This is a genomic window from Streptomyces sp. NBC_01190 (assembly GCF_045039895.1).
GTDB lineage: Bacteria > Actinomycetota > Actinomycetes > Streptomycetales > Streptomycetaceae > Actinacidiphila.
The window spans coordinates 692501-806837 of record NZ_CP108580.1 but is presented as its reverse complement, the minus strand read 5'-3'; the positions used below and the strand labels follow the sequence as shown (position 1 = coordinate 806837).

Here is a 114337-nt window from a genome sequence, read left to right as displayed (position 1 = left end):
GTCGTCCGGCCGTTGACCTACGACGACGCCCGGGCCCGGATCGAGGCGAGCGAGCTGATGGTCTTCATCGGCGAGTCCTTCGTGGTCACCGTCCGGCACGGCAGCTCCCGGATCCCCGCGCAGGTGCGCGGCCGGCTGGAGCACGACCCCAAGGTGCTGGGGCGCGGCCCCGTCGCGGTGCTATACGCGTTGCTGGACGCGGTGGTGGACGCGTATCTGGACATCGCCTCCGAGCTCCAGGTCGATCTGGAGGAGCTGGAGGAGAAGGTCTTCGCCCCGACGGGCGGCGCCGAGACGGGCGTGGCCGGCGTCATCTACTCCTTCAAGCGCCAGGTGCTGGAGTTCCGGCGGGCGACCGGGCCGCTGAGCGAGCCCCTGGCCCGGCTGGTGGCCGGCACGGTGCCCTATCTCAGCCACGAGACCAAGCCGTTCTTCCGGGTCGTCGCCGACCACCTGGCCCGGGCCAACGAGGCGGGGGACGGCCTGGACCGGCTGCTCTCCGACATCCTCGCCGCCCACCTCACCCAGGTCGGCGTCCGGCAGAACGACGACATGCGGAAGATCTCGGCATGGGCCGCCATGGCCGCGGTGCCGACGCTGATCGCCGGCATCTACGGAATGAACTTCGTGCACATGCCCGAGCTGCGCCAGATCTGGGGCTACCCGGCGGTGCTCGCCCTGATGGTGACGGCCGTGACCTATCTCTACTTCCTCTTCAAGCGGCGCGGCTGGCTCTGAGGCGCGGCCTCGCACGCCGCGGGGGCCCGGACCCGGTCCCGCCGCGTGCGGGGCACGCGGCGGGGGCGCCGGTCAGCCGCAGGGCAGCGTGCCCGGGATGTAGGTCACCTGATGGCTGATGTCCCCGTCGAAGCGGAACGTGTTCGGCGCGGTGCCCTGGCAGGTGTAGCGGACGATGCCGAAGCCGTACGCGACCGCAAAGAACTGTGTTCTCTGATGCGCCAGTGGCGTGCGGAGGCTCACGGTGTGGTGCGCGGGGTGGTGTGCGGCTCACCCCGGGTGGTGGCGCCGCCGCGGCGCCCGGCCGGGCGGCTGGGAGGGCTCGGGGCGGTGCTTGGCCGGCGGCAGATCGCGGACCACCGGGCGTTCGGTGGTCAGCGACAGCGCTTCCTCGTAGTGCAGGACCTCCAGCGGTTCGCCCTCGGCCAGGGTGTACGTGGCGGCGGTGCGGGTGACCTCGACCCGCAGCCGCCGGCCGCGGAAGATCAGCCGGAACGCGATCCGGCTGAGCGCGTCCGGCAGCCGCGGCGCGAAACGGATCGAGTCCCGGTCGAAGAGCCGCATCCCGCCGAGACCGGCCACCAGCGCCGTCCAGGTGCCGGCCAGCGCGGCGATGTGCAGCCCGTCGCGCGAGTTGTTCTCCAGGTCCTCCAGATCCATCAGCGCCGACTCGCCCAGGTAGTCGTGCGCGAGCTGGAGATGGCCGACCTCCGCGGCGATCACCGACTGGCAGTACGCGGACAGCGAGGAGTCCCGTACGGTGAGCGGCTCGTAGTAGGCGAAGTTGCGGGCCTTCTCCTCCATCGTGAAGGCGTCGCCGCGCAGATACATCGCCAGCACCAGATCCGCCTGCTTCACCACCTGCTTGCGGTACAGGTCGAAGTAGGGGAAGTGCAGCAGCAGCGGGTAGTGGTCGGCGTCCATGCCGTCGAAGTCCCACGTCTGGTGCCGGGTGAAGCCCGCCGACTGCTCGTGCACCCCCAGCTCCTTGTTGAACGGCACGGTCATCGCCGCCGCCGCGTCCCGCCAGGCCGCCGTCTCCTCGGCGGTCACCCCGAGCGTGGCCGCGTGCCGCGGATGGCGCTCCGCGGCGTCGGCCGCGGCCACCAGATTCCCCTGCGCCATCAGATTGGTGTACGTGTTGTCGTCGGCGATCGCGCTGTACTCGTCGGGTCCGGTCACCCCGTCGATGTGGAAGGCCCCGGCGTGGTCGTGATGGCCGAGCGAACGCCACAACCGGGCGGTCTCCACCAGGATCTCCAGACCGATGTCCCGCTCGAAGGCGTCGTCCCCGGTCGCGGCCACATAGCGGACCACCGCGTCGGCGATGTCGGCGTTGACGTGGAAGGCCGCGGTGCCGGCCGGCCAGTAGCTCGACGCCTCGTCGCCGTTGATGGTCCGCCAGGGGAAGGCGGCGCCGGCCAGGCCCAGTTGACGGGCCCGTTCCTGCGCGACCGGCAGCGTGTTGTACCGCCAGCGCAGCACCTCGGAGGCGGCCCGCGGCGAGGTGAAGGTCAGCACCGGCAGCACGAACGTCTCGGCGTCCCAGAAGGTGTGGCCGTCGTAGCCGGAACCGGTCAGCCCCTTGGCGGGAAGGGCCCGCTCCTCGGCCCGGGCGCCGGTCTGGAGGATGTGGAAGAGGCCGAACCTGACCGCCTGCTGGATCTCGGTGTCACCGTCCACCTCGACGTCCGCGGCCTCCCAGAAGTCGTCCAGGTAGGCCCGCTGCTGGTCGAGCAGCCCCTGCCAGCCGGTGTCGAGCGCCCCGACCAGCGCCGCGTCCGCCTGGTCGCGCAGCGCGGGCAGCGACCGGGTCGCCGACCAGCCGTACGCGACGAACTTCTCCAGCCGCAGCCGCTGCCCCGGGTCGAGCACCGTGGTGACGGTCAGCCGGCTCACGTCGTCGCCCGACTCCGAGGAGATCTTCGTCGTCCCCTGGGGACCGTCCACCAGATGGTCGGCGGCGGTCGCCACCCGGAGCTGGCTGCGGACGGTGGAATGGACCAGCCGCAGCCGGGTGCCGACCGCTGAGTTCTCCTCCGAGCGCAGCGGCGACTCCAGCGCGGCGGCCACCCGGGGGTCGCCGGCCACCGGTGGCAGCTCCTCGTTGGCGATCAGCTCCGACTGGAGCACCAGCCGCACCTGCTCGTCCACCGGCTCCACCTCGTAGGAGACGGCCGCCACCGCGCGCTGCTGGAAGGAGACCAGCCGGGTGGAGCGGACCCGGATCGCCCGGCCGGCCGGCGACACCCACTCGCAGACCCGGACCAGCACCCCGGCCCGCAGGTCGAGCACCCGCTCATGGGAGCGGATCGTGCCGTACCGCAGATCGAAGGGCTCGTCGTCGACCAGCAGCCGGATCAGCTTGCCGTTGGTGACGTTGATGACCGTCTGGCCCGACTCCGGATAGCCGTAGCCCGCCTCGCCGTACGGCAGCGGGTGCAGCTCGTGCAGACCGTTGAGATAGGTGCCGGGCAGCCCGTTGGGCTCGCCCTCGTCCAGATTGCCGCGCCAGCCGATGTGTCCGTTGGAAAGGGCGAACACCGACTCGCTCTGCGGCAGCACGTCGAGGTTCAGCTCGCGCTCGCGCAGCGACCACGGTGAGACGTCGTACGCGGGGTGACTGATCACGCCCTCCTCCCGAGGAGCTCCGCCAGATCAGTTACCACGGTGTCGGCGCCGTGCTTGCGGAGTTCCTCCGCCTGGCCCACCCGGTCCACTCCGACGACGTAACCGAACCGGCCCTCCCGGCCGGCGTCCATGCCGACCAGGGCGTCCTCGAAGACCGCCGCGTGGTCGGCCCCGACACCCAACTGCCGGGCCGCCTCGAGGAAGGTGTCCGGCTTGGGCTTGCCCCGCAGCCCCAGCTCCTTGGCGGTGAGTCCGTCCACCCGGACGTCCATCAGGTGCTCGATACCGGCGGCGACCAGCACGTCCCGGCAGTTGGCGCTCGACGACACCACGGCGGTGCGCAGCCCGGCCGCCCGTACCGCCTCCACGTACCGCACCGAGCCCGGGTAGGGCTTGACGCCCTCGTCGCGGATCTTCCGCACCACCAGGTCGTTCTTCCGGTTGCCGAGGCCGTGCACGGTCTCCCGCTCCGGCGGGTCGTCCTCATCGCCCTCGGGCAGTTCGATGTCGCGCGAGGCCAGGAAGGTCCGCACCCCGTCGGCCCGCGGCCGGCCGTCGACATAGGCGTCGTAGTCGCTCTTGGCGTCGAACGGCCGGAACTCCTGGGAATCGGCCGCGGCCCGGCGGCGCAGAAACTCGTCGAACATCTCCTTCCAGGCCGCGGCGTGGATCAGCGCGGTGGGCGTGAGCACACCGTCGAGGTCGAAAAGGCAGACGCGCACATGCTCGGGCAGGCCGATCTCCGTCATGTGGCTGCTTGTGCCCCTGACGGGGGGTCCGCATGCGGACCCGGGGCGAAGACCGCCCGACTCGCCGAATCGTCACTTCACGGCCACCGCGCGGTCCCCGCGCCGCATCGGGTCACGCCCCCAGCCGGTTGATCTCCGGGCTGTGCAGGATGTGCGGCCCGCCGCCGTCGAGCCTGACCACGGCCAGCATCGCCCGGCCCAGCGACTCGGTGGTGGTGACATGGCCCGCCGCCACCCGGCGCAGCACCGGGTAGAGCCAGCCGGTCAGCGAGTACAGCACCCGGTACCAGCGGGTGCGGGACGTCTCACCGTGCACCGGCTGGATCCAGCCGGGCCGGAACATGTACGCGCGCATGTCCATGGAGAGCAGCGCGTTCTCGGTCCTGCCCTTGATCCTGGCCCACGCCGACCGGCCGCGCTCACTGCTGTCGGTGCCCTCGCCGGAGACGTAGGTGAAGGTCAGTTCGGGGTTGCCGGCCGTGACGGCGCGGGCCGCGGCGAGCGCGTACTCGTACGTCACCCGTTCGTACTCGGCCTCGCCGCGGCCCGCCGACGACACCCCGAGGCAGTAGAAGCAGGCGTCGGCGCCCGCCAGTTCACCGGCGACCGCGGAGAAGTCGGTGAAATCCTGGTGCGCGACCTCACGAAGCCGCTGGTCGGAACGTTTCAGCGGCTTTCTGACCACCGCGACCACCTCGGTCACGGCCGGGTCGTCCAGGCACGCCCGCAGCACCCCCTGGCCCACCATGCCCGACGCACCGAAGACGATCACCTTCACCGCGGCCTCCCCGTTTGCTGGCTGTTCTTGCTGTTTCGGCTGTACCGGCTGTTTCGGCTGCTCGGGCTGTTCTGACCGTTCTGACTGTTCCCGGCTGTTCCCGGCGCCGCCGCCCCGCCCCGCGGGAGCGGGGTCACCGGGACAGTCTGCCCCAGCCGGGCAAACGTCGTGATCTTGCGCCGACCGGTTGACTCGCCGACACCGGCCCGCGCCCAGGGTGCGCCCATTCGGTCCTGGATGCCCGCCGGGTATCACAGGCGCGCGATCAGGTCTTGGACGCGGGCCCCCGGGCGGCCCCAGAGTGGGAAACGGCCGACCCGATGGGCGGCCGATCACCCCGAACGACTGGAAAGGCCCCGACATGCGTGTCTTCCTCACCGGCGGCTCCGGCTACCTCGGCCGCTCCGTCCTGGCAGCCCTGGCCCGGCACGGCATCGAGGCCGCCGCGCTGGCCCGCAGCGACGCGTCCGCCGCCGTGGTCACAAGCCTCGGCGCGACCGCCGTGCGCGGCGAGCTGACCGATGTCGACGTGCTGCGCCGGGCCGCGGCGGAGGCCGACGGAGCCATCCACCTCGGCGCGGGCACCGGCCCGGACGCCCCGCGGCACATCCTCGACGCCGCCCGCGCGATGCAGGAGGGGCTGGGTGACCGCGGCACCTATGTGCACACCGGCGGCGTGTGGGTGTACGGCGACACCGACGGGGTGGCGGACGAGGAGGCGCCGCAGCGCCCGCCGCGGGTCGCCGCCTGGCTCCAGGGCAACGAACGAACCGTGCTCGCGGCCGCCGACCGGGGCGGGCGCCCGGTGCTGGTCATGCCGGGCGTGGTCTACGGCCACGGCGCCGGGCTGCCCACCGGCTTCTTCACCGAGCCCGGCCGATCCACCGGGGCCGTCCCGGTCATCGGCGACGGCGCCAACCACTGGTCGGTGGTGCACGTGGACGACATCGCCGAGCTCTATGTGCTGGCACTCGGCGCCGCGCCCGGCTCGCGGTACGCGGGCGTCGCCGAGAACCTTCGGCTGGCCGACATCGTCCAGGCGCTCTCGGTGGCGGCCGGTCACCCCGGCAGCATCGAACAGCTCACCGTCGACCAGGCGGTCGAGCGGATGGGCCCGGTCGCCGAGGCCTTCGCCCTCGACCAGCGGTTCACCAGCGCCCGCGCCCGCCGTGAGCTCGGCTGGGCCCCCGCCCACCTCGACGCGCTCACCGAACTGGCCGAGGAGCCGGCCACCTGACGGACGGCGCGGCGCGGCGCGGCACCTATCGTCCGGGCCGGTCCGGCCCCGGCCCCGGCCCGCCGCCGAAGTGCGCGGCGGCCAGTTCGGCGAACTCCGAGGTCAGCGGCGCCCGGTGGGCCTCGTCCCAGGCCAGGCACACCTGATTCGGCGCGATGTCCTCGATCGGGACATGGCACACATCGGACCGTGTGTAGTAGGCGGCGGCCGAGAGCGGCAGCACGATCACGCCGTGCAGCGCCGCCACGTACTCCAGCTTCTCCTCGACCGTACGGAGCGGTGGTTCCGGCCCCGACGCCGAGACCGTCCCCGCGCCGGTCCCGGAGCCGCGGCGGTGCGGGAGGTCGCGCCACTCGGGCACCGCGTCCGGGTCCTGGAGGAGCACGTCGTCGGCCAGGTCGGCGATGCCGAGCGCGGTCTTGCCGGCCAGCCGGTGGCCCCGGGGCAGGACCGCCACCCGCGGCTCGGTGAAGAGCGGCAGCAGCCTGAGCCCCCGGCGGTCGACCGGCAGCCGTACGAGGCTGACGTCGGCCCGGCCGTCCAGCACCACCACCGCCTGGTCGTGCCAGCCCGTCCGCAGCACCCGCACCTCAAGGCCCGGGTGCCGGGCCAGCAACGCCTTGACCGGACCGGTGACGGTGATACCGGGCATGAACGCCACGGTGAAGCCGGCGGCGCCGTCCGCCGCCCGCCGCACCCGGCGGCGCAGCGCCTCGGCCTCGGCCAGCAGCCCCGGCGCGTCCCTGAGCAACTGCTCGCCGGCCGCGGTGAGCGTGGTGGCCCGGCGGTCGCGGTCGAAGAGCCGCGCCCGCAGTTCGTCCTCCAGCGCCCGGACCTGCCGGGACAGCACCGGCTGGGCGATGTGCAGCCGGGCCGCGGCCCGGCCGAAGTGCAACTCCTCGGCGACCGCGACGAAATAGCGCAGCTTTCTCAGGTCCACGTCCACGCCTGTCCTCCCGTCCGTCCGCCGCCCGGCCCGCCCCTTGTCGTGCGGCTTGTCGTGCGGCCGCGTCAACCGGCGGACGAGAGTCCGGGTCCGGCGCCGCAGGGTCCATTGTCCCGGTCGCCCGGGCCTTAAGCTCTGCGCATGACCTTGGAGTGGGAGCAAGTCGTGGTGGACGCCGAGGACCCGACGGCGCTCGGCCGCTGGTGGGCGGACGCGCTCGGCTGGGTGGTGGTCAATGACGCACCCGACGAGTATGAGATCAGGCCCGCGCCCGACCGCCTCCCCGGCCTGGTGTTCGTCGAGGTCCACGACCCCCGGACGGTGAAGAACCGGCTGCACTTCGACTTCCGCCCCGACGACCGTGACGCCGAGGTGGACCGCTTCCTCGCCCTCGGCGCCCGCCGCACCGACATCGGTCAGGGCGACGAGCACTCCTGGGTGGTCCTCGTCGATCCGGAGGGCAACGAGTTCTGCGTCCTCGGCCCGCGCCCGAGCTGAGGCCGCGGCCCCCACGGCCCGCCCGACCGGCTCCTCAGCCGCTGCCGGTCACCGCCGGTCCCGGCCGGTCACCGCCGGTCGTCGGCCGGCCGCCGGCCGGTGGCGCTAGTCCCTGCGGTCCTCGACGCCGAAACCCAGCGCCTGGACCACGGTCTGGATGTTCGGGTAATGCTCGTCGGCGGGGAGCGCCGCGACGAGGTCCACCAGCCGGTCCGGGGCGTTGTGCCGGTGCAGGGCGCTCAGCAGGGCCGACCGCTTCGCCGGGAAGACGCTGCGGTCCACATGCCGGGCCAGCTCGCTGCGGATCGCCACGTCCCGGGGCGTCATCCCGGAGGGAGCCGGGGCGCCCGGGGACACCGAACCGCCGAACTCGGCTTCCGGCTGGTCCTCGCCGGACGGCTGCGGCTCGTACACCTCCTCGACCCCCACCGCGCGGTTCGCCTTGAGCTCACCCTGCATCTCCCTCTTGAGCTCGTCGTCCCGCACGGAGCCGGTCTTGTTCTGTCCCTGGTCCATCATGGGCGGAAGCCTCCCTTGTCGTCCGTTCACAGACGCTACCCGCGCCTTTTGTGACAAAACGGGCCAAGGGGAGCAAAGTCTGATCCGTCGGACGGCCCGCCGGCCCCGCGACAGGTGACCGGCCCCGGCCGAATGGGACGCCGGGAGCCGGGCAGCCGCACCTTATGACGTCCATGCGGAGCGAAGAGGAAACGAGGTTCGAGGGGCCAGGCGTGCTCGACCCCGATCGGCTACGGCGGCTGCCGGGGGTCTCCCGGGTGCGCGAGGAGCGTCCCGAGGATCTGGACGCCGTCTACTACGACACGGCCGACCTGCGGCTGCTCGCCCACGGCATCACGCTGCGGCGGCGGCGCGGCGGCGCGGACGAGGGCTGGCACGTGAAGCTGCCCCGGGAGAGCCCGCCGGACGACGGGGCGAGCGGCGGCGACGGCGTCCGGGAGGACCCGCGCGAGGTGCACGCCCCGCTGCGGGCGGGAAAGGCCGGCGCCGTACCCGGTGAGCTGAACCGCTATCTGAAGGCGTACTCACGCGGTGGCGGCTTGATCCCGGTGGCGCATCTGCGGACGCACCGCCGCCGCCTGCTGCTGCTCGACGAGCAGGACCACCGCCTCGTCGAACTGGCGGAGGACCGGGTGGCCGCCCAGGTGCTCGGCGCCGAACGGCTGAGCCCCGGCGGACCGGGCCGTGCCGCGGGCCGCGCGGGCGGCGCCAAGCGCGGCGGCGGCGCCGGGACCAAGCCGGCCGGCCGCGGGAAGCCGGCCGCCGCCCCGCCGCCGGCGGATGGCAACAGCACCGAGATCACCCAGTGGTCGGAGATCCGGGTCGAGCGGGATCAGGGCGACCGGGTGCTGCTGGCGGCGACCGCCCGGCAGCTCGAAGCCGACGGCTGGCACGCCGCGCCCGACGCCCACCAGCTCGACCACGCGCTCGCCGGCCGCTCGATGCCGAGGGCCGGCGCCACCGGCCCGGACCGCCGCCCGGCACCCGGCTCGGCGGGCGAGGCGGTACTGAACCGCTTCGCCGAACAGCTCGGCCTGCTGCTCACCTACGACGCGGCGGCGCGGGCCGACCAACCCGACGCGGTGCACGAGATGCGGTCCACCAGTCGGCGGCTGCGCAGCCTGTTGCGCGGCAGCAAGCGGGTCCTGGACCGCGAGCGCACCGACACGGTGGCCGGTGAACTGCGCTGGCTGACCGGGGCGCTCGGCGGCTCCCGCGACTCCGAGGTGCTCGCCGCCCGGCTGCGCAAACAGGCGCGTGACCTCGGCGGCCCCGAGGGCAAGGAGCTGGCCCGCCGGATCGCGGCCCAGGAGGAGGAGCGCCATCGGACAGCGCACCGCGCCACACTGAAGGCGCTCGACTCGCCGCGCTACCACCGGCTGCTCGACTCCCTGGAGCGGCTCCGGGCCACCCCGCCGCTGCTTCCCGGCCGGGCCGACCAGCCCGCCGCCAAGCACCTGCGGAAGGTCGCGGCGCGCGACCAGCGCCGACTGGCGGCCCGGATGGCCGCCGCCGAACAGGCCGGCTGCCATCCGCACGGCCAGGACCGGGACCGGGCGCTGCACGAGGCGCGCAAGGCGGCCCGCCGGGCCCGGCACACCGCGGAGACCGCGCTGCCGTACGGCGGGAAGAAAGCCGCCCGCCTCCGTAAGCGCACCAAGGCCGTACAGCAGGTGCTCGGCGACCATCAGGACGCGGTGATGGCCCGCGCGGCCCTCCCGGAGCTGGCCGCCGCGGCGCGCGCCGTCGGTGACGACACCTATGGCTACGGCCGTCTCCACGGCCGCCAGGACGAACTGGCACGCGAGGCCCGCCACCGGCTGCCCGCGGTCTGGGAGAAGGTCGCCGACCCCGGTCTGGTCCGTTTCTGAGGTCCCGCGGTCCCGTGACCCACAGATCCCCCAGCCGGACCCCCGGTGCCGGCGGCCCACCGGCTCCACCCGGACGCCGCGGCCACCGCGCGCTCGGCGTGCCGCCACCCTGACGGCGGCACGCCGAGCGCGCCGCCCGGCCGGTGGGGCCGGTCGGGCCCCGTCCGCCGTACGGTCGAAGACGGAGGGTCCGATCCCGTTCTCAGGGCAGGTGTTTTCCTATGACCACATACATCGTCACCGTACCCGGCACCTTCCTCGACGCCCCGCCCGAGGGAACCCAGGAAGCGCTGGTCCGGGCGCTCCGTCCGATCAACCCGCACACCGACTCGGGGGAGGAAGAGGACCTGGACATCCTCACCGTCTACAGCGGCACCCCCGCGTTCAGCCTGCGGATGGAGGTCGAGGCCGACACCAAGACGGTGGCCTCCGACGCGGCCCGTGATCTCGCCGCCTCGGCGCTGCTCACCGCCGGGGTCCCGCCGGAGTCGACCTCGCTCGGGGAACCGGTGATCACCGGCATCGAGGTGGAGTGAACGATGAGGCGCCGGCCGCCCGAAAGGGGCGGCCGGCGCCTCGTCAGAGCACCCGGGCCGATACCGGCCGAACCGCTAGCTGTGGTTCCAGGTGACGCTGAAGGCGTTGCCGCCGGAGAGTGCGGAGGTGGTCGCCTTGGTGGTGCTGCCCGAGACCATGTTGATCCGGTCCGGGTTGTAGTTGCCGATCGGCTGGCCGTTGGCGCTGGCGTTGCTGAACGACGCCGTGCTGAAGTGCGCCAGCGGCAGCACCCCGCTGGAGCTGGAGGGGGCCTCGGCGATGATCTCGGCGGAGGCGTTGGACAGACCGCTCTGCTTCTTGGTGGTGGTCTTGGTCCAGCCCTTGGTGGTGTCCGAGAGGGTGAGCGTGTAGGTGGTGCCGCTCACGCTGACGGTCGACGTGAAGTGGTCGCCCGGGCTGACCGCGTTGCTGTAGTTCACCGGGTAGGCCGGGTACATCTCGTACCAGGAGTAGTACTGCGCGCGGCCGCCCGAGCAGTCGGCCTCGCTGCCCGTCTGCTCCACGGAGTTGCTGCCGTCGCCGTCGAGACCGATCCAGAAGGAGGAGTACGCGGTCCCGCTGCCGCAGGTCACCGACGGCTGCACCCAGCTCGCCGAGACGCTGCTGAAGGTGGAGCCGGTGGCGGCGTAGCCGGACCAGTTGCCGCTGGTGCTCTGGGCGATGCGTCCGTCCGGGCTGATGATCCGGTGGCTGCTCAGCGGGGTGAGGCGGAACGGGTGGCCGGTCGTGGCGGCCGCGCCGGGCGCGGTCGCGAGGGCGGACAGGACTGCTGCGGCCACAGCGGAAACGGCGGTGAGGCGAGTGGTTGCCGACATGCTGCTCCTTCTCCCGGTACACGCGGGACAGACGTAACTGACGCACAGTCGTGGGGTTTTCGTGACGCCAGTGCTTGTCAGTGTGCAGACAATGACCAGAGAGTGGCACAGGGCCGCGTCAACGATCGGCAAAGGTCGTGCCAAGTGCCGTGGAACGGGGGGTGACTTGCCCGCTCCGGCGAGCAATGCCGGATTTGACGGCCGATCAGGAATCGCGTATCTGGAGGGCCGCGCGCAGCGAGGGGAGCGCCGTGGCGAGGTCCGCCGACCACGGTGCCATCGGCGGCAACCCGGCACTCGCCCAGCCGTCGTGCCCCAGCACGCTGTAGGCGGGGCGCCGGGCCGGTCGGGGGAAGCGGTCCGAGGTGGTCGGGCGGATCCGCTCCGGGTCGAGACCGGACAGCTCGAACACCGCCCGGGCCAGCCCGAACCAGGTCACCTGCCCGCTCGCCGTGCCGTGGTAGGTCCCGGCGGGGGCCCGGCCGGCCAGCGCCGCCTCGCCGAGGGCGGCCAGCCGCACCGCCAGCGAACGGCTCCAGGTGGGCTGCCCCAGCTGGTCGTCCACCACGTCCAAGGTGTCCCGCCGGGCCGCCAGTTCCAGCATGGTGGCGACGAAGTTGCGGCCGTGCTCGCCGTAGAGCCACGCGGTCCGCACCACGAAGCCCCGCTCGGGCAGGAGTTGGCGAACCGCCAGCTCGCCGGCGAGTTTGCCGCGGCCGTAGGCGCCGAGCGGCCCGGTGGGGAAGTCCTCGCGGTACGGGCGGTCCGCGTCGCCGGCGAAGACGTAGTCGGTGGAGATCTGGAGCAGCGCCGCGCCGTGCCGGGCGCACGCCCTGGCCACCTGGTGTACGCCCTCGCCGTTGATCCGGGTGGCCGCCGCCTCGTCCCGCTCGGCGCCGTCGACGTCGGTCCAGGCCGCCGCGTTGACCACGATGTCGTGGCCGGCCACCGCGGCGTCCACCGCGGCGGCGTCGGTGATGTCGAGTTCCTCGCGGGTCAGACCCGTGACCGAGATCCCGGGTGCGGCGCCCAGTACCGCCACCAGGTCCCGGCCGAGCATGCCGGCCGCCCCGGTGATCAGCCAGCGGCTCATTCCGGCAGCCCCGCCTTCGCCACCAGCGGCTCCCACCAGGCCCGGTTGTCCCGGTACCAGGCCACCGTGTCGGCCAGCCCCTCCTCGAAACCGGTCAGCGGCTCGTAGCCCAGCTCGGACCGGATCTTGTCGATGCCCAGCGAATAGCGCAGATCGTGGCCCTTGCGGTCGGCCACATAGGTGACCCGGTCCCAGCCGGCGCCGCAGGCCCGCAGCAGCTTCTCGGTCAGTTCGCGGTTGGTGATCTCGGTTCCGCCGCCGATGTGGTAGACCTCGCCGGACCGGCCCTGCCGCAGCACCAGGTCGATCCCCCGGCAGTGGTCCGAGACGTGCAGCCAGTCCCGGACGTTGCGGCCGTCCCCGTAGAGCGGCACCGTGCCGCCGTCCAGCAGCCGGGTGATGAACAGCGGGATCATCTTCTCCGGGAAGTGGTAGCGCCCGTAGTTGTTGGAGCAGCGGGTCACCGTGACGTCCATGCCGTGGGTGCGGTGGTAGGCGAGCACCATCAGATCCGAGGACGCCTTCGAGGCGGAGTAGGGCGAGTTGGGCGACAGCGGCGACCGCTCGGTCCAGGTGCCCTCGGCGATCGAGCCGTAGACCTCGTCGGTCGACACATGGGCGAACCGCCCCACCCGGTGGCGCAGTGCCGCGTCCAGCAGCACCTGGGTGCCGAGCACATTGGTCGTCACGAAGGGCGAGGCGTCCACGATGGAGCGGTCCACGTGCGACTCGGCGGCGAAGTGCACCACCGCGTCCTGACCGGCCATCACCGCGTCCACCACCTCGCGGTCGCGGATGTCGCCGCAGACGAAGGAATAGTCGGCGTGCCCGGCCACATCGGCGAGGTTCGCCTCGTTGCCCGAGTACGACAGGTTGTCGAGCACGGTGACCCGGGCGCCCGGCCCCGAGGGCAACTCGCCGCGGAGTGCCGCCCGAACGAACTGTGATCCGATGAAGCCGGCGCCGCCGGTGACGAGAATGCGCATGGGACCGTCATGCTAGGTCACGCCGGCGGCGCGGTCGGTGCCCTTTCCCGGAAATACGGGGAACTTCGTGGACTTCCAAGGAAGTTCGCGGTCCAACGGTGGGAAACGGACCCGATGGCTATCATCACCGGCATGCGTGGGATTGTGCTCGCGGGCGGCACCGGGTCTCGACTGTGGCCGATCACCAAGGCCGTGTCGAAGCAACTGATGCCGGTCTTCGACAAACCAATGATCTATTACCCGCTGACGACCCTGGTCATGGCGGGCGTCAAGGACATCCTGATCATCACCACCCCCGAGGACCGGCCGCAGTTCGAGCGGCTGCTCGGCGACGGCTCCCAGTGGGGGCTCGACTTCACGTTCGCGGCCCAGGAGCGGCCGGCCGGCATCGCCGAGGCGTTCCTCATCGGCGAGCGCTTCATCGGCGGGGAGCCGGTGGCACTGATCCTCGGCGACAACATCTTCCACGGCGCCGGCCTCAGCCGCCAACTGCGCGGCTACCGCGAGCCGGACGGCGGGGTGGTCTTCGCGCACGCGGTCGCCAACCCCGCCGACTACGGCGTGGTGGAGTTCGACACCGAGGGCAGGGTGCTCTCCATCGAGGAGAAGCCCGCCCGCCCCAGGTCCCGTTACGCCGTACCGGGGCTGTACTTCTACGACAGCGACGTGGTCGCGGTGGCCAGGAAGCTGACCCCGAGCGCCCGCGGCGAACTGGAGATATCCCACGTCAACCAGGAGTACCTGGAACGCGGCCGGCTCACCGTGTCCGTACTGGACCGCGGCACCGTCTGGCTGGACACCGGGACCTTCCAGTCCCTGGTGCAGGCGTCGGAGTACGTCCGGGTGGTCGAGGAGCGGCAGGGCTTCAAGATCGGCTGTGTCGAGGAGGCCGCCTGGCTGGCCGGACTCATCGACGACAGCCGGCTGCTGGCACTCGCCGAGCCGCTGCGCAAGAGCGGCTACGGCGAGTACCTGATGGAGATCCTGGCGCAGCGCGGTGACGACACCGGCTTCAATCACCGGACCGGGCAGTGGAGTCCGGCCTGAGCGCGTCACCATAGGCGAGAGCGTCGGCATAGGACGGCAGCAGCCCGCGCGCCCGGGCCTCGGCGAGGGTGGGGGCCGCCGCGTCCTTCGCCGACAGCAGCGGCTCGATCCCGGCCGGCCACTCGATGCCCAGCGCCGGGTCCAGCGGATGCACCCCGTGCTCCCGGGCCGGCGCGTACCCCTCGGAGCACAGGTAGACCACCACCGCCTGCTCGGTCAGTGCCATGAAGGCGTGCCCGAGCCCCTCGGACAGGAACACCGACGCGTGGTCGCGGTCGTCGAGCCGGACCGCCTCCCAGGTGCCGAAGGCCGGCGAGCCGACCCGCAGGTCGACCGTGACGTCGAGCACCGCGCCGCTCACACATTTGACGTACTTGGCCTGGCCCGGCGGTATGTCGGCGAAGTGGACGCCGCGCAGCGATCCCCGTACGGATACCGAGTAGTTGGCCTGGGCCAGCCGCAGCCGCCGGCCGGTCGCGGCGACGAAGTCCGGCTCCCGGAACCACTCGTGGAAGCCGCCCCTGGGGTCGGCGAAAACCTTCGGTTCGTGCACCCAGGCCCCGGGGATGCCGAGCTGCCTCATACGCTGTCCTGTTCCTCGATTGACCCTGAACGTCCCTGACCGTCCCCTGGACGGGCCGCTGCCGACCTGACGCCGCCCCGCCGCTGATCCCGCCGCCGACCCCGCTGGACCGGCCGCCGACCCCGCTGGACCGGCTGCCATTGTGGACCCCGTGTGCGGGACGGAGCGGCGGCTTCCGCCAGTCGGCCCCGCGGGTGCCGGTCAGCGCCTATGCTCGCCCTGCACAGGTCCTTCACACAGGGGCCGTCCGGGGAAGGGCTCTTGGGGAAGGGCCCGCAGGGGGAAGGTCGGGCCATGACGGTCAGGACACAGCCCACCGCGCAGGTCGACGAGACCGCGCAGGTCGGGGAGAACACCACCATCTGGGAGTTGGCGCAGATCCGGGAGAAGGCCGTGCTCGGCGCCGGCTGCGTGATCGGCCGCGGCGCGTACGTCGGGCCGGGCGTACGGATCGGTGCCAACGTCAAGCTGCAGAACTACGCACTGGTCTACGAGCCGGCCGAGCTGGCCGACGGGGTGTTCGTCGGGCCGGCCGCGGTGCTCACCAACGACTACTTCCCGCGCTCGGTCGACCCGGCCGGCAAGCTCAAGCGCGGCGGCGACTGGGAGCCGGTCGCGGTGACGGTCGCCGAGGGGGCGTCGCTGGGCGCCCGCTCGGTGTGCGTGGCGCCGGTCGCGGTGGGCCGCTGGGCGCTGGTCGCGGCGGGCGCGGTCGTCACCCGGGACGTACCGGACTTCGCGCTGGTCGCCGGGGTGCCGGCCCGGCGGATCGGCTGGGTCGGCCGGGCCGGGGAACGGCTCGCGGAGCGGGACGGCGAGCCGGGTGTGTGGGAGTGCCCGCGGACGGGCGCGCTGCACGACGAGCGGGACGGCGTGCTCACCGAGCGGCGCTGACGGCGCCGACCCGCCGGACCGGAACGTCGGATGAGCCGGCGCCGGACCGGAACGGCGGATGAACGCGGCAGGGCGGGATGTGCCGGGTTTCCGCAAAACGTCAATCAGCGGATATCCATCGGCATATCGTGTTCCACGGTGCGAACCGGTGCGACCACGAGAGCCGACGGTGGCCGTCCGGTGGGGGGTTGGACGATCGGTGACGGCGAAAACGCCGGTGTTCCCGAAGCGGTGCGGGGCCGCGGCGGGACCGATCGACGCAGGGACCAGGGGGGCTGGTGTGCCGGACCGCAGCGAGCCCGGCGGGTGTGCCGTACACCGCCGGGCCGGTGTCCCGTGCCGGGCACACGTGCCGCTTCTCCGGTGTACGCACGCGAGTTGAGTACGCCCGCGGGCATTGGCGTGCCCATGATCATTGTGAGGGGACGATGACCACCACACGTTTGCTGGCCCTGAGCGGCGAGGATCCACCGCTGCACGCGCTCGCCGAGAGGCTGCTCGGGCTCGCGGAGGCGGGGCTGCCCGCGATGTACCTGCCGGACCGGGACACCTTCGTGTTCACCCGCGCCGCCAGGCCCGCGCCGGGCGGCGGCTGGGCGCTGGAGAGCCGCGGTGACAGCACCCGCTACGCGGCCATCACCGTGCTCGGCGCCCGCCTGCTGCCCGAGGACCGGCAGCGCGCGGTGCTCGGCGGCCACACCGCCGAGGAGTTCACCGGGCTGCTCGTCCAGAAGCTGCCGGAGGTGACCAACCTCGGCGACGCGGCGCTGATCGCCTGGGCCGCCGCCGAGACCGGCCACCCCAAGCTCGCCGACGCCCTCGACCGGGTGGCCGCGCTCGACGCCGACGGCGGCCCCCGGTACACCGTCGAGGCGGCCTGGGTGCTCTCCGCCCTGGCCGCGGCCCGCGACACCGTCGACGTCGAGCAGCGGCTCACCGCCGCCCGGGACCGCCTGCTGCGCTCCCGGGTCGGGGACGGCCCGCTCTTCCCGCACGCCACCGCACCCGGGCTGGTGCCCTGGTACCGCGCCCATGTGAGCTGCTTCGCCGACCAGACCTACCCGCTCCAGGCGCTGGCCCGCACCCACGCCGCCGGCGGCGACCCGGTCGCGCTCGCCGCGGCCGACGCCTGCGCCGCGCGCATCTGCGAGCTCCAGGGCGAGGCGGGCCAGTGGTGGTGGCACTACGACGCCAGGAACGGCCGGGTCATCGAGGGCTACCCCGTCTACAGCGTGCACCAGCACGCGATGGCGCCCACCGCGCTCTTCGACCTCGCCGACGCCGGCGGCACCGACTTCCGGGCGGCGATCCGGCTGGGGCTGAGCTGGATGGCCGGCCCGGCCGAACTCGCCGCCGGGGCCGGACCCGGCGCCGAACCCGAGCCGGTCATCCAGGACCGGCTCGGCGTCACCTGGCGCAAGGTCCACCGCGGCGACCCCAAGAAGGCGGTCCGCGCGGCCCGCGGCCTCACCACCCGCGCCGCCCCCGCGCTGCGGCTCGCCCCGATCGACCGTATCTACCGGCCCACCACGATCGACCGCGAGTGCCGGCCCTACGAGTTCGGCTGGCTGCTGCACGCGTGGCTCGCCGCGGACCGCGCCGCGCCGGGGCCGGACCATCCGCGGGCCCCGCACGATCCGCACGCCCACGACCTGCACGCCCCGCACGACCCGACGGAGGGCCAGGGATGAGCCGCCGGCTCCTCTTCGGTGTCGAGATCGACGCGCTGACCATGGACCAGACCGTCAGCCGCTGCCTGGAAGCGGTCGCCGCCCACCGTCCGTTGGAGGTCGGCGTGGTCAACGCGGCCAAGCTGGTCAACATGCGGCGCGACCCCCGGCTCGCCGAAGCCGTCGCCGGCTGCGACCTCGTGGTGGCCGACGGCCAGGCCGTGGTCTGGGCCGCCCGGGTGCTGCGCCGGCCGCTGCCCGAACGGGTGGCCGGCATCGACCTGTTCATGCGGCTGCTCGCCGCGGCCGAGCCGCTCGGCATCCCGGTCTACTTCCTCGGTGCCAAGGAGGAGGTGCTGGCCCGGATGATCGACGAGGTCCGGACCCGCTTTCCCGCGCTGCGGATCGCCGGCCACCGCAACGGCTACTTCGCGGACGCCGAGCAGGAGGCCATCGCCGACGCCATCCAGGACAGCGGCGCCCACCTGCTCTTCCTGGGCATGACCTCGCCCAAGAAGGAGATCTTCACCGCCGCGTACGGCAAGCGCACCGGCGTCCACGTCGTGCACGGCGTCGGCGGCTCCTTCGACATCCTCGCCGGGGTCACCAAGCGGGCACCCCGGGCCTGGCAGGCGCTCGGCCTCGAATGGCTCTACCGCCTGCTCCAGGAACCGCGCCGCCTCGCCCGGCGCTACCTCACCACCAACGCGGCCTTCCTGCTGATGACGGCCCGAGAGCTCGTCCGCCGCACACCCGCGACCGGTTCCGCGAAGAGGAGTCTTTGATGCGCGTCGTCGTCGTAGGACAGGGATACGTAGGGCTGCCGCTGGCGATCCGCGCCGCCGAGGTCGGCCATGAGGTGATCGGGTACGACGTCGACGCCGCCCGGGTCAAGAGCCTGACCGCCGGGGTGTCCTTCGTGGAGGACGTCTCCGCCGAGCGGATCGTCGCCGCCACCGACCGCGGCGCCTACCGGGCCAGCGACTCGGCGCGGGACTGCGGCGGCTTCGACATCGCCGTGGTGACCGTGCCGACCCCGCTCACCGACGGCCTGCCCGACCTGCGGTACATCGAGGAGTCCGCCCGCACCCTGGCCCGCTACCTGCGGCCGGGTGCCACCGTGATTCTGGAGTCGACCACCTACCCCGGCACCACCCAGGAGCTGTTCGCCCCGCTGCTCGAGGACGGCTCAGGACTCACCGCCGGCGCCGACTTCCACCTCGGCTACAGCCCCGAGCGCATCGACCCGGGCAACCCGGTATGGGGTTTCAAGGAGACCCCGAAGGTCGTCTCCGGCGTCAACGCGGCCTCGCTGAAGGCCGTCCAGTCCTTCTACGACGGTCTGGTCGACACCACGGTGCCGGTCGGCTCGCCGAAGGAGGCCGAACTCGCCAAGCTGCTGGAGAACACCTTCCGGCACGTCAACATCGCGCTGGTCAACGAGATCGCGATGTTCGCCCGGCACCTCGACATCGATGTGTGGCAGGCCATCGACGCGGCCGCCAGCAAGCCGTTCGGCTTCATGAAGTTCACCCCGGGACCGGGCGTCGGCGGCCACTGCCTGCCGATCGACCCCTCCTACCTGTCCTGGCGGGTCCAGCGCGAACTCGGCCAGAGCTTCCGCTTCGTGGAGCTCGCCAACGACATCAACGGCCACATGCCCGACTACGTCACCCGCCGGATCATGGACGCCTTCAACAAGCGGCGCCGCTCTGTCAACGGCTCCCGGGTGCTGCTGCTCGGTCTCGCCTACAAGAAGAACACCGGCGACGCCCGCGAGTCGCCCTCCCTGCGGATCTCCCAGCTCCTGCTGGACATGGGCGCCAAGGTGCGGGCCGCCGACCCGCACGTGGTGGAGACCGCGGCCGTCGACCCCCGGCTGGTCCGGGTCGAGCTGACCCGCAAGGAACTGGCCGCCGCCGACGTGGTCGTGCTGCTCACCGACCACGACGCCTTCGACTACGACCTGGTGACGCAGCACGCCTCGCACGTCCTCGACTGCCGCCGCCGGCTGTCCGGACCCACGGTCGAGGTGCTCTGAACCGATGAGCGCCGCCAACACCCCCGACGCCGGCCGACCGGCGGGACCCGACCACGCCCACCGTGCCGAACCGCCAGAGAAACGTGCCAACTCCGTGATGAAGATCGTCTGCGTCGCCGGCGCCCGCCCCAACTACATGAAGATCAAACCGGTGATGGACGCCCTGGAGCGCCGCGGCGCCGAAGTGGTCCTGGTGCACACCGGACAGCACTACGACGACGCCATGAACGACGTCTTCTTCCGCGACCTCGGCATCCGGCCACCCGACCGCTTCCTCGGCGTCGGCTCCGGCAGCCACGCCGAGCAGACCGGTCGGGTGATGACCGCCTTCGAGCCGCTGCTCGCCGAGGTCGCCCCGGACATCGTGGTCGTCGTCGGGGACATCAACTCCACCCTGGCCTGCGCGCTTGTCACCGCCAAGGCGGGACCGCTGCTCGCCCATGTCGAGGCGGGCCTGCGCAGCCGCGACTGGGGCATGCCGGAGGAGGTCAACCGGGTCGTCACCGACCGGGTCAGCGACTATCTGCTGGCCCCCTCGCCCGACGCCGCCGACAATCTGCGCGCCGAGGGCTATCGCGACGACCAGATCCATGTGGTCGGCAACGTCATGATCGACACCCTGCTCGCCAACCTGGAACGGGCCCGCCGCTCCGACGTGCTCGACCGCTACGGGCTCACTCCCAAGGAGTACGGCCTGGTCACCCTGCACCGGCCGGCCAACGTCGACGACCCCGGGGTGCTCGCCGGCCTGCTCAAGGCGCTCGGCGAAATCGCCGCCGACTGCCCGCTGTTGCTCCCGGTCCACCCGAGAGCGGCCGGCCGGCTCGCCGAACTCGGCGTACCCGGCGGCGTCCGGCTGGTGCCGCCGGCCGGCTATCTCGACTTCATCGCGCTCCAGGACGGCGCCCGGGTGGTGCTGACCGACTCCGGGGGAGTGCAGGAGGAGACCACCGCGCTCGGCGTGCCCTGTGTGACGCTGCGGGACAACACCGAACGCCCCGTCACCGTCGAGCAGGGCACCAATGTGCTGGCCGGCCGGGACCCCGACCGGATCGTCGCCACCACCGCCCGGGTGCTGGCCGACCCGCCGGCGCCGCGCCGTCCCGAACTGTGGGACGGCAGAGCGAGCGTGCGCATAGCGGACGTGTTGCTGGAAGGAGGCACCGCAGCGACCAGGATCCGGCCCACCGATATGCTCACGACCAAGGACCACGGGGTCGCGAGGGGGAAGACGAACCATGGATCTCGCTGAGATCTGCCGTGTCATGGGCAGACGCTGGTACGTGCTGGTGCCCGGTCTGCTGCTCACCGCGGTCCTGGTGGCCGGGGTCTACACGGCGGTGCCCGTCACGTACCAGTCGCAGAGCACCGTGATGCTCCTCAACTCGGAACTGGCCACCAGGGACTTCGACGGCAACCCGTTCCTGAGCACGCAGACCTCGCTCACCGGCATGGCCGACAGCCTGGCCCGCAACCTCAACTCGGACACCTCGGTGTCGGATCTGCGGAAGCAGGGCGCGACCGGCACCCCGGCGGCGAAGATCGCGGACAACGCGCTCGGCCCGCTGATGTGGCTGACCGCCACCGGCACCGACCCGGCCGCCGTGCTCAGGACGGACCGGGTGCTGACGCAGTACGCGGCGAAGCGGCTCCAGGTGCTCCAGGACCAACAGGCCGTCAAACCGGCGGCGATGATCCGGATGACCACGATCGTCCCGCCGCAGATCCCCATCGCCCAGACCAAGACCCGTACCGAATACCTGGCGATGGGCGCCCTGCTCGGCCTGGTGGTCAGCCTCGTCGCGACCTTCTACGTGGAGGCCCGTTTCCGGGGCGCGGGCACCGGCGGCCGCCGCCGGGCCGGCGCTCGGGGCTCGGCGCCTGAACCCCCGTCGGCCGCCGCCGGATCGGGGGGCGCACCCGGCGAACCGGCCGAGTCCGCCGAGCGGGCCGCACGCCCGGCTCCCCGCTGGTCGGCCGCCACCGGGACGCCGGACAGCGACGCCGCCGAGCCGGCCGACCCGGCGGAGCCGGCGGACGACCTGGCCGAGGAGTCACCGACTCCCCGCTACGTGTGACCCACCGTTCCCCGAGCCGCCCGGCAAGGAGTCGGCCCATGAAAAGGGCGCAGCCATCGGAGAGCGCGGCGGACCGGTACACCGCCGCGCCCCTCGTACCCCCACCCCTGACCCGCACCGGCCCCAGCATCCGCCGGACCCCCTCGTGGGCGATCACCGACCGGGAGGCGCCCCTCCCGTTCGCCGTACCGCTGCCGCCGGAAGCGCCGCGCACTTTGCCGCCGGCGCCCGAACAACCCCCGCCGGGCGAGGCGTCGTTGGGCAACCGGGTCCGCTCGGCCGCCCGGTGGAGCCTGATCAACACCGTCGCCATCCGGCTCGGCAACTTCGCCACCGGTGTGGTGCTGGCCCGCTTCGCCCTCGGCCCCGCGGCCTGGGGAGTGTACGGCATCGCCCAGACGGTGCTGCTGGTGCTGCTGTCCGCCAATGAACTCGGGGTCGGCCTGGCGATCGTCCGCTGGCAGGAGGACCCGCGCCGGTTCGCGCCGACGGTGCTCACCCTCAGCACCGTTTCCAGCGGTCTGCTCTACGCCGTGCTCTTCGCCGTCGCACCGGCCGTCGCCCGCGGACTCGGCTCGCCGGACGCGGCGGGCGTGCTGCGGGTGATGTGTCTGTGCGTCCTCCTCGACGGGCTGGCCCAAGTGCCCGGCGGGTTCCTCACCCGCAACTTCCAGCAGGTCAGGCGACTGGCCATCGACGCCGTCAACTTCGTGCTCAGCACCGGGGTGACGCTGCTGCTCGCCTTCGCGGGCATGGGCGCGATGAGCTTCGCCTGGGGCGCGGTCGTCGGCAACGCGGCCGCCCTCATCGGCTGCTGCCTGGCCGCCCCCGGCACCCTGAAGTTCGGCTGGAACGCCGAACAGGCCCGGGCGCTGCTCAGGTTCGGCCTGCCGCTGGCGGGGGCCAGCCTGCTCGCACTCGCCGTGGTCAACGTCGACACGCTGGTGGTCGGCTCCACCCTCGGCAAGGTCGAACTCGGCTTCTACGTACTGGCGTTCAACGTCTCCGGCTGGCCGGTCCGGATCATCTCCGAGGCCGCCCGCCGGGTGTCCTTCGCCGGCTTCTCCCGGCTCGCCGACGCCCCCGTCGCCCTCGCCCGGGGGTTCAGCCGGGGCCTGGGCATCCTCATCACCGGGACCGTCCCGCTCTGCGTCCTGCTCGCCGTGCTGGCCGCACCCGTCATCGACCTCATCTACGGCGACGAGTGGCACCCCGCCGCCAAGGCGCTGCCCTGGCTGATGGTCCTCGGCCTGGTGCGGATCGGCTGCGAACTCGCCTACGACTGCCTGGTGGCGATCGGGCGGCGCCGGCTGCTCCTCATCGTCCAGGGCCTGTGGCTCGTCGCCCTCATCCCCGTCCTGCTCGTCGCCGCCAACCGGCACGGCATCGTCGGTGTCGCCCAGGGCCATGTCCTGGTGGCCGCCGGGGTCGTTGTCCCGGTGTTCCTGTTCGCGCTGCGGCGCGGCGGCATCGGACTGCGCTGGATCGCCCGGGCCTGCCTCTGGCCCGCCGTCGGCGGTGTCGCGATGACCGCGGTGACCGTCGGCCTGCGCCGCCTGCTCGGCGACGGCCTGCCCGCGCTGCTGGCCATCGGCGTGATCGCGATGGCCGGCTACGCGGTGTGCGTCCTGCCGAGCCGGGCCTTTCTCCGCGGCGTCATCGCCGCCCCCAACGACACGAGGTAATCCATGTCCGGTAGAGCCGGAAACCCGCGCAAGAAGAGCCGGCTGATCGTGCTGGCCGCCGTGGCGGCCGTGTTGGCCGTCGTCGTCTCCATCGCCCTGGCCAGCCGCTCCGGGGAGACCCGGACCACCGGCTCCGACTGCCCGGTGCAGGCGCTGAGATGCTCGCCGGGTCAGTTCGACCCGGCGGACTCCCGGTCACCGTCGCCGTCGGCAAGCCGTCGCGCCACGGGGCCCACCGTCGACGCCGGCGGTGACGCGAAGGCGCCGGGTATCGACCGGCCCACCCCCACGCCCAGCCGGACGCGGCACACCACCTCGCCGCCGCGCACCGGCGCCCCCCGGCCCGGCGGACCCTGCGCCGCGCCGGCCGCCTGCGGATTCCCCGACGCGAGCGTCACCGGTCCCCGGCTGGCGTTAAGCGCCCACAAGACCGGCGACATGACGATCAGATCCGACAACCAGGTGATCCGCGGCTGGGACCTGACCGGCTCGCTCGACATCTACGCCAACAACGTGACGGTCATCGACAGCCGGATCGCCTCCACCAACTGGTGGGGCGTCAACCTCCGCCCCGGCTTCCACGGGCTGCGCGTGCTGCACAACGAGATCATCGGTGTGCCCGGCAAGGGGCAGGACAACGGCGGCGAGGACTACGCCGTCTCCAACATGGGCGGCAGCTCCATCGAGGTCGGCTGGAACGACGTCTCGGCCTTCGGCAACGCGCTGTCCATGGGCCAGGGCACGATCCACGACAACTACGTGCACGACTTCGTCCCGTTCATCAACCAGGGCGGTGAATACCAGCACACCGACGCCGTGATCAGTGACGGTGGCGGCACCGGCGAACTGATCATCCGCCACAATACCCTGCTCAACGCCACCCCCATCGACAAGGGCGCCTCCGCCAGCGTCGGCCTCTACGCGGACACCGCCCCGGTCACCCACACCACCGTCGACGGCAACTGGCTGGCCGGCGGAGCCTACGCGCTGTACGGGGGCGGCGACGGCGCCAACCACATCCAGGTCACCGACAACGTCTTCTCCACCCAGTACCACCCCAAGTGCGGTGCCTACGGCCCCATCGCCGCCTGGAACGCGGCCGGTGAGGGCAATGTGTGGAGCGGCAACCGGATGTCCGACGGCACCCCGGTCCTTCCCGAACCCGCGGCCTGACCGGCCGCGGAGCGAGGACGTCATGCGAACTGCGGCACGTGCTCCCTGGGAGCTGCTCAAACGGATCTTCGGCTGGCTGGTGCTCTTCGAAGCGCGGAACAAGGTGCTGCTCGCCCCGTCCGCGGTCCGGCTGCGCCGCACCGAGAACGCTGAGGTCAAGCGGTTGGCGGCCGGGGCGCGGCAGCCGCCAGAGGCGCTGGTGGCCACCGTGATCGCCACCCACCGGCGGCCCGAGGCGCTGCTGCGGGCGGTCGGCGCCGCGCTCGCGCAGAGTGTCTCCGACCATGTCGTCATGGTGGTGGACGACGGCGCCGGGCTGCCCGAACTCCCCGCGGACCCACGGCTGTTCGCCGTCTCGCTGGCCCGGAACACCGGCGTCGCGGGCGTCGTCCGCAACGTCGGCATCCGGCTCACCAGCTCGCGCTATGTCGCCTTCCTCGACGACGACAATCTGTGGGAGCCCGACCACCTGGCACAGGCACTCGCCGTCCTGGAGGCCCCGGGCGCCCCCGACGGCGTCTACACCGCGCTGCGCCGGCTGCGGCCCGACGGCACCCAGATGGACATCCTGTCGGTGCCCTTCGACCGCCGCAGGGCCGCTCACGAGTCCTTCCTCGACACCAACGCCTTCGTCGCGCGCCGCAACCGGGCGCTGCACTTCAGCCGGCTGCGGCGTACGCCCGACGTGCTGCCGCGGGAGGACTGGGAGCTCATCAGGCGCTACGCCCGGAGCCATCGGATACGGCATCTGCCGAGCCCCACGGTCCGCTATCTGGTGAACCAGGACAGCTTCTACACCGCCTGGGACGGCTGATCGGGCCGGGCCCCGGATTACACGGTCTGCCCGGAAAATCACCCCTGCGCACCCTAAGGTGGTGCGGGGGGCCGGGCAGAGCGGGCCCACAGGGCGAGGGGGCTCGCGGTGCTGAACAATCTGGTCAACCGGCATGACGCCGATCGGCTGCTGCGCAAGGTGCGGCGGCTCGAACTCAACCCGGTGGTCGCCAAGTTGCGGGTGCGCGGTGGCGCCCGGGTGGTCGAGCACTGGACCGAGGTCGAGCCGTCGATGACCGAGTGGTGGGCCGTGCCCGCCGTGGTCAAGCGGTGGAATCTGCTGATGACCGGTGACGCGGACACCTCCTTCCCGGCCCACGTGGCGAGCAAGCACTTCGCGCCCCGGGACGACCTGCACGGGCTGTCGCTGGGCTGCGGCACCGGCGGCAATGAGCTGATCTGGGCCAGGACCGGGGCCTTCGCGCTGCTCGAAGGCGTCGATGTGGCCGCGGCCCGGATCGAGTTCGCCACCAAGACCGCGGCCGAGCAGGGACTCGCCGACGTCCTGCGGTTCCGGGTCGCCGATGTCGAGCGGATGACCGCCGACGGTGAGCGCTTCGACGTCCTGCTCGGGCTCCAGTCGCTGCACCACTTCGACCAGCTCGCCCTGACGCTGCCGCGGCTGGCCGAACTCCTCAGGCCCGACGGCGTGTTCGTGATCGACGAGTTCGTCGGCCCGACCCGCTTCCAGTGGACCGACCGCCAGTTGGCGGCGGCCAACGAGCTGCTCGCCCACCTACCGGAGGAGCGGCGCCGATTGGCCGATGGGCGGATCAAGCGCCGGGTGGTGCGGCCGAGCCGGATGGCCATGGTGCTCGACGACCCGTCAGAAGCCGTCGACGCCGCCGCGCTGCTCCCCGCGGTGCGCCGCACCTTCGACGTGGTGGAGGAGCGCCCCTACGGCGGCACGGTGCTGCACATCGCCCTCTCGGGCATCGCGCACAACTTCCTGGGCCAGGACGCCGAGACCCTGGCGCTGCTCGACCGCGCTTTCGCCGCCGAGGACGAGGCGCTGCCCGAGGTGGGCCACGACTTCGTCGCGATGGTCTGCCGGCCCAAGAACGCCGGCTGAACCCGGTCCTGCCAGCCGTCAGGCGGTCGCCGAGCGCGGCGCGGCCGGGGCCGGACCCGGCCGCTCGCGCAGCTTCGCCGGACTGAGCAGCGCGCCGACCGCGGCCCGGCTCGGCGCCTTGCCGATCAGCGCCCGCGACGACTCCCGCAGCAGCACCGCCGCCCAGAACGCGACGGCCGGCAGCCGGCCGTGGCGGCGGCGGTGCAGCCGCACCCGGTTGAGCACCAGCAGCGTCCACAGGAACGACGAGACCTTGGAGTCGCCGCCGAGGTGCACCGCGGCAGCGGCCGGCTCCAGCCGGGTGGCGAAACCGCGGTCGCCGGCCCGCAGGCAGTACTCGGTCTCCTCCGAGTACAGGAAGTAGAACTCGTCCCACGGCCCGCAGGCGTCGAGCAGCTCGCCGGAGAGCATCATCAGCGCGCCCGCCGCCCAGTCCGCCCTGGTCCTGCCGGTGTAGGCGGCCGGATCGGTGACGAGCTCGCCCAGCGCCGGGAAGCGCCCCGCCCGCCGGTTGCCGATCATCGCCTCGCCGAACGCCCTGGCCACGGTCGGCGCCCGGCGCAGCGAGTGGACCACGGTGGCGCCGTCCTCCTCGTAGAGCAGCGGGACGCTGATGCCGACCCGGTCGCCGCCGGGCAGCGGCGTGCCCAGCGCCGCCAGCAGGGTTTGGGCGCAGCCCCGCCGCATCCGGACGTCCGGGTTGCTGATCAGCGCCGCCCGGACGCCGGTCTCCCAGCCGGCGGTGGCGTCGAGCGCGGCGTTGATGCCGGCCGCGTAGCCGGCGTTGCGGCCGGTCTGCACCACGGTGGCGTCCGGCGCCAGGGCGCGGAGCACCGCGACCGTGTCGTCCGCCGAGTCGTTGTCGGCGACCACCAGCCGCCAGTCCACCCCGTCCATGCCCGCCGGCAGCGAGGCGAGGAACTCCGGGAGCACGGCGGCGCTGTTCCAGGTGACGACGAGGACGGCGACCGGACCGGTGGCCGAGGTCTTGACGGGCATCAGGACTCCACGAGTTCGGGTCGCGCCGCGCGGGCGGCGGGTACGGCGGGCCGGTCGGCCTCGGTGGCGGTGGCCGGGCCGCCCGCGATGTCGCGCCTGAGGAAGCCGAGGTAGCTGCCGCCGGCGCCGAGGACCAGGAAGAACATCCCCGCGTACATCGGGAAGCTGAGCGCGTCGAAGGTCGCGCTGATCACCAGGGCCACCACCGACGAGGCGAAGAACGCCTGGCCCAGTTCCCGGTCGGACTCGGTACGGGCCAGCCGCCGTATCGAGCCGCCCTGGTGGATGCCGGTGGCGAAGAGCACCAGCAGCGCCAGCACACCGAGCAGGCCCATCTCGGCCGCCGTCAGCATGTACTGGTTGTCGGTGAAGAAGTAGAGGTCGGGGGTGAACGTCCCGAACCCCCGGCCGAACAGCGGCCGTTCCCGCAGATACGGGAAGATCGCCGAGTACTTGACGGTGCGGGCCTGGGTACTGCTGTCGGAGTTCGACAGGAAGGTCGAGAAGAGCGCGGTGATCGTCCCGATCAAGCCGGGCACCAGCACCTTGAAGACCCCGACGGAGGCCACCAGCAAGCCGATGGCGGTCCAGCGCCGCGCCGGCTTCCAGCGCGGCACCATCACCGCGACGACGAGCGCGGCCCCGATGATCGAGGTGCGCGACACGGTCAGCGGCAGCGCGCCGCCCATGATGGCGACCGGCCCCCAGCGCCGCAGCCAGGACGCGTTCCTCCGCACCGGGTCGAACGCCTGCTGGATGGCGAACGGCAGCAGGATGGCGAGCATCCCGCCGAACTCCAGCGGATGCGCCGTGGTCGAGCGCGGCCGGGTGAAGGAGCCCCTGGCCATCGCGGAGATCTGCGCGACACTGGCGTGCAGCCCCGGGACGCTGATCGAGTCGGCGATGTTGGTCCTGGCGAAGAAGTCGTAGTAACCGATGGCCGCGACCACCGTGCCCATCACCACCACCCGGCGCATCAGCGTGTCCAGCCGGTCGCGGTCGGGGATGCCCGACGAGGCGAGGACCACCAGCGCCACCCACACCAGCAGCCCGATCAGGCCCCGGTCGGCGCCGAGCACCTCCTCGTGCGAGCTGCTGCGGGTCGCGTCGGCCACGTAGGCCAGCAGGACGGCGGCGGAGAGCAGGCTCATCGCCAGCCGCGGCACCCGGGTGCCCGGCGCCGGCATCATCCGCCCGGTGAGCCAGGACGCCACGTACCAGAAGAGGCCGAGCAGCGCGAAGACGTTGGCCGGGGTGCCGACCCCGCCGAGCGCGGGCAGCGTGAGGTTGGAGGGGATGAAGAAGGCCAGCAGCAGATAGCCGGTGAGGATGGTGGTGGCGTCGAGCGGGCGGCGCAACAGGCCGCGCTGCCGGGTCCACCGCACGGCCGGCAGTACCCGGGACGGCGGGAGCGGTCCGCGGTGCCGGCGGTGCCGGCTCAGCGACCAGCTCTCCGCCGCGAAGCTGAGCAGGAACCCCGACATGGTGCCCGCGATGACCACCGAAGCCACGTACTGATAGCGGCTCTTGAGCTGGGAGACCGGCGTCTGCGGCAGCACGATCGGGGCGGCGGTGACGTAGTACTGGGGCGAGACCCGCGCGGCGGACTGGAGCGCCCGGAGCTGCTCACCGGCGAAGGCGGTCAGCGTCTCGGTCTCCTTGAGCACCTTGTCGCGTCCCTTGCCGCTGACCTGGAGGGTCAGCAGCGGCCCCGACGCGTTCGCCGCGAAGCCCACGGTGTACGGGTCGGTCACCTCGCGGTTGCCCAAGTCGCGGGCGGAGTCAGCCGATTGGAGTGTCTTGATCAGCACGTCGGCGGTGCCCACCAGCGTACCGCCGGCATTGGAGATCGGATTGCCGAAGGTGGGCGCGAGCTTGGCGACCGCGGAGGAGTCCAGCAGCGAGATGGAACTCTGCGACGCGTACACCACCGGCACCGAGGTGTAGAGATACCCGCCGGCGAGCAGCGACAGCAGGGTCAGCGGCCCCATCAGATACCAGCGGCGGCGCAGCACGCCGAGCAGTTCGCCGAGACTCACAGACCCTCCCCGTCACCGGTCACACGGCAAACCGGCACCACCCGGGGCGAGATACCCGATCCGGTGGCAGCCCGGTCGCCGCCCTGACAGTATCGGAGCCGACGGGAGGAGCCCCGATGTCCCCTGGCGAGGTCGTTCTCGCACTGCTGCGTCGCTGGTACGTGCTGCTGATCGCGGCGCTGCTGACCGTGCTCGCCGCGCACCAGGTGCTGCGGCCGCAAGCGAGCTGGGCCAGTTCGTCGGTGATCGTGCTCAAACCGCCGGTGACCGGCAACCAGCCCAACCAGCTCGCCAACCTGCAACCGCCGCTGGCCGCCGTGTCGTACGCGATCATCCAGCAGCTCGACTCGCCGGCCGGGAAGAGCGAGTTGCGGGCGGCGGGCGTGCTGGGCACGTACTCGCTGGTCCCGCGCAACAGCGGCACCAGCGTCACCCCGCAGTATCTGATCCCGTCGCTCCAGATCCAGGCGGTCCGGCCGGCCGCCGCGCTCGCCGACACCGACGTCTACCTGATCATCTCGGTCTACCGCCGCCATCTGGACACCCTCCAGGGCGCCCAGCACATCCCGGCGGACTCGCGGATGAGCGTGGACCTGCTGGTGCCGCCGAACTCGGTCCTGCAGACCGGCACCAAGAGCCGGGCGCTGGCCGGGGTGGGGCTGACCGGTCTGTTCTGCGGGGTGCTGCTGGCGCTGTGGACCGACCGCCGGCTGCGTCCCGACCGGCCGGGCGACCGGCCAGGTGACCAGCCGGCCGATCAGCCGGTCGACCGGCCCCAGTTGGGGCCCGCCCACACCGCGCCCGCCGTCAACTGAGCCCTGTCGGCGGCCCGTTGCCGTCTGTGCCGAAGCCCGCCCACGGGTCGGCGTCAAAACCCGCATCACAGGCCCCGGCGCTTCCACGACTGCCACCACAGCCACTCCCGGCCGCGCTCGGCGACCGCCGACAGCACCAGCGGCTGGAGGTAGGGCATGGCGCCCGCCCCGATCCGCCGCCGCAGCCGTAGCGCCCGGTATTCCGGCAGCGCCTCGAAGCCCGGCAGACAGTCCCTGGCGAACTCCACCAGCTCCTCGACCGGCACCACATCGGTGCGGCCCCGGTCGTAGGCGCGGTAGGCCCGGCGCAGCGCGAAGCGGGCCAGCCGGGTGTGCACGGTCAGCGCCAGCTTCTCGGCCTGCGGCAGCCGTTCCGCGCACTTGACGAGCACCGACTCGAAGGCGATACGCCGCTGCCGCAGATCGTCGAGCTGGCCGCCGAAGTCGGTGGTGGACATGTTGCCGCCGTGCACGCGGTAGTACGCCTGATCGGCGCCGCGGACGTAGCCGACGTCGGCGTGGGCCGCCAGCCGCATCCACATCTCGATGTCACCGGCGTGCGGCAGTTCGGGATCGTAGCCGCCCACCTGGCGCTGGAGGCTGGTGCGGACCACCACCTCCGGCGAGGTGATGCAGCCGGTGCCCTCGCCGAACCGCCGCTCCAGCCACCACGGTCCGGGGTAGACGACCTGGCCGGTGCTCCGGGTGCGGGCCTTCGGCAGCGGGCCGCCGTGCTGGAAGCGCAGCGGCCTGCCGTAGGCGAAACCCGCCTCCGGATGGGCGTCGAGCAGGGCCGCGGCCCGCACCAGCGCCCCCGGCACGAGCCGGTCGTCGGCGGAGAGCAGCGCCACGTAGTCACCGTCGGCCCACTCCAGCAGGCCCTCGTTGTACGTGGCGATGTGCCCCTTGTTCTTCTCGTGGACCCGCACCTCGATCCTCGGATCGCCGGCCGCGAGGTTCCGCGCGACCTGCGCCGAGTCGTCGGGTGACGCGTCGTCGATGATCAGCACCCGGACGTCCAGGCCCTCCTGCTCCGCCAGGACACTGCTGACGCAGTCGGCCAGGAAATGGCCGTACTTGTAGCAGGGGATCACCACGCTCACACTGCTCATCGACGTGAGCCCAACCTTCCGTTCCCGCACATGGTCGAAGTGGTTCGTCGCTCCCCTGGATCACCGGTCCGGCGGACCGGTGATCCAGGGGGGGTCGCTATCGGGTCCCCGGCGGGGTCACTGGGTTTCCGATGTGGTGCCGTCCAGACCCTGCGGCGGCAGGGCGGTGCTGAAGATCGGCCCCACCCAGTAGTTCGCCGACCCGTAGCTGCCGTTCGGGAAGGCCGGATCCGCGCCGTAGTGGTAGAGGCCGTTGGGGGCCGACACGGTGTCGGCCGTCGCGGTCAGCGGATAGGACTGATGCGCTCCGGCGAAGTACCCGCCGTCGACCGCGTAGTTGCCGGCCGGCGCGTGATAGGAGACCACATAGCTGGTGCCCGCGGTGATCGGTACCGGCGCGGCGAAGTGCATCACCTGCCAGCCGGTCGCGGTCTCGCTGGAGAAGGCGCCGGTCGCCAGTTGCGTACCGTCCGAGGACCACAGACTGCCGGTGTGGGTACCGGTGTTGCCCGCGCCCTTGTAGAAGGTGACGCCGGTGACGTAGCCGCTGATCGCCGACGTGAAACGGGTGCCCAGCTCCAGCGAGTTGGGGTCGCCGGTCATGTCGGTGGTGGCCGGCACCGCCGTGGTCGGCCACAGCCCGCACGGGCAGGTGACCGCGGGCGGGGTCGGACTGGTGGTGAAGGACCAGGTGGTGGGATCGGCCATGTGGTTGCCCCACAGGTCGTCGACCTGGACCGAGACCGTGTAGGTGGTGTTGAGCGCCAGCTGGGTGGACGGCGTGAAGGTCACGGAGTTCGCCGAGGCGAGCGTCTTGGCCCCCGGCACGTTGTCGCCGTCGGGGTCCTTCACCGTCATCACCAGGGTGTCGGCGTCGACCGGCTCGCTGAAGGTGGCGGTCACCGGGGCGGTGATCGGCACATTGACCGCGCCGGACGTCGGCGACTTGGCGGTCACCACCGGTGGCACCGTACTGGCGGTGGCGGTGTCGAGCACCGCGTCCACCCAGTAGTTGCTGCCGCCGGCCGCCTGATCGGGGAAGCCGCCGGACGAGCCGTAGTGGTAGAGGCCGTTGCCGCCGTCGGTGCCGGACTGCAGGGCGGTCAGCGGGGACAGCCCCGCGGACTTGCCGTTGAAGTAGCCGCCGTCGTAGGAGTATCCGCCGTTCGGGGCGAAGTACGAGACGATGTACGTGGTGTTGGACTTGACCGGCACCGGGGTGGCGAAGTTGAGCTGCTGCCAGCCGGACGCCGTCTCGTTGGTGAAGGTGCCGGTGGCCAGCCGCTGACCGGACGCGGTCCACAGGCTGCCGGTGTGCGTCCCGGTGTTGTACGGGGACTTGTAGAACCGGACGGCGGTGACGGAACCGGGGCCGCTGGTGCGGATCTTCACCCCGAGCTCCACCGAACCGCCGTCGCCGCTGTTGACGACGGACGGCACCGCGGTGGCCGGCCACACCGTGCAGGGGCACTGCTGCGGGCCGACGGTCAGCGGCACGGTGCTGGTCGGGCCGGTGTTGACGCTGTCGTCCACCGCGCGGACCTTGATCTGCGGGGTGCCGGTCTGGGTGGGCGTCCAGGAGTAGCTCCAGGACGTGGTGCCATTGGCCGCGTTCCAGGTGGCGCCGCCGTCGGTGGAGACCTCGACGCGGGCCACCACACCGCCGACGTCACTGGCGGTACCGGTCACCGCGACCGGCCGCAGCGCCGGGACGGTGGTGGCGAGGGCCGGACTGGTCACGGTGACCGCGGGGCCGGTGTGGTCGGCGGACGCGGTGGCCGCGACCAGCCCGCTCTGCAGGGTCTTGGGCTGGAGGCCCATGTCCGCGAAGAGGTTGACGGTGGCCTGCTGCATCCGCTTGTCGGCGGTGATCACCTGGTCGTCCGGGTCACCGGCCGGCACATTGGACAGGCCCCACGACCACTGCACGGTGCCGGCCCCGAACACCAGCGCGCCCGAGGTCTGGTCGCGGAACTCGACCAGATTGTGGGTCGCGGTGCCGTTGCCGTACACATTGCCGTAGTCCTGCCGGAGCTTGCCGTCGGCGATGTCCACCGTGGTGGAGGAGAGATCGATCTGACCGGCCGGCCGGGTGGCGTTGTTGAGATCGCTGTCCCACTCGTAGCCGAGGGTGCCGACCGGGAAGGTGGCGGTCTGGGTGGGCGTCAGGCCGGCCACGGTGGTGTTGCGCCACAGCCGCATCTTGGCGTAGGCGCCCGGCACGGTGATCGCGTCGCTGCGGTAGCCGTTGACGGTGAAGAGCGAGCCGGTGAGGATGTTCTGCGGCTGGAACGGCTCACCCTTGGCCGAGCTGCCGGGGTCGAGGAAGGCGCCGGTCCAGACGTTCGGATTGGGGTCGGGGATGCCGTCCGGGACCGCGAACTCCAGCTTGGTCTCCTTGTAGCAGACCAGCGTGCGGTTGGCGGTGGACGTCCCGTCGGCACTGGGCGCCAGCCGGGTCTTCCAGGACACCTCGTTGCCGCTGAAGTACGTCTGCGCGACACCGGCGTGCCGGGCGGCCAGCGCGTTGCTGAACTGGTCCTGGGTCCAGTACTCGTCGTGCCCCGACGACATGAACATCTTGTGGTTCAGCAGCAGCGAACCGTTGGTGGACATGTCGACGCCGGAGATGTAGCTGACGTCGTAGCCGTTCTCCTCCAGCCAGTAGAGCATCTCGAACTCGGAGCCGTAGATGCCGTTGTCACCGCCGATGTCCAGCGGGCGGTTGTAACTGACCTGGTAGGCGCGGCCGTCCGGGGCCGGCCCGTTGCCGTCGTAGAGGTTGCGTCCGCCCCACTTGTTGTACGCCTGCCAGGTCTCGTCGTCGGTCTGCACGACGATGTCCGAGTGGCTGGCGTCGTTGCGCACCACGAACGGGTACGGCATCACACCGTTGCCGTCGGTCTGGTCGAAGTTGGCGAGGTAGATGCCCGAGACGGCGTCGCTCGGCACCGTCCAGGAGGCGGTCACCGGCCAGTTGCCGCAGTCCTGGAGGCCGGTGCCGTCGGTGACGCAGTTGAGCGGCTTGCCGTCGGGCACGTCGTCCACCACGGTGGTGTCGATCGGGCTGCCCGGGGTGCCGTTCTTGGTGAAGTTGGCCGGATAGGTCGCCGCCGCCTGGGTGGACGTCGACATCTCGCGGGCGCCGTCGCCGCCGTAGTAGCCGAGCCGGTAGACCTCGACGTGGTACGGGGTCGGCGACTGCACCTTGAACTGCACGGTGTCGCCGGCCTGGACGCTCACCTTGGTGGTGAAGCCCTGGACGTTGCCGTAGGCGCTGGGCGCGTACCAGTCCTCCATCGGCGTGCCCGTTTTGGAGTTCTCACAGGTGATCGGGTTCGATCCGGTCCCGCAGGGATCGGAGGCCGACGCGCCGGAGCTCACGACCAGCGGCAGCGCTGCCGCGACCACCGCCGCGACCAGGGCGCTGAGAAGGCCCCGGATGAGTCTGCTCTTTCTGTACATCTGTACCTCTGTGCGTTTCAGGTGCGGGGCCCGCTCGGAAAGGCGGGAGGGGCGAAGCGGTGTCTGAGCACCCCGGGGGCCGCGGCGGACCGCCGCGGCCGGGGCGTCAGCGCAGAGCGGCGGCGAGCGTGTCCACGACTCGCTGCTGCTGATCGGCGGTGATCTGCGGATAGAGCGGCAGCGAGAGAATCCGGTCCGCTGCCTCCTCGGCGTGCGGGAAGTCCCCCCGGCGGTGACCGAGGTGGGCGAACGCGGGGGTCAGGTGGACCGGCGCGGGGTAGTGCACACCCGCGCCGATGCCCTCGGCGTTGAGCTTGCCCACCACGTCGTCGCGGTCGGCGCCGACGACCCGCAGCACATACAGGTGCCACACATGCTCGTTGCCGGCCACGGTGACCGGCGGCACCACCCGGCCGGCCGCCACCAGACCGGCGAGCAGCGCGTCATAGCGTGCCGCGGCGGCGCGGCGGGCCCGGTTGCCCTCGGCGAGCCGGGCCAGCTTCGCCCGGAGCACCACCGCCTGGAGACCGTCCAGACGGCTGTTGAAACCGGCCACGTCGTGGCGGTACTTGGCGACACCGCCGTGGTTGGCGATGGCCCGTACCCGGGCGGCGGCGTCCTCGTCGTCGGTGAGCACCGCGCCCGCGTCACCGTAGGCGCCGAGGTTCTTGCCCGGGTAGAAGCTGGTGGCGGCGATACCGCCGCTGCCGGGGGAGCGGCCCTCGCGGGTCGCGCCCTGGCACTGCGCCGCGTCCTCCACCACCTTGACGCGCTCGGGCAGCGCCGCGATCAGGGCGGCCACCTCGGCGCACTGTCCGTACAGGTGCACCGGCACCACCGCGCGGGTGGCCGGGCCGACCGCGGCCAGCGCGGCCCGCGGGTCGAGCAGATAGGAGTCCGGCAGGCAGTCCGCCGGCACCGGACGGGCGCCGGTCCTGGCCACCGCGCCGGCCGTGGCGATGAAGGTGTTGGCGGGGATCACCACCTCGTCGCCGGCGCCGACGCCGCTCACCCGCAGCGCCAGCTCCAGGGCGTCGGTGCCGTTGGCGACACCCACGCAGTGCGCGACGCCGGCGAACTCGGCGTACTCGCGCTCGAAATCGCGGACCTCGTCACCGCCGATGAAGGCGGTGCGCGCCAGCACCCGTTCGAAACCTGCCTGCACCTGCGGGGCGACCTCGGCGTGCGCCGCCTTCAGATCGACCAGCGGAATGTGGTTCATATGACGGGAGTCCCCCTCCGTAGCACCGGCCGCACTCCGCGGTCGCCGGTCTCCTTGCTGTCGAGCGCGCCCCCTGGGGCGGCACCGGCCGGGGCCGGCGGGTGGGCCGGCGCCTGGGCCAGTGGGTGGTCGCCGGTCAGCTCCGCCAGCGCCCGCGGACCGGCCGCCCGCAGCCGGCGGGCCGGGCCGCCCACCCACACCTCGCCCGGCGGCACGTCGCCGAGCACCGCGCTGCCCATACCGATCAGCGACCAGGCGCCGACCGTGGCGCCTTCGCGGACCAGGGCGCCGGCGCCCACATAGGCGCCGCGCTCCAGCCGTACCCCGCCGCCGAGCCGCACCCCGGACGCGACGGTGGCGAAGTCCGCCACCTCGTCGTCATGGGTGAGGACGGCGTGCGGCATCACCGCGACATGCGCGCCGACCCGAACCGCCGCGGTCAGTACGCAGTGCGCGAGCAGCACCGACCCGGGGCCGACGGACGAGGAGCCCGACACCGCCGCGGTGGGATGGACCAGTGTCGCGTACCGCCGCTCCGGCAGCCCGAGCCGGGCCACCAGCCTGGCCCGTACCGCGTAGTCCCGGGGGCTGCCGACACACACCAGCACCCGCGCCCGCGGCAGGTCCGCCAGCAGATCGCTGCCGCCGAGCACCGGCACGCCGTCCACCTGGCGGCCGTGCAGCGCCGGGTCGTCGTCCAGATGGCCGAGCAGCCGCCAGCGCGCGGCCCGGCCGGCCGCCCGGTCCGCGGCCTCGACGTCCCGCACCGCCTGCGCGGTCTCCCGGGCGAAGCCGCCCGCGCCGACCAGCACCAGCGGGGTGCCCGCCGGGGCGCCGCTCACCCGCGGCCCGGTCCGGACCCGGCGGCCGCCGCGAGCGCGCCCACCACCCGGTCCTGCTGCTCCCCGGTCATGGTGTGGAAGAGCGGCAGGATCAGCGAATCGCGGCTGATCCGCTCGGTGACCGGCAGCGGGCCGTGCGGATGCCCCTGGTAGGCGGGCTCCAGGTGGGCGGCCATGATGCCGCGCCGCGCCGAGACGCCGGCCTCGGAGAGCGCCGCGAGCACCTCGTCGCGGCCCAGCGGGAAGTCCTCGGCGAGCAGCACCCAGTACGACTGGAAGTTGCCCTGGCCGTAGGCCGGATCGCGGACCGGGACGAGCCCCGGCACCTCCCGCAGCAGCGTGTCGTAGCGTGCCGCCAGCGACCGGCGGCGGGCCACCATCTCGTCCAGCTTGCCGAGTTGCACCAGGCCGACGGCGGCCTGGATGTCGGTCATCCGGTAGTTGAAGCCGACTTCGAGGTAACGCTCCAGCACCGGCTTGCTGCTGGCGTGCCGCTCGGCCGCCGAGGCGTTCATCCCGTGCTCGCGCAGCCGGCGCAGGCGCGCCGCCCACACCGCGTCGTCGGTGGTGATCATGCCGCCCTCGCCGGTGGTGACCACCTTGCGCGGATGGAAGGACCAGGCGGCCAGCAGCGCCCCCTGCCCGACCGACTTGCCGCCGACGGTCGAGCCGATCGCGCAGGCCGCGTCCTCGACCAGCGCGATGTCCCAGTCGGCGCACCGCTCGCGGAGTGCGTGGCTGTCGGCGGGGACCCCGCCCTGGTGGACGGCGAGCACCGCCCTGGTCCGCTCGGTACGGACCGCGTCGACGGTCGCCGCCGTCAGATTCCCGGTGGCCGGCTCCACATCGGCGAACACCGGGTGCGCGCCGACGTAGCGGACCGCGTTGGCGGTGGCGATGAAGGAGAGCGAGGGCACGACGACCTCGTCTCCCGGGCCCAAGTCCAGTGCCACCAGGGCGAGATGGAGCGCGGCGGTGCAGGAGCTGACCGCGATGCCGTGCTCGGCGCCCACCTTCTCGGCGAAGGCCGCCTCGAACTCGGCGACCCGCGGCCCCTGGGCGACCCAGCCGGACCGTACGGCCGCCGCCGCGGCCTGCGCCTCCTCCTCGCCCAGCCACGGGATCATCACCGGTATCCGGGCCGGGGCGGCCTCGGCCGGCGCGCTCATCGGGCCGCCCCGGTCTCCAGGGTCTCCGCGGTCTCCACGGTCGACGCCGGACCCGTGCCGGCGAGCCCGTCCCGCGCCGTGACGGCCGCCGTGAGGGCGTCCGTCTCGCGCTCGGCGCGCCACCAGTCCACCAGGTCCCGCAGGCCCGCCCGCAGGTCGATCCGCGCGGTGAACCCGAGCCGCCGCGCCGACTGCGAGGTGTCCGCCAGCCGCCGGCTCACCCCGTTGACCGCGCGGGCCGGGCCGTGCACCGGCTCCAGATCGGCGCCCATCGCCGCCAGCAGCCCCAGCGAAAGGTCCTTCAGGCTGGTCTCGGTGCCGCTCGCGACGTTGAACACCTCGTCGGTCAGGTCGGATTCCGCGGCCAGCACATTGGCCCGCGCGATGTCCCTGACATGCACGAAGTCCATGGTCTGGGTGCCGTCACCGAGGATCAGCGGCGGCTCACCGGCCTCGATCCGCTCCATCCAGCGGATCAGCACCTCGGTGTAGAGGCCGTGGATGTCCATCCGCGGCCCGTACACGTTGAAGTACCGCAGCGCCACGTAGTCCAGGCCGTACATCGCGTGGAAGCTGCGCAGCATCCCCTCGTTGAACGCCTTCGCCGCCCCGTAGAACGTGTCGTTGTTGTACGGGTGGTGGCGCTCGGTGGTCGGGAAGGTCTCAGCCAGGCCGTACACCGAGGCGGACGACGAGGCGATCACCTTGCCGACGCCCTCGGCCGCCGCGGCCTCCAGGACGTTGAAGGTGCCGTCGACCATCACCTCGTTGGCCAGCCGGGGTTCCTCGGCGCACTGGGTGATCCGGATCGCGGCCAGGTGGAACACCAGCTCGGCGCCGGCGGTGACCTTGCGGACGGTGGCCGCGTCGCGGATGTCGCCCTCGACCACCTCGACCAGGCCGCTGCCCATCGATCCGGCCAGATTGGCGATCCGGCCGCGGACGAAGTTGTCGAGCACCACGACGTGCCGGGCGCCGCCCTCGACCAACTGGTCGACCAGATGGGAACCGATGGTGCCGGCTCCTCCGGTGACCAGGATCCTCTTGCCCTCTACCGTGCTCAAGTCCGTTCCCCCCACTGCTTCGTCATGGTGATCCGCCCGATCGCTAGGTCGACGGGATTGCGTTGGCGGCGTGCTCGCCATGGCCGGGCGCGGCCCGGACCGGGCCCGCACGATGTGCCGGAGGCCGGGCCGGGGCGGCGCGCTGCGGCCGGGTTCAGTGCCCGGCGCGCAGGCCGACCACCGCGCCGCGGAACTCCAGGCTCCGCGACGCCGCTTCGAGGATGTCGAGCACCCGCAGCCCGGCCCGGCCGTCGGTGAGCGGCGCCCGCCGCTCGTTGATCGCCCCGGCGAACTCGTCGACCATGGCGCGCAGCGCTTCCTTCTCCTTCAGCGCCGGCGCGACCATGTCGCCCGAGCGATAGGAGATCATCATCTCCCGGCGCTCACTGGCCGCCAGCTCCTGCGGGGCCGACAGATCGACCCCGCGGTCGAAGACCGCCAGCCGCTGCGCCGGGTTGAGGTCGTCCCAGACCAGCGTGCGCTTGGAACCGCCGACCATGGTGGTGCGGACCTTGGTGGGCGACAGCCAGTTCACATGCACATGGGCGATCGCACCGGTGTTGAGCTGAAGGGTCAGATACGCGACGCAGGCGTGGCCGGCCCCGATCGGGTCGGCGCCGTGCGCGGCGACCGCGACCGGTTCCACGTTCTCCGGCAGGATGAAGTCGAGGATCGACAGGTCATGGGGCGCGAGGTCCCACATCACGTCGATGTCCTTCTGCACCAGGCCCAGATTGATCCGCACCGAGTCCACGAAGTGGATGTCGCCCAGCTCGCCGGAGCGGACCATGTCCCTGATCCCGGCCACCGCCGGGGTGTAGCAGTAGGTGTGATCGCACATCAGGGTCAGCCCGCGGTCCGCCGCCTCCGCGACCAGCCGGGCGCCGTCGGCGTACGTGGCGGCCAGCGGCTTCTCCACCAGCACGTGTTTGCCGGCCCTGACCGCGGCGAGCGCCACGTCGAGGTGGGTGCCCGCGGGGGTGGCGACCGCCACCGCGTCCACCGTCGGATCGGCCAGCACGGCCGCGTAGTCGGCGGTCGCCCGGACCGTGGAGTAGCCGCCCAGCACCCGCTGGGCCCGGTCCACGTCGAGATCACACAGCCAGCGCAGCCGGAAGGCCGGGCTCGACTGGAAGTTGCGGACCAGATTGGGGCCCCAGTAGCCGGCCCCGACCACGGCGACTCCGAGTGCCCCGCCGTCGTCCCCGGCGGCTTTCTTCGCGTGGGTGCTGTCCGTCACGGTGTGCGTCTCCCCTTCGTACACGTCGGCTGGCATACCCGCCATGCCCGCACAGCGCGGAAGGAGGCGGTCGCGGCCGCGTGCCGCGGAGGAGTTCCCCGGCCCATGGTCATGCTGTCCCCCCACCCCGGTGTGCCGCATCCCCGCGGACACGTCGGCGTCCCCACGCCTGTGCCGTCACGGAGTCAATGGCCCGTCGAACTGAACCGACCCGGTCGCATCCCCGCGTCCGGGCTCGTACCTGCTGCGATGCCCTCGTGCAATCGCCGTCCCCAGTCATCATGGCCGTTTCGGCGACATCGGCTACCCCGGAAACTCCCGGACACTCGGACGTCGCGCAAACCGGCCGCGCGTCGCCCAATCTAGACCACGGGCTCCGGCACTGGGGGAGACTTGGGCGAAACACACAGCAACGACCCGGTTTTCGGCTGCATACTCACCCCGTGACGAGCATCGTGATCCCCGCGCACAACGAGGAACGGGTCATCGGCCGCCTGCTTGACGCCCTGTTGGCCGGCGACCGCGCCACCGCCGGGGACGGTACGGGCACGCCCCGGCCGGATGTCGTGGTGGTCTGCAACGGCTGTACGGACGAGACCGCGAAGGCCGCCACCCGCCCCGGCGTCCGGGTGGTCGACCTGCCGACCCCCTCCAAACACGCGGCCCTGCGGGCCGGTGACCAACACGCCCACGGCTTCCCCCGGTTGTACGTGGACGCGGACGTCGTGCTCGGCGCCGGCGACGTGGCGGCGCTGACCTCCGCGCTCGCCGGCACGCCCCAACTGCTCGCGGTGGCACCGGAACGCGAACTGCCGACGGCCGGCTGCGACTGGCGGGTGCGCGCCTACTACCGGGTGTGGACCCGCCTTCCCGCCGTCCGCGAAGGGCTCTTCGGCCGCGGCGTGATCGCGGTGACCGAGGAGGGCTACGGCCGGCTCGCCGCGCTGCCGCCGCTGATGGCCGACGACCTCGCGGCGTCGCTGGCGTTCGGACCGGGGGAGCGGCGGGTGGTGGTCGGCGCCCGGGTCGTCGTCCACCCGCCGCGCACCTGGGCGGATCTGATCAGGCGCCGGATCCGCGCCGCGGTCTCCACCGCCCAACTGGAGCACCGGCAGCGGCAGTCGGTCACGGACACGGCCGGGGACGCGCCGCCTTCGGCCCGGACGAGCACAGCGGACCTGCGTACGCTGCTGCGTCGGGAGCCGCTGCTGCTGCCGTCGGTCGTGGTGTTCCTGGCCGCCGCCGTCACGGCCCGCCGCAAGGCCGCACACGCCATCCGCGACCAGGACTTCGGGACCTGGCTGCGGGACGAGAGCAGCCGTCAGGGCTGATCTCGGCAGGGGGAGAAGAGCAGGGGGGAACAACCATGTATCTTGCGGACCGCGCCGCCCCCGCGCGCGCGAACACCGCCCCGGACGGCGTCCGCCGCCCGGTCCGGCGAGTCTCACAGGTGGTGCTGGCGCTCGGGGCCGTCAGCCTGATCACCGACGTCTCCTCGGAGATGGTCACCGCGGTGCTGCCGCTCTACCTGGTGGTGAGCCTGGGGCTCAGCCCGCTGGGATTCGGCGCCCTGGACGGCGTCTACAACGGGGTCAGCGCGCTCGTCCAGCTCACCGGCGGCCATCTCGCCGACCGGGTACGCGACCACAAGCTGATCGCCGGGCTCGGCTACGGACTGTCCGCGCTGTGCAAGCCGCTGCTGCTCCTCGTGCAGAGCCTCGGCCCGCTCGGCGTGGTGCTCGCGCTGGAGCGCACCGGAAAGGGCCTGCGCACCTCACCGCGGGACGCGCTGATCTCGCTGTCCACACCCGCGGAGCACCGCGGCCGGGCCTTCGGCGTGCACCGGGCGATGGACACCACGGGGGCGGTGCTCGGCCCGATCACCGCCTTCCTGATCCTGCGCGCCGCCACCGACGGCTACCACGCGGTGTTCGGCGTCAGCGCCTGCGTCGCCGTGCTCGGCGTGCTGGTGCTGGTGCTGTTCGTCCCGGGGAAGCGGCAGTTGGCGGCCGAGGGCATCGGCGGCGCGGCCGACGCGCCCGGCAGCAGACCGGTGAACCTCCGGGAGGCGGCCGCGCTGCTGCGGCTGCCCAGGCTGCGGGCGCTGACCGGCTGCGCGGTGCTGCTCGGCCTCACCACCGTCAGCGACGCCTTCGTCTATCTGCTGCTCCAACACCGGGCGCACATCGGCGAGGAGTGGTTCCCGCTGATGCCGCTGGGCACCGCGTCGGTGTTCCTGCTGCTCGCGGTGCCCGCCGGAGTGCTCGCCGACCGGGTGGGACGGCGAGCGGTCTTCCTCGCCGGGCACGCCGGACTGCTCGCCGGGTACGCGCTGCTGCTGTGGGCGCCGGCCACCCCCGCGCTGCCCTATCTGGTGCTCGGACTGCACGGGCTCTTCTACGCCGCCACCGACGGGGTGCTGCCCGCCGCGGTCTCCGATGTCGTACCCGAGGAACTGCGGGGCAGCGGACTGGCGTTGGTGGGCACCGGGCAGGCGCTCGCCCGCTTCTGCTGCTCGCTCGCCTTCGGCGCGGCCTGGACCGTCTGGGGCGACACCCGGGCGCTGTTCGGCTCCGCGATCGGCCTGCTGCTGTGCGCGCTGGTGGCCGGCCTGGTGCTGCGCCCCGCGGGCGGCCGGCGATGAGCGAGCGGCCCGGGGCGCCGCGCGGCGCCGCGCCGCGGCATCCCGCCTTCCCCGGCCCGTCCGACGCCCCGTCCGACAACGCGGCACACCCGACCCACCCGAGTACCGCGAGGAACACCACCATGACGCCCAAACGCCGCCTGCTCATCCTGGTCCTGGCGGTGGTACTGCTGGCCGGCCTCGGCGCCGGCTTCGTGCTGCACGCCGCCTCCCAGGCCGACGAGAAGAACAAGCCGCGGGCCGGCGGTCCCGCGGTCGGCGCCGGCCCGGTCGCCCTCACCCAGAAGCAGCGGCTGGCCTTCATCAACTCGGCGCCCGGTCCGTACCGCACCGAGGTCGCCACCGTCCCGGCCGGACAGCCCGGCGGCCCCCGTACGACCGCCGGCCTCAAGTGCGCCCGGTTCTACGCCGCCAAGGGCACCGGCGTCTGCCTCCAGTCCGGCCTCGGGGTGGTCGCGCAGACCAACCGGGCGGTCATCGTGGACAGCGCCCTGCACACCCTGCGCACCTTCCCGCTGGCCGGCACGCCCAGCCGCGCCCGGATCTCGCCGAGCGGCCGGCTCGCCGCCTGGACGGTCTTCGTGGGCGGCGAGTCCTACGGCGCCGCGTTCTTCTCGACCCGTACCTCCATCGTGGACACCCGCACCTGGAAACTGCTGCCCAACCTGGAGGACTTCGCCATCACCCTGGGCGGCCGCGCGTACCGCGACGTGGACGACAACTTCTGGGGCGTCACCTTCGCCGCCGACGACGACACCTTCTACGCCACTCTCGGTACCGGCGGCAAGACGTATCTGATGAAGGGCTCCGTCGCCGCTCGTACCATCGCGTCGGTCGGCGTACAGAACGTCGAGTGTCCCTCCCTGTCCCCCGACGGCACCCGGATCGCCTTCAAGAAGCGGGTCCTGGCCGGTGCCTCGCTGTGGCACGAGTACGTACTCGATCTGCGCACCCTGAAGGAGACCCCGCTGGCGGAACACCACAGCGTGGACGACCAGGCGGACTGGATCGACGACCACACGGTCGCCTACGCGCTCCCCAAGGAGGGCGACACCAAGAGCACCGACCTGTGGAGCGTGCCCGCCGACGGCGGCGGCACGCCGCGGCTGCTGATCCCCGACGCCTCCTCGCCGGCGGCGCTGTGAACCATCCGGGCCGGCCGAACCGCCGGGCGGTCAAGTGACATGCGGGTTTTTATCGGCATCCGACCGATAACTCATGATTCGCCAGGGTCCGCCACCCTGGTCCCCCTTGCGGCGACACGGTCGAGGCAACAACCTGGCGGCTGCCCGATCCACTGACGAACTCCGGTGCCGCGCCGCTCCGTCGGCCGCGCCACCGGACGAGGGGGGAACACCTTGACGTACCCGACCATCCGCGGCCGGCGGCACACCGGCCGCACCAGAGCGACGAGGCTGACCGCGCTGGCCGCCGCGACCGCGCTGACCGCCGCGGGGCTGGCCGTGCTCGCGGCGCCCGCCGCCCACGCCGCGGCCGGCACCATCACCGCCTACGTCGCCAACGCGGGCGACAACACCGTCTCCGTGGTGGACACCGCCACCGGCGCGGTGACCGCCACCATCCCGGTCGGCGCCATCCCGCAGGGCGCGGCGGCCACCCCGGACGGCAGCCGGGTCTACGTACCCGACATCGGCTCCAACGCCGTCTCGGTGATCGACACCGCGAGCGCCGCGGTGACCGCCACCATCCCGGTCGCCTCCAGCCCGACCGCCGCCGCGGTCTCCCCGGACGGCAGCCGGGTCTACGTCGCCGACCTCGGCGCCAACTCCGTCAGCGTCATCGACACCGCCACGGAATCGGTGGTCGCGGGCCTCGCGGTCGGCTCAGGACCCGACTCCCTCGCGGTCTCGCCCGACGGCCGGACGCTCTACGTCGCGGGCAGCGGCGGCACGGTCTCCGTGGTGGACACCGCCACCACCACCGTGCGGACCACCCTCCCGGTCGGCTCGTTCCCGATCGCCATAGCCCTCTCCGCCGACGGCGCGCACGGCTACGTCGCCAACCTCCACGACAACAGCGTCACCGTGATCGACACCGCCGACGACACGACCGCCACCTACGCCGTCGACGCGGCGCCCTACGCCCTCGCCGTCGCCCCCGACGGGTCAGAGGTCTATGTCGCCGACGGCGCCGCCGGTTCGGTCTCCGTCTTCGACACCGCGACCCACGCGGTGACCGCCACCATCCCGGTGGGCGCGGCCCCGCAGGGCCTGGCCATCACACCCGACGGCTCCCGCGTCTACGCCACCAACCTGGGCTCCAACACCGTCTCGGCCATCGACACCGCCACGCAATCGGTGGTCGCCACCACCGATGTCGGCCGCAGCCCGAGCGGAGTGGCACTCGTCTTCACCGCCGCCACCCCGCCGCCCGCGCCCGAAGTGACCTCGGTCAGCCCCGCCACCGGACCGGTCACCGGCGGCACCGTCGTCACCATCGGCGGCAGTCACCTCGCCGACGTGAGCGCCGTCGCCTTCGGCCCGGGCCACCCCGCCACCGGTGTCGCGTGCTCCGACACCGCCTGCGTCGCCACCGCGCCGCCCGGCGCGGCCGGCACCGTGGACGTGACCGTCACCAGCCCGGCCGGCACCAGCGGCGCCGGCGCCGCCGACCACTACACGTACACCGCCGTCGCACCGCAGAGCGCCGATGTGGCCGTCGCCCTGTCCGCCAGCCCGGTGCCCGGCCTGCTCGGCGCGCACATCGACTACACGCTCACCATCGCCGACCAGGGCCCGGGCGCCGTCTCCTCGGCGACCGTCACCGTCAACCTCCCCTCCCCGCTCAGGGCCACCTCCGGCGACTGCGCCGTGTCGGCGGGCAAGGTCACCTGCACCACCGGGTCGCAGGCCGCCGGCGCCCGGACCACCCGTCACTTCAGCGTCCCCGTCGGCCTGCTGAGCCTCAACCTCCCGTACTCCGTCACCGCCGGCCGCACCGCGAGCAGCCCCACCGACCCGAACCCGGCCAACGACCGGGCCACCCGTACCTGCACCATCGTCACCTCGCTGCTGATCAACTGCTCCTGACAGGCGTCGCTGACAGGCGCTCCTGACACCCGCGCCGGTGGCGGATCCTCGGCGGGTTCGCCACCGGTACGGCTCCGGGGCGTGTTTGATGCCTCCTGACGGCACGGCACCCAGGAGGCAGTAATGGACACCATGCACGCGGTACGCGGCCATCACCGCGGCGGCCCGGAGGAACTGCGGTACGAGGAGGCGCCGCGGCCGGTGCCCGCCGAGGGGGAACTGCTGGTCCGGGTGCGCTCGGCGTCGATCACCCCGGGCGAGCTGGACTGGGACGCCACCTGGACCGACGCCCTCGACGGCAGCGGCACCCCACGGCTGCCGATCACGCCGGCCAAGGAGTTCTCCGGCACGGTCGCCGCGCTCGGCCCCGGGGTCACCGACCGGTCGGTGGACGACGAGGTGTACGGGCTGATCCCCTTCACCCGGGACGGCGCCGCCGCCGAGTTCACCGTCGTGCCCAGCGTGGTGGTGGCCGGCAAACCGGCCGAGCTCGACCACGACGCCACCGCGGCCCTCCCGCTCGCCGGTCTCACCGCCTGGCAGGGGCTGGTGCGGCACGGCGGCCTGCGGCACGGGCAGCGGGTCCTGGTGCACGGCGGGGCGGGCGGCGTCGGCGCCCTCGCCGTCCAGGTCGCCGCGGCCCGCGGCGCCTCGGTGACGGCGACCGCCGCCGCGCGGGACGCCGACTTCGTCAGGGAACTCGGCGCCGAGCGGGTCATCGACTACGCGGGCGACCGATTCGAGGATCAGGTGGACGATGTCGACCTGGTCTTCGACACGGTCGGCGGGGACACCCTGACCCGCTCCTGGCAGGTGCTGCGGCCGGGCGGTGTGCTCGTCGGCATCGTCGCGCCGCCCGCGGCGACCGGCCCCGACGGGCGCCGCGGGGTGTTCTTCGTCGTCGAGCCGGACCGGGCCGGCCTGGAGGAGCTGAACAGGCTGGTCCGGGCCCGCCAGCTCACCCCCCTGGTGGCGCAGGTCTTCCCGGTGGAGCAGGCCGCCGACGCCTACGCCCGGTTGGACCGGCCGCACCGGCGGGGAAAGATCGTGCTGAGGGTGTCGTGACGGGGCGGTGGTCCGCCGGGGAGCCTCGGGATGTCAGGATGGAGTCCATGGACAACGTTTATTTCGACATCTCCATCGACGGCGCGCCCGCAGGGCGGATCGTCTTCCGCCTGTTCGACGACGTGGTGCCCAAGACGGCCCAGAACTTCCGTGAGCTCGCCACCGGCCAGCACGGCTTCGGCTACGCGGGCTCCGCCTTCCACCGGGTCATCCCGGACTTCATGCTCCAGGGCGGTGACTTCACCAGCGGTGACGGCCGCGGCGGCAAGAGCATCTACGGCGCCAAGTTCGCCGACGAGAACTTCCAGCTCACGCACGACCGTCCGTTCCTGCTGTCGATGGCGAACGCCGGCCCGAACACCAACGGCTCGCAGTTCTTCATCACCACCGTGGTGACCTCCTGGCTCGACGGCAAGCACGTCGTCTTCGGCGAGGTCGTCGAGGGTTCCGACCTGGTCAAGAAGATCGAGGGCAAGGGCAGCCGCAGCGGCACGCCGACGTCCAAGGTCGTCATCACCGAGTCCGGCACCATTCCCGCCTGACCTGACCTGACCTGACCTGACCTGACCTGACCTGACCTGATCCGGTCTGATCCGGTCTGATTTGATTCCCCGGGTTCTTTTCCGCCCCGGAACGCCCCCGGCCGCTCGCCGCGCCGGGGGCTTCGCCGTCTCCGCGAGGTGGACGACAGGGGAGAGCGGTTCGCGGGGGCGGCCGGGTTCGACGCGGCGGCCGGGGGCAGAAGCGGTGGCATGAACACCGCCGAACCTGTGGGCCGTTCCGTACGGCGTCCCGTCCCGTCGCCCGTGGTCGTCGCGGCCGTGCTGATCGCCGTGGCCGTGGTCCTGACCCTGGTGATCACCGGCAACGAGCACCACAGCGGTCCGCCGAAGCCCGACGCGCTCGGCCAGGCCGCCCCGGGCACGTGGCCCGGCGACACCGGCACCGGGACCGATTTCCGGGCCGGTGACGCCGATCTCGTCGTCCTCGACGGCGTCTCCGGCAAGATCCAGGTCTCCGCCGACCCCGACGCGCACACGGTCAGCGGCACCTTCGACGCCACCGATCCGGGCCACGGGCAGCTCGCCCGGATCGGGGCGGTCGCCGACCGGGCGGACGGCCCGCACGCCCTCACCATCGCCTGCGCGGACGCCAACGACGTCGCCATGCCCTGCGCGGGGAACCTCGCGATCACCGTGCCCGAGCACACCGGACTGCGACTGCGCCAGACTTCAGGGGAGACCGAACTGAGCGGAATCGGGGGCGAGTTGACGGTCAGCGTCGCCTCCGACCGCTTCACCGCCCAGGACCTGCGGGCGGCCCGCGCCGCGGTGACGGTCGTCTCGGGCAGCGCCGACCTGGGCTTCGCCGCCGCGCCCGACTCGCTCGCGGTGCACACCACTTCCGCCTCGACCACGCTGCGGCTGCCAGCCGGGGACGGCAGCGGTTACGCCGTCACCACCGCGGCGACCTCCGCCGACGTCCAGGTCCAGGTGCCCCGCCGGGACGACGCCCCCCACAAGCTCTCCCTCCAGGTGCTCTCCGGCTCGCTGGCCGTCCTGCCCGCCTGACGACGGCCGCGCCCAGCGCCGGAACCCGCCGGCGGCGGAGGGGAGCCGGCGGGTTCCGGTCGGCGGCCCGCGGGGCCCGCGCGTGCCCGAACGGGGTACGCCCAATGCGCCACATCCCCGCACCGGGCGACGTAGGCTCAGCAGAGTGAGCAATGGTGTCGGTGAGGGTCAGGAGTGTCTGCGCTGCGCCGAGTTAGAGGCCCGGTTCAAGGATCCGGTGACGCCCAATCCGGGCGCCTTCCTCTACGGCTGGGCGACGCACCAGCTGGATGACCACGGAGCCCGGCCGGGCCCCCGCGCGGGATGCGCGGAGTGCGCCAGATACGCGGCGGACGGCGGCGCGATCCAGCCCAGGGTCTGGCTCCGCTGGGCGCGCACCCACTACATGTCCTGCGCCCTGGCCCCCGGCTGGAAGCCGGCCGGGGTCCTGCCGCCCGCCGCCTCCTGACCGCGCCGGCCCCGGACTCACTCGGCGCGCAGGATGTCGATCAGCTCCCGCGGCAGCCCGTGGGTGTCGTGCAGGTAGGCGTAGTCCCCGGCGTCCAGCACACCGGAGAAGCGCGGCCGGGCCAGCACGCCGCGGCCGCGGCTCAGCATTCCGGCGAACCGCCGCTCCTCGGCGAGCAGCACCTCGCGGACTCGCGCCACCGGGTACGGCAGCCCGAAGTGGTCGAGGGTGGCGGCGATCAGCTCCGCCGGCAGATCGGCGAGGGTGGCCGGGGTGGCCGGCGTGCGCGAGGTGGCCGGGGTGGCCGGGGTGTTCGGGTCACGGTCCCGGCCGTGCCGCCACAGGAGCGTCAGCACCCGGCGGACCAGTCGCCGCAGGACGTATCCGTGGCCGTTGGCGCCGGGCGTCACGCCGTCGGCGATCACCACGGCGGCCGACCGCAGATGGTCCGCGACGATCCGCAGCTCGGTGCCCTCGATGCCCCACAGCGGGGGCAGCAGCCGCAGCCAGGGCTCGAAGAGGTCGCCGTCGAAGACCGAGCGCCGGCCTTGTAGGACCATCGCCAGGCGTTCCAGACCCATGCCGGTGTCCACCGAGGGCCGCGACAGCGGCTGGAGGCCCTGGTCGTCGAGCCGCCGGTAACGCATCATCACGTGGTTCCACACCTCGACCCAGCGGTCGTCGCCGCTGGGGGCGCCCAGCGGCGGGCCGTCCCCGGTCCAGACGAAGATCTCCGAGTCGGGGCCGCAGGGTCCCGTGGGGCCGTTGGACCACCAGTTGTCCTCGCGGGTCGTCTCCACCGGCACGCCCAACTCCTGCCAGGCGCGCAGCGATTCGTCATCGGGGCCGGTCTGCCCGTCGCCGCCGAAGACGGTGGCGTGGAGCCGCTCCGGGCCGATGCCGAAGCCGTCGACCAGTAGCTCGTACCCCCAGCGCAGGCTCTGCCGGGACCCGTAGTCGCCCAGCGACCACGAGCCCAGCATCTCGAAGACGGTGAGATGGGTCGGGTCGCCGACCTCCTCCAGGTCGGTGGTGCGCAGGCAGCGCTGGACATCGGCCAGCCGGCGGCCGAGCGGATGGGGACGCCCCTCCAGATAGGGGGTCAGCGGATGCATCCCGGCGGCGGTGAAGAGCACCGGGTCGCCCGGTGGCCGGACCAGCGAGGCGGACGGCATCAGCCGGTGGCCCCGGTCACGGAAGAAGGCGGTGAAGGTGTCGGCGGTCTGCCGGGTGGTCGGCGTGGTCTCCACGACGGTGGGCCTCTCGGTCAGGGCGCCGGAAAGGCCGTCGGCTCGTGCCGCCGCCACCAAGGAGAGAACACCGAGGAAGAGGGGGGAGAAGGCACCCGGCGAACCGTTTCCGGTCGCCGGTCTGTGCTGGGGAAGGTCAGGCGGCGGCTACCGGCGAGCTGGTCGCTCGCGCGGTCGCGTCGGTGTGCCGGGCGATCTCCATGGCATCAACGGTAACAGCGGCCCCGGCGGACCGCCTCGGGATTACCTTCCGCCGAAGTGGCCCCGCGGCGGGGCCGGGTCGTGGTGGGGAGTCGTCGCGGGCCGTCGGGGCGCGGCGTCAGACCGTGGCGTCGGGCCTGGCGTAGGTGCGGCCCTTCCAGGCCGCGCCCCTGCCCCGGTAGTGCTCGACCGCGGAGTGCACGGTCATCAGCAGGTAGAGGGCCGCGGTGTACGGGAGCAGGGGCGCGAGCCAGAGCGGCTGCCCGTAATACCGCAGCATCGGCAGATAGCTGCCGGTCATCGCCGCCCAGCTCGCCGCGCCGAGCGCGCACAGCGGCCAGGCGCCGGCCAGCGCGCCGCCGACCGCGGCCGCCGGGGGCACCAGGTAGATCAGCGCCAGGCCGAGGACCGTACCGGCCAGCAGCGCGGGATTGTGCCGCAGCTGGGCGTAGGCGCTGCGGGAGACCATCCGCCACAGCTCGCCGAGGCCGGGGTAGGGGCGGACGCTGTCCACCCGTTCGGCCAGGCCCAGCCAGATCCGGCCGCCCGACCGCTTGACCGCCCGGGCCAGCGCGACGTCGTCGATCACCGACTGGCGGATCGAGTCCGGCACGCCGGCCGCGGTGACCGCGGTGGTCCGGATCAGCACGCAGCCGCCGGCCGCGGCGGCGGTACGGGAGCCGGGGCGGTTGATCCAGCGGAAGGGGTAGAGCTGGGCGAAGAAGTAGACGAACGCCGGGACGATGAGGCGCTCCCAGCCGGTCTGCACCCGCAGCCGCGCCATCAGGGAGACCATGTCCAGGTCGGCGCGGACCGCGGCGGCGGTGAGCGCGCGCAGGCTGTCCGGGCGGTGGGCGATGTCGGCGTCGGTGAGCAGCAGGTACTCGGCGCCGGTCCGCTCCCGGGCCAGCGCGATGCCGTGGCGCACGGCCCACAGCTTGCCGGTCCACCCGGCGGGGGGTTCGCCCGGCGAGGTCACGGTCAGCGGCAGCCCGCCGTGCTCGGCGCCCAGCTTCTCCGCCAGCTCACCGGTGCCGTCGGTGCTTCCGTCGTCCACCAGGAACACCTCGGCGCTTCCGGGGTACGCCTGGGCGAGCAGCGACGGCAGGCTCGTCCCCAGCACCTCGGCCTCGTCCCTGGCCGGCACGACCACCGCGACCTTCGGCCAAACCGCCGGCTCGCCGCCACCCCGCGGCAACCGCACATCCGTCCGCCAGAACCCCCCTTGCCCCACCACCAGCCAGATCCAGGCGGCGAGTGAGATCCCAGCGGTTAGCGCCATCACCATCACCCCCGCAGTCTGTCATCCCCCCACCCACCTCCCACCCGGGGACACCCCTGCGGGTCGTCACCGACCGGGCGGCCCTGTTGCGGTCGTCCCCGGCCCACCGGCGAGTGGTGGGTTGCTCGCGCCGTTCCTCGCGCCCCTTTGGGGCGTGGCGTCGACTTGACGTTGGGCGGCGCCCCGCCAAGGGGCGCGAGGAACTGCGCGCTCAGCCACGGCGCGCCTGCGGGTTGTCACCGGTCGAAAGGGGCTGTTGCTGTCGTTTCCGGCCCACCGGCCGGTGGCGGGTTCCTCGTGCCCCTGACGGGGCGCCCCAAAGGGGCGCGGGGAACTGCGCGCTCGGGCACGGCGTGCCCGTGGGTCCTCACCGGCCCGGAGGGGGTTTGCGGTCCACCGGCGGTAGCCGGAAGCGCTTAGGGTGGGAGGGTGAAGATCGGGCTGCTGGATTCGGGCATCGGGCTGCTGGCCGCGGCCGCGGCGGTGCGGGGGTTGCGGGCGGACGCGGAGCTGGTGCTCGCGTCGGACCCGGCGGGGATGCCCTGGGGGCCGAGGTCGGCGGAGGACGTGACGCGGCGGGCGCTGGAGTGCGCGCGGGCCGCGGCCGAGGAGGGCCTGGACGCCCTGATCGTCGCCTGCAACACCGCCTCCGTACACGCCCTGCCCGCGCTCCGGGCCGCCTTCGAACCCCGGCTGCCGGTGATCGGGACGGTCCCCGCGATCAAGCCCGCCGCGGCCCGGCACACGACCGTCGCGATCTGGGCCACCCCCGCCACCACCGGCAGCGCCTACCAGCGCGGGCTGATCGCCGACTTCGGCAACGGCGCCAGGATCACCGAAGTGCCCTGCCCCGGCCTCGCCGCGGCCGTCGAGACCGCCGACACCGACGCGGTGGCCGCCGCCGTCCGCGCCGCCGCGGCCCTCACCCCGCCCGGGGTCGGCGCCGTGGTGCTGGGCTGCACCCACTACGAACTGGTCGCGGAACGGATCTCCGACGCAGTACCGGGAGCCGAGCTCTACGGTTCCGCCCAGGCCGTCGCCGGCCAGGCGCTGCGCAGGATCGGCGCCGGCGCCCCGTCCGGCGCGGCGGCCGCGTCCCCCGGCGGCGTGACCGTCCTGCAGAACGGCCGCCGCGCCGACCGGCTCCCGGCCGTCGCGCTGGCCTACCCGGAGGGCCTCGCCCTCGCCGCGACCCCGGCCTCCGCGGCCACGACGTGACGTAGAACGCTGCCCTATTCCCGCGGTCTTAGTACGCTTCGTGCCATGACGCACGTCCCGCGGCCAGAGGCCAGTACGTCCCAGGAGTGGACGGGCCGGGCGAGCAACCGGATGCAGTGGGTGCTCGCCGCGGTGGGCGCCGCCTGCCTGGCCCTCGGTGTCGACCTCGCCGTGGACGGCCCCGGCACCTCCGGCCTGCTCCCACTGGTGATGTCGGTGGTGGGCTGCCTGGCCGTGGGTCTGCTGGTGCTCTTCGGCACGATCGGCTTCACCCATGTGCATGTGTGGATCGACTACGAAGCGGTCCACGTACGGTGCGGCCACATCGGGCTCCCGCGCCGCCGTATCCCGCTCGACGAGGTGACCGGGGCCCAGGTGGACGCCCTGATCAGCCCGCGCACCTGGGGCGGCTGGGGCTACCGGTGGCGCCCGGAGCGGGGCACCGCCGTGGTGGTGCGGCGCGGCCCCGGTGTGGTGATCGACCTCGGCGGCGGCCGGTACTTCACCGTCACCGTGGACGACCCGGAAGGCGCCGTGCAGGCGATCAGGGACTGCCTGCGGCTGCGCGGCACCCGCCCGGCCGCCCCCGGTCCGGGCGGCGCCTGACCGCCGAGCGGCGGTCACCGGCCCGTCCCGTTCAGTCGTCCGGGTCCGCGGCGCCGCCGCACTCGTCGTCCGCCAGCGGGCGGGCCGTCGCGACGCCGGCGAGGAAGCCGGCACCGGCGGTCACCACGGCGTAGCTCAGCACGTGATCGACGGTCGCCAGCAGCGCCAGTCCGGTCAGCGCGGCCGCCGCCGACAGCACGACGGGTGTCGGCCGGGAGGAGCGCCACAGGGCGAAGAGCAGCCAACCGTAGGCGACCGCCAGGAACGCCACCCCGGGCAGGCCCTGCTCCGCGGCGAGTTGGAAGGGCGCCGAGCGCGGGGTCCCGGTGATCGGGCTCGGCGCGTCGGACGGCAGCGCGTCCGGCGCCTCGGACGCGTCGGCGAAGCGTTCCGGGCCGACGCCGCGGACCGGATGGCGCTCGGCGAGGCCGACCGCCCGGTGCCAGAGTTCGACGCGGGGCCGGGTGAGCTGGCCGGTGAGGTCCGTCGACAGGCCGGCCGGCAGCGTGCCGAACACCACCGCGCAACTCCCGCCGACCAGCAGCGCGGCGGCCAGGCCGAGCCCGGCCAGCCCCAGCAGCCGGTGGTGCCGGGTCTTCCTGGCGGCCGCCAGCGAGCACAGCATGACGGCGAGCCCCACCGCGAAGCCGGCGGCCGAGCCGAGCAGGAGAGCGGCGACGGCCGAGCCCGCGGCGACCAGCGCCAGGCCGGCCCGGCGCGCGGTGCCGTGCGCCGCCCAGGCGGCGCAGCACGCCGCTCCGATCGCCAGCACCAGCAGCGCCGCGTCCGCGTTCGGGTACCCCAGAGGCGGCGCGTCCGGGTGGGCGGACAGCCGCGACGGCGGGAGCACGACCAGGCCCAGGACGACCAGGGCGGCGACGGCGGGCGCCAGCACGGGCAGCAGCGCGCCGAGAATACGGCCGGCCGCGTATCCCGCGGTGACGGCGAGCAGGGCGAGCAGCGCGCCCTCCGGTCGGGCGGCCCGTCCAGCGGCGGCGATCATCACCCAGACGGCCCAACCGGCGAGGATCGCGAGGCCGACCGCGTCCACGACCCCGTAATCCGGCCGCACCACCGACCCCACCCCACCCGAGCCACCCCGCCCCGCCACCCCGGCGAACCCCGGCGCCCTCTCCCCAGGCCCCCCAGCGCCCCCGCCCGCCGGCCTTTCGGCGCCTGCGGCGAAGTGTCCTGGACGCGCAGGGTCGACGAGGCCGGCTAAATCCCCGGCATCCCCGCCCGCTGCCCCAGCCGGGCGGGGTGGGCCCGTCGGCCCTTCGCCGAGGCCCGCGGGGCCCGCGATGGGATCGGGCTCTCCAAAGCCCGCAGGATCAGCGAATCCCGTGGCGGGCGAGCCCGCCGGCCTTTCGGCGCCTGCGGCGAAGTGTCCTGGACGCGCAGGGTCGACGAGGCCGGCTAAATCCCCGGCATCCCCGCCCGCTGCCCCAGCCGGGCGGGGTGGGCCGGTCGACCCTTCGCCGAGGCCCGCGGGGGCCGCGAAGGGCCCGGGGTCGATAGAATCCGCCGTGCTCACAGAGGCCAAAGAATCCCGCGGTCTCGTGCGGGCAGCCTTCGGTGATCCCCCGGCCGTGATGTCCATCCCCCGGTACCCCCTGCCGCCACGCGTGACGTGACGGGTGCCGTCACGCCCGCGTTCCCCGCGTGGGCGCTGTCTTCGAGGTCACCGTAACCGCTGCGGAGCGGTGTGTGTACACCATGCGCGGGAACCTTGCCCCATTGGTGAAACCTGGTGCTGATGTGGCGTTCACCCGTTGTCTCGTACGCTCGGTGCATGGCGACTCCCCGGTTCATCCTGGACATCCGCGAGAAAGCGGGGGACACCCTGCTGTTCCTGCCCGGGGTGGTGATGGTGGTGTTCGACGCGAGAGGCCGCGTCCTGCTCAACAAACGGGCCGACAACGGACGCTGGGCACTCATCAGCGGCATCCCCGATCCCGGCGAGCAGCCGGCCGAGGCCGCCGTCCGCGAGATCATGGAGGAGACCGGGGTCTCGGCGGTGGTGGAGCGAGTGCTCAGCGTCTTCACCAATGAGCCGGTGGTGTACGGCAACGGCGACCGGGCCCAGTACGTCGACATCGTGCTGCGCTGCCGGGCGGTCGGCGGCCAAGCGCGGGTGAACGACGACGAGTCGCTCGACGTCCGCTGGTTCGCCCTCGACGAGCTGCCGCCGCTCGGGCCGATCGCCCGCGGCCGGATCGAGCTGGCGCTGCGCCAGGACCCCACCTGGTTCGCCCCCGCCCCGGCCCCCGGGATCACGGACAGCGGCTACCCGGAGCCGTGACCCGGCCCTCGACGACCCCTCTGCGCGGCTGTTTCACCTCTCGATCAATTTTTTGCGTAAATAGCTATTGAATTTACGGCCACCCTCTGATGGGATCTTGCCTGCTCCGGCGCGACCTGACCCGCGCCGGAGCACCGGCGGAACAGCACCCCGCAGCCCCTACAAACTCCCTCTGGCCAGCGGACTTTGTCAGTACCTGGCGGTAAAATAGGAAGCGTTGGAGAGGGTTGGCCGACGCCTCTGGAGGATGTCGAATGGCCGCTGCCGTACTGCCCCTGCCGAAGTCCGCACCCACCCAAGTGCCGCTCTTCGCGGCCCCGTCGCCCAAGAAGCCGCTGCCCGCCGGGCGGCCCCGTGAGTGGTACGTCGCGCACAACCGCCGGCTGAAGACCATGCGCCTGGCGATCGCCCTGCTCGACGCGGGCGTGTACGAGCCGGCGCAGGCCGGCAACGGCGAGATCCGGAGCACCGCGGCACGCATCGGTGTCCACCCGCCGTCGGACATCACCTGCCGGATGGTGCGCGCCCTGCTCGGTTACGGGCGCTGAACTCCCGCTCGGACCGGCCCCCTTCGCCGTCCTTCCGCGCACCTCGCACCGCGGCGGAAGACACAGTGAAGGGGGCCGGTCCGCGCCCGCTCCCGGTCCGCGCCCGCTCCCGGTCCGCGCCCGCTCCCCGGCCCCGGGCCGTGCCCGGCCTCAACCCTTCCGGTAGGTGTACGCCTCCGTCGCCGCCGCTTCCACCGCGCCGAGGTCCGCGCCGGCCGAAGCGGTCACGACGGCGGCGACCGCGCCCTCCACGAAGGGGGCGTCCACCAGCCGGGCGCCGTCGGGCAGCTCCTCGTCCACGAGAAGCGCCTTCACCGTGAGCACCGCGCTGCCCAGGTCGGCGAGCACGGCCACCCCGGCGCCCTGGTCGACCGACCGGGCGGCCGCCACGATCAGGTCCGAGCTGGTGCCGAGACCTCCGTCGGGGCCGCCGCCGGCGGGTGCCACCGGCGCCCGCACGGCGCCGCCGGCGAGTCCGAGGGCGAGTTCGGCGACCGCTTCCGCGACGGCCGCGCTGTGCGAGACGAGGACGACACCCACGAGCGGGGCGTCGGCAGGGTCGGTGGGGGCGGTCATATCGCGGCCTCCTTCGCGGTGTCGGCCAGCGCGGTGAGCAGCAGGGCCGAGGAGGTGGCCCCGGGGTCCTGGTGGCCCACGCTGCGCTCGCCCAGATAGCTGGCCCGGCCCTTGCGGGCGCGCAACGGGATGGTGGCCCGCGCGCCCTCGTCGGCGGCCGAGGCCGCGGCGGCCAGCGCGTCGGCGGTCGAGCCGCCGGCGTCGAGGGCCCCGGTGAGCGCGTCGAGCGCCGGGTAGAGCGCGTCCAGCATCGTCTTGTCGCCGGGCGCCGCGCCGCCGAGCTGTGCCACGGCGTCCACCCCCGCCCGCAGCCCGTCCCGCAACTGGGCCGCGGACACCTGGTCCTCCTCGCCCAGCTCCTTGCCCGCCCGCCGCAGCAGCGAGCCGTAGAGCGGCCCCGAGGCGCCGCCGACCGTACTGATCAGGTGCCGGCCCACCGCGACCAGCACCGCGCCGGGGGTCTCCGGCGCCTGCTGCTCCACGGCGGTCCGGGCGGCGAGGAAGCCGCGGCGCAGATTGGTGCCGTGGTCGGCGTCGCCGATGGGGGAATCGAGGTCGGAGAGGTGCTTGGCCTCACGGTCGACGGCGGTCGTCGCCGCCTCGAGCCAGCGGCGGAGGAAGGCCGCGTCTATGGGGCCGTCCGAGGGGAGCGCGTTCATCGGGGGTGCCTTTCGCCGGGGCGGACGCCAGAAGGACCGGAAGGACCGGAAGAGTCAGAAAGACCGGAAAGACCAGAAAGACCGGGAGGACTCGAAGACCAGGGGGCCGGCGGGACGAGGTGGCCGGGTGGCACCCGGCGACCGCGGAGCCCCGCCGGGAGAGTCGGCGGGAGGATCTCCGGGCCGCTCAGCAGCCCCAGCGCAGACCGGGCGTGGCGACCGGCGCGTCCCACAGCCGCAGCAGCTCCTCGTCGACCTGGCAGATGCTCACCGAGGCGCCCGACATGTCGAGCGAGGTCACGTAGTTGCCGACGAGCGTACGGGCGACCGGGATGCGGCGCTCGGCGAGCACCCGGTGCACCTCGGCGGCGAATCCGTACAGTTCCAGCAGCGGGGTGCCGCCCATGCCGTTGACCAGCAGCAGCAGTGGCGCGTCCGGCTTCAGGTCGTCCACCACCGCCTCGACCGACGCGTCGGCGATCTCGCCCGAGGTCATCATGGCCCGCCGTTCCCGGCCCGGCTCGCCGTGGATGCCGACGCCCAGCTCCAGCTCACCGTCGGGCAGGTCGAAGGTGGGGCCGCCCTTCGCCGGGGTGCTGCACGCGGTCAGCGCGACACTGAAGCTGCGGGACGACTCGTTGACCCGGCGGGCGATGTCGGCCACCTGGTCGAGCGGCGCGCCCTCCTCGGCCAGCGCGCCGGCGATCTTCTCCACGAACAGCGTGCCGCTGGTGCCGCGCCGGCCCGCCGTGTAGGTGCTGTCGATGACCGCGACATCGTCGTTGACCAGGACTTTCGCTACGCGAACCCCCTCGTCCTCGGCCAGTTCGGCCGCCATGTCGAAGTTCAGCACGTCACCGGTGTAGTTCTTGACGATGAAGAGCACGCCGGCGCCGCTGTCCACGGCCGTGGCGGCCCGCACCATCTGATCGGGCACCGGCGAGGTGAAGACCTCGCCGGGACACGCCGCGGTCAGCATGCCCCGCCCGACAAAACCGCCGTGCAGCGGCTCGTGCCCTGATCCACCGCCCGACACCAGCCCGACCTTGCCCTCGAACGGAGCCCCTCTCCGTACGATCACCCGCCGCTCGACGTCGACCGTCAGCTCCGGGTGCGCGGCGGCGATTCCTCGCAGCGCGTCGGCCACCACCGTCTCGGGAACGTTGATCAGCATCTTCATCGATACCTCCAGAAAGGGACGGGAGCCAGCCGCACAGCCTGCGTCTGCCCAAGTCGAAGCGTGTGCGTCCGGTTGCTCGGCCGCAACGGGGAACCAGGTCGCCCGCAGGTCGTCACGGCCGCTCTCGACCGGCACATAGCCCCAGTATCAGCCGGTGGTGGACGGACGTCACGGCGGCGAGCCGCACCGGCCTGCCGACCGGGGCGTCCCGCACCCCGTGGGCCCAGCGCCCACGCCGACTGTCGGCCGCCGGGATCCGGCGGGAGGCGAGGGAGCCGTCCGGACCCTCCGGTGGCCCAAGGACCGCCCCTCAGCGGGCCGACACCGGGATCTGCGGGGTCGCCGCGAAAGCCGCGGTCGGGGTCATCGCCGCACCCCGCACCGTCACCGAGGCGATGGTGGCGACCTTCGCGCAGGCGCCGCCGTGGGCCGCGTCGAGGACCCGGGCGGCGGGAGCGGTGGCCGGCCGGCCCGGCGAGGGCGCGGGTGCCGGTGTGGGCGGCCGCGGCGCCGTGGTCTCGTCCTCGAAGGTCTCGTCGGCCGGCGGTCCGGCCGCCGCCGGGCCGGCTTCCGGCCGCGCCTGCCCGGGGTCGGCGGGCGGCCCGCCGGAGCCGGTGGCCCGGACCGGGCGGTCGGCGGCGATGGCGGCGAAGAGGTCCTTGGCGGCCGGCGCCGGCACCAGCCGCTCGGGCGCCCGCGGATCGGGCCGGCTGGGCATGGTGGTGAAGGTGAACCGGGCGGACGGCACCTTGCGCACATCCGCGGTGAGCCCGGTCAGCTTGGGGACGGAGGCCAGTCCGGTGTCGACGGTCAGCGCCTTGGTGGCCGCGTCGGCCAGCGACAGCATGGCCGACGGGTCGGAGAACCCGCCGCCCACCCGCATCCGGTGGGCGAGCGCGCCGAGGAAGAGATGCTGCGCGTCGGTCCGGCCGAGATCGCTGCCGTCGCCGAAGGCGTGCCGCGACCGCAGGAATGCCAGCGCCCCCTCACCTTTCAGCTCGTGCCGGCCGGCGGCGAGCCGCAGATGCGCGTAGGGGTCGTAGACATCGCGGTCGACGCAGACCGGCACCCCGCCGACCGCGTTCGACATCCGGACCACCCCGGCGAAGTCGACCATCACGAAGTGGTCGATGGGCAGGGCGGTCAGCGCGTGCACGGCGGCGACCGTACAACCGGGGCCGTACTGGAGCGTGGCGTTGACCGGTCCGCGCCGGGCCGGCGCGATCCCGCCGGTGGGGATCCGGCAGGCGGGCAGCCGGGTCACCGTGTCCCGGGGGATGCTCAGCACGGTGGCGTGCGAACGGTCCGCGGCGATGTGCAGCACCATCTCCACATCGGCGTTCCGCCCCGGGCCGCAGTCACCGCCGAGCCGGCAGTCCTCGGGGGCCGAACGGGCGTCGGAGCCGATCACCAGCACATTGAGCGGGGTACGGCCGAAGGCGTCCGGGCGTTCGCTGCCCGCGTCGCCGCGGACGCCGCCGAACAGCGGCATGTCCCGCAGATTGCCGTTGAGCCGGAAGAAGACGAAGGCGCCGGCGCCCGCGGTCAGGAGCACGACCACGGAGAGCCCCAGCGCCGCCCAGCGCGCCACCTTCCAGCGGGTGGAGCGCCGGACGCCCGGCTCCGCCGCCGGCCCCTCGCCGTCCCCCGGCGGGACCCGCCCGCCGCCCGCCGTACCGTCGCCGTGGTGATGGTGCTGCCCGTCGGCCATCCGTGTGTACGTCCTCGCGTCCGTCCCGCGGGCCGGTGGACAGGCCGCCCACCAGCGCAATCGCAGTATCGCCCACGGCGGCGGCGAATCCCGGCTCCCCGGCGGCGGGGTGTCGGGGAGCCGGAGTTCCCGACCAGGGGGCGCGAGGAACGGCGCGGGCGACCCACCGCCGGCCGGTGGACCGGAAACGACGGCGACAACCCCGCCCGGCCGGTGAACCCCGGTATCGGCTCCCGAAATGCCCTGCTGCGCTGTCCCGCGTCCGACCCGCCGCGGCCATACTGGGACCGGGGAAGCACCGGGGGAAGCACCGAAGGGTACGGGGGCAGCGGGCGATGGTGGCTGGACATCATGAGGGACAACTCGAACAGCACTACGGGACGCCGGGCGGGGCCGGGACCAACGGCGCTCTGATCCAGAGCCGTTACCGGCTGCACGAGCTGATCGGCCGCGGCGGGATGGGCGAGGTCTGGCGGGCGCTGGACGAATCGCTCGGCCGCCGGGTCGCGGTCAAGTGCCTCAAGCCGGCCGGCCATAGCGGTGACGCCGGCTTCACCCGGGTCCTCCAGGAGCGTTTCCGCCGGGAGGCCAGGGTCGCCGCCGCGCTCCAGCACCGCGGCATCACCGTCGTCCACGACTTCGGTGAACACGACGGCCTGCTCTTCCTGGTGATGGAGCTGCTCGACGGCCGCAACCTGCTCCAGATCCTGGAGGACGCCCGCCGTCACCCGCTGCCCGTACCGGACGTCACCGACATCGCCGAGCAGGTCGCCGCGGCGCTCGCGTACACCCACGCCCACGGCGTCGTGCACCGCGACCTGAAACCGGCCAACATCATGCGGCTCACCGACGGCGCGGTGAAGATCTGCGACTTCGGCATCGCCCGGCTCGGCCACGACATCGGCTTCACCTCCCGCCTGACCGGCAGCGGCGTCGCCATGGGCACCCCGCACTACATGTCGCCCGAGCAGATCGACGCGGCCGAGGTCGACCACCGCAGCGATCTCTACTCGCTGGGCTGCGTGCTCTACGAACTGGCCACCGGCGCGCCGCCGTTCGACCTGGGCGACACCTGGTCGATCCTGGTCGGACACCGCGACTCCCAGCCCGCGCCGCCCCGCGATGTGCGCCCGGAACTGCCCGCGGAACTCGACCGCCTCATCCTCGATCTGCTCGCCAAGGACCCGGAACACCGGCCGCAGGACGCCGCCGACGTCTGCGGCCGGCTCAAGGCGATGCGGGCCGCGGCCGGCGTCGCCGCGGGACAGGCCGCCCCGCCGCCGCTGCCCGGTTGGGCGAAGAGCCTCACCCACGGCAGCCCGGCCCGCTCCACCCGGGCGCACCGCATCGCGGCCCCGCCGCACCACGATCTCACCGCCGCCTGGTCCACCCGGCCGGTGACCGTGGCGGCCGGTCCCGAGACGCTCGCCGCGCTGGCCGCCCGGCACGCCGAGGCGACCGACCTCGGCCGGATCGGCAACTGGGAGCAGGCGTACGAACTGCACACCGCCGTCGCCGCGGACCGCGACCGCGCGCAGGGGCCGGACCACCCCGACACGCTCACCAGCAGTTTCGAGGCCGCCTCCTGCCTCAGCCGGCTCGGCCGCACCGAGGAGGCGCTGCGGACGTACGAGTACGTGGCCGAGGCCCGCCGCCGGGTGCTCGGACCCGACGACCCGGGCACCCTGGCCGCCCGCCACGAGGCGGCCTACGAACTCGGCCGGCTGGGCCGCCACCTGGAGGCCCACCAGGAGTTCTCCGCGGTCCTCGCCGCCCGCGAACGCACGGCCGGCCCCGACGACCCCGAGACCCTCCAGAGCAAGCACAACGTCGCCGTCAACCTGGGCCTGCTCGGCCGCGCCGACGAGGCGTACGCGACGGCCGCCGAGGTCGCCCGGTCCCGCGAACGGGTGCTCGGCGCCGACGACCCGGAGACGCTGCTGACCCGCTTCGAGGCCGGCCACGCGCTCGGCCGCACCGGCCGCTGGGCGGAGGCGGCGCGGATCTACCGGGAGGTCGCCGAGGCCAGGGCCCGGGTGTTCGGCCCGGAGCACGCCGACACGCTCGCCGCCCGCTACGAAGTGGGCATCTGCCTGGTCAGGCTGGGCCGGAGTGCCGAAGCGCTCGCCCTCTTCGAGGAACTCGTCCCGGCCCTCACCCGTACCGTCGGCTCCGCCGACACGCACACCCTGCGGGCGCGGCACGCCCTCGGGGTCAGCCTCGGCCTGCTCGGCCAGTGGGACCGGGCGCTCGCCGAGGCACGCGACGTGGCCGCGGTCCGCGAACGGGTGCTCGGCGCGGGACACCCCGAGACCCTGGTCAGCAAGCGGGAGATCGCGGTGGGCCTGGGCTGGCTCGGCCGCTGGAGCGGGGCACTCGCCGTCTATCACGAGGTCGCCGAGGCCCGTGAGCGCGTCCTCGGGCCCGCCCACCCCGACACCCTGGGCACCCGCAATGACGAGGCCCGCTGTCTGGCGCAACTCGGGCGTACCGCCGAGGCCCAGGAGCTGTACCGGAAGGTCGCCGCCCTCCGGGAAGAGGCGCCGGAACGGCTCTGACCCCGCGGCGCGATCACCGGCCGCCTGGTCGCCGGCTGCTTGGTCATCGGCCCGGGCTGCGTCGGACGATTCCGTCGGGGCAGCCCATGGGGGATGATCGGCTCCGCCGCGGGCCCGTTCGCGGCGGCGGGGGTGATCGACGGCGGTCGGCACGACGAGGAGCGGCGGCGAAGTGGACAGCGGCGAAGGCACGATCCGTGTGATGACCTGGAATCTCTGGTGGCGGTTCGGCCGCTGGGAAGCGCGCCGGGCGGCGATCCTGCGCACGCTGGAGGAGGAACGCCCCGACATCCTGGGCCTTCAGGAGGTGTGGGGGAGCGCCGAGGGCGCCGGGCGGCCCGAGAACCTGGCCGGCTGGCTGGCCGAACGGCTCGGTATGCACTGGGTATGGTCCCGCTCGCCGGTGCAGGACCGCTGGCACGGACGCAACGGCGGTGACACCTCGGTGGACGTGGGGGTGGCGGTGCTCAGCCGCTATCCCCTGCTGGAGACGGCCGAACGGCGGCTGCCCGCCGGCGACTTCCCCGACGACGGCAAGACCGCCCTGTACGCGTCGATCGACGTCCCCGGCGGCCCGCTGCCGTTCTTCACCACCCACCTCAACTCCGGCCTGGACGAGTCCGCTGTGCGCTGCGCGCAGCTCAGGGAGGTCGGCGCCTTCATCGTCGAACGCGGCGCCGGCCCCTACCCGCCGGTCCTGACCGGCGACTTCAACGCCGAGCCCGACTTCGACGAGGTGCGGCTCATCCGCGGTTACCAGACCGCGCCGGCCGCCCGCGGCCTGGTGCTGCTCGACGCCTGGCGCCTCGCCGACCCCGAACTGCCGCAGGGCACCTGGGACATCGCCCACGAGGACGCCGTCACCCCCGGCCCGGGCCCCAGTTGCGTCGACTACATCCTGGTCGGCCCGCCACGGACCGGCGGGCGCGGCGCCATCCGCTCGGCCCGCCGCGCCGGACACCACCCGGTGGACGGCGTTTGGCCGTCGGACCACGCCGCCGTAATCGCCGAACTCGCCCTGCCCGCCGGGCCGGTCGACGGATAGCGCTCGCGGCGGCGCCGGGATCGGCGGCCGGGCGGCAGCGGGCTCACCACTGCCGTCCCCGCTCGATCGTGTCCAGTTCCGGCCGGGACAGATGCAGCACCCGATAGCGCTCGCTGCCCGCTTCCTCCGGAGCCTGGTCCTGCCAGAGCGTGAGGCGCACCAGCTCCCAGCGCCGCGGATCGATCCCGAGGGCGACCGAGTGCACCCCGGGCCGCGCGGCCCGCTCGGGCAGCTCCCGCACCGCGCGCTCCAGCGCCGGACCCGGGTCCTCGTCCGGCGCGGGCGACCAGGTCAGGCGGTCCGCCGCGCACGGGACGCCGGCCACCGCCGGGCCGTGCTCGAAGCCGAGGCCGCTCCAGTGCTCGACCACCGGTCGGCCGAAGTCGCTGACGATGCCCCGGAATCCGGCGCCCCACAGGAAGCTGTTCATGCCCCGCGCGGTGTTCCACAGATAGAAGGGCGCGTACTGGTTGACCGGCGAGCCGTCGGTGCCGCGCTCCCGCACCAGATACGCCTTCAGACCGAGCCCGGGGAAGGTGTCGAGCAGGTGGCCGCGCGTCGCGACCCGGCGGTGGATGATGCCCATGTCGTAGTCGGCGGGCAGGGTGATCCGGTAGTTCATGGCGTGCACGAGGCGCTGCTCCCTCATCGGAAAGGACCGGGGACGAGCCCGGCGGGTTTGCCCGGTATCCCAAATTTCCTGAGTCTCTCCCGGTTTCGCCGATTTCCCGAGATCCCCCGGTTTCCGGTCGGATCAACCCTGGGCGAACACCACCTCGGACGCCTTGGCGACCGTGCCGAGGCGCGGGAAGTCCAGCGTCACCGAGGCCTCGTGCTCGGCGGCGGTGAGCCCGGACATCGCGTCCATGGCGAAGACCAGGCCGTACCCGAGGTCGGCGGCGGCCCGCGCGGTGGACTCCACCCCGAGGTTGGTCGCGATCCCGCCCAGCACGAGGGTGCGCACCCCCCGTTCCTGGAGCTTCTGGTGCAGGCCGGTGTCCTGGAAGGCGCCGATGGTGTGCTTGACCACCACGAGGTCCGCGGCGGCGGCGACCTCCGTCACCAGATCGCTGCCCGGCGGCTGTTCCACCGCGCCCGCCCGTCGGACCCGGACGGCGACCACGGGCGCGCCCGCCGCGCGGAAGGCGCGGATCAGGCCGAGCGCCGCGTCCAGCACCTGGGGGCCCGGGTACGGCGCCAGCGGCAGGGCGACGAGGCGGTCCATCAGATCGATCAGCACCAGGGCGGTACGGGCGGGATCGAGGCCGGGGGGCGGGTCGGATTCAGGTGCCGGGCCGACCCGGCGACCGTGATCATGTGCGGTCATGATCGGACCTTACCGGGCGGATCATGCCGGTGCGCGGTCGTCCAACAGGCAAGAAGAACAGGCCAGTTGGCGACCGAATGGGACGCCGGTCGGACACCCGGGGGTGACGCTCGCGGCGGCTTCCCACTTCTGGCTCCCAGGGCTGCCCCGGCGGATACGCTGATCGGGTACAACGGGGTACGAGGTTGTGGCATGTGGGAGGAGCGCGGACGTGACGGAGAGCACCACCGGTCAGCCGTTGGCGGGCGGGAAGAAACCGCAGGTCGACCTGACGGAGGCGGAGTGGCTGTCGAGCAGCCAGGGCACCGGCGATGTGCAGATCGCCTTCGTGGAGGGCTACATCGCCATGCGTGACGGCCGTAATCCCGAGGGGCCGGCGCTGATCTTCACCCCCGCCGAGTGGCGTGCCTTCGTCCTTGGCGCGCGGGACGGCGAGTTCGACCTCACCTGACGGCATCCGGCCGGTCACCGCCCGGCGGACCACGGTCCGCCGGGCGGTGACCGGCCGACCGTCATCCCACCTGAGCGTCGGGGCCATCGGGCGGCCCGGTGGCCCGGTGCGCCGGTGTTACGGCCAGGGCCCCAGCTCCGGCAGCGGATCGCCGGTCAGCGTCCCGGCCGGGTGCCGTCCGGCCAGCCAGGCCGCCAGATCGGTGAGCCGGCCGCTGACCGCGACCGGAGTCCCCGTACCCCGCGTCCAGGACCAGGGGCCGTCGCTCGCGGTGAGCGTCAGCCGGACGCCGCCCGCCACCCGCCGCGCCAGGAACTCCACCACATGCGCGGCGAACGGCGGTGCCCAGTCCGCCGGGCCCGGGCCGAGCAGCGCGTCGGCCGTGTGGATCTCCAGCTCCCGCCACCAGGCGAGTCCGGCGTCCAGGAGCACGCCGTCGCGATAGCGCACCGGACGGGCCCAGTCCGCCGGACCGACCGCGGACCAGGACGCCTCGATCTCGTCCAGGGCGTCGGCGAGGGCCGGCCGCAGCACGGCCGCGCCGCGCCGGCTCCCCGCCTCGATCGCCGCGTCGCGGGCCGGCCGGCCGCCGTCGTAGACCTCGATGAGCCTGCCGCGCGGGGCGTAGCGCGCCTGCCGGGCCAGCGCGAGGCCGACGCCCTCGATATGGGAGAGCACATGGCCGCGGGTCCAGCCGGGCAGGGCGCTCGGGGCGCGGACCGTGTCCTCGGTGATCACCGGGAGCAGATCGCGCAGCCGGCGGTGCCCGCGGTCCAGCGCGGCGAGCAGGTCGGCCGGCGCCACCACCGCGTCGGTCACGGCCACAGCAGTCCCCGCTCCCAGCCGGCGTCGCTGCGGCGGTACTCGACCCGCGTGTGCAGGCGCCCGCGGTCGCCCTGCCAGAACTCGACCTTGTCGGCGCGCAGTGTGTAGAGGGTCCAGGCCGGTGCCACCAGTCCCGGGTCGTCCTCGATCCGCCGGGCCGCGGCACGCACCTCGGCGTCACGCTCCGCCGGGTCGGCGAGCGGGGTGCTCTGCCGGCCGAGCAGGGCCTCGGCGCGGCCGCCGGGGGAGCGGGCCAGGAAGTCGGCGGCCGACTCGGCCGCGGTGGCCGGCGCCACGGTGCCGCGCACCCGGACCTGGCGGGCCAGCGACGACCAGTAGAAGGTCAGGGCCGCGGCCGGGTGGGCGGTGAGCTCCCGGCCCTTGCGGCTGCCGGCGTCGGCGGCGAACTGCCAGCCGTCCGTGGAGACGTTCTTGCAGATCAGTACGCGCGCGGCGGGGTGGCCGTCGGCGCCCGTGGTGGACACGGTCATGGCGTGCGGTTCGCGGACGCCGAGACGTACCGCTTCGAGCAGCCAGTCGGTGAACAGTTCGTGCGGGTCGGTCGGCAGCTCTCCGGTGGCGAAGACCGGCAGCTCGCCGGCGAACACCTCAAGTCCGCGCAGCACTTCACGCAGATCGGACACAGATACCCCCTCGCTCTTAATGGTTCACGGCGACGATAGCATTAGCGTTATGGACGTTGATCATCTCGCGCTCGATCTCGCGGTCACCATCCGTCACGACGGCCACGGCGGGGTCGCCGACGACCTCGCGGAGCCGGCCGGGCTGACCCGTTGGGCGCGCGAGCACGCGGAGGAACTGGCGGCGCACGGCTTCCCGCCGCCTGACGACGGGTTCGGCGCCGACGCGGAGGCGCTCGCCGGCGCCGTCGAGGTCCGTACCGCGGTCCGCGCGCTCTTCGCCCGGGCGGTGCTGCCCGGACCGCCCAGCGCCGCCGACGCCGGAAAGCTGCCGCCGGCCGCGCAGGCGCTCGCCCGGCTCAACGCGGCCTCGGCGCGGGTCCCGGTCACCCCCCTGCTCGACTGGCCGCCGGCCGGGCCGCCCGCCGCCCGCTGCGCCGCTCCGGGCGCCGCCACCGCGGCGGACCGGCTCGCCGCCGCCCTCGCCCGCTCCGCCGTCGCCTTCCTGACCGGCCCCGACCGCGACCGGCTGCGCGCCTGCCCGGCGCCGCGCTGCGTCCGCTACTTCGTCAAGGAACACGCCCGCCAGGAGTGGTGCAAACCCTCCTGCGGCAACCGCGCCCGCGTCGCCCGCCACCACGCCCGCCGCCGCGCGGGAACGGGCACCGGTACCGACTGACCGCGAGCGCGGAGCCGTACGGGAGCCGGGCCGGCGAGGGGGCCCGCGAACGGCGGACGAGGGGCGCGTACGGGGCGCACGGATGCTTCCGTCCCGGGGCGGGCCGATGACACCTGGTGCGGCGGCACCCGGCCATGGCAGTGTCCGGGGCGAGGCGGCCGCGACGGTGCTTCCGGGGCCGCCGCCGGGCCGGCCGTGTCTCCTGCCAGTGACCGGCCGGCCCGGCGCGGTGGGCGGCGTCGTCGGGGTCGTCAGGGTCGTCGGGGTCGGCCGGGTCGTCGGGGTCTCCAATCACCGTTCCCATTCCGCCGCCGTTATGTCCTCACACACCGCAGTGGGCGGCGTACGCTGTGACCCGATCGAACCGGTGGCCGTACGGGACGTCGTGCGCCGGGCGCGCGCCCGCCGTAGGGCAGGGAGATGCTTCATGGCGCAACGCCATCCGCGCGGTCGGCGCGCACTGCTCGAACGTGAGGCCGAACTCGCGGCCGTCGACGAGGCGTTGGCGGACCTGAGCGGTGAGCGGGGACACCGGAGCGGCGGGCTGCTGGCCTTCGCGGGACCGGCCGGCCTGGGCAAGACGACGCTGCTCGCCGAGGTGCGGGCCCGGGCGGCCGCCCGAGGCTGCACCGTGCTCGCCGCGCGCGGTGGCGACCAGGAACAGCAAGTGGCCTTCCATGTCGCCCGGCAACTCCTCCAACCCCGGCTGGCCGGCCGCCCCGACCCGGAGATCCGCGCCTCGCTGGGCAGTTGGTACGGCATCGTCGGCCCGGCCCTCGGCCTGTGCACCGCGGACGGCCCCGCCCCCGACCCGCAGGGCCTGCGTGACGGCCTGGACTGGGTGCTCACCCATGTCGCCGTGCAGAACGCCCCGGTCGTCCTGGTGCTGGACGACGCGCACTGGGCCGATCCCCAGTCGCTCAACTGGCTGGCCGCCTTCGCGCCCCGCGCCGACGAACTCGCGCTGCTCATCGTCGTCGCCTACCGGCCGGACGAACTCCCGGACGGCGCCGAGGCGTTCCGCGGTCTGCCCGGCCGGGCCGGCCACCGGCCCATCGACCTCGACCCGCTCACCGCGGCCGCGATCGGCACCCTGGTACGGGACTCGGTCGGCGACCACGCCGACGACGCCTTCTGCCGGGAGTGCTGGGCGGTCACGGCGGGCAATCCGTTCGAGGCGGTCGAACTCACCGCCAAGGTCAGGGATCGCGGGCTGCGCCCCGACGAGGCCAGCGCGCACCTGCTGCGCGACCTGGTGGCGGCGGTGAAGGGCCACGGCCTGATCACCCAGATCGAACGGCTCGGCCCCTCGACGGTCCGGCTCGCCTGGGCCGCCGCCGTGCTGGGCACCGAGGTCGAGCCCGCGCTGGCCGCGACCGTCGCCGGTCTCGGCCAGGAGGAGGCCGCCGACTGCGCCGACCGGCTGCGCGAGGCCCGCATCCTCAATGGCGGCCGGACCCTCGGCTTCGTCCACCCGCTGATCGCCACCGCCGTCTACCGGGCGATCCCCGACGCCGTACGCGTCGCGCTGCACGGCCAGGCCGCCTGGTCGGTCATCGACGACGGACAGGGTCCGACCGCCGCCGCCCGCCACCTGCTGGAGACCCACCCCGACGGCGATCCCTGGGTGGTCCACCAACTGCGCGCCGCCGCCCGGGAGACGCTGCGGGCCGGCGCGCCAGAAGCCGCCCGCACGCTGCTCGCCCGCGCGCTGCGCGAACCCCCGCCGCCCGAGGAACGCGCGGCGGTGCTCTACGAGTTGGGCTGCTCGTCGCAGCTCCTCGAACCCGCCACCACCGTCAACCACTTGCGCGCCGCGCTCGAAGAGCCCGTCACGGACCCGGCCCTGCGCGACGGCATCCTCTTCCGGCTCTCCCAGTCCCTCGCGCACAGCGACCGGATGACCGAGGCCGCCGAACTGGTCGGCGAGGCGGCCCGCACCGCCACCGACGCCAGGACCAAGCTGCGGATGCAGTCCGAGCAGTTCATGTGGGACGCGTTCCGCGCCGACGAACCCGACTCGCCGTCCCGCTCCCGGCGGCTGGCCAGACTCGCCGACCGGCTCACCGGCCGGGACGTCACCGAGCGCTACATCATCGCGCTCCGCGCCTGGGACGCCACCCTGCGCGGCGAGCACTTCTCCACGGCGCTGCGGCACGCCGACCGCGCCCTGGAAGCCGGACTGCCGTGGGCCGACGAGAACCGCGGCTTCGAGGTGCCCGCGCTCGCGGCCATCACCTATATGTACGCCGACCAGCCCGACCGCGCCGAGGAGTACTTCGCCACCGGCATCGCCGACTTCGAGCGGCAGGGCTGGCGCGGCGCCCACCTCTCCTTCGGACTCCTGCTGCTCGGCTACATCCGCTACCGCCGCGGCCGCCTCGCCGAGGCAGCGGAACTCGCCCGCGACGGGCTGCGCCTGGCCGTGCGCGTCGGCCACGGCACACCCGTGCAGTGGTATTCGGTCGCGGTGCTGATCCAGATCCTGCTCGCCGGGGGACGCGTGGAGGAGGCGACCAGGCTCGCCGCCGACTACTCCTTCCAGGAGCCGTTCCCGGCCACCGTCACCTTCCCCGACGCCCAGGCCGTCCACGGCGAGCTGCTGCTCGCCCGCGGCCTGCGTAACGAAGCCGCGGCCGAACTGACGTCCGTCGGGCGGCGGTTGGACCACCGGGGGATGCGCAATCCGGCCTGGTGTCCCTGGCAGATGCACCTGGCCCTCGCCGAGTCCCGCGACGCGCCGGAGCGCGCCGGGCTGAACGCCCTGGACGCGGTCGCCAGGGCGCGCCAGTTCGGCGCCGCCTCCACGATCGGGCAGAGCCTGCGGGTCGCCGCCGAGGTGGTCGGCGACGAACGCGGACTTCCGCTGCTCGCCGAGGCCGTCGGCCACCTGGAGACGTCACCCTCGGTCCACGAGCTCGCCCAGGCGCTGGTCGCCCACGGCTCGGCGCTGCGCCGCTCCGGCGCCCTCCCGGAAGCCGGCGACCGGCTGCGCCGGGGCCTTGAGGCGGCCGTGCGCTGCGGCGCGGACGCCCTGGCGGACACCGCGGGGCGCGAGCTGGCGCTGGTCGCCCCGGCGCGGCCGGCCGGCGTGCCCGCGCCGCGTTCCGCCCCGGTGAACGCGGCCGGCGGCTCATCGGCGCAGCGGCACCGCGGGGCGTGACGTCCAGCTCCCGGAGGCCGCCGCCCACCCCGTACGATGGCCGTATGTCCTTCCTCCGCCGCCGTAGCGCAGCCACGCCCACCGGTCCGGACTTCGACGTCCTCGCGATGGAGCCGGGCGACTGGCCGGGCGACCTGGGCGCCGGGCTGCTGCCGGGGCCCGACGGGAGCTGCCAGGGCATCTACCTGCGCTACGACCTGTTCGGCGGCCGCGGGCCCGCGATGCTCATCGGCAACCTGCCGCCCGGCTCACCCGCCAGGGAACTGGCGGACGGCCAGGTCCCCTTCGAGGTGGCGCAGCTCCTGGCCGCGCTCGGCAACGACGAGCCCGCCGAGGTCACCTCGGTCGAGGACACTCCGGTGATGCACGGCGACAGCCTGCTGATCGTCCGGCGGATCAAGATCTCCGAGTCCCGGATCGCCTGCGCCCAGTTCGACCGCAGCGACGGCGTCCAGGTCACCATCGCCACCTGGGACCGGCCCATCACCGACGACCTGTACCAGCTCCTCAAGCCGCTGCCGGCCAAGATGTTCCAGGCCGGCTGAGCCACCCGCCGAGTCACCGGCCGGGCCGAGCGGCCGAGTCACCGATCCGGCCGAGCGGCTGAGCCACCCGCCGGGCCCGGTCGTCCGGGCCCGGCCGGTGGCCGGCGGCGACGTCCGGGTCAGCGCGGAGCGCCGAGCACCGACGGCAGCACCGTCACGTCCTCGGCCCTGACGTACTCCACCCGGGCGCCGAGCTGGATCTCGTAGTAGACCTGCCGGCCCCGCACCACCTGCTGGTCGGTGGTGTCGAAGCTGACCGAGTAGTAGTACTCGCCGTGCACCCGGTTACCGACCACGTACCGCTGCCCGGCGGGCACCTGGTACGTCATCGGGGAGAGCGCCTGGACGGGCACGCCCGCCGGGAAGGCGGCGGCCTCGGGGTAGGCACGGCCGTAGACGGGGATGGTGGCGAGGCCCTTCTTCGGGGTGACCACCAGGCCCACCGAGTTCACCGCCGCCGGATCGGCCGCCGGGTTGTGGAACCACGCCTTCTGGCCGAGGTACCAGATCGCCGTCCAGTCGCCCTGCCGCCCGGCGACCGCGAACTGCTGGCCCGCCGAGGCCCTGGCGCCCATGTCGTTGACGCCGGTGGTGCTCGCCCCGGTGGCGCCGTGCAGACCGATGTCCCGGACCAGGGGCGCGTCCGCACTGGGCGCGGTGTAGAGCCGTACCGCCGTCGAGCCGTGCGCCGGGCAGGTGTCGTCCACGGTCACACACCCGGTGTAGAGCGGCTGGTTGGTGGCGTAGTCCGGGTCGATGGTCACCACGCCGCCCCAGGACCCCGCGGTGGCGTGGATCGGGGCGCCGAGCAGCGCCATGTAGTGGCTCCAGTCCCAGTACGGACCGGGGTCGGTGTGCATACCCGGCACGTAGGAGGCGGTCGGCCCCGGCACATTGTCGTGGCCGAGGATGTGCTGCCGGTTCAGCGGGATGCCGTACCGGGCCGCCAGGTACTTCACCAGCTTCGCCGACGAGCGGTACATCGCCTCCGTGTACCAGGCGTCCGGGTCGGTCAGGAAGCCCTCGTGCTCGATGCCGATGGAGTGGGCGTTGGTGTACCAGTTGCCCGCGTGCCAGCCGACGTCCTTGGTGCTGAGGTGCTGGGCGACCTGGCCGTCCGCGGACCGCACGGTGTAGTGCCAGCCCAGGTACGTCGGGTCCTGGACGAGTTGCAGCGCGGTGTCCCAGGAGCCCTCGGTGTCGTGGATGACGATGGTGTCGATCTTCTGGTCGACCGGGCGGTCGGCGAGGTCGTGGTTGCCGTAGTCGCCGTCACCGGTCTCCTGGTACGGGGCCGGCACCCACGCGCAGCCGAGGCCGGGCGGACACTCGGTCTCCGGGTCGTTCCCGGCGTCCTGAGGCGTCGAAACCGGCCGGAGCCCGACCCGGGCGGCCTGTCCCGCGGCCGGCCGCAGGGACGGCAGCGCGGGCAGCGCCACCCGCTGGCCGCTGTCGGTGGTCCGCGACTCACCCTCCCGGATGACGTCGAACACGTTGTCGGCGAAGGAGTCGGCGGTGGCCCGGTCGTCGGCGCCCGAGTAGCGGGCGACCGCCGCGTACCAGTCGGCGGGGTCCGCGCTGAGCGGCTCGTGCAGCGACTTCTGGGCGGCGGCCAGCAGGGCCGCGCCGCCGGCGACGTTGGCGGCCGGATCGGTGCGCAGCGCGCCGGCCGGCAACCCGGTGAGGGTCGCGGCCCGGTCCAGGGTGGTGAGGTTCGCGGGCAGCGCCGCGATGTCCGGAGCCTCGACGGTCGCGGAGGTGACCCGCGGCCGTGAGTCGTCGCCGCGCCCGTCACCGCCGTCACCGCCGCCGTCGGCCGCGCCGGTCGGCGGGTAGTCCGTCAGCGCGGTACGGGCGTCGGTGAGGTGCATCGGCCCGTAGCCGCCGCTGACGCTCGGCACCCCTTGGTGGCCGTCCCAGCGGGACTCCAGGTACCCGACGCCGAGCAGCACGCTCCGCGGGACGTGGTAGCGCTGTGCGGCGTCGGTGAACGCCTGCTGGAGCGGGCCGACCGCGGGGCCCCGCGACGGCTGCGCCGCGTGTGCGGTACCGAACACCGAAAGCAGCGCCGCCGTCGCGGCGACGGCGGTCACCGTTCGCGACAGGCGCCGGCCGCGGCGTCCGGGGTGCGGAGTAGCGGTTCCTGGCACAGGGCCTCCTCCATGAGATACCGGTCGATCAGGCACCACAGAGGTATCGGCTGGCGAATGACCCGTCAACTACCCGTGCATCAGGCCGTCTTCGCACGTCAGCACCGTTTTCGGCGGAGATTTCCCGGCTCCGGCGCGCCCACCTGCCCCGCGTCAGTGGTGTGGACCAGCGAGGCGGGTGGGACGGCGCGGAAAATCGGGTGCCCGCCGCCGGGGCTTCGCCGGGGAACGGGCTGCCCGGGCGACCCCGGCGACGGACGCTCAAGGGCCGGGATGCCGGCGAGCGCCGGTGCGGACCGGCGGTCGCGGCCGTACATCCCGAGTGGTCCCCCGCCGGGCCGCTTGCGGCGGCATGCGGGGGTGAATGGTTTCACCGGCTGCCGATCCCGGTTGCTCCGGGCCGGCCGGGTCCCGGCCGGGTCGTCCCGGCCGGTCCAAGTCGGCTCCCGTCGGGTCCGATCGGCTCCGGCTCGGCTGGGGTCGGCTGGGGTCGGCTGGGGCCGGGACCGGTCGCTGCTCAGCGGGTGCCGACCGCCGCCCTGACCGCTCCACGCGCCATCGAGCAGTCCTCGTGCAGCCGGCGCAGCAGCAGCCGCTGCTCCTCGCTCGCCTCCGCCGCGCCCGGCGGCACCGGACCCGGCGCCCGCATGGTCCGCTGGACGGCCAGCTCGTAGGTACGGATCTCCCGGGTCAGTACCAGCATCAGGTTCACCAGGAAGGCGTCCCTGGCGGCCGGGCCCGGCGCCTGGGCCTGCTGGCTGATCTGCCGGCGGGCCGCCGGGTCGTCGCCGAGCACCGACCAGAGCGTCGCCAGGTCGTATCCCGGCAGGTACCAGCCGGCATGCTCCCAGTCGACCAGCGACGGGCCGGCCGGGGAGAGCAGCACATTGGAGAGCAGCGCGTCGCCGTGGCAGAACTGGCCCTGGGCGTGGGTCAGTCCGTGCAGCAGCTTGCGCAGATCACCCATGTCCCGGTCGGTGAGCAGGCCCAGCTCGTAGTAGCGGTTGATCCGGGCCGGGTAGTCGATCGGCGCGTCGAAGGAACCGGCGGGCGGGCGCCACAGGTTGATCCGCGCGTACGCGGAGACCGCGGCCCGTACATCGCCCCTGTTCGGCGGCTGGGAGGGATGCCGCTGCGGCGACACCACCCGGCCGGGCATCCGCTCCATGACCAGCACACAGCTCTCCGGGTCGGCGGCGATCAGCCGGGGCACCCGTACCGGGGGCCGGTGCCGGACAAAGGTGCGATAGGCCGCTATCTCCTGGCGGAAACGTTCCGCCCAGGCGGTCGAGTGATCGAGCAGACACTTGGCGACCGCCGGAGCGCGCCCCGAACTGCCGATCAGCAGAGCGGTGCGGCCGCCGCGGCGCAGCAGCTGGACCGGAGCGAACTCCGGGCAGATCCGCTGCACCGCGGCGACCGCGGTGCGTAGTTGGGCGCCCTGCGGGCCGGTCAAGTCGAGTCTCCCGCTCAGCGGATGGGAGCCGGTCGCCAGACCGCGCCGAACCGCGGTGGCCTGGCGGGGCCTGAGCACTGGCTCGGTGACCGTCGGATACGCGAGCCTGGGCGGAGCGGACACGGAGGACGATGCCGGATACATGACGGAGAGCAGATCCCTTCGCGCGCCAACGAGTTCAGGGGCGCCACAGCGGCGGTCGCGGCGCGGGGCCGGTCCCGGCCCGGCCGGCCGGACCGGCGCACCCTGGGGAATGCGCCGCCCGGCCGGTGGAGCCGGCCTGTCCTCGCGCCGTACCCTTCCCCCGTACGGTCCGGCGAAGGACCGTACGGGGCCCGGCTGTTGCCGGGCGGGGTGGCGCTTTCCTACCTGACACCCCATCGCGGGTGGCAGACCATCTGGCGCACCCTGGCGAACCCTGGCGAATACTCGCACCGCGACTGTCACCGGGATTACTGTCAACTGTGCCGAGGAACCTGGGGGCTTGACGTGAGCAACGAAGCCAACACCCGACTCGCGGACCTGTTCGGCCTCACCGGCTGGTCCAAGGGCGAACTCGCGCGGCTGGTCAACCGGCAGGCGGCGGCCATGGGGCATCCGCAGCTCGCGACCGACACCTCGCGGGTACGCCGCTGGATCGACACCGGTGAGTCGCCGCGCGATCCGGTGCCCAGGGTGTTGGCCGCGCTGTTCACCGAGCGTCTCGGCCGTGTCGTGACCATCGAGGATCTCGGGTTCGACCGGCGCCGGCAGACGGGGAAGAGACCGACGGAAGACCCCTTACATCTGGCCCAACCGGAGCGAACCGCCGAGGTCCTCACCGAATTCACGGGAATGGACCTCATGCTCAACCGACGCGGTCTGGTGAGCGCGGGCGCCGCGCTCGCCTCCGGCTCAGTTTTCACCACCACCATGTACGACTGGCTGCACAGCGACCCGGCCCTGGCGGCCGACGCGCCCGTCTTCGACGACCCCCTGACGGCCGACCCCGCGGACCACGACCGCTACGAGGCGGCCCCGATCGGCGCCCAGGAGATCGAGTCCCTGGAACACTCCGTGGACGTCTTCCGGGCCTGGGACGCCTCCCGGGGCGGCGGCCTCCAGCGCAAGGCGGTGGTGGGCCAGCTCAACGAGGTGGGAGCCATGCTCTCCTACCCCCATCAGGCCACCCTGCAGCGCCGGCTGTGGGGCGTGGCCGCCAACCTCGCCGTACTGGCCGGGTGGATGTCCCACGACGTGGGTCTCGAACCCACCGCCCAGAAGTACTTCGTGCTCGCCGCCAACGCCGCCAGGGAGGGCGGCGACCGGCCGCGGGCCGGTGAGGCGCTCTCCCGGGCGGCCCGTCAGATGGTGCACCTGGGGCGGCCCGAGGAGGCCCTGGACCTGATGCGGCTCGCCAAGTCCGCCGCGGGGGACGGCACTCCGCTGCGCGGCCTGGCGATGCTGCAAACCATTGAGGCCTGGGCGCAGGCAGCGCTCGGCCGCGGCCAGGCCACCCGGCGCTCCCTCGGCGAGGCCGAGGATCTCTTCGCCGCCGACGAGGGCGAGTTGGCGCATCCCACCTGGATGCAGAACTTCGACGAGGCGGATCTCAACGGCATGCAGGCGCTCGCCTACCGTACGCTCGCCGACTTCGACCCGTCGGCCGCCGTGCACGCGCAGGTCCACGCCAAGCAGGCGATCACGCTGCGCACCGAGGGCCATGAACGCTCCACGGTCTTCGACTACCTGTCGCTCGCCTCGGCCTGCTTCATCGCCGGGGACCCGGACCAGGCCGACGCCTGGGCCCAGGAGGCCCTGCGGCGGATCGGCCAGACCTCGTCCCACCGTACCTGGGACCGGCTGCGCCAGATGTACACGCTCAGCGGCCGGTACGCCGGCCAGCAGCGGATCCGGGAGCTGCGGCGGGAGATCGAGGCGGTCATGCCGCCGGGAAGAAGCAGGAACCCGGGCCGGGGCGAGCCCAAGAACGCCAGGAGCACCAAGAGCGGCGGAAGCGGGGGCCGGATGTCCGTGTGAGGCAGCACGCCGTACCCACCGCCGGTACCCGGGCTCCTCCCGGGCGGCACGGGGACCCTCCGCGACCCTCTGTCGCGCCGGCCTGACGCCGAACGGGCCGGAGCCGCGACACTCCCGCAGTTGATCCCATCATCCGATCGACCCGATTGATCCGATCGATCCGCCATAGCTGGTCAACCCGTGCGCCCGGGTCGCTCAGCCGATCCTGGCCACCAGTACGCAGGCGTCGTCCTCACGCTCGGGGACGCCGAACTCCTCTGCCACCAGGCGCACACAGTCGTGCGCCGATCTCGCGGTGGCGAACAGCGGTGCCATCGCCAGCAGGCGGTCGGCACCGCTGTGCGTTCCCCCCGCGACATCCTCACCACGCCGCGGGACCAGGCCGTCGGTGTGCAGCACCAGCAGGTCGCCGGGCGCCAACTCCTCCTCGGCCTGGGCGTACTGCGCGCCCGAGGTCGCGCCGAGCAGCACCCCGTCCGGCGGGTCGAGCACCCGCCCCACCGCGTCACGGAACACCACCGGGGCCGGGTGCCCGGCCTGCGACCAGCGCAGCGTCCGGGTGGCCGGCTCGAAGCGGCAGCACAGGGCGCTGCCGAGGGCCGGCTGGGGCGAGGTGTCGAGCAGTTCGTTGAGCCAGCCCATCAGCGGGCCCGGCGCGAGCCCCGCGACGGCCATTCCGCGCAGCGCCCCGAGCAGCATCGCCATGCCCGAGGTGGCCGCCACGCCGTGTCCGGTCAGATCGCCCACGGTCAGCAACGAGGAGCCGTCGGGGAGCTGCATCGCGTCGTACCAGTCGCCGCCGATCAGGCCGCCGGTGGACGACGGGAGGTAATGCGCCGCGAGATCCATCGTGACGGGTCCGCCGTCCTGCGGGAAGCGCAGCGTGCCCCGCCACGGCGGCAGCACCGCCTCCTGCAACTCGACCGCGAGGCGGCGCTCGGTCTGCGCGCTCCGCCGCTGGCGCTCCAGCGAGTCACGGGACTCGCGGAGTGTCCGCTGGCTGCGGCGCAGATCGCTGACGTCACGGATCACCGCCCACATCGACACGGTGCCGCCGTCGCCGCCCAGCATCGGCTCGCCCACCATGTGCACGGTGCGCACCGAGGCGTCCGCGCGCACGATACGGAACTCGCAGTCGATCGGCCGGCCGTCGACCAGGCAGCCGGTCACCATCCGGGTGAGGATGTGCTGGTCCTCGGAGAAGAGCCAGGAGGGCAGCTCGTCGAGGCTCAGCGGGCCGTCCTCGGGGGAGCGGCCGAAGATCCGGAAGAGCTCGTCCGACCACTGCACGGCGTCGGTGAGCAGATCCCACTCGGCGCTGCCCGCCCGGCCCAGCGCGCAGTCCGCGGCCCGATCGGCCGGCCCGAACCGGACCGGCCCGTCCGGCGCCGCCGCGGCCGGCTCGCCGGCCTCGAAGCCGTCCTTGAGCTGACCCAGATGGGTGCCCAGATCGTCGAGCTGGTGGACGGCGAGCGCGCACAGCGCCCGCTGCCAGCGCAGCCGCGCGTCCTCGGGGGCGATTTCGCCGTCAGCGGCCTCGCGGTCCCGCAGCACGGCGTCCACCCGGCTGCGGAGCCGGCGGGTCTGCGAGATCAACGCGTCCACCGCACCGGGCTCCGGTGGCCGTGCTGCGGTGTGATCCGCGTGCGTGGGGGACGGCATGACGCACTCCGAACGGGTCTGCTGGCAGGCGCTTTGGCAGCCGGGGCGGACGGGAAGGAACCGACAAGGAATCGACAAGGAACCGGGAAGGAACCGACAAGGAACCGGGAAGGACCGACAAGGAACCGGGAAGGACCGACAAGGACCAGGAATCCAGTAACGACTGTTGCACAGTGAGCGATGGGCCGTAAGGGTTTCCGCGATACCCGATCTGGTGGTGCTCCCGGCATATGTCAAAAGCCCAGCGGTGTTCCGGCCACCGGCGGCCCGTATCCGTCGCCCGGAAGCGACACCCCTTCCCCCGACTGGGTAGGCTTCCGGCGCCCGTCCCCAACGGAATCCGCGCTACCGCCAGGAATGGAACGCCCGGCGGCAGGTAAGGATGCCGGGCATGGGCAGCGGAAATCCCGTTGCCATGATTCCCCCCGCACCGGATGCTGACCTCATGTTCGACCCAGACATAGCGCCCAGCGGCACCCTTCTCGGCCTCCTCCAGAGAGGACGCGGAGACGGGCCTCTGCACGCCCTGGCGGCGCCGCGGGCGGAGGCACTCGCCGCCCTGGAACAGTGCGTGCTGAGCGACCCCCGGCTCGACTGGCGGGTGGAATCGCGCTCGCTCTACTACGCGCGCCTGTACTCCGATCTGGAAGGCCCGCTCGACGGGATCGAACAGCACCTCTTCCACCCCGACGACCTCCTCGTCCCCGACGAGCACCGCAGCGCTCTCGCCCTGTCCGTACTCGGACACCTGGCCGGCTACGGGCGCCGCGACGCCCTGCGGCTGCTGCGCCGGTACGCCGCGACCGGCGGCTCCTGGGAGTGGGCGCTGGACGAACTCGCCGTCCACGACGGCGAAGGCGCCCTGCGCGCCCTGGGTCCCTCCGTCGTGGCCCGCTTCCCGCGGACCGCGGAAGGAGACGCCGAGCTGGCCCGGGCGCTGCGTGAGTCATACGAGCCCCGGCCCTGGCAGCTCTGGGCCGAGGACGGCGCCCACCCCGACACCGCCCAGCGGGTCCGCCGCGCCCAGGAACAGGTGTCCTTCGACCGCTGGCAACGCCAGTTGCGCCCCGGCGGCCCCACCCCCGGCTGGAGTGTGGCGGCCGTCCTCGACTGGGCCCAGGAGGGCCTGGCCGGCCACCCGGCTGTGGAACGCGACCAGCCCGCCGCCCGCTGCCTGGCCGCCGTGGCCGGCGGCGAGGACCGCCCCGTCCTGCTGGACACCGCGCTGCACGGCCCCTCCGCCGCCCGCGCCGCCGCGCTGCGGCACCTGACCGACCGCCGGGACCCCCGGCGCCTCGAACTCATCGAGGCCGCCGCCGCCAGCGGTGACGAACGGGTGGAACGCGCCGCCCTGGAATCCTTCGAACGGCTGCGGGACGACGAGGCGCTGACCCGGGCCCGCGCCTGGGCGGTCCGTACCGACGCGCTGGGCGCCGCCGCCGCCCGCACCCTGGCCCGGCACGGCGTGCCCCAGGACGCCGGGCTCGTGCTGGCCGCGCTGCGCCGGATCGTGCAGACCGGCGGCGCCGACGCCGACGGGCTCGACGCCCTCGTCGAAGGCGCCGGACGGCTGGCCGCGGGCACCCCGGGCGACGAAGGACAGATCACCGCCTGCCGGGCCGCCCCCGTGCTGCGCTATCTGTACCGCGAGACCTCCTCGTCGCAACTGCGCGGCCTCGCCGCCCGCGCGCTCGCCGCCGCCGACCCGGGATTCGGCGCCGGCTTCGCCGTCGAGTGCCTGTGGGACTGCGAGGAGAGCACCAGGGAACTGGCCGCGCACCGCGCCGCGTCGGGGGACGTCAAGGTGCTGGCGCAGCTCCGCAGACTGGCCGCCGACCCGGCCGAGGAGGCCGAGGTGCAGACCGCGGTCAGAGGACGGCTGAGTTCCGGCGGCTCCACCAGATGACCCCCCGCTCCCAACGCTCATGGGGCGTTTCACTCAGCGACAGATCCACGTGGCCCTGACAACTCCCAGTACGGCGACAACCACGGTATGCGAGTCGCCATCGTCACCGAGTCCTTCCCGCCCGACGTCAACGGAGTGGCCCACTGCGCGCTGCGCACGGCCGAACACCTGGCACGACGCGGCCACGACCCCCTGGTCATAGCCCCGGCCGGACCCCAGGAACCAGCAGCGGGGCAGGATCCCTGCCAGGTGGTCCGCGTCCCCTCCCTGCCGCTGCCCGGCTACCCGCAGGTGCGGGTGGCTCTGCCCGGCCGCCGGACCGCCGCCGCGATCGCCGCCCACCGGACCGACATCGTCCATCTGGCCAGCCCGTTCGTCCTGGGGGTGCGCGGCCTGGCCGCCGCCACCCGGCTGCGGATCCCGGCCGTCGCCGTCTACCAGACCGACCTCGCCGGATACGCCAAGACCTATCTCAACGCCGGTGAGGCCGCCGCCTGGCGCCGCATCCGGGGGGTGCACAACGCCGCCGCCCGCACCCTCGCCCCCTCCAGCGCCTCGGTGACCGCTCTTGAGGGCCAGGGGGTGCCGCGCGTCCACCTCTGGCAGCGCGGCGTCGACTCGGTCCGCTTCCACCCCGGCCACCGGGACGAGGCGCTGCGCCGCGAACTCGCGCCGCGCGGCGAGCTGATCGTCGGCTACGTCGGCCGGCTCGCCCAGGAGAAGCACGTCGAACTGCTCGCCGAGACCTGCGCGTTGCCCGGTGTGCGGGTGGTCGTCGTCGGCGACGGCCCCAGCGTGCCGAACCTGAAGGCGGCGCTGCCCGGCGCGGTCTTCCTCGGCCGCAGAACCGGGGGCGACCTCGCCCGCATCTACGCCTCGCTCGATGTCTTCTGCCACACCGGCCCGTTCGAGACCTTCTGCCAGACCGTCCAGGAGGCGATGGCCAGCGGCGTGCCGGTGATCGCCCCGGCGGCCGGCGGTCCGCTCGACCTGGTCGACCACGGCCGCACCGGACTGCTGGTGCCGCCCGGGGACAGTCTCGCCATCCGGGTCGCCGTCCAGCTCCTGAACGGCGACCCGCGGCTGCGGCTCCGCTACGCCGCCGCGGCCCGCACGGCGGTGGCCGACCGCACCTGGGAGGCCGTCGGCGACCAACTGCTCGACCACTACGCCCAGGTGCTGAGCGAGCGGCAGGTGGCGGCGGCATGAGCGGGTCCTCCGAGCACGCCGAGCACACCCCACCAGCCGAGCACACCGAACCCACCGAGCACCCCGCGCCCGCCGCGCAGAACGCGCCCGGTGAACCCGACGGCCGCACCGGACGCCTGGAGCCCGGCGACCCCGCGCGGGTTCTCCCGGCCGGCCGCGAACCCGGGCAGCGGCTGCGCATCGTCCGGGTCGCCAACTTCGTCACCCCTGTCTCCGGCGGGCTCCGCACCGCGCTGCGGCACCTCGGCGAGGGCTACGCGGCGGCGGGACACGAGCCGGTGCTGGTGATCCCCGGCGTCACCACCACCGACGAACTCACCCCGCAGGGCCGGGTGATCACCCTGCCGGGACTGGAGATCCCCGGCACCGGCGGCTACCGCGTGCTGGCCCGCCGGGCCCGGGTCGAAGCGGCCCTGGAGGCCCTCGCGCCCGACCGGCTGGAGGTCTCCGACCGCACCACCCTGCGGTGGACCGGCGGGTGGGCCAGGAAGCACCGCGTACCCGCGCTGATGGTCTCGCACGAGAGCGCCGACGGGGTGCTCGGCACCTGGGGCCTGCCGGCCGGCGCCGCCCGCCGTACCGCCGACGCCCTCAACCGCCGTACCGCCCACACGTACACCAAGGTGGTGTGCACCACGGCCTGGGCCGCCGCCGAGTTCGAGCGGATCGGCGCCCGCAACGTGGTGCGCGCCCCGCTCGGGGTGGACCTGGCGGGCTGGCACCCCTCCTTCCACGACCCGGCGGTGCACCGCCGGTACAGCCTCGGCGCCCAGGTGCTGCTGGTGATGTGCTCCCGGCTCTCCCCGGAGAAGAAGCCGGACACCGCCCTGCACACCCTCGCCCGGCTGCGCGCGGACGGCGTCGACGCCGCGCTCGTGGTGGCCGGCGAAGGGCCGCTGCGGACCCGGCTCACCCACCACGCGCGCGCCGCCCGGCTGCCGGTCACCTTCCTCGGCCACGTCGGCTCCCGCGCCGAACTGGCCGCCGTACTCGCCAGCGCGGACATCGCGCTCGCCCCCGGGCCGGTGGAGACCTTCGGCCTCGCCGCACTCGAGGCGCTCGGCTGCGGTACGCCGGTCGTGGTCAGCTCCCGCTCGGCGCTGCCCATCCTGGTCGGGCCGGCGGGCGCGGCGGCCGACACCCCCGCCGAGTACGCCGCCGCCGTCCGCCGCCTGCTGACCGTCCCGGTCGCGCAGCGCCGCGCCCTGGCCCGCACCCGCGCCGAGCTCTACACCTGGCCGGCCGCGGTCAACGCCTTCCTCACCGCGCACGGCGCCGCCCTCGCCCCGGACCGGGTGGCGGAACGGATGCCGTCGTGACCGGCCGGCCGGCCGTCCGGTTCGCCGTGCTGGGGGACTCGCTCAGCGAGGGGGTCGGCGATCCGCTGCCCGGCGGCGGATGGCGCGGCTGGGCCGCGCTGCTCGCCGAGGGCCTCACCGAACGGCCCGAGGACACCCTGGTCCTCAACGCCGCGTGCGGCGGCGCCCGGACCGGGGACGTGGCGGGCGACCAGCTCGCCGCGGCGCTGCGGCACCGCCCGCGGGTGGCGTCCGTGGTGGCAGGCGGCAACGACACGCTGCGCGGCGGCTTCGACATCGAGGCGATGGCCGGCGACCTGCACCGGGCGATCGGCACGCTGCGGGCGGTGGGCGCCGAGGTGCTCACCGCCTGCCTGCCCGATCCCGGCAGCGTGCTCAACCTGCCCTGGCCGCTCGCCAGGCCGCTGGAACGGCGGATGCGGGCGCTCAACGACACCGTGCACGCGCTGTCGGCGCACCACGGCACCCTGCACGTCCACGTCGCCGACCACCCCTGGACCACCAGCCCGGGCGCGCTGAGCGCCGACCGCCTGCACCCGAGCGAGACCGGACACCGGCTGCTCGCACGGGACTTCCACGCCCGGCTCACCGCCGCCGGGATCGCCACAGGACCGGCGCCGCGGCCGGAACCGGACGGCGCGCCGCCCGGCACCGCCGCGTCGCTCTGGTGGATGGCCACCCGCGGCACCCGGTGGATCGCCGACCGCTGCACCGATCTGCTGCCCGATCTGCTGCGGCTGGCCCGGGAGGAGTACCGGCACGAGAAAAGGGGCACCGCCCCCCTGCTCGACCTCGCCGCCGCCGACGCCACCGCCCGCGCCCTGCGGGGGCTGGGCGTTCACGGCGCGCCGGCCGGCTACCCCAGGCGGGTGGGGCGCAGCGGCACAAAACGGATCCTGGTACCCGGCGGTGACTGGGCCGCGGCCGGGAGCGACTCCTCAGGCACCACTCCGATCACCGGATAACCGCCGGTGGTCGGATGATCGGACAGGAAGACGACGGGGCGACCGTCGGGGGGAACCTGGACGGCGCCCAGCACCATGCCCTCACTGGGCAGTTCGCCGTCCCTGGCCCGGTCGAGCGCCGGGCCCAGCGTGCGCAGCCCGATCCGGTTCGACTCGGGGGAGACCGTGTAAGCGCTCCCGGCCAGCGTGTTCAGCGCGCCCGGCGCGAACCAGTCGTCCCGCGGCCCCGGCGCCAGCGGCAGCACCAACTCCCGCGCGTACCCGCCGTGGAACGGCACATCGGCCGCCGCGCCGCACCCCCCGGACCGGCCCAGCGGCAGTTCGTCGCCGTCGGCCACCGGCGGCGGTCCGAGCCCCGACAGCAGATCCGTCGAACGGCTGCCCAGCACCTCCGGCACCGCGATCCCGCCGCCCACCGCCACATAGGCGCGCAGGCCCCGTACCGCCGCGCCCACATCGAGCAGCGCGCCCGCCGGCACCCACACCGGCGCACCCCACGCCACGGGCCGCCCGTCCACCCGTACGGCGCAGGACGCACCGGTCACGGCCACCAGCACCGGCCGCGACGGCCGCAGCGCACAGCCGGTCACCGTCGTCTCCAGCGTGGCGGCCCGTTCCGCGTTGCCCACCAGCCGGTTGGCCAGCCGGTGCGCCGGCGGGTCGAGCGCGCCCGAACGCGGCACGCCGAGATGGGCGTGGCCGAAGCGGCCGAGATCCTGCACGGTGGTGAGGGAGCCGGCCCGGACCACCCACAGCGCGGCGGACCCGTCGGCGGTCACCCGCCGCCGGGCGTTCGCCGTCCCCCCGGCCGGTACCGGGCCCCCGGCGGTCACCGGGCCACCGCGCGGAACCGTACCGCCGTGCCGGGTGCGAGCAGCGCGGCGGGCTCCCGCGCCGCGTCCCACAACACGGCGTCGGTGCTGCCGATCACCTGCCAGCCGCCGGGAGAGGAGCGCGGATAGACCCCGGCGTACGGGCCGGCCAACGCGACCGAGCCCGCCGGGACGGCGGTGCGCGGAGTGGCGCGGCGGGGCAGACGGAGGTGCTCGGGCAGCCCCGTCAAGTACCCGAAGCCGGGGGCGAACCCGCAGAAGGCCACCCGGAAGGGCGTCTCCTCGATGACCGCCCCGACCTCGTCGGCGGTGGCGCCCCACCGCGCCATGACCTCGGCCAGATCGGGCCCGTCGAAGCGCACCGGCAGCTCCACCGCCTCGCCCCGGCCGCGTACCACCGGCGGCACGTCCCAACCCGCCACGTCCGAGGCGAACGCCCGCGGCTCCGCCAGACCGCTGACCAGCACGGTACGGGCCGCGGGCACGATCTCGGCGACCTCGGCCAGCTCCCCGGCCGCCCGCCGCCGCAGCAACTCCGCGTGCAGCGCCTCCGCCTGCTCGCCGTCGGCGGTCTCCAGCAGCACCGACGACGCGCCCGCCGGGAGCACCCGCAGATCCAGCCTCATCCGTGCCCCTTCCCAGCGGTGATCTCGACCCGGCCGTCCTCCGGCGCGGTACGGACACGATGCCCCCGCTGACCCGCCGTCATACGGACACGCCGACCGGTCATACGAACGAATCGGCCGCTCGGACGCATCCGGCGGCCGGCCGTGCCCGCTCGATGGCCGCGGCGAGACCGTGGGGGCGGCCGGTCAGACGAAGGCGGCCACCCGGAGCCCCGCGGCCTCCAGCGCCGCGCGGACCCGGGCGGCCAGCCGCGCCGCCCCGGGCGTGTCGCCGTGCACGCACAACGACCGAGCGGTGACGGCCACCCGCTCCCCGGTGCGGGTGGTGACCCAGCCGTCGCCCGCCAGTTCCACCGACCTCGCCACCACCGCGTCCGGGTCCTCGATCACCGATCCCGGCTCGCGTCGCGGCACCAGCGTGCCGGCTGCCGTGTAGGCCCGGTCCGCGAACGCCTCGCCGACCGTGCCGAGACCGGCCGCGGCGGCGGCGTCGAGCAGCCGCGAACCCGGCAGGCCCAACACCGGCAGCGAGCCCGCCAGCCGGACGCCCGCCACCACCGCCTCGGCCTGCTCCGCGTCGTGCACCGCCCGGTTGTAGAGCGCGCCGTGCGGTTTGACGTACGACACCGCCGAGCCGGCCGCTCGCGCGAACACCTCCAACGCCCCGATCTGGTAGGCGACCTCGGCGGCCAGCTCGTCCGGCGGCACATCCATCGCACGCCGCCCGAAGCCGGCCAGGTCGCGATACGACACCTGGGCGCCGATCCGCACCCCCCGTTCGGCCGCCCGCTCGCACACCCGGCGCATCGTGGCCGGGTCGCCCGCGTGGAAACCGCAGGCGACATTGGCGCTGGTGACCACCGAGAGCAGCGCGTCGTCGTCGGTCAGCGCCCAGCGGCCGAAGCCCTCGCCGAGGTCCGCGTTGAGATCGATGACCGCGTCCGCCATGATGATCCGCCCGGTGTCGTCGTGTGCGCTCGCTGATGTCGCCGCCGGCACGCGCGTTGCCGTCGGGACGATCATGGCATGCCCGCCCCGTGGGGGTCCGTGCCGTTTCGTTCGTTGTCGGTGGCAGCGCCTAATGTGTGAGGCGTGACCACCACCGTCCCGTACGCGCTGCCGGACCGGGTCCATCTCGGCCGTCCCGCACCGGGCCCGGCGGCCGACGAGGGCCTCGCCCGCAGGCTCAAGGCGCTCGCCTGCACCGCCCCGTTGCACGACCTGGACACCCGCAAGGCGAATCTCGCCGGTGAGTACTCGGTGTACGCGATGGCGGAGGTCGCGCTCGCCGCGATCGATCTCGTCACGCTCACCATGGACTTCGACACCGGCGCCGACCACGACCAGATAGTGACCAGGCTGCTGCCCCGGGTCGCCGCCCAGGCCCCCGCGCGGACACCCGCCGAGCACGAACGGGTCGCCCGCTGGGTGCTGGAGAACCTGATCAACGTCGGCAGCGCCGACCGCGGGTTCCGCGCGGTCTACGGCACGTTCGGCCCCGACGGTGTGTACGTCCGGCGGGACTACGACTTCAAGCTCGTCGAGGAGGTGCCGGGACCGGGCGGCACCGTCTATCTGCGGACCACCGACGAAGCGGTCAACGTGCTGGTGGGCGCGCTCGACACCGACGTCACGAGCGCGCAGATAGCGGCCGAGGTCAAGCTGGAGGTGCTGATCAGCAGGGGCCGGCTGGCCGACGCCCAACTCGCCGCCGAGCAGGCCCGTTACCGCACGGTGCAGTACGCCGAGACGCTCCGCCGCACCCTGGAGGCCACCCGGCGCGATGTGCGGGCGGTGGACTGGCTGCGCCGGGTGCCCGACATGATCGAGGAGGCGCTCGACCATGTCGCCGACCGGTACCGGCACGAGAACGCGATCCTCACCAACATCCGCAAGGCGCGCGACGAGGCGGAGGAGCCCGAGCACAAGCGGCGGGCCGCTGAACTGGTGGACATCGTCAAGGACTGCATCCGCCGGCACACCCAGTTGCAGTCCCGGCTGCTGGAGGCGGGGCCGCTGTTCCGGGCCGAGCAGGACCGGCAGGCGTTCGCCGCGCCCCCCGCCCGCGCCGGTCTCGATCTCTACGGGCAGCTCCTCGCCCCCGTACTGCCGCTGCCGGTCGAGCAGGCGGCCCGGGTCACCGACGCGTTCTTCTCCCGCGGTGCCGGGCCGCGCACCCCGGCGGCGGTCCGGGTCACCGATCTGGTGGAGATGCTGCTGACACCCCCGGTCGAGCGGGAGCACCTCGGCGTCGAGATGCCGGAGCCGGATCTGGTGGCCACACCCGACGACTCCCGCTTCTCCGAGGAGCAGCTCGCATCCGCCCTGGAACTCCTCGATCTGCCGCACGACGCGCCGCGCCGGCTCTCCGGCCTGCTCGCCGAGGCCCGGCGCCGCGATCCGGACCTGCCCTATCTGGTGGCCCTGCTCGCCGTCCACGCGGCCTCGCCGCCGGTCGGCACCGCCTATCGGCAGGGTGAGCCGCACGTGCTCTTCGCGGTCGACGACGGCACGGTCCTCGACGACCACGAGTTCGGCGGCGCCGACCTCGTCCTCGGCACGGCCCGTCTCACCCCGCCCGGCGCGCGATGAGGCGGGCCGCACGGGACGGCGGAGACGCTGGGCAGACGCTGGAGAGAGCCAGGCCGGTGGAGCCGGTGCGCGGGTGAAGACGGCGGCGACGGTGCGGACGCGGAAAGGTTGAGGAGAGGCTGACGTGAGTGAGATCAGGGAGGACGGGTCGGCGGCCGGGCCCGGGGTGACCGCCGGGGATGTGGCGGACGCCGCCCGGCTGGTCGGCTTCGGCCTCCAGCCCAAGGTGGTGCCCGCCCGCGACGCGGAGTACGCCGAGCTGATCCGGCGGCACCAGGAGGATCCGCCCTTCGGCCGGCTGGTCGACGCGGTGGCGGCCGGGCTGGGCCTGATCGTCCTCGAAGTGTCGCCGCGCGCCGGCATGGCGGTGGCGGCCGGCGAGGACTCGGTCTTCGCCGTGCGGATGGGGGACTACGCCCGGCGGACCGCCTCCGACACCGGCGACCGGTTCCTGCACGGCCTCGCCCACCTGGCCGCCGCGGCCCTCGCCTTCCCCCGGCCGGAGGACCTCGCCGACGACGGCTACATCGGCCGGATCACCGTGCACGGCGTGGACGCCTTCGTCCGGCAGGCCTGCCGCCGGCTGGAGGAGCACGCCGACGAGTCGGGCGAGAACACCGACCCGGCCAGTGACGCGCCCGGCCTGGAGGCGGCCTGGCGCGTCTATGTCCGCCGCAGTGCCACCGGCGCCACCAAGGACGCCAGAAGACTGGCGAGTTCCACCACCGGCATCATCGGCAAGGCCGTCGCCTTCCTGGTGGACTCCGGCTTCCTCCAGCGCACCGGCGACGAATCCGGCGGCACCTACCGCACCACCGCCCGCTATCAGTTGCAGGTCCGCGACATGGCGGGCAGCGCCGCGATGGCCGAACTCCTCGACCTCGGCCTGGTCCCGGTCGGTGACGGCACCGCCACCCTCGTCCCGGCCGCCGCGACCGACGAGTCGGAGCTGGCCGCCGACGCCGGGCTGCCGTTCCACGCCCGCCCCTGAGAGCCTTCCGATCGTCCCGACCGCCCTGACCGCGCCGGAGTCGGTCCGCCCCGACACCTCACCCCCGACGCCTCACCCCTGGCCCCGCACCTCTGACACCTGGCCCCGCACCTCTGGCCTCCGACCCCCTGATCCTCGATCCCCTGATCCCAACCGACCCTACGAGAGTCCGCCGTATGTACGAGCTTTCCCGCATCCGCCTCTACTCCATCGGGCCGGCCGGCGCGCGCTACGCCGACACCGTGCTCGATCTGCGGGGCGTCGGCGAACCGGTGCCGCGACCCGCCCCGACCCAGGGCGAGTTCTTCGCCGACGAGCCCGCCGGGCCGCCGCGCCGCCCGGCCCCCGCGGGAGTGCTCTTCCTGGAGAACGGCGGCGGCAAGTCCGTCCTGCTCAAGCTGATCTTCTCGGTGATGCTGCCGGGCCACCGCAACACCCTCGGCGGCGCCAGCTCCGGCGTGCTGCGCAAGTTCCTGCTCGCCGAGGACTGCGGCCATGTCGCCCTGGAGTGGCAGCACACCCTCACCGGCGAACTCGTCGTGGTCGGCAAGGTCAGCGAGTGGCGCGGCCGGCAGGTCTCCGCCGATCCGCGGAAGTTCGCCGAGGCCTGGTACTCCTTCCGTCCCGGGCCGGGTCTGAGCCTGGACGCGCTGCCGGTCGCCGAGGCCAACGCGGTCCGGCCGCTCGTCGAAGGCGTCTCCGGCGCCCGCGGCCGGCGCCGCACCATGAAGGGCTTCCGGGACGCGGTGACCGAGGCGGGAAAGGCGTACCCGCACCTGGAAGTGGTCTGGGAGGAGATCCACGACCGCTGGAACGAACACCTCGGCGACCTCGGCCTCGACCCCGAACTCTTCCGCTACCAGCGGGAGATGAACGCCGACGAGGGCGAGGCGGCCGGCCTCTTCGCGGTCAAGAAGGACTCCGACTTCACCGATCTGCTGCTGCGCGCCGTCACCGACACCCGGGACACCGACGGGCTCGCCGATCTGGTGCACGGCTTCGCCGCCAAGCTGGGCCGCCGCGCCGAACTCATGGCCGAACGCGACTTCACCGCCGGCTCGCTGGACCTGCTGGAGCGGATCGTGGCGGGCGCCGCCACCCGGGACCAGGCCCGCGGGGTGCACGCCCAGTCCGAGCGCCGCACCCGCGAGCTGGCCCGGCGGCTGACGGCCCGCGCCCAGCAGGAGCGGGGCCGGGCCGCCGAGTTGGCCGAGCACATGGCGCGGGCGGCGCACACCGTCACCGACGCCGAGCAGGCCCGCGGCGGCAGCGGCCTCATCGCCGCCGAGATCGCCTACCGCCACGCCTCGTTGGCGCTGGCCGCCGCGGACAAGGACGCCAACGCGCTGCGCCGCGAACTCGGCGACGCCCGCACCCTGCACGCCGCCTGGCAGACCGCCGAGACCGTACTGCGGCACCGGGCGGCCGGCGACCGGCTCGCCAGGGTCAGCGCGGCCATCCGGGCCGCCGAACGGGACGCGGCGCCAGCGCTCGCCGCCAGGACCAAGGCGGCCGGCGATCTCGTCCGGGCCCTGCACGCCGCCGCGGGCCGGGCCGAGGAGCAGGCGGACGCCGAGGAGGAGCGTTCGGCCGAACTCCAGCGGCTCGCCGAGACCGCGCACCGCGACGCGACCGCCGCCGCCACCGAGGCCCAGCGGGCCCGCAGCGAGAGCCAGCACCTCGGCCAGCGGCTCGGCGAGGTCGAACAGGAGACCGCCGAGGCGGTACGGGCCGGCTGGCTCGACGACTCCGCGCCGGACGCCGACCCGGCCAGGGCGGCCCTCGCCGCCGCCGACGCCGAGAAGGCCGCCGAGGTGGCGGCCCGCGGCTCCGCAACGACCGCCACGGCGGCCACCGCCAGGGCCCGGGAGGCCGCTTCCGCCGAGGCCAGGGCCGAACTCGCCGCGGCCCGCGCCGCCGATGCCCTCGCCACCGCGGAGGCCGCCCACTCCGCGGCCACCGTCGCCGCCACCGCCCTGTCCGCCGACCCCCGGCTGGCCGAACTCCTCGGGCTCCCCGGCGCCGGCCCGATCGCTTCCGTCCCCGCCGCCAGGACACACGCCGCCAGGACCCCCGGTGCCAGGACCCCAGGACGCAGCTCCACCGGTCCGGCCACCTACGGCGCCACTGGTGCGGTGCCAGGGGCGTCAGAGCCGGCCGCGCCCGGCGGCGGTGACCATGGCCCTGCCCGTGCCCGGTCCGTCCGCCGGCCGGACGACGGCACCCCGCTCACCGCCGCCGAGCTGGACCGTTTCACCGACCCGCTCCGTACCCTGCTCGACGATTCGGTCGCCGCCGCCGAGCGGCACCTCTTCGAGCTGCGGACCGCCGCGGCCGACGACACCCGGATCCTCGGGGCGCTCGGCGACGGCGGACTCCTGCCGCCCGGACCCGATGTGCTGGCCACCGTCGAATACCTCGGCGAGCACGGCATCCCCGCGCTGCCCGGATGGCGCTACCTCGCGCAGGCCGTCGCCCCGGTGGACCACGCCGCGGTGCTCGCCGCCCGGCCCGAATTGGTGGACGGGGTCGTGGTGACCGACCCCGGCAGCTATGTGCGGGCCAAGGAGGTGCTGGAGCAGGCCGCGCTGCTGCCGCGCTCGACCGTCGCCGTCGGCACCGCGGCCGCCCTGCTCGCGCCGCCCCCGGCCGGCGAAGGCCCGTCGGACGTCCATGACGTCTTCCTGGTACCGCCGAACCCGGCCATGCACGACGAGATGGCCGCCGACGGCGAGCGGCAGGAGCTGCGGGCCCGGGCCACCGCCCGGGAGGAGGAGATCCGGGCGCTCGCCGCCCGCCTCGCCCACGACAGGACGCTCGCCGCCCGGCTGTCCTCCTGGCGCTCCTCCTGCCCGCCGGGGCGCCTCGACGAGCTGGCGGCGACGGTCTCGGCGGCGAAGGAGACCGTCGACCGGGCCCGTACCGAACTCGCCGCGATCCGCGAGGAGCGCGCCGACGCCGAGGCCGCCGCCGCGCAGGCCGCCGCGGACAGCGACCTGCGCCGCTCCGCCGCGGAACAGGCCCGCCGCCGCGCCGACGCGCTGGCAGGACTCGCCCACCGGCTGCGCGAGAGGGCCAACTGGCAACGCCGGGGCCGGGAGTTGGCGGCCGACGCCGCGGAGGCGGAGGCACGGGCCGAGGCGTGCCTGGCGCGGGCCCGCGCCGCCGACGAGGACCGCAGGGCCGCCCAGCGCGCCTCCGACGACGCCCGCCGTACCGCGCGGGTGCTCCGGGCCGAACGCGCCGAGATCGCCGGGGCGCCCGAGGAGGGCGCCGAGGCCGACCCGTCGTCCGGCCCGGCAGGAGCGCCGACCGGCGCCGCCTCGCTGCCCGCCCTCCGCGAGGCCTACCGCGCCGCCTCCCAGGTCTACGAGAAGGTCGGCGTCGGCGCCGATCTGCGGGCCGAACAGGCCCGCGCGGAAAGCATCGAGAACGCCGCGCTCACCGAACTCGACCGGCTCAGCAACAAGGTCCGCGGCCGGGCCGCCCAGCTTCTCGAAGGCCCGGACGGCGCCGACGGCCCCGCCCGGCAGGCCGCCGCGGCCCGCGCGGAGCACCTGGTGCAGACCTTGGAGTCCCGCCAGTCCGGCGCCAGTGAACGGCTCGGCCGGCTGCGCGGCGACGCCGAGCGGCTCGCCCCCGCCGACGGCGCCGCGCACACCGACCTGCCCGAGGAGCTGCGGCCCCGCGACGCCGACCACGCCCAGGAGCTGCTGCGCGCCGCCAACGCCGAACTCGCCGCCCGCACCGAGGCGCTGGAGCAGGCCAGGATCGCGCACGCGGACGTGGTCCACGACCACCGCGCCGCCGAGGACGCGGCCGGCGGCTTCGACGAGATCGCCGCGATGCTCCGCGACCTGCTGCGCGAAGGACCGCAGAGCGCCGCCGAGGACGACGAGCCCGAGCCGTACCCCGGCAGCACCGAGGAGGCCCGGCAGGCCGCCGCCGAGGCCCGCCGCGGCCTGCGCGGCTGCGCCGCCGATCTGTCCGCCGCCGAGGCCCAGCTGCGCGAGGCCGCGGACATCCTGGTCCGGCACGCCAACGCGGTCCGTTACGAGCAGGTGCGCACCCCGGCCCGGCAGCAGATCAGGGAGCTGCCCGGCGCCGCGCTGCCCGACCACGCGGCGGCCTGGGCCGCGGCCTTCGCCCCCCGGCTGCGCGTCCTCACCGACGAGCTGGAGCAGTTGGAGCGCAACCGGGACAGCATCGTGGACCGGCTGCGCGGTCTGGTGGAGTCATCGCTCGCCACCCTGCGCTCGGCCCAGCGGCTCTCCCGGCTGCCGGAGGGCCTGGGCGAATGGTCGGGCCAGGAGTTCCTGCGGATCCGCTTCGAGGACCCCGACCAGACCGTGCTCGCCGAGCGGCTCGGCGAGGTCATCGACGAGGCGACCCGGGCCGCCGTCCGCAAGAACTCCGATCTGCGCCGCGACGGCATGACGCTGCTGCTGCGCGCGGTCGCCTCCGCACTCGAACCGCGCGGCATCGCGGTGGAGATCCTCAAGCCCGACGCCGTGCTCCGCGCCGAGCGGGTCCCGGTCGGACAGATGGGCGATGTCTTCTCCGGCGGCCAGTTGCTCACCGCCGCCATCGCGCTCTACTGCACGATGGCCGCGCTGCGCAGCAACGACCGCGGCCGGGACCGGCAGCGGCACGCCGGGACCCTCTTCCTCGACAACCCCATCGGGCGCGCCAACGCCACCTATCTGCTGGAGCTCCAGCGAGCCGTCGCCGACGCCCTCGGGGTGCAACTCATCTACACCACCGGTCTCTTCGACACCACCGCGCTCGCCGAGTTCCCGCTGGTGGTCCGGCTGCGCAACGACGCCGACCTGCGGGCCGGGCTCAAGTACATCAGCGTCGAGGAACACCTGCGGCCCGGCCTGCCGGTACCCGACCCGCACGGGGAGCAGGTGCACGGCGAGATCACCGCCACCCGGATGTTCCGGCGCCCCGCCGAGCCGGCCGGGGCCGCGCTCCGCCGACCGGCGGGCGAACCGTGACGGCCTCGGGGCCGCGCTCCGCCGACCGGCCGGCGAACCGGGGTGCCGGTCAGGCGCCGTGTATCCGCAGCCGGTGAGGCCGGCGGCGGCTCGCCCGCTGCCGCGTCACCAGCCGCGCCGACCGCCGGGCCCTGCGCCGCTCCCGGCGCAGGGCGCGCGCCGCGCTGCTCGGGCTCGACACCACGCCGTTGCGCTGGTTCCACACCTGCCGGGTGACCCACACATCGAGCACCGCCCAGGTCGCCACCACACACGCCAGCACGGTGAACAGCATCATCGGCGCGCTGAGCCAGGAATGCCCGGCCGCCAGCAGCACCTCGATCACCGCCCCCACCAGCGCGAACGACCCGACCAGCGCCGCCCGCACCGCCGCGTCCCGTACCGGATCGGGCAGTCGCGGGGTGCCGACGGCCTCGTCCTCCCACACCGATTGGCTGTCCTGGCCCTCGAAGTCCATGAAAGGTGCCTGCCCCGAAAATTCGGGATGCATTCCCGAGGTACGTTTCCGGCCAGACCGCCGCAACCCGGTGGACTCACTTTCGAGTTAACCCGGACGGAGTAGTAGGCTCACGCCGTTTAAACGCGACAGAGGACCCCCGCGGTGGGGGAGACGTTGGGGAGGCCATGCGCTTTCGCGGTACGACGATCCGCCGGAAGATCGTGGCGCTGCTGCTGATCCCACTGGTGTCCCTCGCCGCCATCTGGGCTTTCGCCGCGACGATCACCGGCCGCGCGGTGTTCGGCCGGCCCGACATCAAGATGGTCGCCGAGAACATCGGCTACCCGACGGAGGCGGTCGTCAGCGGGCTCCAGCAGGAGCGCAAGGTCGGGCTGATCTATATCGCCAACCCCCGCGACTCCCAGGCGCGGCTCGCATTCGACAAGCAGGAACACGCCACCGACGCGTCGATCGCCCGGCTGCGGACGCAGATCAACGCCTCAGGGGTCCGCGCCGAAATCGACCGCACCTCGCGCGACAAGCTCGATGTCTTCCTCAATACAGTTGAAGGCGTAACTTCTTTGCGGCAGCGGGTCGACAACCAGCACATCACCCGCAATGACACCTATGACGCCTACAACGCGCTGATCAGCCCCGCCTTTGATCTCTTCGACGGCCTCAATCCGTTGAACGACACCGCGCGGGACAGCCGGCGGCGGGCCGGCGTCGGCCTCATGCGGGCGCGCGAACAGGTCAGCCGCGAGGACGCGTTGATGACCGTCGCGATCAGCAGCGGTCACATGAACACCGCCGAACTCACCGACTTCACCTTCGCCGTCGCCGATGAGCGCAATTACTACAGCGACAATCTCCAGGTCCTGGGCTCGGCGCTGCGCGCCCCCTACGACCGGTACTGGCAGAGCGCCAACGGCCGGAAGCTGCGCAAGGCCCAGGACGCGGTGATCGCGGCCGGCGCCGTGGACGCCCCGGTCGTCGCCGCCCACCTCCAGTGGCCCACGCTCACCGGTGACGTCTTCGACGACCTGGGCAAACTGGACGAGGCCACGTCGACCGAGTTCACCCAGAAGAACGGGCCGCTGTCGACCTCGGTGATCATCGAGGCGGCGATCGCCGGCGGTCTCGGCCTCGTCGCGGTGATCGCCTCGATCGTCGTCTCCGTCCGCATCGGCCGCAGCCTCATCCGTGACCTGACCGGACTGCGCCGTGAGGCCCAGGAGGTCTCCGGCACCCGGCTGCCGCGCGTGATGCGCCGGCTCGCCGCCGGTGAACAGGTCGACGTCGAGACCGAGGTGCCCAGGCTCCAGTACGCGGACGACGAGATCGGCCAGGTCGGCAAGGCGCTCAACACCCTTCAGCGGGCCGCCGTCGAAGCCGCCGTCCGCCAGTCCGACATGCGCCGGGGCGTCTCCGACGTCTTCGTCAACCTCGCCCGCCGCAGCCAGGTGCTGTTGCACCGGCAGCTCACCCTGCTCGACGCGATGGAGCGCCGCACCGAGAACGCCGAGGAACTCGCCGACCTCTTCCGGCTGGACCACATGACCACCCGTATGCGGCGGCACGCCGAGGGCCTGGTCATCCTCTCCGGCGCCGCGCCCTCCCGGCAGTGGCGCAAGCCGGTCCAGTTGATGGACGTGGTCCGCGCCGCCGTGGCCGAGGTCGAGGACTACGAGCGGATCGAGGTCCGCCGACTGCCCCGGCTCGCGGTCAGCGGCGCCGCGGTCGCCGACCTCACCCACCTGCTCGCCGAACTCATCGAGAACGCCGCGGTGTTCTCCCCGCCGCACACCCAAGTGCGGCTGCACGGCGAGCCGGTCGCCAACGGCTTCGTGCTGGAGATCGACGACCGCGGCCTCGGCCTGACCCCGGACGCGCTGCTCGAAGCCAACCTCCGGCTCGCCGAGACACCCGAGTTCGAGCTCTCCGACACCGACCGGCTCGGCCTGTTCGTGGTCAGCAGGCTCGCCCAGCGGCACGGCGTACGGGTCTCGCTGCGCCAGTCACCGTACGGCGGCACCACCGCGGTGGTGCTCATCCCGTCCGCGCTGCTCACCGACACCAGTGACGACACCGGCTCCACCCGGATCAGCGAGATGACCGCCGCGGCGGCCGCCAAGCCGTCCGGCGACACCGAGCACACCTTCCGCCAGTGGGGCCTTGACGGAGTGAGCGGCGAACGCCACAAAGAGCGCGCCGAGCGCCCCGAGCACGCGCATCAGGCCGGCGACTCGGCCGTACTGCTGGACGAGGAACCGGAGTTGGACGATCCGGTCGCCCTGCCGCGGCGCCGCCGCAGCGCGCCGGTGCTGATCTCCGACCACGGCCGGCCGGTCGGCGCCACCCAGCCGGCGCGCCCGGCCCCGTCGGCAGTGGCCCCGTCGTCCGCGGCCGCGGAACCCCGGCCGCTGCCACCGGAAGACCCCGTCCCGCCGGCCGGCCCCGCCCGCGCCGCCCCGGCCTCGCGCGGCGGCGCCGAACCGGCCGCCGGCAGCGGCGGTACCGTGCTGCCGCGCCGGGTCCGGCAGGCCAATCTCGCCCCGCAGCTCCGGGTGGAGACCACCGGGCAGAACGCCACCGCCCGATCGGCGGACGAGGGCAGGGAACGCTCAGCCGACGAGGTACGCGACCGGATGGCGGCGCTCCAGCGCGGCTGGCAGCGCGGCCGGCAGGAGGCCGACGCCCCGGACGACACCGCGACATCAGTTCCGAGAACGACACCCGAGGGGGACGGCCGATGACCGCACCATCAAGCCCGACGCGCGAGCTGAGCTGGCTCCTTGACGATCTGGTCACCCGCGTGGCCAGCATCCGCAAGGCCATGATCCTCTCCGGCGACGGCCTGGCCATCGGATCCTCGGACGGACTCACCCGTGAGGACTCCGAACACCTGGCCGCCGTGGCCTCCGGTTTCCACAGCCTGGCCAAGGGCGTCGGACGGCACTTCGGGGCCGGCGGGGTGCGCCAGACCATGGTGGAGCTCGACGAGGCCTTCCTGTTCGTGACCGCGGCCGGTGACGGGAGCTGTCTGGCCGTGCTCACCGACGCCGACTCCGATGTCGGCCAGGTGGCGTACGAGATGGCTCTGCTGGTCAAGCGGGTCGGCGCCCATCTGGGCTCCGCGCCGCGGCAGGACGGCGGCACCGCGCTCAGCGGCTGACCGGTCGAGCTGGCATACGGGGTGACGGGGTGTCATGAGTTCTGAATCGGACCGCTGGTACGACGACGCGGCTGGACCGGTGGTGCGGCCCTACGCGATGACGCGCGGCCGGACCAGCCACGCGGCCGAGGCGAAGATCGACTTGATCGCCCTGGTGGTGAGCGAGAGCGATGCCGGCGACGACGCCGCTCTCGAGGACCACACCCTGTCGCCCGAGCATCTGGACATCGTGGTGCGCTGCCAGGTGCAGGCCACGTCGGTGGCCGAACTCGCCGCCGACCTCGACCTGCCGGTCGGGGTGGTGCGGGTGCTCGTCGGCGACCTGCTCGAAGCCGAACACGTGCACATCCACAAGCCGGTGCCACCGGCGGAACTGCCGGACGAGAGCATCCTGCGCGAGGTGATCAACGGCCTGCGGGCGCTGTGAGCGGCGAACCGCTGTCATCTGTCATCACCCGCGCCGCCCGCGGCGTCAGCCACGTCCGGGCGCACGCCTCTTGAGAGCCCCGCCCAGCGCCTCGTGAGCCTCGGCTCACCCATCGGACCCACATCGGCCCATCTGCCACGGAAGTAGAGAAGAGACCATGGCCTTCGCCCCGACCGAACGCCACTCCCCGTTGACCGGCGCCGAGCCGGTGGCGCTCAAGCTGCTGGTGGCGGGCGGCTTCGGCGCCGGCAAGACCACCCTGGTGGGCTCGGTCAGCGAGATCCGGCCGCTGCGCACCGAGGAGTCGCTGAGCGAACTGGGCCGCCCGGTCGACGTCATCGACGGTGTGGAGGCCAAGAACACCACGACGGTCGCGATGGACTTCGGCCGGATCACGCTGCGCGACAACCTGGTGCTCTATCTCTTCGGCACCCCGGGCCAGGACCGGTTCTGGTTTCTGTGGGACGAGTTGGCGCAGGGCGCGCTGGGCGCGGTGGTGCTGGCCGACACCCGCAGGCTGGCGGACTGCTTCGCCGCGGTCGACTACTTCGAGCGGCGGCACATCCCCTTCACGGTCGCGGTGAACTGCTTCGAGGGCGCCGAACTCCACGACCCGGACAAGGTCCGCGAGGCGCTGGACCTCGACCAGGGGGTGCCGGTGGTGATGTGCGACGCCCGCGAACGCGAGTCGGCGAAGAACGTACTGATCAGCGTGGTGGAGCACGCGGCGCACCTGGCCGCGACGCACCGGGAGCCGGTCACCGGCTGACCCCATACGTACGGCAGGACGTCAGGCGGCGGCATCCGGTCCGGCCGCCTTGTCGCGCTGCCCGGCGAGCCAGCCGGCGGCCGTCGCGGCGAGTTCGGCGTCCCGGCCGGCCAGCATCGTCGTGATCATCCTGACATCGCCGCGCAGCGACCACGCCGGATGCCCGAAGGTCGCCGGGTTGTTCCCCTCGATCAGGAAGTGCGCCGGCCAGGCGGTCCCGTAGCCGATCAGCGGCAGCGCGGCGGCATACCGCGGCCGGCCCTTGGCCAGGCCGTACCCGGTGACCGCGAGCCCGGTGAGCGTGCCGGCCAGGTGCACCCAGCGGGTCGCCGCTTTGGAGTGCATCGCCACGTAGTACGGCCAGAACTCCTCGAAGGAGGTGAAGGTCTGCTGCGTCATCAGCGCACAGTAGCGCCGCCTCTGGACGTTGTCAGGAGTGGCTGCTATGTTCTTCTCAGGTCGAGAAAGACTCACAGTGAGAACAACATGGGCGCGGTCGGCGACGAGTCCGGCGGGCACGGCACCTTCAGGTCAGGGAGGACGGATGGACGGGAGCAAGGCCGAGCGGCAGTTCCTCGCCGCGTACGACCCGCGGGCCTTCGAGCCGATCGCCGTCACCGTGGACGTGGTCGCGTTGACGCTGCGCGCGGACCGGCTGCACCTGCTGGCCGTGCGGCGCGGCGGACCGCCATACCACGGGGAGTGGGCCCTGCCCGGCGGTTTCGTGCGGGCCGGACAGGAATCGCTCGACGAGGCCGCCGCGCGTGAACTCGCCGAGGAGACCGGCCTGGCGGCGTCCGCCCTCGGCCGCGTCCACCTCGAACAGCTCGGCTCCTACGGCCGTCCCGACCGCGACCCGCGCATGCACGTCGTCTCGGTCGCGTACCTCGCCTTCGCCCCAGGCCTGCCCGACGCGCAGGCGGGCAGTGACGCGGCGGGAGCGGCCTGGCTCCCGCTGGAAGCGATTGCCCGCGGCGGGCAACCGGATCCGGTGGCGCCGCGTCCCTTCGAGCAGGGCCGGCGGCCCGGGGCCCACGGGGGTGGTCCCGGCCGCCGACCCCTTCCCGCGCAGCAGCCCCCGGCACGCCACGCGCCGCCCGGTGACATCCACCTCGCCTTCGACCATCCGGAGATCCTCGCCGACGGTCTGGAGCGGGCCCGCGCCAAGATCGAGTACACCCCGCTGGCCACCGCCTTCCTCGGCGAGACCTTCACCATCAGCGAACTGCGGGCGGTCTACGAAACGGTGTGGGGCGCGCCGCTGCACGCGGGCAACTTCCACCGCAAGGTGCTCTCCGTGCCCGGCTTCGTGGAGTCCACCGGGGCGACCGACGGCCGCCCCGGCAGCCGCGGCGGCCCCCGGGCCCGGCTCTACCAAGCCGGCGACGCGACCCTGCTGCACCCGGCCCTGCTGCGCCCCGACCGGGAGGCGACCATACGATGACCGCCGACCGCGAGCCGCTCCGCACCTTCGACGACGCGCTGACCGCCCTGGCCGCCGGCTTCCCCGCCGACCCCGGCGCCGCCGCCCGGCACCACCGCCGCCTCGCCCGGCTGCTGCACCCCGACACCGCGCCGCCCGACCGCGCCGCACAGGCCAACGCGGCCTTCGCCGAGCTCGGTCGGGCCTGGCAGCACCGCTCACACCGGCTCATCGGCGCACCGCGGCACACCTACGTCCTCGGTGACATCCTGGCCACCGGCGACCTCGCCACCCTGCACACCGCGCACACGGCGGCCGATCGCCGCGCGGTGGTGCTCAAGATCCCGCGGCGGCCCCGGGACAACGATCTGATGACCCATGAGGCGGCCGTCCTCACCCGGCTCGACACCGTCGGCGAACCCCGTCACCGGGCCTACGCGCCGACCCTCGTCGAGAGCTTCCGGCAGCGCTCCGCCGACGGCACCGAACGGGTGATCAACGTCCTGGAGCCGCTCACCGGCTTCCTGCCCCTCACCGAGGTGGCCGCCGCCCACCCCGCCGGGCTCGACCCGCGCGACGCCGCCTGGATGTGGCGCCGGCTGCTGGTCGCGCTCGGCTGGGCCCACCGCGCCCGGCTGGTGCACGGCGCGGTCTTCCCCGAGCACGTGCTCATCCATCCGGAGGCGCACGGCCTGGTCCTGGTGGACTGGTGCTACGCGACCGCCGTCGGCACCCACCTCCCGGTCCTCGTCGACCGCCATACCGACCGCCACCACGACGGCTACCCGCCCGAGGTCCACCACCGCGGACCGGCCACCGCGGCCACCGACATCCACCTCGCCTCGGCCTGCGTACGCGACCTGATGGGCGATCAGGCACCGCCACCGCTGAGGGCGTTCCTGCGCGGCTGCCTGCTGCCGAGTCCCGAAGCCCGTCCGCACGACGCCTGGGCGCTCCTCGCCGAACTGGACGACGTCCTCGAACGGCTCTACGGACCGCGTACCTTCCGCCCGTTCACCAGGCCGGCCGCCCGCGCCGGCTGAGCGCGCCGCCCGGCCACACACACCACCGTCCCGCATGTCATCACCGATCAGGGGGAGTCCACCATGGGAAGCGGAAACTGGTCCACCAACGTCTACGACGCCGCCGCGCGCTACCGCGCCGCCGCCGGCACCGACGCCTTCGCCTACAGCGACCGGGTCACCCGCTCGGCGCCGCGCGGCAGTTGGCGCGCCCACCAGACCCTCGACCCGTACGGGCTGACCGTCCGGGAGAGCCGCGACTCCGCCGAGCACCCCACCTCGCTCGCCATCTCCGTACTCTTCGACGTCACCGGTTCGATGGGCGGTGTGCCGCGGGTCCTCCAGACCAAACTCCCGGACCTCTTCGGCCTGCTGCTGCGCAAGGGCTACGCCGAGCACCCGCAGATCCTGTTCGGCGCGGTCGGCGACGCCACCTGCGACCGGGTCCCGCTCCAGCTCGGTCAGTTCGAGTCCGACAACCGGATGGACGAGCAGCTCGGCAACATCCTGCTGGAGGGCGGCGGCGGCGGCCAGATGACCGAGTCCTACGAACTCGCCCTGTACGCCATGGCCCGGCACACCGCCCTCGACTGCCACGAGAGGCGCGGCCGGCGCGGCTATCTCTTCCTCATCGGCGACGAGATGCCCTACGGCAAGGTCAAGGCGCGCGAAGTACGCAAGGTGCTCGGCGAGTCGATCCCCCGTGACATCCCGGTACAGGACATCCTCGCCGAACTCCGGCGCCGCTTCCACGTGTACTACATCCTGCCGGCCGGCGCCTCCTACGCCGGCAACCGCGAAGTCCTCGGCATCTGGCGGCAACTCCTCGGCCAGAACGTCATCGAACTGGACGACCTCGACGCGGTCTGCGAGACGATCGCCCTCACCGTCGGCCTCGGCGAGGAGGCGATCGACCTGGCCCAGGGCCTCGCCGACCTCCGCGACATCGGCTCGGCGGCGGTCGACTCCGTCGCCAGAGCGCTCGGCTGACCCCTCGCCCCGCAACCGGGTCCCGTAACCGGGCCCAGCCGCTGTGACGATTCGCGGTGACCCCATCCGTAGCCCCCGGCGATCAGGAGACCCCGCGTGCACACCCTGGTAGTCGATCTCGGCTTCGGCGACGCGGGCAAGGGCGCCGTCGTGGACCGCCTGTGCCGTGACCAGCGCGGGGTCACCGCCGTGGTCCGCTTCAACGGCGGCGCCCAGGCGGCCCACAACGTGGTGACCGCCGACGGCCGCCACCACACCTTCGCCCAGTTCGGCGCCGGCACCCTGCGCGGCGTCCCCACCCACCTGTCCCGCTTCATGTCCGTCGACCCGCTCGCCCTGTCGGCTGAGGCCGACCATCTGAAGGCCATCGGCGTCCCCGACCCGTACGCCCTGCTGAGCGTCGACCGACGGGCGCGGCTCACCACCCCCTACCACGCCGCGGCCAACCGGCTGCGCGAACGGGCGCGCGGCGCGGCCCGGCACGGCTCCTGCGGTATGGGGGTGGGCGAGACCGCCCGCTACGCACTCGCCCACCCCGATGACGCCCCCACGGTGGGCGACTGCGCCGCCCGCCCCCGGCTGCTGCGCCGGCTGCGGCTGCTGCGGGACCGGCTCACCGACGAACTGGGCCCGCTCGCCGCGCCTTCCGTCGAGAGCTGCGCCGAGGTGTACGCGGCGTTCGCCCGCGCCGTCACCCTCACCGACGAGACGGCGCTGCGGCGCCTCGTCCGGCAAGGACCGCTGGTCTTCGAAGGCGCCCAGGGCGTACTGCTCGACGAGAACCACGGCTTCCACCCGTACACCACCTGGTCCACCACAACCTTCGCCAACGCCGAGACACTGCTCGCCGAGGCGGGCGCCACCGATGGAGCGCTGCGGCTCGGCGTCGTCCGCACCTACACCACCCGGCACGGTCCAGGACCGCTCGTCACCGAGGACCCCGAACTGCCGCCCCTGCTGCCCGAACCGCACAACGGCCACGGACGCTGGCAAGGCGCCTTCCGGATCGGGCACTTCGACGCCGTCGCCCACCGCTACGCCGTCGACGTGTGCGGGGGAGTCGACGCCTTGGCGGTCACCCATCTCGACGCGCCGGGGCGCTGCCGGGGCCTGCGGATCTGCCGGGCCTACGGCGTCGGCGGGCGGCTGGTCGAAAGCCTGCCCGCCGGCCCGCCGGAGGACCTGGCGCGCCAGGCGGAACTCACCGGACGGCTGCTCACCGCGCGGCCGGCCCTGTGGGAGACCCCCGGACCGGACCCACGACGCTGGAGCGACGCCATCGCCCACCTGCTCGGCGCCCCGGTGCTGGTGGAGTCGTCGGGCCCGGCCCGCCAGACCCTCTCATCCACCAGATCCCCACGAACCCTCAGCAGCCGTGCCAACCGCCCCCCAGCCGCCCACCGCGTCGGATAGGGTCCAGCCGTGCGCGAGGACACCCACTGCTCCGCCTGCGGAACACCGTTTCCGGCCGACGCCGGCTGGCCGCGCGCGTGCGCCCGCTGCGGCACGGTCCACTACCGCAATCCGCTGCCGGTCGCCGTGGCCCTGCTGCCCGTGCGGACGGCGGACGGCGCCGCGCTCGTCGTCATCCGGCGCACCATCGAGCCCCGACTCGGCCGACTTGCCCTGCCCGGCGGCTTCATCGACGTCGGAGAGAGCTGGGAGGGCGCGGTCGTCCGCGAGTTGGCGGAGGAGACCGGCATCACCGCGTCCGCCGCCGACGTCACCCTCGCCGACGCCCTCACCGACCGACCCGGCGGCTATCTGCTGCTCTTCGGCCTGCTGCCGGTACGCGACGCGGCCGAACTCCCGCCCTCCGTGCCGACCGACGAAACGGACGGCTACCAACTGCTGCGCGCACCGGCCGAATTGGGGTTCGAGCTGCACACCGAGGCCGTCCGCCGCTGGTTCGCCGGCGACTACGCCGGCCCGCCGCGCACCCGCACCGGATAGCCGGGGGCGCCACCGCCGTCACGCTCCACGACCAGCTCGCCGTCCACCCACCGCGACACGAACCGCTCCATCCGGGGCGCCTGCCACCCCTCCGGGTCGCCGGTGAAGACCACCCCGCTCCCGGTACGGGTCTGCCGCGGCGCCCACGCCTCCAGCTCCAGCCCGCCGTCCGCCCCGGCCACCGGCAGCACCGCGCCGGCCTTCGCCAAGACCGGTATCCGGCCCAGCGGGGCATCGAGCAGCACCTGCGTCCGCCCCTTGTACCTCGTCCCGGTCGCGGTGTCGTACCAGCGTCCGCGCGGCAGCCGCACCGACCGCTTCACCGCACCCTCTTCGAGCACCGGAGCCACCAGCAGCGCGTCGCCCAGCAGAAACGCGTCGCCGTTCTCCCGCAGCGACCGGTCATCGGGCGCGTTCCACCACAGCGGCCGCACATAGGGGGCGCCGGTGCTCCGCGCGATATGGGAGAGCGTCTCCAGATACGGCAGCAGCCGTACCCGCTCGGCCAGCGACTCCCGAACGTGCGCCAGCACCTCGTCGCCGAACTCCCACGGCTCGCGCCGCCCCGCGTCGATCGCCGAATGCGTCCGGAAGAACGGCAGATAGGCGCCCAGCTGGAACCAGCGCAGATACAGCTCGGGCGACGGCGTACCGGTGAAGCCGCCCACGTCGGGACCCGAGAACGGCACCCCGCACAGTCCGAGCCCCAGCACCAGCGCCAGCGACGCCCGCAACCCCTCCCAGCCGGTCACCACATCGCCCGACCAGGTGCCGCCGTAGCGCTGCATGCCGGCCCAGCCCGAGCGGGAGAAGAGGAACGGCCGCTGCTCCGGCCGCAGTCGGCGCAGGCCCTCATAACCCGCCCGCGCCATCGCCAGCCCGTACACGTTGTGCGCCTCGCGGTGGTCGCCGCCGCGGCCCTCCAGCACGTGCCGGGCCGAGCGCGGCAGCGTCGGATCCCCGAACGCGGCGAAGGAGACCGGCTCGTTCATGTCGTGCCACACCCCGGAGAAGCCCCGCGCGAGCCGCTCCGCGTAGAGCCCGCCCCACCAGGCGCGGGCCCGCGGATCGGTGAAGTCGGGGAAGACCGACTGACCCGGCCACACCACGCCCCGCACCTGCCGGCCGCGCCCGTCCCGGACGAAGGCGTCCACCGCGGCGCCCTCCTCGTAGACGGCCAGGCCCGGCTCGGCCTTCACCGCCGGGTCCACTATGGACACCAGCCGCACCCCCTGCGCGGCGAACTCCCGTGCCATGCCGGGCAGATCGGGGAAACGCCGCTCATCGACGGTGAAGACGCGATGCCCGTCGAGGTGGTCTATGTCCAAGTGGACGGCGGACAGCGGCAGATCACGCTCGCGGTAGCCGGCCACCACCCGCCGCACCTCCCGCTCGCTGCCGAAGCCCCAGCGGGAGTGGTGGTGGCCGAGCGCCCAGCGCGGCGGCAGCGCCGGCCGGCCGGTCAGCGCCGTCCAGCCGGTCAGCACCCGGGACGGCGTGCCGGCGATCACCCAGTAGCGCAGCGGCCCGCCGTCCATCCGCACCTCGCAGCCGCCCGGCCGGTCGTGTCCGGAGCCCGCGCCCTCCGCGCCGTCCCGCAGCGTGATCCGGCCGTCCCAGGTGCAGTCGTGGAAGATCAGATGGCAGCCCGCGTCGGCGACCACCATCTGCACCGGCATGGTGATGTACAGCGGGTCGTCGCCCGGGCCGAAGGAGCCGCCCGGGTCGCTGTTCCACAACCGGTAGCCGCCGGCGGGCAGCCGCGGCCCGCCCGCCCGGCCACCGAGCCCGTACACCCGGGCGTCGGCCGGCGTCTCCGAGCGCTGCGCCCAGCGGGCCCCGCCGTCCCCCTCCCGCTGCCCCGTCTCGTCCCACCAGCGCGGCGGCAGCTCCCGGCGCAGCAGCAGCCCGCCGGGGGTGCGCATCTCCACCGCGCCCTGCCGGGAGACGAGCACGGTGAGCCGCTCGGAGACCACCCGCCAGCCGTCCTTGTCCGGCTCCAGCACCGCCCGGGTGTCGGCCGCCGGGCAGCTTCCGCCCCCCGGCCCCTCCCCGGCCAGCGCGTAGGACGGCGCCGGCCCCGCGCCGTCCCAGCCGCAGAAGACCGCGCCGCCGACCGCCACCCGCACCCGCAGCGACGAGCGGGTGAAACGGACGACGCCGCCGCCCGGCATCGGCTCGGCGTCCAGCGCCGCCCCCGGCACCCGGGCCCGCTCGGGGCCGCGCCGGGGAAGGTCTCGTTTGTCGATCCGCTGCCGCCGCCACGCCGAGCGGGTGGCATGCCAGCCATGGGCGGAACCCGTCAATTGGACCGATCGAAGCAGGTCCCGAACATCCATGCCCCTAACCTTGTCATCGAAATCGCCCTGGGCGTCACCCGTTCACCCAGGATTCACCGGCAAGGGGCCGCCCGGATCAGCGACGCGCGTCAACCGGCCGCCGTACGCCTCCGTACCGCCTCGGCAGGCCCGTCCAGGCTCCCCGCGCGGCCCTCCCACGGCCGCCCAGGATGGCGCGCGGGACCCGACGGGACCCGCTCTGGCGCGCAAGACGATCACATGGCATCGTCCTGCCCAGTCCCCCGGGGCGGCAGACGCCCCACCGGGACCCCGCGCAAGCCACGCAACGACGCGTACCGTCCGGGAGCCGCCTGATGAGCATCACGCCCGAGCCCACCGCCGCGGCAGCCACGGCCGAGCCCGAGCCGCTGTGGACTCCCTCCTCGGAGCGGATCGCCGGCGCGCGGCTCACCCGCTTCCACGCCTGGGCCGCGGGCCGCCACGGCGCCCCCGAACCCCTCCCCGGCCGTCCGGGGGACGACTACACCGCGCTCCACTCCTGGTCGGTGCGCGAGCCCGCGGCTTTCTGGCGCGCGATCACCGAGTGGTACGACGTCCGGTTCAGCCGTCCCTACGAGACGGTGCTCGCCGATCCCGCGATGCCGGGCGCCCGCTGGTTCCCCGGCGGCCGGCTCAACTACGCCGAGCACGCGCTGCGTCCCGCACTCGACCCGGCCAGGGCCACCGCCCCCGCGCTGCTGCACCTGGACGAGCGGCAGACGGCCGGCACGGTGAGCTGGGCCGAACTCGCCCGCCAGGTCGCCGCCGCGGCCGCCGCACTGCGGCAGTTGGGCGTCACCCCCGGCGACCGGGTCGCCGGCTATCTGCCCAACATCCCGCAGGCCGTCGTCGCCCTGCTCGCCACCGCGGCCGTCGGCGGCGTATGGACCTCCTGCGCCCCCGACTTCGGCGCGCGCGGTGTGCTGGACCGCTTCCAACAGGTCGAGCCGGTGGTGCTCTTCACCGTCGACGGCTACCGGTACGGCGGCAAGACCCACGACCGCGCCGCCGTCGTCGCCGAACTGCGCGCCGGGCTGCCCACCCTGCGGGCCACCGTGCACATCCCGCTGCTGGACACCCCGGCCCCCGACGGCGCCCTCGACTGGGCCGGCCTGATCACCGGCGACCCCGAACCCAGCTACGAGCAGGTCGACTTCGACCACCCGCTGTGGGTCCTCTACTCCTCCGGCACCACCGGCCTGCCCAAGGCGATCGTCCAGTCCCAGGGCGGCATCCTGCTCGAGCACCTCAAGCAGACCGGCCTCCACCTCGACCTCGGCCCCGGCGACCGCTTCTTCTGGTACACCTCCACCGGCTGGATGATGTGGAACTTCCTGGTCGGCGGACTCCTCGCCGGCGCCACCGTGGTGCTCTACGACGGCAGCCCGGCATTCCCCGACACCGCCGCCCAGTGGCGGGTCGTCGAACAGACCGGCACCACCGTCTACGGCACCTCCGCCGCGTACGTCATCGCCTGCCGCAAAGCCGGCGTCCGGCCCGGGCAGGAGTTCGACCTGGCCGCGGTGAGCTGCGTCGCCACCACCGGCTCACCGCTGCCGCCGGCCGGCTTCCGCTGGCTGCACGACGAGGTGAAGGCGGATCTGTGGATCGCCTCGGTCAGCGGCGGGACCGACGTGTGCAGTTGCTTCGCCGGCGGCGTCCCCACCCTTCCGGTGCACATCGGCGAACTCCAAGCGCCCTGCCTGGGCACCGACATGGCGGCGTGGGACGCGGACGGCCGTCCGGTCGTCGACCAGGTCGGCGAGCTCGTCGTCACCAACCCGATGCCCTCCATGCCGATCCGCTTCTGGAACGACCCCGGCGACGTCCGCTACCGGGAGAGCTACTTCGAGATGTTCCCCGGCGTGTGGCGGCACGGCGACTGGATCACCCTCACCTCGCGGGGCACCGTCGTCATCCACGGCCGTTCCGACTCCACCCTCAACCGGCAGGGCGTCCGGATGGGCTCGTCCGACATCTACGAGGTCGTCGAACGGCTGCCGGAGATCCGCGAATCCCTCGTCATCGGCATCGAACAGCCGGACGGCGGCTACTGGATGCCGCTCTTCGTGCACCTCGCCGACGGCGCCGTGCTGGACGACGCGCTGCGGGACCGCATCCGCGCCGCGCTCCGCGCCGGACTCTCCCCGCGCCACGTACCCGACGAGATCATCGCGGCGCCCGGCGTCCCGCACACCCTCACCGGCAAGCGCATCGAGGTCCCGGTCAAGAAGCTGTTGCAGGGCGCCCCCCTGGACCGGGCCGTCAATCCCGGCTCGGTGGACGACCTGACGGTGCTCCGCTTCTACGAGCGGCTCGCCGCGGAACGCGCCGGCGGCCGCCCGTAGAGGCGTCCCGGGGCGGGCTTCGCCCGCACCGGGATCAGCCGTTGTACGCCGCGAAGATCTTCGAGAACTCGTACGGCGCCTGGGAGATGTTGGTGCACTTGTAGAGGGCGCCACTGCACGCGTTGGCGTCGCGCCCCTCCTCCCAGAACGAGAGCATGCCCAAGTGCCTGCTCTGCGCGAAGGCGACCAACTGGCGGGCGTCGGACTGGTCGTAGACGTGCCCGTCGTCGTTCTGGCCGAGCATCGGCGTCACCCCGACCATCGCCCACACCTGCGCGTCGGTCCGGCTCGGGTAGAGCGACTTGAGCTGGGCGAAGACGCTGTTGGCCGCCTGGACCGCCGCGTCACCGTAGTCGACGCTCTGGTAGTAGTCCATCGCCATCGCGTTGACCATGTCCAGGTTGACGCCCGCGTTCTTCGCCGAGGTGACGACGTTCAGCCCGTCGGAGGTCAGTCCGCTCGGCAGCACCGGCAGCGTCAGCGAGATCCGCAGGTTCGGGTGGGTCTGCTGGAGCCTGGCCAGGGCCTGCGAACGGAGCGAGATCGACGCGGGTTCCGCGACCGCCGCGCCCTCGATGTCGAAGTCGGCGTAGGTGAGGTTGTACGCGTCGACCACGGCCGCGTACTCGGTGTAGAGCGAGTCCACCGAAGAGCAGGCCTGGGCGAGTTCGATGCCGCTGGCGCCGCCGAAGGAGATCTTCACATCACCGCCTGCCGCCCTGATGGCGTCGATCTGGTCCTTGGCCCAGGCCTGGCGCGGGTCGTAGGCGTTGAACCACGAGGCCTTGCAGCCGGCTGAGTTGACGAAGGCCAGCGTGAAGCTCTTCACTCCGCTCGCCTGGGACATCGCGGTCAGGCTGGGTGTCGGCCAGGCACCCATGTCCACGTAGGGCGCGGTGCGGATCACGCCGGGCGTGGTGCCACCGCCCCCGCCGCCTCCGCCGGCGGCGCTCGTGGTGCCGGAGACGGCGGCGCTGTAGGCGGAGGTGTTCCCGGCCGCGTCCTTGGCCCGCACCTGGAACGCGTACGAGGTGGCCGCGGCGAGACCGGTCGCGGTGTAGGAGGTGCCGGTCACGGCGACGGGGGCGGCGCCGTTCCGGGAGACCTCGTAGCCCGCCACCGAACCGGAGTTGTCGGTCGAGGTGGTCCAGTGGACGGTCAGCGACGAGCTGGTCGGCGAACCCACGGCGACGCCGCCCGGCACCGACGGGGGAGTGGTGTCGCCGCCGCCCCCGCCGCTGCCGCCCGCGTCGCAGGAACCGCCGTTCAGCTTGCAGTTGGCGGGAGTTCCGGCGCCGGAGTTGACCCAGCCGAAGACGGCGGAGGCGCCGGGCGCGAGGGATCCGTTGTAGTCCCGGTTGGTGAAGGTGTAATGCGTGCCGCTCTGGGTGAGCAGCGCGTCCCAGTAGCTGCCGACGCTGCTGCCCGCCGGCAGGTCGAACTCCACCTTCCATGACGAGGTCGTGGCGCTCGATCCGTTGCTGATCGTGTACTGGGCCTGATAGCCGCTGCCCCAGTCCGAGGTCTTGGCGAAGGCCGCGCCGACCCCGCCGGCCGCCGAGGCGGGCGGGGCCGAGAACAGCAAGAGCGTGCCTATGAGCGCGAGAAGGAGAGTGAGGGATCTTCGCATGCCGGACTCCCGTGTGGTCGGAACTTTGGTCTGTACCAATGCCGCCCGGGATCTGAATACGTGACCTGTGGTGCTCACGTCAAGAGGGCCGACGCCCCGTCGTCCGGATCCACCCGGTCTTACTGTCAGTGGTCGCGACTACGGTGAGTAAGCACGGTCGGTACAGGCAAGCGACGGGACACAGCGTCCCGAACGAGAGGGGGACCCATGTCCGAGATCAGGAAGCACCGTGGCGACAGCCGGCAGGACCAACCGCGCGGTGTCGCGCGGGACACCAGAAGCGGCGGGCGGGGAGAGCGGCGCGGCGGCAAACGCCGCACCGGACCACCCGGGCGCGACCGCTACCGCAGGGCCCTGCGGCGAGAAGCGCCCCTCGTCGTCGGACTGCTCCTGGACGACCAGGACTTCGCCCTGATGACCGGCTATCCGAGCTTCCACTTCGCCGAATACGCCACCTATCTGCGTCACCTCGACGGCCTGCTGCACAGCCTGCACGCCCGCGGGACCCACATCGCGGTCACCCTCTTCGACCCCGACGCCTACCACCACTACTGCGAGAGCACCCGGCTGCCACCGGACGCACCGGAGACCCGCACCCGTTACATCGCCGAGGTCACCACGACCGGCCCCAGCATCCGCTACGCCCGGCAGTCCATGCCGGAACTCCGCTCCCAACTCGCCCACGAGGCCGACCGCCGGGCCACCTGGGAACGCGCCACCGACGCCCTCGTCGGCAAAGGCTCATGCCCCGACTGCGGCCGCGATCTCGCCCACTGCCTCTTCGAGCGCGCCTCGGACACCCTGCTGCGGATCGTCGAAGCGGTCGGACCCGGCGGCCATCACCTCGTGTGCAGCCTCCCCACCGACGACGGCTCCCCGCTGCTCGCCGCCGCGGAGATCGACGCCGACCCGGACGGCGAGCTGCGTGTCGCGGAAGCCGACGCCCTGGTGGTCTGCACGATCATGGCCGTGAGCTCGGTCTCCGCCCACACGGGCGGCCTGGTCGTCCGCACCACGGATCCCGACGGCACGGAGACCGTACGGGGCTGGTCACTGCTGGCGGGCGAACCCCGCCCCCTCAGCGAGGCCGAGGTGTTCAGCGCCTACTGCACCGACCCCGTCACCGGCGAACCGGTGCCACCCGAACCGGGGGTGAACCACCGCGCCGGAATGCCGCTTCCGCCGCCGGTGTCGTAGCCGACGAGAAAGGGCGGGCCGGGGGACGGACCGGCACGCCGCGGGCTATTCGCCGGAGAGCACACCCCGCGCGGCCTGCCGGGCCTCCTCCGCGCTGTCGGCCCCGCGGGCCGCGGCGGCCGCGCGCTCGCACTCGGCCAGCGTGTGCCGCGCCAGCGTCCCCCGCACGTAAGGAATCGAACTCGCACCCATCGAAAGGCTGCTGACCCCGAGCCCGACCAGCACACACGCGAGCAGCGGATCCGCCGCCGCCTCCCCGCACACACCACAGCTCCTGCCCTCGGCGCCGGCCCCACCGGCCGCGAAGGCCACCAGGTCGAGCAGCGCCGGCTGCCACGGGTCCTGATACCGGGACACCGCCCCCACCTGCCGGTCCGCGGCGAAGGTGTACTGCGCCAGGTCATTGGTGCCCAGCGAAAGGAACTCCACCTCCCGCAGAATCGATCTGGCCCGCAGCGCGGCCGACGGAATCTCCACCATGACCCCGACCTTCGCCGAGATCCCCGCGTCGCGACAGGCGTCGGCGAACCCCTTGGCGTCCTGGCGGTCCGCGACCATCGGCGCCATGACCTCCAGACCCGTCGGCAGCCCCCGCGCCGCGGTCGCCAGCGCCCGGAGCTGCGTCCGCAGCACATCGGGATGATCGAGCAAGGTCCGCAGCCCCCGCACCCCCAGCGCCGGATTCGGCTCGTCCGACGGGGTCAGGAAGTCCAGCGGCTTGTCCGCACCCGCGTCCAGCACCCGCACCACGACCCGGCCCTCGGGAAAGGCCGCGAGCACCTGGCGATACGCCTCGACCTGCTTCTCCTCCGACGGTGCCCGCGCCGAGTCGTCGAGGAAGAGGAACTCGGTCCGGTAGAGCCCCACACCCTCCGCTCCCGCCGCCAGCGCCGCCGCCACATCCGCGGGACCCCCGACATTGGCGAGCAGCGGCACTCGGTGCCCGTCGGACGTCGTGCCCGGACCCGACGAGGCCGCGAGCGCCGCCTTGTCCTTCGCCGCCGCCTCGGTCAGCGCGGTGCGCCGCGCCGTGCTCGGCTCCACGAACACCTCGCCGGAACCGCCGTCCACCGCGACGACGGTGCCCTCCGCCAGCTCACCCGCGCCGGGAAGCGCGACCACGGCCGGCACCCCGAGCGCCCGCGCCAGAATCGCGCTGTGACTGGTCGGCCCGCCCTCCTCGGTCACAAAACCCAGCACAAGCGCCGGATCGAGCAGCGCCGTGTCGGCCGGTGCGAGATCCCGGGCGATCAGCACATACGGCGTGTCACTGTCCGGCACACCGGGCATCGGGACACCCAACAGCAGCGCCACGATCCGGTTCCGTACGTCGTCCAGGTCCGCGACCCGGCCGGCGATGTAGTCGCCCGCGTCGGCGAGCAGCGCCCGGTAGGAGGCGAAAGCGTCGTACACCCCCCGCTCGGCGGTGCTGCCCACGCCGATCCGCCGCTCGACGTCGGCCAGCAACTCGGGGTCCTGCGCCATCAGCGCCTGGGCCTCGAGCACCGCCTGCGCCTCGCCGCCCGCCCGTTGACCGCGGGAGTTCAGATCGGCCGCGACCGCCTCGACCGCCCGCCGGGCCCGGTCCTGCTCACCGGGAGCGTCCTCCCGCCGGATCTGCCTGGCCGGCGGCTCCAGCACAGCGGTCCCCATGTGCCGTACCCCGCCGATCGCCACGCCGTGGCTGACCCCGAGGCCTCGCAGTGTTGCACCCATCTGGCTACTCACTACTTCCAGTCGAAGAGAGTGTCCCCGGCCACCACATCGCCACGGTCGGCGACCTCGCTCAGCGCGTCCACCGTCGCCTCAAGCGCGATCACCGGGCAGATCGGCGACTTGCCGGCCGCCTCGATCGCCGCCGGATCCCACCGCACGACCGGCTGGCCCCG

General features: G+C 73.6%; 96 protein-coding genes (2 of these 96 cut by a window edge). 54 read left to right on the top strand and 42 right to left on the bottom strand.

Translation table 11 applies throughout. From position 1 onward, the window contains the following. Nucleotides 1-738, top strand: partial view of a magnesium and cobalt transport protein CorA gene (locus tag OG519_RS03465; RefSeq protein ID WP_405578469.1) — the 3' portion only. 249 nt of this gene lie to the left of the window's left edge; the window shows 738 of its 987 coding nt (coding positions 250-987); its start codon lies beyond the left edge, outside the window; the stop codon is at nucleotides 736-738. A 72-nt stretch (nucleotides 739-810) separates the two neighbouring features. On the opposite strand, the gene OG519_RS03460 is transcribed toward OG519_RS03465, so the two are convergent. The 4 genes from OG519_RS03460 to OG519_RS03445 all read right to left on the bottom strand — a co-directional run bounded on the left by OG519_RS03460 (nucleotide 811) and on the right by OG519_RS03445 (nucleotide 4896). After that, nucleotides 811-981, bottom strand: a complete 171-nt coding sequence (locus OG519_RS03460; RefSeq protein ID WP_405578467.1) for a hypothetical protein — start codon at nucleotides 979-981, stop codon at nucleotides 811-813. 27 nt (nucleotides 982-1008) lie between these two features. Then, entirely contained in the window at nucleotides 1009-3369 is a 2361-nt protein-coding gene (locus OG519_RS03455) for a glycoside hydrolase family 65 protein (RefSeq protein ID WP_405578464.1), read from the bottom strand. Beyond that, a complete protein-coding gene (locus OG519_RS03450) occupies nucleotides 3366-4118 on the bottom strand; it encodes a beta-phosphoglucomutase family hydrolase (RefSeq protein WP_405578462.1) in 753 nt (250 codons plus the stop codon). Before OG519_RS03450 ends, OG519_RS03455 begins: the two co-directional genes overlap by 4 nt. Nucleotides 4119-4230: 112 nt before the next feature. After that, nucleotides 4231-4896 carry an NAD(P)H-binding protein gene (locus OG519_RS03445; protein ID WP_405578459.1) on the bottom strand — a complete coding sequence of 222 codons (666 nt, stop codon included), beginning with the start codon at nucleotides 4894-4896 and terminating at the stop codon, nucleotides 4231-4233. Between the two features lie 361 nt (nucleotides 4897-5257). Here OG519_RS03445 and OG519_RS03440 point away from each other — a divergent pair, with 361 nt between their 5' ends. Continuing rightward, nucleotides 5258-6133, top strand: coding sequence for an NAD-dependent epimerase/dehydratase family protein (locus OG519_RS03440; protein WP_405578456.1), 876 nt, complete (start codon nucleotides 5258-5260; stop codon nucleotides 6131-6133). A gap of 25 nt (nucleotides 6134-6158) precedes the next feature. Here OG519_RS03440 and OG519_RS03435 read toward each other — a convergent pair whose 3' ends face one another. After that, nucleotides 6159-7073: a LysR family transcriptional regulator gene (locus OG519_RS03435; RefSeq protein ID WP_405578453.1), complete on the bottom strand. Its 915-nt coding sequence runs from the start codon at nucleotides 7071-7073 to the stop codon at nucleotides 6159-6161. A gap of 147 nt (nucleotides 7074-7220) precedes the next feature. On the opposite strand from OG519_RS03435, the gene OG519_RS03430 reads away from it, so the two are divergent. Further along, entirely contained in the window at nucleotides 7221-7577 is a 357-nt protein-coding gene (locus OG519_RS03430; RefSeq protein ID WP_405578450.1) for a VOC family protein, read from the top strand. Between the two features lie 105 nt (nucleotides 7578-7682). Here the strand turns inward: OG519_RS03430 and OG519_RS03425 are convergent, their stop codons facing one another. Next, entirely contained in the window at nucleotides 7683-8096 is a 414-nt protein-coding gene (locus OG519_RS03425; RefSeq protein ID WP_405578448.1) for a DUF2795 domain-containing protein, read from the bottom strand. A gap of 212 nt (nucleotides 8097-8308) precedes the next feature. Here OG519_RS03425 and OG519_RS03420 point away from each other — a divergent pair, with 212 nt between their 5' ends. Both OG519_RS03420 and OG519_RS03415 read left to right on the top strand, forming a co-directional pair. Next, entirely contained in the window at nucleotides 8309-9967 is a 1659-nt protein-coding gene (locus OG519_RS03420; RefSeq protein WP_405578445.1) for a CHAD domain-containing protein, read from the top strand. Between the two features lie 221 nt (nucleotides 9968-10188). After that, nucleotides 10189-10503 (top strand): hypothetical protein, encoded by a 315-nt coding sequence (locus OG519_RS03415; protein WP_405578442.1) that lies wholly within the window; start codon nucleotides 10189-10191, stop codon nucleotides 10501-10503. 75 nt (nucleotides 10504-10578) lie between these two features. On the opposite strand, the gene OG519_RS03410 is transcribed toward OG519_RS03415, so the two are convergent. The 3 genes from OG519_RS03410 to rfbB form a co-directional block, all read right to left on the bottom strand. Beyond that, a complete protein-coding gene (locus tag OG519_RS03410) occupies nucleotides 10579-11340 on the bottom strand; it encodes a G1 family glutamic endopeptidase (protein ID WP_405578440.1) in 762 nt (253 codons plus the stop codon). A gap of 205 nt (nucleotides 11341-11545) precedes the next feature. Further along, nucleotides 11546-12433, bottom strand: coding sequence for a dTDP-4-dehydrorhamnose reductase (gene rfbD, locus OG519_RS03405; protein ID WP_405578437.1), 888 nt, complete (start codon nucleotides 12431-12433; stop codon nucleotides 11546-11548). Continuing rightward, nucleotides 12430-13419, bottom strand: coding sequence for a dTDP-glucose 4,6-dehydratase (rfbB, locus tag OG519_RS03400; protein WP_405578434.1), 990 nt, complete (start codon nucleotides 13417-13419; stop codon nucleotides 12430-12432). The genes rfbD and rfbB overlap by 4 nt, the downstream gene beginning before the upstream one ends. A gap of 132 nt (nucleotides 13420-13551) precedes the next feature. Between rfbB and rfbA the strand changes: the two genes are divergently transcribed. Then, complete coding sequence (gene rfbA / locus OG519_RS03395; protein ID WP_405578431.1) at nucleotides 13552-14466, top strand: glucose-1-phosphate thymidylyltransferase RfbA; 915 nt, start codon at nucleotides 13552-13554, stop codon at nucleotides 14464-14466. Here rfbA and rfbC read toward each other — a convergent pair. Further along, nucleotides 14432-15049 carry a dTDP-4-dehydrorhamnose 3,5-epimerase gene (gene rfbC, locus OG519_RS03390; protein WP_405578428.1) on the bottom strand — a complete coding sequence of 206 codons (618 nt, stop codon included), beginning with the start codon at nucleotides 15047-15049 and terminating at the stop codon, nucleotides 14432-14434. The genes rfbA and rfbC overlap by 35 nt on opposite strands. 294 nt (nucleotides 15050-15343) lie before the next feature. Here rfbC and OG519_RS03385 point away from each other — a divergent pair, with 294 nt between their 5' ends. The 10 genes from OG519_RS03385 to OG519_RS03340 all read left to right on the top strand — a co-directional run bounded on the left by OG519_RS03385 (nucleotide 15344) and on the right by OG519_RS03340 (nucleotide 26496). Further along, entirely contained in the window at nucleotides 15344-15943 is a 600-nt protein-coding gene (locus OG519_RS03385) for an acyltransferase (RefSeq protein ID WP_405578426.1), read from the top strand. Between the two features lie 428 nt (nucleotides 15944-16371). After that, nucleotides 16372-17634 carry a hypothetical protein gene (locus OG519_RS03380; RefSeq protein WP_405578423.1) on the top strand — a complete coding sequence of 421 codons (1263 nt, stop codon included), beginning with the start codon at nucleotides 16372-16374 and terminating at the stop codon, nucleotides 17632-17634. Further along, nucleotides 17631-18398: a WecB/TagA/CpsF family glycosyltransferase gene (locus OG519_RS03375; protein WP_405578420.1), complete on the top strand. Its 768-nt coding sequence runs from the start codon at nucleotides 17631-17633 to the stop codon at nucleotides 18396-18398. The genes OG519_RS03380 and OG519_RS03375 overlap by 4 nt, the downstream gene beginning before the upstream one ends. Then, nucleotides 18398-19654: a nucleotide sugar dehydrogenase gene (locus OG519_RS03370; RefSeq protein ID WP_405578417.1), complete on the top strand. Its 1257-nt coding sequence runs from the start codon at nucleotides 18398-18400 to the stop codon at nucleotides 19652-19654. The genes OG519_RS03375 and OG519_RS03370 overlap by 1 nt, the downstream gene beginning before the upstream one ends. Before the next feature lie 4 nt (nucleotides 19655-19658). Continuing rightward, a complete protein-coding gene (gene wecB / locus OG519_RS03365; protein ID WP_405578414.1) occupies nucleotides 19659-20906 on the top strand; it encodes a non-hydrolyzing UDP-N-acetylglucosamine 2-epimerase in 1248 nt (415 codons plus the stop codon). Then, entirely contained in the window at nucleotides 20893-21732 is an 840-nt protein-coding gene (locus tag OG519_RS03360) for a chain length determinant protein (protein WP_405578411.1), read from the top strand. The genes wecB and OG519_RS03360 overlap by 14 nt, the downstream gene beginning before the upstream one ends. A gap of 38 nt (nucleotides 21733-21770) precedes the next feature. Then, nucleotides 21771-23417: an oligosaccharide flippase family protein gene (locus OG519_RS03355; protein WP_405578408.1), complete on the top strand. Its 1647-nt coding sequence runs from the start codon at nucleotides 21771-21773 to the stop codon at nucleotides 23415-23417. Nucleotides 23418-23420: 3 nt separating this feature from the next. Continuing rightward, complete coding sequence (locus tag OG519_RS03350; RefSeq protein ID WP_405578405.1) at nucleotides 23421-24590, top strand: hypothetical protein; 1170 nt, start codon at nucleotides 23421-23423, stop codon at nucleotides 24588-24590. 22 nt (nucleotides 24591-24612) lie between these two features. Then, nucleotides 24613-25404 carry a glycosyltransferase family 2 protein gene (locus OG519_RS03345; RefSeq protein ID WP_405578403.1) on the top strand — a complete coding sequence of 264 codons (792 nt, stop codon included), beginning with the start codon at nucleotides 24613-24615 and terminating at the stop codon, nucleotides 25402-25404. A gap of 108 nt (nucleotides 25405-25512) precedes the next feature. Next, nucleotides 25513-26496, top strand: a complete 984-nt coding sequence (locus OG519_RS03340) for a class I SAM-dependent methyltransferase (RefSeq protein ID WP_405578401.1) — start codon at nucleotides 25513-25515, stop codon at nucleotides 26494-26496. 18 nt (nucleotides 26497-26514) lie between these two features. On the opposite strand, the gene OG519_RS03335 is transcribed toward OG519_RS03340, so the two are convergent. Both OG519_RS03335 and OG519_RS03330 read right to left on the bottom strand, forming a co-directional pair. Beyond that, complete coding sequence (locus OG519_RS03335; protein WP_405578398.1) at nucleotides 26515-27495, bottom strand: glycosyltransferase; 981 nt, start codon at nucleotides 27493-27495, stop codon at nucleotides 26515-26517. Then, nucleotides 27495-29534, bottom strand: a complete 2040-nt coding sequence (locus tag OG519_RS03330) for an O-antigen ligase family protein (RefSeq protein WP_405578396.1) — start codon at nucleotides 29532-29534, stop codon at nucleotides 27495-27497. Before OG519_RS03330 ends, OG519_RS03335 begins: the two co-directional genes overlap by 1 nt. 116 nt (nucleotides 29535-29650) lie before the next feature. On the opposite strand from OG519_RS03330, the gene OG519_RS03325 reads away from it, so the two are divergent. After that, entirely contained in the window at nucleotides 29651-30349 is a 699-nt protein-coding gene (locus tag OG519_RS03325; protein WP_405578393.1) for a hypothetical protein, read from the top strand. Between the two features lie 65 nt (nucleotides 30350-30414). On the opposite strand, the gene OG519_RS03320 is transcribed toward OG519_RS03325, so the two are convergent. The 7 genes from OG519_RS03320 to OG519_RS03290 all read right to left on the bottom strand — a co-directional run bounded on the left by OG519_RS03320 (nucleotide 30415) and on the right by OG519_RS03290 (nucleotide 40499). Continuing rightward, nucleotides 30415-31461 (bottom strand): glycosyltransferase family 2 protein, encoded by a 1047-nt coding sequence (locus tag OG519_RS03320; RefSeq protein ID WP_405578390.1) that lies wholly within the window; start codon nucleotides 31459-31461, stop codon nucleotides 30415-30417. A gap of 117 nt (nucleotides 31462-31578) precedes the next feature. Then, nucleotides 31579-34926 (bottom strand): DUF4082 domain-containing protein, encoded by a 3348-nt coding sequence (locus OG519_RS03315; RefSeq protein WP_405578388.1) that lies wholly within the window; start codon nucleotides 34924-34926, stop codon nucleotides 31579-31581. A gap of 106 nt (nucleotides 34927-35032) precedes the next feature. Next, nucleotides 35033-36148, bottom strand: a complete 1116-nt coding sequence (locus OG519_RS03310; RefSeq protein WP_405578385.1) for a DegT/DnrJ/EryC1/StrS family aminotransferase — start codon at nucleotides 36146-36148, stop codon at nucleotides 35033-35035. Continuing rightward, a complete protein-coding gene (locus tag OG519_RS03305; protein WP_405578383.1) occupies nucleotides 36145-36990 on the bottom strand; it encodes a NeuD/PglB/VioB family sugar acetyltransferase in 846 nt (281 codons plus the stop codon). The genes OG519_RS03310 and OG519_RS03305 overlap by 4 nt, the downstream gene beginning before the upstream one ends. Beyond that, nucleotides 36987-38159 (bottom strand): DegT/DnrJ/EryC1/StrS family aminotransferase, encoded by a 1173-nt coding sequence (locus tag OG519_RS03300; RefSeq protein WP_405578380.1) that lies wholly within the window; start codon nucleotides 38157-38159, stop codon nucleotides 36987-36989. Before OG519_RS03300 ends, OG519_RS03305 begins: the two co-directional genes overlap by 4 nt. Then, nucleotides 38156-39223 carry an NAD-dependent epimerase/dehydratase family protein gene (locus OG519_RS03295; protein WP_405578377.1) on the bottom strand — a complete coding sequence of 356 codons (1068 nt, stop codon included), beginning with the start codon at nucleotides 39221-39223 and terminating at the stop codon, nucleotides 38156-38158. Before OG519_RS03295 ends, OG519_RS03300 begins: the two co-directional genes overlap by 4 nt. 154 nt (nucleotides 39224-39377) lie before the next feature. Continuing rightward, on the bottom strand, nucleotides 39378-40499 hold the full coding sequence (locus OG519_RS03290) for a Gfo/Idh/MocA family protein (RefSeq protein WP_405578374.1): 1122 nt from the start codon (nucleotides 40497-40499) through the stop codon (nucleotides 39378-39380). 407 nt (nucleotides 40500-40906) lie between these two features. Between OG519_RS03290 and OG519_RS03285 the strand changes: the two genes are divergently transcribed. From OG519_RS03285 to OG519_RS03250, 8 genes are all read left to right on the top strand, one after another. Beyond that, a complete protein-coding gene (locus tag OG519_RS03285) occupies nucleotides 40907-41794 on the top strand; it encodes a glycosyltransferase (protein WP_405578372.1) in 888 nt (295 codons plus the stop codon). 35 nt (nucleotides 41795-41829) lie between these two features. Beyond that, a complete protein-coding gene (locus tag OG519_RS03280; protein ID WP_405578370.1) occupies nucleotides 41830-43107 on the top strand; it encodes an MFS transporter in 1278 nt (425 codons plus the stop codon). A 122-nt stretch (nucleotides 43108-43229) separates the two neighbouring features. Continuing rightward, a complete protein-coding gene (locus OG519_RS03275; RefSeq protein WP_405578367.1) occupies nucleotides 43230-44252 on the top strand; it encodes a TolB-like translocation protein in 1023 nt (340 codons plus the stop codon). A 213-nt stretch (nucleotides 44253-44465) separates the two neighbouring features. Then, nucleotides 44466-46157 carry a beta-propeller fold lactonase family protein gene (locus OG519_RS03270; RefSeq protein WP_405578365.1) on the top strand — a complete coding sequence of 564 codons (1692 nt, stop codon included), beginning with the start codon at nucleotides 44466-44468 and terminating at the stop codon, nucleotides 46155-46157. Nucleotides 46158-46280: 123 nt separating this feature from the next. After that, nucleotides 46281-47222, top strand: a complete 942-nt coding sequence (locus OG519_RS03265; protein ID WP_405578363.1) for an NADP-dependent oxidoreductase — start codon at nucleotides 46281-46283, stop codon at nucleotides 47220-47222. Nucleotides 47223-47269: 47 nt separating this feature from the next. Continuing rightward, complete coding sequence (locus OG519_RS03260; RefSeq protein WP_405578360.1) at nucleotides 47270-47764, top strand: peptidylprolyl isomerase; 495 nt, start codon at nucleotides 47270-47272, stop codon at nucleotides 47762-47764. 210 nt (nucleotides 47765-47974) lie between these two features. After that, entirely contained in the window at nucleotides 47975-48793 is an 819-nt protein-coding gene (locus OG519_RS03255; protein ID WP_405578358.1) for a hypothetical protein, read from the top strand. A 145-nt stretch (nucleotides 48794-48938) separates the two neighbouring features. Continuing rightward, nucleotides 48939-49241: a hypothetical protein gene (locus tag OG519_RS03250; RefSeq protein WP_405578356.1), complete on the top strand. Its 303-nt coding sequence runs from the start codon at nucleotides 48939-48941 to the stop codon at nucleotides 49239-49241. A 17-nt stretch (nucleotides 49242-49258) separates the two neighbouring features. On the opposite strand, the gene OG519_RS03245 is transcribed toward OG519_RS03250, so the two are convergent. Both OG519_RS03245 and OG519_RS03240 read right to left on the bottom strand, forming a co-directional pair. Continuing rightward, complete coding sequence (locus OG519_RS03245) at nucleotides 49259-50491, bottom strand: alanine--tRNA ligase-related protein (RefSeq protein WP_405592434.1); 1233 nt, start codon at nucleotides 50489-50491, stop codon at nucleotides 49259-49261. 319 nt (nucleotides 50492-50810) lie between these two features. Beyond that, nucleotides 50811-51974, bottom strand: a complete 1164-nt coding sequence (locus OG519_RS03240) for a glycosyltransferase (RefSeq protein WP_405578353.1) — start codon at nucleotides 51972-51974, stop codon at nucleotides 50811-50813. A 429-nt stretch (nucleotides 51975-52403) separates the two neighbouring features. Between OG519_RS03240 and OG519_RS03235 the strand changes: the two genes are divergently transcribed. Together OG519_RS03235 and OG519_RS03230 are read left to right on the top strand one after the other, a co-directional pair. After that, the gene (locus OG519_RS03235; protein WP_405578350.1) at nucleotides 52404-53192 is read left to right on the top strand and encodes a glutamate racemase; all 789 of its coding nucleotides are present in this window, start codon (nucleotides 52404-52406) and stop codon (nucleotides 53190-53192) included. A 45-nt stretch (nucleotides 53193-53237) separates the two neighbouring features. Continuing rightward, the gene (locus OG519_RS03230) at nucleotides 53238-53798 is read left to right on the top strand and encodes a hypothetical protein (RefSeq protein WP_405578347.1); all 561 of its coding nucleotides are present in this window, start codon (nucleotides 53238-53240) and stop codon (nucleotides 53796-53798) included. Nucleotides 53799-53829: 31 nt separating this feature from the next. Here OG519_RS03230 and OG519_RS03225 read toward each other — a convergent pair whose 3' ends face one another. Then, nucleotides 53830-54873: an O-antigen ligase family protein gene (locus OG519_RS03225; RefSeq protein WP_405578345.1), complete on the bottom strand. Its 1044-nt coding sequence runs from the start codon at nucleotides 54871-54873 to the stop codon at nucleotides 53830-53832. A 717-nt stretch (nucleotides 54874-55590) separates the two neighbouring features. Between OG519_RS03225 and OG519_RS03220 the strand changes: the two genes are divergently transcribed. After that, a complete protein-coding gene (locus OG519_RS03220; protein ID WP_405578342.1) occupies nucleotides 55591-56100 on the top strand; it encodes an NUDIX hydrolase in 510 nt (169 codons plus the stop codon). 254 nt (nucleotides 56101-56354) lie between these two features. Continuing rightward, complete coding sequence (locus OG519_RS03215) at nucleotides 56355-56648, top strand: hypothetical protein (protein WP_405578340.1); 294 nt, start codon at nucleotides 56355-56357, stop codon at nucleotides 56646-56648. Between the two features lie 150 nt (nucleotides 56649-56798). On the opposite strand, the gene OG519_RS03210 is transcribed toward OG519_RS03215, so the two are convergent. The 4 genes from OG519_RS03210 to OG519_RS03195 all read right to left on the bottom strand — a co-directional run bounded on the left by OG519_RS03210 (nucleotide 56799) and on the right by OG519_RS03195 (nucleotide 60774). Further along, a complete protein-coding gene (locus tag OG519_RS03210) occupies nucleotides 56799-57224 on the bottom strand; it encodes a PTS fructose transporter subunit IIA (protein ID WP_405578337.1) in 426 nt (141 codons plus the stop codon). Further along, on the bottom strand, nucleotides 57221-57883 hold the full coding sequence (dhaL, locus tag OG519_RS03205; RefSeq protein ID WP_405578335.1) for a dihydroxyacetone kinase subunit DhaL: 663 nt from the start codon (nucleotides 57881-57883) through the stop codon (nucleotides 57221-57223). The genes OG519_RS03210 and dhaL overlap by 4 nt, the downstream gene beginning before the upstream one ends. 187 nt (nucleotides 57884-58070) lie before the next feature. Further along, a complete protein-coding gene (gene dhaK / locus OG519_RS03200; protein WP_405578332.1) occupies nucleotides 58071-59063 on the bottom strand; it encodes a dihydroxyacetone kinase subunit DhaK in 993 nt (330 codons plus the stop codon). A gap of 310 nt (nucleotides 59064-59373) precedes the next feature. Next, complete coding sequence (locus OG519_RS03195) at nucleotides 59374-60774, bottom strand: LCP family protein (protein ID WP_405578330.1); 1401 nt, start codon at nucleotides 60772-60774, stop codon at nucleotides 59374-59376. A 335-nt stretch (nucleotides 60775-61109) separates the two neighbouring features. Here OG519_RS03195 and OG519_RS03190 point away from each other — a divergent pair, with 335 nt between their 5' ends. Together OG519_RS03190 and OG519_RS03185 are read left to right on the top strand one after the other, a co-directional pair. Then, entirely contained in the window at nucleotides 61110-63332 is a 2223-nt protein-coding gene (locus OG519_RS03190) for a protein kinase domain-containing protein (RefSeq protein ID WP_405578327.1), read from the top strand. A 202-nt stretch (nucleotides 63333-63534) separates the two neighbouring features. Continuing rightward, nucleotides 63535-64377, top strand: a complete 843-nt coding sequence (locus tag OG519_RS03185; protein WP_405578324.1) for an endonuclease/exonuclease/phosphatase family protein — start codon at nucleotides 63535-63537, stop codon at nucleotides 64375-64377. Nucleotides 64378-64420: 43 nt separating this feature from the next. On the opposite strand, the gene OG519_RS03180 is transcribed toward OG519_RS03185, so the two are convergent. Together OG519_RS03180 and OG519_RS03175 are read right to left on the bottom strand one after the other, a co-directional pair. After that, the gene (locus OG519_RS03180; protein WP_405592432.1) at nucleotides 64421-65008 is read right to left on the bottom strand and encodes a DUF4865 family protein; all 588 of its coding nucleotides are present in this window, start codon (nucleotides 65006-65008) and stop codon (nucleotides 64421-64423) included. Nucleotides 65009-65131: 123 nt separating this feature from the next. Continuing rightward, complete coding sequence (locus OG519_RS03175) at nucleotides 65132-65704, bottom strand: isochorismatase family protein (RefSeq protein WP_405578322.1); 573 nt, start codon at nucleotides 65702-65704, stop codon at nucleotides 65132-65134. A gap of 211 nt (nucleotides 65705-65915) precedes the next feature. On the opposite strand from OG519_RS03175, the gene OG519_RS03170 reads away from it, so the two are divergent. Beyond that, nucleotides 65916-66155, top strand: a complete 240-nt coding sequence (locus OG519_RS03170; protein WP_405578319.1) for a DUF397 domain-containing protein — start codon at nucleotides 65916-65918, stop codon at nucleotides 66153-66155. 117 nt (nucleotides 66156-66272) lie between these two features. Here OG519_RS03170 and OG519_RS03165 read toward each other — a convergent pair whose 3' ends face one another. Together OG519_RS03165 and OG519_RS03160 are read right to left on the bottom strand one after the other, a co-directional pair. Next, nucleotides 66273-66980, bottom strand: a complete 708-nt coding sequence (locus OG519_RS03165; protein ID WP_405578316.1) for a maleylpyruvate isomerase family mycothiol-dependent enzyme — start codon at nucleotides 66978-66980, stop codon at nucleotides 66273-66275. Further along, complete coding sequence (locus tag OG519_RS03160; RefSeq protein WP_405578314.1) at nucleotides 66971-67624, bottom strand: pyridoxal 5'-phosphate synthase; 654 nt, start codon at nucleotides 67622-67624, stop codon at nucleotides 66971-66973. Before OG519_RS03160 ends, OG519_RS03165 begins: the two co-directional genes overlap by 10 nt. Before the next feature lie 49 nt (nucleotides 67625-67673). Between OG519_RS03160 and OG519_RS03155 the strand changes: the two genes are divergently transcribed. From OG519_RS03155 to OG519_RS03145, 3 genes are all read left to right on the top strand, one after another. Beyond that, complete coding sequence (locus tag OG519_RS03155) at nucleotides 67674-68300, top strand: CGNR zinc finger domain-containing protein (RefSeq protein ID WP_405578311.1); 627 nt, start codon at nucleotides 67674-67676, stop codon at nucleotides 68298-68300. Between the two features lie 427 nt (nucleotides 68301-68727). Then, a complete protein-coding gene (locus tag OG519_RS03150; RefSeq protein ID WP_405578309.1) occupies nucleotides 68728-71463 on the top strand; it encodes an ATP-binding protein in 2736 nt (911 codons plus the stop codon). Between the two features lie 44 nt (nucleotides 71464-71507). Next, on the top strand, nucleotides 71508-72008 hold the full coding sequence (locus tag OG519_RS03145) for a hypothetical protein (RefSeq protein WP_405578306.1): 501 nt from the start codon (nucleotides 71508-71510) through the stop codon (nucleotides 72006-72008). 119 nt (nucleotides 72009-72127) lie between these two features. On the opposite strand, the gene OG519_RS03140 is transcribed toward OG519_RS03145, so the two are convergent. Further along, nucleotides 72128-74158, bottom strand: coding sequence for an N-acetylmuramoyl-L-alanine amidase (locus tag OG519_RS03140; protein ID WP_405578303.1), 2031 nt, complete (start codon nucleotides 74156-74158; stop codon nucleotides 72128-72130). A gap of 517 nt (nucleotides 74159-74675) precedes the next feature. Next, nucleotides 74676-75758 carry an aminoglycoside phosphotransferase family protein gene (locus tag OG519_RS03135; protein ID WP_405578301.1) on the bottom strand — a complete coding sequence of 361 codons (1083 nt, stop codon included), beginning with the start codon at nucleotides 75756-75758 and terminating at the stop codon, nucleotides 74676-74678. A gap of 345 nt (nucleotides 75759-76103) precedes the next feature. Here OG519_RS03135 and OG519_RS03130 point away from each other — a divergent pair, with 345 nt between their 5' ends. After that, nucleotides 76104-77633, top strand: coding sequence for a hypothetical protein (locus OG519_RS03130; protein WP_405578298.1), 1530 nt, complete (start codon nucleotides 76104-76106; stop codon nucleotides 77631-77633). 195 nt (nucleotides 77634-77828) lie between these two features. Here OG519_RS03130 and OG519_RS03125 read toward each other — a convergent pair whose 3' ends face one another. Continuing rightward, the gene (locus OG519_RS03125) at nucleotides 77829-79295 is read right to left on the bottom strand and encodes a PP2C family protein-serine/threonine phosphatase (RefSeq protein WP_405578296.1); all 1467 of its coding nucleotides are present in this window, start codon (nucleotides 79293-79295) and stop codon (nucleotides 77829-77831) included. A gap of 445 nt (nucleotides 79296-79740) precedes the next feature. Between OG519_RS03125 and OG519_RS03120 the strand changes: the two genes are divergently transcribed. From OG519_RS03120 to OG519_RS03105, 4 genes are all read left to right on the top strand, one after another. Further along, nucleotides 79741-81201: a HEAT repeat domain-containing protein gene (locus tag OG519_RS03120; protein WP_405578293.1), complete on the top strand. Its 1461-nt coding sequence runs from the start codon at nucleotides 79741-79743 to the stop codon at nucleotides 81199-81201. Nucleotides 81202-81288: 87 nt separating this feature from the next. Further along, nucleotides 81289-82410 (top strand): glycosyltransferase family 4 protein, encoded by a 1122-nt coding sequence (locus OG519_RS03115; RefSeq protein ID WP_405578290.1) that lies wholly within the window; start codon nucleotides 81289-81291, stop codon nucleotides 82408-82410. After that, nucleotides 82407-83729 carry a glycosyltransferase gene (locus OG519_RS03110; RefSeq protein WP_405578287.1) on the top strand — a complete coding sequence of 441 codons (1323 nt, stop codon included), beginning with the start codon at nucleotides 82407-82409 and terminating at the stop codon, nucleotides 83727-83729. Before OG519_RS03115 ends, OG519_RS03110 begins: the two co-directional genes overlap by 4 nt. Then, the gene (locus OG519_RS03105) at nucleotides 83726-84694 is read left to right on the top strand and encodes an SGNH/GDSL hydrolase family protein (protein ID WP_405578284.1); all 969 of its coding nucleotides are present in this window, start codon (nucleotides 83726-83728) and stop codon (nucleotides 84692-84694) included. Before OG519_RS03110 ends, OG519_RS03105 begins: the two co-directional genes overlap by 4 nt. Here OG519_RS03105 and OG519_RS03100 read toward each other — a convergent pair. The 3 genes from OG519_RS03100 to OG519_RS03090 form a co-directional block, all read right to left on the bottom strand. After that, nucleotides 84586-85473, bottom strand: a complete 888-nt coding sequence (locus OG519_RS03100) for a biotin-dependent carboxyltransferase family protein (protein WP_405592430.1) — start codon at nucleotides 85471-85473, stop codon at nucleotides 84586-84588. The genes OG519_RS03105 and OG519_RS03100 overlap by 109 nt on opposite strands. 50 nt (nucleotides 85474-85523) lie before the next feature. Next, complete coding sequence (locus OG519_RS03095) at nucleotides 85524-86153, bottom strand: allophanate hydrolase subunit 1 (protein WP_405578281.1); 630 nt, start codon at nucleotides 86151-86153, stop codon at nucleotides 85524-85526. Between the two features lie 186 nt (nucleotides 86154-86339). Beyond that, nucleotides 86340-87101 (bottom strand): LamB/YcsF family protein, encoded by a 762-nt coding sequence (locus tag OG519_RS03090; RefSeq protein WP_405592428.1) that lies wholly within the window; start codon nucleotides 87099-87101, stop codon nucleotides 86340-86342. A 144-nt stretch (nucleotides 87102-87245) separates the two neighbouring features. On the opposite strand from OG519_RS03090, the gene OG519_RS03085 reads away from it, so the two are divergent. The 3 genes from OG519_RS03085 to OG519_RS03075 all read left to right on the top strand — a co-directional run bounded on the left by OG519_RS03085 (nucleotide 87246) and on the right by OG519_RS03075 (nucleotide 94736). Continuing rightward, nucleotides 87246-88745 (top strand): hypothetical protein, encoded by a 1500-nt coding sequence (locus tag OG519_RS03085; protein WP_405578278.1) that lies wholly within the window; start codon nucleotides 87246-87248, stop codon nucleotides 88743-88745. A gap of 124 nt (nucleotides 88746-88869) precedes the next feature. Then, a complete protein-coding gene (locus tag OG519_RS03080) occupies nucleotides 88870-89736 on the top strand; it encodes a hypothetical protein (protein ID WP_405578275.1) in 867 nt (288 codons plus the stop codon). A 176-nt stretch (nucleotides 89737-89912) separates the two neighbouring features. Further along, nucleotides 89913-94736: a hypothetical protein gene (locus tag OG519_RS03075; RefSeq protein ID WP_405578272.1), complete on the top strand. Its 4824-nt coding sequence runs from the start codon at nucleotides 89913-89915 to the stop codon at nucleotides 94734-94736. 49 nt (nucleotides 94737-94785) lie between these two features. Here the strand turns inward: OG519_RS03075 and OG519_RS03070 are convergent, their stop codons facing one another. Beyond that, entirely contained in the window at nucleotides 94786-95193 is a 408-nt protein-coding gene (locus OG519_RS03070; RefSeq protein ID WP_405578269.1) for a hypothetical protein, read from the bottom strand. 167 nt (nucleotides 95194-95360) lie between these two features. Here OG519_RS03070 and OG519_RS03065 point away from each other — a divergent pair, with 167 nt between their 5' ends. The 4 genes from OG519_RS03065 to OG519_RS03050 all read left to right on the top strand — a co-directional run bounded on the left by OG519_RS03065 (nucleotide 95361) and on the right by OG519_RS03050 (nucleotide 99546). Next, nucleotides 95361-97931, top strand: coding sequence for a nitrate- and nitrite sensing domain-containing protein (locus tag OG519_RS03065; protein ID WP_405578266.1), 2571 nt, complete (start codon nucleotides 95361-95363; stop codon nucleotides 97929-97931). Beyond that, nucleotides 97928-98350, top strand: coding sequence for a roadblock/LC7 domain-containing protein (locus tag OG519_RS03060; RefSeq protein WP_405578263.1), 423 nt, complete (start codon nucleotides 97928-97930; stop codon nucleotides 98348-98350). The genes OG519_RS03065 and OG519_RS03060 overlap by 4 nt, the downstream gene beginning before the upstream one ends. A 34-nt stretch (nucleotides 98351-98384) precedes the next feature. Continuing rightward, nucleotides 98385-98777 (top strand): DUF742 domain-containing protein, encoded by a 393-nt coding sequence (locus tag OG519_RS03055; protein WP_405578260.1) that lies wholly within the window; start codon nucleotides 98385-98387, stop codon nucleotides 98775-98777. Nucleotides 98778-98934: 157 nt separating this feature from the next. Next, complete coding sequence (locus OG519_RS03050) at nucleotides 98935-99546, top strand: GTP-binding protein (RefSeq protein WP_405578258.1); 612 nt, start codon at nucleotides 98935-98937, stop codon at nucleotides 99544-99546. A 21-nt stretch (nucleotides 99547-99567) separates the two neighbouring features. Here the strand turns inward: OG519_RS03050 and OG519_RS03045 are convergent, their stop codons facing one another. Beyond that, a complete protein-coding gene (locus OG519_RS03045) occupies nucleotides 99568-99945 on the bottom strand; it encodes an Mpo1-like protein (RefSeq protein WP_405578255.1) in 378 nt (125 codons plus the stop codon). A 145-nt stretch (nucleotides 99946-100090) separates the two neighbouring features. Here OG519_RS03045 and OG519_RS03040 point away from each other — a divergent pair, with 145 nt between their 5' ends. From OG519_RS03040 to OG519_RS03020, 5 genes are all read left to right on the top strand, one after another. Next, a complete protein-coding gene (locus OG519_RS03040; RefSeq protein WP_405578253.1) occupies nucleotides 100091-100990 on the top strand; it encodes an NUDIX hydrolase in 900 nt (299 codons plus the stop codon). Then, nucleotides 100987-102012 (top strand): molecular chaperone DnaJ, encoded by a 1026-nt coding sequence (locus OG519_RS03035; protein ID WP_405578250.1) that lies wholly within the window; start codon nucleotides 100987-100989, stop codon nucleotides 102010-102012. Before OG519_RS03040 ends, OG519_RS03035 begins: the two co-directional genes overlap by 4 nt. 63 nt (nucleotides 102013-102075) lie before the next feature. Further along, nucleotides 102076-102981 carry a hypothetical protein gene (locus tag OG519_RS03030; RefSeq protein ID WP_405578248.1) on the top strand — a complete coding sequence of 302 codons (906 nt, stop codon included), beginning with the start codon at nucleotides 102076-102078 and terminating at the stop codon, nucleotides 102979-102981. A gap of 96 nt (nucleotides 102982-103077) precedes the next feature. Further along, nucleotides 103078-104394, top strand: coding sequence for an adenylosuccinate synthetase (locus tag OG519_RS03025; RefSeq protein WP_405578246.1), 1317 nt, complete (start codon nucleotides 103078-103080; stop codon nucleotides 104392-104394). Between the two features lie 9 nt (nucleotides 104395-104403). Next, entirely contained in the window at nucleotides 104404-104934 is a 531-nt protein-coding gene (locus OG519_RS03020; protein ID WP_405578243.1) for an NUDIX domain-containing protein, read from the top strand. Here the strand turns inward: OG519_RS03020 and OG519_RS03015 are convergent. Beyond that, a complete protein-coding gene (locus OG519_RS03015; RefSeq protein WP_405578240.1) occupies nucleotides 104901-107273 on the bottom strand; it encodes a glycoside hydrolase family 31 protein in 2373 nt (790 codons plus the stop codon). The genes OG519_RS03020 and OG519_RS03015 overlap by 34 nt on opposite strands. 314 nt (nucleotides 107274-107587) lie before the next feature. Here OG519_RS03015 and OG519_RS03010 point away from each other — a divergent pair, with 314 nt between their 5' ends. Continuing rightward, nucleotides 107588-109621, top strand: coding sequence for an acetoacetate--CoA ligase (locus OG519_RS03010; protein ID WP_405578238.1), 2034 nt, complete (start codon nucleotides 107588-107590; stop codon nucleotides 109619-109621). 34 nt (nucleotides 109622-109655) lie between these two features. Here OG519_RS03010 and OG519_RS03005 read toward each other — a convergent pair whose 3' ends face one another. After that, nucleotides 109656-111251 (bottom strand): cellulose binding domain-containing protein, encoded by a 1596-nt coding sequence (locus OG519_RS03005; protein ID WP_405578235.1) that lies wholly within the window; start codon nucleotides 111249-111251, stop codon nucleotides 109656-109658. 207 nt (nucleotides 111252-111458) lie between these two features. On the opposite strand from OG519_RS03005, the gene OG519_RS03000 reads away from it, so the two are divergent. Next, entirely contained in the window at nucleotides 111459-112448 is a 990-nt protein-coding gene (locus OG519_RS03000; RefSeq protein WP_405578233.1) for a hypothetical protein, read from the top strand. 45 nt (nucleotides 112449-112493) lie between these two features. On the opposite strand, the gene ptsP is transcribed toward OG519_RS03000, so the two are convergent. Both ptsP and OG519_RS02990 read right to left on the bottom strand, forming a co-directional pair. Beyond that, nucleotides 112494-114164 (bottom strand): phosphoenolpyruvate--protein phosphotransferase, encoded by a 1671-nt coding sequence (gene ptsP / locus OG519_RS02995; protein WP_405578230.1) that lies wholly within the window; start codon nucleotides 114162-114164, stop codon nucleotides 112494-112496. A gap of 11 nt (nucleotides 114165-114175) precedes the next feature. Then, a protein-coding gene (locus tag OG519_RS02990; protein ID WP_405578228.1) for a PTS glucose transporter subunit IIA crosses the window boundary here: on the bottom strand, nucleotides 114176-114337 show its final stretch. Its footprint extends 288 nt past the window's final position; only the last 162 of its 450 coding nucleotides appear in the window; its start codon lies beyond the right edge, outside the window; the stop codon is at nucleotides 114176-114178.

What these genes read in the sequence shown, in the direction of transcription:
- OG519_RS03450 (WP_405578462.1), bottom strand. Translation starts at nt 4,118, where the DNA reads ATGACGGAGATCGGCCTGCCCGAGCATGTGCGCGTCTGCCTTTTCGAC.
- OG519_RS03440 (WP_405578456.1), top strand. Translation starts at nt 5,258, where the DNA reads ATGCGTGTCTTCCTCACCGGCGGCTCCGGCTACCTCGGCCGCTCCGTC.
- OG519_RS03430 (WP_405578450.1), top strand. Translation starts at nt 7,221, where the DNA reads ATGACCTTGGAGTGGGAGCAAGTCGTGGTGGACGCCGAGGACCCGACG.
- OG519_RS03425 (WP_405578448.1), bottom strand. Translation starts at nt 8,096, where the DNA reads ATGATGGACCAGGGACAGAACAAGACCGGCTCCGTGCGGGACGACGAG.
- OG519_RS03415 (WP_405578442.1), top strand. Translation starts at nt 10,189, where the DNA reads ATGACCACATACATCGTCACCGTACCCGGCACCTTCCTCGACGCCCCG.
- OG519_RS03410 (WP_405578440.1), bottom strand. Translation starts at nt 11,340, where the DNA reads ATGTCGGCAACCACTCGCCTCACCGCCGTTTCCGCTGTGGCCGCAGCA.
- rfbD (WP_405578437.1), bottom strand. Translation starts at nt 12,433, where the DNA reads ATGAGCCGCTGGCTGATCACCGGGGCGGCCGGCATGCTCGGCCGGGAC.
- rfbB (WP_405578434.1), bottom strand. Translation starts at nt 13,419, where the DNA reads ATGCGCATTCTCGTCACCGGCGGCGCCGGCTTCATCGGATCACAGTTC.
- rfbA (WP_405578431.1), top strand. Translation starts at nt 13,552, where the DNA reads ATGCGTGGGATTGTGCTCGCGGGCGGCACCGGGTCTCGACTGTGGCCG.
- rfbC (WP_405578428.1), bottom strand. Translation starts at nt 15,049, where the DNA reads ATGAGGCAGCTCGGCATCCCCGGGGCCTGGGTGCACGAACCGAAGGTT.
- OG519_RS03385 (WP_405578426.1), top strand. Translation starts at nt 15,344, where the DNA reads ATGACGGTCAGGACACAGCCCACCGCGCAGGTCGACGAGACCGCGCAG.
- OG519_RS03380 (WP_405578423.1), top strand. Translation starts at nt 16,372, where the DNA reads ATGACCACCACACGTTTGCTGGCCCTGAGCGGCGAGGATCCACCGCTG.
- OG519_RS03375 (WP_405578420.1), top strand. Translation starts at nt 17,631, where the DNA reads ATGAGCCGCCGGCTCCTCTTCGGTGTCGAGATCGACGCGCTGACCATG.
- OG519_RS03370 (WP_405578417.1), top strand. Translation starts at nt 18,398, where the DNA reads ATGCGCGTCGTCGTCGTAGGACAGGGATACGTAGGGCTGCCGCTGGCG.
- wecB (WP_405578414.1), top strand. Translation starts at nt 19,659, where the DNA reads ATGAGCGCCGCCAACACCCCCGACGCCGGCCGACCGGCGGGACCCGAC.
- OG519_RS03360 (WP_405578411.1), top strand. Translation starts at nt 20,893, where the DNA reads ATGGATCTCGCTGAGATCTGCCGTGTCATGGGCAGACGCTGGTACGTG.
- OG519_RS03355 (WP_405578408.1), top strand. Translation starts at nt 21,771, where the DNA reads ATGAAAAGGGCGCAGCCATCGGAGAGCGCGGCGGACCGGTACACCGCC.
- OG519_RS03350 (WP_405578405.1), top strand. Translation starts at nt 23,421, where the DNA reads ATGTCCGGTAGAGCCGGAAACCCGCGCAAGAAGAGCCGGCTGATCGTG.
- OG519_RS03345 (WP_405578403.1), top strand. Translation starts at nt 24,613, where the DNA reads ATGCGAACTGCGGCACGTGCTCCCTGGGAGCTGCTCAAACGGATCTTC.
- OG519_RS03335 (WP_405578398.1), bottom strand. Translation starts at nt 27,495, where the DNA reads ATGCCCGTCAAGACCTCGGCCACCGGTCCGGTCGCCGTCCTCGTCGTC.
- OG519_RS03325 (WP_405578393.1), top strand. Translation starts at nt 29,651, where the DNA reads ATGTCCCCTGGCGAGGTCGTTCTCGCACTGCTGCGTCGCTGGTACGTG.
- OG519_RS03320 (WP_405578390.1), bottom strand. Translation starts at nt 31,461, where the DNA reads ATGAGCAGTGTGAGCGTGGTGATCCCCTGCTACAAGTACGGCCATTTC.
- OG519_RS03315 (WP_405578388.1), bottom strand. Translation starts at nt 34,926, where the DNA reads ATGTACAGAAAGAGCAGACTCATCCGGGGCCTTCTCAGCGCCCTGGTC.
- OG519_RS03310 (WP_405578385.1), bottom strand. Translation starts at nt 36,148, where the DNA reads ATGAACCACATTCCGCTGGTCGATCTGAAGGCGGCGCACGCCGAGGTC.
- OG519_RS03300 (WP_405578380.1), bottom strand. Translation starts at nt 38,159, where the DNA reads ATGAGCGCGCCGGCCGAGGCCGCCCCGGCCCGGATACCGGTGATGATC.
- OG519_RS03290 (WP_405578374.1), bottom strand. Translation starts at nt 40,499, where the DNA reads ATGCCAGCCGACGTGTACGAAGGGGAGACGCACACCGTGACGGACAGC.
- OG519_RS03280 (WP_405578370.1), top strand. Translation starts at nt 41,830, where the DNA reads ATGTATCTTGCGGACCGCGCCGCCCCCGCGCGCGCGAACACCGCCCCG.
- OG519_RS03275 (WP_405578367.1), top strand. Translation starts at nt 43,230, where the DNA reads ATGACGCCCAAACGCCGCCTGCTCATCCTGGTCCTGGCGGTGGTACTG.
- OG519_RS03265 (WP_405578363.1), top strand. Translation starts at nt 46,281, where the DNA reads ATGGACACCATGCACGCGGTACGCGGCCATCACCGCGGCGGCCCGGAG.
- OG519_RS03260 (WP_405578360.1), top strand. Translation starts at nt 47,270, where the DNA reads ATGGACAACGTTTATTTCGACATCTCCATCGACGGCGCGCCCGCAGGG.
- OG519_RS03255 (WP_405578358.1), top strand. Translation starts at nt 47,975, where the DNA reads ATGAACACCGCCGAACCTGTGGGCCGTTCCGTACGGCGTCCCGTCCCG.
- OG519_RS03240 (WP_405578353.1), bottom strand. Translation starts at nt 51,974, where the DNA reads ATGGCGCTAACCGCTGGGATCTCACTCGCCGCCTGGATCTGGCTGGTG.
- OG519_RS03230 (WP_405578347.1), top strand. Translation starts at nt 53,238, where the DNA reads ATGACGCACGTCCCGCGGCCAGAGGCCAGTACGTCCCAGGAGTGGACG.
- OG519_RS03220 (WP_405578342.1), top strand. Translation starts at nt 55,591, where the DNA reads ATGGCGACTCCCCGGTTCATCCTGGACATCCGCGAGAAAGCGGGGGAC.
- OG519_RS03215 (WP_405578340.1), top strand. Translation starts at nt 56,355, where the DNA reads ATGGCCGCTGCCGTACTGCCCCTGCCGAAGTCCGCACCCACCCAAGTG.
- OG519_RS03210 (WP_405578337.1), bottom strand. Translation starts at nt 57,224, where the DNA reads ATGACCGCCCCCACCGACCCTGCCGACGCCCCGCTCGTGGGTGTCGTC.
- dhaL (WP_405578335.1), bottom strand. Translation starts at nt 57,883, where the DNA reads ATGAACGCGCTCCCCTCGGACGGCCCCATAGACGCGGCCTTCCTCCGC.
- dhaK (WP_405578332.1), bottom strand. Translation starts at nt 59,063, where the DNA reads ATGAAGATGCTGATCAACGTTCCCGAGACGGTGGTGGCCGACGCGCTG.
- OG519_RS03195 (WP_405578330.1), bottom strand. Translation starts at nt 60,774, where the DNA reads ATGGCCGACGGGCAGCACCATCACCACGGCGACGGTACGGCGGGCGGC.
- OG519_RS03190 (WP_405578327.1), top strand. Translation starts at nt 61,110, where the DNA reads ATGGTGGCTGGACATCATGAGGGACAACTCGAACAGCACTACGGGACG.
- OG519_RS03185 (WP_405578324.1), top strand. Translation starts at nt 63,535, where the DNA reads ATGACCTGGAATCTCTGGTGGCGGTTCGGCCGCTGGGAAGCGCGCCGG.
- OG519_RS03175 (WP_405578322.1), bottom strand. Translation starts at nt 65,704, where the DNA reads ATGACCGCACATGATCACGGTCGCCGGGTCGGCCCGGCACCTGAATCC.
- OG519_RS03155 (WP_405578311.1), top strand. Translation starts at nt 67,674, where the DNA reads ATGGACGTTGATCATCTCGCGCTCGATCTCGCGGTCACCATCCGTCAC.
- OG519_RS03150 (WP_405578309.1), top strand. Translation starts at nt 68,728, where the DNA reads ATGGCGCAACGCCATCCGCGCGGTCGGCGCGCACTGCTCGAACGTGAG.
- OG519_RS03145 (WP_405578306.1), top strand. Translation starts at nt 71,508, where the DNA reads ATGTCCTTCCTCCGCCGCCGTAGCGCAGCCACGCCCACCGGTCCGGAC.
- OG519_RS03135 (WP_405578301.1), bottom strand. Translation starts at nt 75,758, where the DNA reads ATGTATCCGGCATCGTCCTCCGTGTCCGCTCCGCCCAGGCTCGCGTAT.
- OG519_RS03125 (WP_405578296.1), bottom strand. Translation starts at nt 79,295, where the DNA reads ATGCCGTCCCCCACGCACGCGGATCACACCGCAGCACGGCCACCGGAG.
- OG519_RS03120 (WP_405578293.1), top strand. Translation starts at nt 79,741, where the DNA reads ATGTTCGACCCAGACATAGCGCCCAGCGGCACCCTTCTCGGCCTCCTC.
- OG519_RS03115 (WP_405578290.1), top strand. Translation starts at nt 81,289, where the DNA reads ATGCGAGTCGCCATCGTCACCGAGTCCTTCCCGCCCGACGTCAACGGA.
- OG519_RS03110 (WP_405578287.1), top strand. Translation starts at nt 82,407, where the DNA reads ATGAGCGGGTCCTCCGAGCACGCCGAGCACACCCCACCAGCCGAGCAC.
- OG519_RS03095 (WP_405578281.1), bottom strand. Translation starts at nt 86,153, where the DNA reads ATGAGGCTGGATCTGCGGGTGCTCCCGGCGGGCGCGTCGTCGGTGCTG.
- OG519_RS03090 (WP_405592428.1), bottom strand. Translation starts at nt 87,101, where the DNA reads ATGGCGGACGCGGTCATCGATCTCAACGCGGACCTCGGCGAGGGCTTC.
- OG519_RS03075 (WP_405578272.1), top strand. Translation starts at nt 89,913, where the DNA reads ATGTACGAGCTTTCCCGCATCCGCCTCTACTCCATCGGGCCGGCCGGC.
- OG519_RS03070 (WP_405578269.1), bottom strand. Translation starts at nt 95,193, where the DNA reads ATGGACTTCGAGGGCCAGGACAGCCAATCGGTGTGGGAGGACGAGGCC.
- OG519_RS03065 (WP_405578266.1), top strand. Translation starts at nt 95,361, where the DNA reads ATGCGCTTTCGCGGTACGACGATCCGCCGGAAGATCGTGGCGCTGCTG.
- OG519_RS03060 (WP_405578263.1), top strand. Translation starts at nt 97,928, where the DNA reads ATGACCGCACCATCAAGCCCGACGCGCGAGCTGAGCTGGCTCCTTGAC.
- OG519_RS03055 (WP_405578260.1), top strand. Translation starts at nt 98,385, where the DNA reads ATGAGTTCTGAATCGGACCGCTGGTACGACGACGCGGCTGGACCGGTG.
- OG519_RS03050 (WP_405578258.1), top strand. Translation starts at nt 98,935, where the DNA reads ATGGCCTTCGCCCCGACCGAACGCCACTCCCCGTTGACCGGCGCCGAG.
- OG519_RS03045 (WP_405578255.1), bottom strand. Translation starts at nt 99,945, where the DNA reads ATGACGCAGCAGACCTTCACCTCCTTCGAGGAGTTCTGGCCGTACTAC.
- OG519_RS03040 (WP_405578253.1), top strand. Translation starts at nt 100,091, where the DNA reads ATGGACGGGAGCAAGGCCGAGCGGCAGTTCCTCGCCGCGTACGACCCG.
- OG519_RS03035 (WP_405578250.1), top strand. Translation starts at nt 100,987, where the DNA reads ATGACCGCCGACCGCGAGCCGCTCCGCACCTTCGACGACGCGCTGACC.
- OG519_RS03030 (WP_405578248.1), top strand. Translation starts at nt 102,076, where the DNA reads ATGGGAAGCGGAAACTGGTCCACCAACGTCTACGACGCCGCCGCGCGC.
- OG519_RS03015 (WP_405578240.1), bottom strand. Translation starts at nt 107,273, where the DNA reads ATGGATGTTCGGGACCTGCTTCGATCGGTCCAATTGACGGGTTCCGCC.
- OG519_RS03010 (WP_405578238.1), top strand. Translation starts at nt 107,588, where the DNA reads ATGAGCATCACGCCCGAGCCCACCGCCGCGGCAGCCACGGCCGAGCCC.
- OG519_RS03005 (WP_405578235.1), bottom strand. Translation starts at nt 111,251, where the DNA reads ATGCGAAGATCCCTCACTCTCCTTCTCGCGCTCATAGGCACGCTCTTG.
- OG519_RS03000 (WP_405578233.1), top strand. Translation starts at nt 111,459, where the DNA reads ATGTCCGAGATCAGGAAGCACCGTGGCGACAGCCGGCAGGACCAACCG.
- ptsP (WP_405578230.1), bottom strand. Translation starts at nt 114,164, where the DNA reads ATGGGTGCAACACTGCGAGGCCTCGGGGTCAGCCACGGCGTGGCGATC.